The sequence below is a fragment of the Nonomuraea sp. B208 genome (genome assembly GCF_057536035.1).
The window spans coordinates 165,292-278,375 of the sequence record NZ_BAAJOU010000023.1 but is presented as its reverse complement, the minus strand read 5'-3'; the positions used below and the strand labels follow the sequence as shown (position 1 = coordinate 278,375).

The 113,084-nt window shown below is 72.0% G+C and carries 106 protein-coding genes and 1 pseudogene (2 of these 107 only partly in view); 55 read left to right on the top strand and 52 right to left on the bottom strand.

Annotation, left to right across the window (positions count from 1 at the left end; genetic code table 11):
• From AC27IY_RS25175 to AC27IY_RS25130, 10 genes are all read left to right on the top strand, one after another.
• Positions 1–394: the 3' portion of a Type 1 glutamine amidotransferase-like domain-containing protein gene (locus AC27IY_RS25175; RefSeq protein WP_344214566.1), read on the top strand. 344 nt of this gene lie to the left of the window's left edge; 394 of the gene's 738 nt are visible here — the last part of the coding sequence; its start codon lies beyond the left edge, outside the window; its stop codon occupies positions 392–394.
• Positions 395–432: 38 nt separating this feature from the next.
• Positions 433–1,125, top strand: coding sequence for a lipoyl(octanoyl) transferase LipB (lipB, locus tag AC27IY_RS25170; protein WP_364445741.1), 693 nt, complete (start codon positions 433–435; stop codon positions 1,123–1,125).
• 58 nt (positions 1,126–1,183) lie between these two features.
• Positions 1,184–2,167 carry a M48 family metalloprotease gene (locus AC27IY_RS25165; protein ID WP_487179354.1) on the top strand — a complete coding sequence of 328 codons (984 nt, stop codon included), beginning with the start codon at positions 1,184–1,186 and terminating at the stop codon, positions 2,165–2,167.
• Between the two features lie 42 nt (positions 2,168–2,209).
• Complete coding sequence (lipA, locus tag AC27IY_RS25160; protein ID WP_344214559.1) at positions 2,210–3,139, top strand: lipoyl synthase; 930 nt, start codon at positions 2,210–2,212, stop codon at positions 3,137–3,139.
• 86 nt (positions 3,140–3,225) lie between these two features.
• Positions 3,226–4,182 (top strand): AraC-like ligand-binding domain-containing protein, encoded by a 957-nt coding sequence (locus AC27IY_RS25155; RefSeq protein ID WP_487179353.1) that lies wholly within the window; start codon positions 3,226–3,228, stop codon positions 4,180–4,182.
• Positions 4,183–4,277: 95 nt separating this feature from the next.
• Positions 4,278–4,664: a VOC family protein gene (locus tag AC27IY_RS25150; protein ID WP_487179352.1), complete on the top strand. Its 387-nt coding sequence runs from the start codon at positions 4,278–4,280 to the stop codon at positions 4,662–4,664.
• Entirely contained in the window at positions 4,640–5,455 is an 816-nt protein-coding gene (locus AC27IY_RS25145) for an alpha/beta fold hydrolase (protein ID WP_487179351.1), read from the top strand. Before AC27IY_RS25150 ends, AC27IY_RS25145 begins: the two co-directional genes overlap by 25 nt.
• Positions 5,456–5,520: 65 nt before the next feature.
• Positions 5,521–7,896: a beta-glucosidase family protein gene (locus tag AC27IY_RS25140; RefSeq protein ID WP_487179350.1), complete on the top strand. Its 2,376-nt coding sequence runs from the start codon at positions 5,521–5,523 to the stop codon at positions 7,894–7,896.
• Between the two features lie 63 nt (positions 7,897–7,959).
• Positions 7,960–8,640, top strand: a complete 681-nt coding sequence (locus tag AC27IY_RS25135) for a DUF4191 domain-containing protein (protein ID WP_344214549.1) — start codon at positions 7,960–7,962, stop codon at positions 8,638–8,640.
• Positions 8,640–9,404: a class I SAM-dependent methyltransferase gene (locus AC27IY_RS25130; protein ID WP_449944654.1), complete on the top strand. Its 765-nt coding sequence runs from the start codon at positions 8,640–8,642 to the stop codon at positions 9,402–9,404. Before AC27IY_RS25135 ends, AC27IY_RS25130 begins: the two co-directional genes overlap by 1 nt.
• Positions 9,405–9,453: 49 nt before the next feature.
• Here the strand turns inward: AC27IY_RS25130 and AC27IY_RS25125 are convergent, their stop codons facing one another.
• Positions 9,454–9,915 (bottom strand): RDD family protein, encoded by a 462-nt coding sequence (locus AC27IY_RS25125; RefSeq protein ID WP_344214545.1) that lies wholly within the window; start codon positions 9,913–9,915, stop codon positions 9,454–9,456.
• Positions 9,916–9,992: 77 nt separating this feature from the next.
• On the opposite strand from AC27IY_RS25125, the gene AC27IY_RS25120 reads away from it, so the two are divergent.
• Positions 9,993–11,072 carry a hypothetical protein gene (locus tag AC27IY_RS25120; RefSeq protein WP_487179349.1) on the top strand — a complete coding sequence of 360 codons (1,080 nt, stop codon included), beginning with the start codon at positions 9,993–9,995 and terminating at the stop codon, positions 11,070–11,072.
• 94 nt (positions 11,073–11,166) lie between these two features.
• On the top strand, positions 11,167–12,591 hold the full coding sequence (gene glnA, locus AC27IY_RS25115) for a type I glutamate--ammonia ligase (protein WP_329580929.1): 1,425 nt from the start codon (positions 11,167–11,169) through the stop codon (positions 12,589–12,591).
• 47 nt (positions 12,592–12,638) lie between these two features.
• Here glnA (AC27IY_RS25115) and AC27IY_RS25110 read toward each other — a convergent pair whose 3' ends face one another.
• A complete protein-coding gene (locus AC27IY_RS25110) occupies positions 12,639–13,133 on the bottom strand; it encodes an SRPBCC family protein (protein WP_487179348.1) in 495 nt (164 codons plus the stop codon).
• Between the two features lie 4 nt (positions 13,134–13,137).
• Positions 13,138–13,803 carry a TetR/AcrR family transcriptional regulator gene (locus AC27IY_RS25105; RefSeq protein ID WP_487179347.1) on the bottom strand — a complete coding sequence of 222 codons (666 nt, stop codon included), beginning with the start codon at positions 13,801–13,803 and terminating at the stop codon, positions 13,138–13,140.
• 165 nt (positions 13,804–13,968) lie between these two features.
• Here AC27IY_RS25105 and AC27IY_RS25100 point away from each other — a divergent pair, with 165 nt between their 5' ends.
• The gene (locus AC27IY_RS25100) at positions 13,969–14,451 is read left to right on the top strand and encodes a hypothetical protein (protein ID WP_487179346.1); all 483 of its coding nucleotides are present in this window, start codon (positions 13,969–13,971) and stop codon (positions 14,449–14,451) included.
• A gap of 6 nt (positions 14,452–14,457) precedes the next feature.
• Here AC27IY_RS25100 and AC27IY_RS25095 read toward each other — a convergent pair whose 3' ends face one another.
• Together AC27IY_RS25095 and AC27IY_RS25090 are read right to left on the bottom strand one after the other, a co-directional pair.
• Positions 14,458–15,159 (bottom strand): B3/B4 domain-containing protein, encoded by a 702-nt coding sequence (locus AC27IY_RS25095; RefSeq protein WP_487179345.1) that lies wholly within the window; start codon positions 15,157–15,159, stop codon positions 14,458–14,460.
• A gap of 6 nt (positions 15,160–15,165) precedes the next feature.
• Positions 15,166–16,416 carry an MFS transporter gene (locus AC27IY_RS25090; RefSeq protein ID WP_487179344.1) on the bottom strand — a complete coding sequence of 417 codons (1,251 nt, stop codon included), beginning with the start codon at positions 16,414–16,416 and terminating at the stop codon, positions 15,166–15,168.
• A gap of 84 nt (positions 16,417–16,500) precedes the next feature.
• Between AC27IY_RS25090 and AC27IY_RS25085 the strand changes: the two genes are divergently transcribed.
• Complete coding sequence (locus AC27IY_RS25085) at positions 16,501–17,343, top strand: LysR family transcriptional regulator (RefSeq protein WP_487179343.1); 843 nt, start codon at positions 16,501–16,503, stop codon at positions 17,341–17,343.
• Here AC27IY_RS25085 and AC27IY_RS25080 read toward each other — a convergent pair.
• On the bottom strand, positions 17,325–17,777 hold the full coding sequence (locus tag AC27IY_RS25080) for a nuclear transport factor 2 family protein (protein WP_487179342.1): 453 nt from the start codon (positions 17,775–17,777) through the stop codon (positions 17,325–17,327). The two genes, AC27IY_RS25085 and AC27IY_RS25080, sit on opposite strands and share 19 nt — an antisense overlap.
• 95 nt (positions 17,778–17,872) lie before the next feature.
• On the opposite strand from AC27IY_RS25080, the gene AC27IY_RS25075 reads away from it, so the two are divergent.
• Positions 17,873–18,421 (top strand): TetR/AcrR family transcriptional regulator, encoded by a 549-nt coding sequence (locus AC27IY_RS25075; protein ID WP_344214526.1) that lies wholly within the window; start codon positions 17,873–17,875, stop codon positions 18,419–18,421.
• On the opposite strand, the gene AC27IY_RS25070 is transcribed toward AC27IY_RS25075, so the two are convergent.
• Genes AC27IY_RS25070 through AC27IY_RS25060 form a run of 3 tightly spaced genes read right to left on the bottom strand, consistent with a single transcriptional unit; the run spans position 18,402 to position 22,945 of the window.
• Positions 18,402–18,935, bottom strand: coding sequence for a GNAT family N-acetyltransferase (locus AC27IY_RS25070; protein ID WP_344214524.1), 534 nt, complete (start codon positions 18,933–18,935; stop codon positions 18,402–18,404). The two genes, AC27IY_RS25075 and AC27IY_RS25070, sit on opposite strands and share 20 nt — an antisense overlap.
• An 18-nt stretch (positions 18,936–18,953) precedes the next feature.
• The gene (locus tag AC27IY_RS25065) at positions 18,954–19,985 is read right to left on the bottom strand and encodes a hypothetical protein (RefSeq protein WP_364445779.1); all 1,032 of its coding nucleotides are present in this window, start codon (positions 19,983–19,985) and stop codon (positions 18,954–18,956) included.
• 32 nt (positions 19,986–20,017) lie between these two features.
• Entirely contained in the window at positions 20,018–22,945 is a 2,928-nt protein-coding gene (locus AC27IY_RS25060) for a bifunctional [glutamine synthetase] adenylyltransferase/[glutamine synthetase]-adenylyl-L-tyrosine phosphorylase (protein WP_487179341.1), read from the bottom strand.
• 79 nt (positions 22,946–23,024) lie between these two features.
• Here AC27IY_RS25060 and AC27IY_RS25055 point away from each other — a divergent pair, with 79 nt between their 5' ends.
• Complete coding sequence (locus AC27IY_RS25055; protein WP_487179340.1) at positions 23,025–23,609, top strand: HXXEE domain-containing protein; 585 nt, start codon at positions 23,025–23,027, stop codon at positions 23,607–23,609.
• Here AC27IY_RS25055 and AC27IY_RS25050 read toward each other — a convergent pair.
• A complete protein-coding gene (locus AC27IY_RS25050) occupies positions 23,575–24,300 on the bottom strand; it encodes a type 1 glutamine amidotransferase (protein WP_487179339.1) in 726 nt (241 codons plus the stop codon). The genes AC27IY_RS25055 and AC27IY_RS25050 overlap by 35 nt on opposite strands.
• Before the next feature lie 64 nt (positions 24,301–24,364).
• Between AC27IY_RS25050 and AC27IY_RS25045 the strand changes: the two genes are divergently transcribed.
• Complete coding sequence (locus AC27IY_RS25045; RefSeq protein WP_487179338.1) at positions 24,365–25,222, top strand: alpha/beta hydrolase; 858 nt, start codon at positions 24,365–24,367, stop codon at positions 25,220–25,222.
• A 100-nt stretch (positions 25,223–25,322) separates the two neighbouring features.
• On the opposite strand, the gene AC27IY_RS25040 is transcribed toward AC27IY_RS25045, so the two are convergent.
• Positions 25,323–26,036: a PaaI family thioesterase gene (locus AC27IY_RS25040; RefSeq protein WP_344214512.1), complete on the bottom strand. Its 714-nt coding sequence runs from the start codon at positions 26,034–26,036 to the stop codon at positions 25,323–25,325.
• A gap of 441 nt (positions 26,037–26,477) precedes the next feature.
• Between AC27IY_RS25040 and AC27IY_RS25035 the strand changes: the two genes are divergently transcribed.
• Together AC27IY_RS25035 and AC27IY_RS25030 are read left to right on the top strand one after the other, a co-directional pair.
• Complete coding sequence (locus tag AC27IY_RS25035) at positions 26,478–27,104, top strand: AAA family ATPase (RefSeq protein ID WP_423472493.1); 627 nt, start codon at positions 26,478–26,480, stop codon at positions 27,102–27,104.
• Positions 27,105–27,265: 161 nt separating this feature from the next.
• Positions 27,266–29,176 carry a S8 family peptidase gene (locus tag AC27IY_RS25030; RefSeq protein ID WP_487179337.1) on the top strand — a complete coding sequence of 637 codons (1,911 nt, stop codon included), beginning with the start codon at positions 27,266–27,268 and terminating at the stop codon, positions 29,174–29,176.
• A 66-nt stretch (positions 29,177–29,242) separates the two neighbouring features.
• Here AC27IY_RS25030 and glnA (AC27IY_RS25025) read toward each other — a convergent pair whose 3' ends face one another.
• The gene (glnA, locus tag AC27IY_RS25025) at positions 29,243–30,604 is read right to left on the bottom strand and encodes a type I glutamate--ammonia ligase (protein WP_344214506.1); all 1,362 of its coding nucleotides are present in this window, start codon (positions 30,602–30,604) and stop codon (positions 29,243–29,245) included.
• A gap of 211 nt (positions 30,605–30,815) precedes the next feature.
• Between glnA (AC27IY_RS25025) and AC27IY_RS25020 the strand changes: the two genes are divergently transcribed.
• Both AC27IY_RS25020 and AC27IY_RS25015 read left to right on the top strand, forming a co-directional pair.
• A complete protein-coding gene (locus AC27IY_RS25020; protein ID WP_423452846.1) occupies positions 30,816–31,361 on the top strand; it encodes an EF-hand domain-containing protein in 546 nt (181 codons plus the stop codon).
• 8 nt (positions 31,362–31,369) lie between these two features.
• Positions 31,370–32,422, top strand: a complete 1,053-nt coding sequence (locus tag AC27IY_RS25015) for a terpene synthase family protein (protein ID WP_487179336.1) — start codon at positions 31,370–31,372, stop codon at positions 32,420–32,422.
• On the opposite strand, the gene AC27IY_RS25010 is transcribed toward AC27IY_RS25015, so the two are convergent.
• Positions 32,413–33,384, bottom strand: a complete 972-nt coding sequence (locus AC27IY_RS25010; protein ID WP_487179335.1) for a DUF5937 family protein — start codon at positions 33,382–33,384, stop codon at positions 32,413–32,415. The genes AC27IY_RS25015 and AC27IY_RS25010 overlap by 10 nt on opposite strands.
• 59 nt (positions 33,385–33,443) lie before the next feature.
• Between AC27IY_RS25010 and AC27IY_RS25005 the strand changes: the two genes are divergently transcribed.
• From AC27IY_RS25005 to AC27IY_RS24980, 6 genes are all read left to right on the top strand, one after another.
• Positions 33,444–34,646, top strand: coding sequence for an MDR family MFS transporter (locus AC27IY_RS25005; RefSeq protein WP_344214498.1), 1,203 nt, complete (start codon positions 33,444–33,446; stop codon positions 34,644–34,646).
• 159 nt (positions 34,647–34,805) lie between these two features.
• Positions 34,806–36,293: a BTAD domain-containing putative transcriptional regulator gene (locus AC27IY_RS25000; protein ID WP_487179334.1), complete on the top strand. Its 1,488-nt coding sequence runs from the start codon at positions 34,806–34,808 to the stop codon at positions 36,291–36,293.
• 33 nt (positions 36,294–36,326) lie between these two features.
• Complete coding sequence (locus AC27IY_RS24995) at positions 36,327–38,102, top strand: NAD+ synthase (protein ID WP_423472499.1); 1,776 nt, start codon at positions 36,327–36,329, stop codon at positions 38,100–38,102.
• Between the two features lie 40 nt (positions 38,103–38,142).
• Complete coding sequence (locus tag AC27IY_RS24990) at positions 38,143–39,153, top strand: hypothetical protein (protein ID WP_487179333.1); 1,011 nt, start codon at positions 38,143–38,145, stop codon at positions 39,151–39,153.
• Positions 39,154–39,157: 4 nt separating this feature from the next.
• A complete protein-coding gene (locus tag AC27IY_RS24985; RefSeq protein WP_487179332.1) occupies positions 39,158–39,745 on the top strand; it encodes a MarR family winged helix-turn-helix transcriptional regulator in 588 nt (195 codons plus the stop codon).
• Positions 39,746–39,814: 69 nt separating this feature from the next.
• Positions 39,815–40,882: a DNA alkylation repair protein gene (locus AC27IY_RS24980; protein ID WP_487179331.1), complete on the top strand. Its 1,068-nt coding sequence runs from the start codon at positions 39,815–39,817 to the stop codon at positions 40,880–40,882.
• Positions 40,883–40,899: 17 nt separating this feature from the next.
• Here the strand turns inward: AC27IY_RS24980 and AC27IY_RS24975 are convergent, their stop codons facing one another.
• Positions 40,900–41,535 carry an SDR family NAD(P)-dependent oxidoreductase gene (locus AC27IY_RS24975; RefSeq protein ID WP_487179330.1) on the bottom strand — a complete coding sequence of 212 codons (636 nt, stop codon included), beginning with the start codon at positions 41,533–41,535 and terminating at the stop codon, positions 40,900–40,902.
• A 79-nt stretch (positions 41,536–41,614) separates the two neighbouring features.
• On the opposite strand from AC27IY_RS24975, the gene AC27IY_RS24970 reads away from it, so the two are divergent.
• On the top strand, positions 41,615–41,980 hold the full coding sequence (locus tag AC27IY_RS24970) for a MerR family transcriptional regulator (RefSeq protein ID WP_423452854.1): 366 nt from the start codon (positions 41,615–41,617) through the stop codon (positions 41,978–41,980).
• 58 nt (positions 41,981–42,038) lie between these two features.
• Here the strand turns inward: AC27IY_RS24970 and AC27IY_RS24965 are convergent, their stop codons facing one another.
• Entirely contained in the window at positions 42,039–42,794 is a 756-nt protein-coding gene (locus tag AC27IY_RS24965) for a TetR/AcrR family transcriptional regulator (RefSeq protein ID WP_487179329.1), read from the bottom strand.
• A gap of 49 nt (positions 42,795–42,843) precedes the next feature.
• On the opposite strand from AC27IY_RS24965, the gene AC27IY_RS24960 reads away from it, so the two are divergent.
• Together AC27IY_RS24960 and AC27IY_RS24955 are read left to right on the top strand one after the other, a co-directional pair.
• Positions 42,844–43,998, top strand: a complete 1,155-nt coding sequence (locus AC27IY_RS24960) for an ABC transporter ATP-binding protein (protein ID WP_487179328.1) — start codon at positions 42,844–42,846, stop codon at positions 43,996–43,998.
• Positions 43,995–44,786, top strand: a complete 792-nt coding sequence (locus tag AC27IY_RS24955) for an ABC transporter permease (protein WP_487179327.1) — start codon at positions 43,995–43,997, stop codon at positions 44,784–44,786. The genes AC27IY_RS24960 and AC27IY_RS24955 overlap by 4 nt, the downstream gene beginning before the upstream one ends.
• A gap of 134 nt (positions 44,787–44,920) precedes the next feature.
• Here AC27IY_RS24955 and AC27IY_RS24950 read toward each other — a convergent pair whose 3' ends face one another.
• From AC27IY_RS24950 to AC27IY_RS24940, 3 genes are all read right to left on the bottom strand, one after another.
• The gene (locus AC27IY_RS24950) at positions 44,921–45,529 is read right to left on the bottom strand and encodes a TetR/AcrR family transcriptional regulator (RefSeq protein ID WP_423452857.1); all 609 of its coding nucleotides are present in this window, start codon (positions 45,527–45,529) and stop codon (positions 44,921–44,923) included.
• Positions 45,530–45,536: 7 nt separating this feature from the next.
• A complete protein-coding gene (locus AC27IY_RS24945) occupies positions 45,537–47,087 on the bottom strand; it encodes an MFS transporter (RefSeq protein WP_487179326.1) in 1,551 nt (516 codons plus the stop codon).
• 181 nt (positions 47,088–47,268) lie between these two features.
• Entirely contained in the window at positions 47,269–48,600 is a 1,332-nt protein-coding gene (locus AC27IY_RS24940) for an MFS transporter (RefSeq protein ID WP_487179325.1), read from the bottom strand.
• A gap of 174 nt (positions 48,601–48,774) precedes the next feature.
• Between AC27IY_RS24940 and panB the strand changes: the two genes are divergently transcribed.
• Complete coding sequence (gene panB, locus AC27IY_RS24935) at positions 48,775–49,620, top strand: 3-methyl-2-oxobutanoate hydroxymethyltransferase (protein ID WP_423452860.1); 846 nt, start codon at positions 48,775–48,777, stop codon at positions 49,618–49,620.
• Between the two features lie 48 nt (positions 49,621–49,668).
• Here panB and AC27IY_RS24930 read toward each other — a convergent pair whose 3' ends face one another.
• Together AC27IY_RS24930 and AC27IY_RS24925 are read right to left on the bottom strand one after the other, a co-directional pair.
• Positions 49,669–50,604, bottom strand: coding sequence for a serine/threonine dehydratase (locus AC27IY_RS24930; protein ID WP_364445832.1), 936 nt, complete (start codon positions 50,602–50,604; stop codon positions 49,669–49,671).
• A 42-nt stretch (positions 50,605–50,646) separates the two neighbouring features.
• On the bottom strand, positions 50,647–51,819 hold the full coding sequence (locus AC27IY_RS24925; RefSeq protein ID WP_487179324.1) for a trans-sulfuration enzyme family protein: 1,173 nt from the start codon (positions 51,817–51,819) through the stop codon (positions 50,647–50,649).
• 59 nt (positions 51,820–51,878) lie between these two features.
• Between AC27IY_RS24925 and AC27IY_RS24920 the strand changes: the two genes are divergently transcribed.
• Genes AC27IY_RS24920 through AC27IY_RS24895 form a run of 6 tightly spaced genes read left to right on the top strand, consistent with a single transcriptional unit; the run spans position 51,879 to position 57,437 of the window.
• The gene (locus AC27IY_RS24920; protein WP_487179323.1) at positions 51,879–53,309 is read left to right on the top strand and encodes an aminotransferase-like domain-containing protein; all 1,431 of its coding nucleotides are present in this window, start codon (positions 51,879–51,881) and stop codon (positions 53,307–53,309) included.
• A gap of 12 nt (positions 53,310–53,321) precedes the next feature.
• Entirely contained in the window at positions 53,322–54,023 is a 702-nt protein-coding gene (locus AC27IY_RS24915) for an alpha/beta hydrolase (protein WP_487179322.1), read from the top strand.
• Between the two features lie 46 nt (positions 54,024–54,069).
• Entirely contained in the window at positions 54,070–54,975 is a 906-nt protein-coding gene (locus AC27IY_RS24910; protein ID WP_487179321.1) for an ABC transporter ATP-binding protein, read from the top strand.
• A complete protein-coding gene (locus tag AC27IY_RS24905; RefSeq protein ID WP_487179320.1) occupies positions 54,972–55,691 on the top strand; it encodes an ABC transporter permease in 720 nt (239 codons plus the stop codon). The genes AC27IY_RS24910 and AC27IY_RS24905 overlap by 4 nt, the downstream gene beginning before the upstream one ends.
• Before the next feature lie 28 nt (positions 55,692–55,719).
• Complete coding sequence (locus tag AC27IY_RS24900) at positions 55,720–56,835, top strand: sensor histidine kinase (protein ID WP_487179319.1); 1,116 nt, start codon at positions 55,720–55,722, stop codon at positions 56,833–56,835.
• Entirely contained in the window at positions 56,832–57,437 is a 606-nt protein-coding gene (locus AC27IY_RS24895) for a response regulator transcription factor (RefSeq protein WP_364445846.1), read from the top strand. Before AC27IY_RS24900 ends, AC27IY_RS24895 begins: the two co-directional genes overlap by 4 nt.
• Before the next feature lie 11 nt (positions 57,438–57,448).
• On the opposite strand, the gene npdG is transcribed toward AC27IY_RS24895, so the two are convergent.
• The gene (gene npdG, locus AC27IY_RS24890; protein ID WP_487179318.1) at positions 57,449–58,108 is read right to left on the bottom strand and encodes an NADPH-dependent F420 reductase; all 660 of its coding nucleotides are present in this window, start codon (positions 58,106–58,108) and stop codon (positions 57,449–57,451) included.
• A 130-nt stretch (positions 58,109–58,238) separates the two neighbouring features.
• Between npdG and AC27IY_RS24885 the strand changes: the two genes are divergently transcribed.
• Positions 58,239–58,817 (top strand): hypothetical protein, encoded by a 579-nt coding sequence (locus AC27IY_RS24885; protein WP_344214450.1) that lies wholly within the window; start codon positions 58,239–58,241, stop codon positions 58,815–58,817.
• A gap of 41 nt (positions 58,818–58,858) precedes the next feature.
• Here the strand turns inward: AC27IY_RS24885 and AC27IY_RS24880 are convergent, their stop codons facing one another.
• Positions 58,859–59,821, bottom strand: coding sequence for a LysR family transcriptional regulator (locus AC27IY_RS24880; protein WP_487179317.1), 963 nt, complete (start codon positions 59,819–59,821; stop codon positions 58,859–58,861).
• 72 nt (positions 59,822–59,893) lie between these two features.
• Between AC27IY_RS24880 and AC27IY_RS24875 the strand changes: the two genes are divergently transcribed.
• Both AC27IY_RS24875 and AC27IY_RS24870 read left to right on the top strand, forming a co-directional pair.
• On the top strand, positions 59,894–60,145 hold the full coding sequence (locus tag AC27IY_RS24875) for a CBU_0592 family membrane protein (protein ID WP_371250365.1): 252 nt from the start codon (positions 59,894–59,896) through the stop codon (positions 60,143–60,145).
• Complete coding sequence (locus tag AC27IY_RS24870) at positions 60,142–60,786, top strand: cyclase family protein (protein WP_487179316.1); 645 nt, start codon at positions 60,142–60,144, stop codon at positions 60,784–60,786. The genes AC27IY_RS24875 and AC27IY_RS24870 overlap by 4 nt, the downstream gene beginning before the upstream one ends.
• Before the next feature lie 11 nt (positions 60,787–60,797).
• Here the strand turns inward: AC27IY_RS24870 and AC27IY_RS24865 are convergent, their stop codons facing one another.
• On the bottom strand, positions 60,798–61,001 hold the full coding sequence (locus AC27IY_RS24865) for a hypothetical protein (RefSeq protein ID WP_344214442.1): 204 nt from the start codon (positions 60,999–61,001) through the stop codon (positions 60,798–60,800).
• Between the two features lie 5 nt (positions 61,002–61,006).
• Here AC27IY_RS24865 and map point away from each other — a divergent pair, with 5 nt between their 5' ends.
• Positions 61,007–61,855, top strand: coding sequence for a type I methionyl aminopeptidase (gene map / locus AC27IY_RS24860; protein ID WP_344214440.1), 849 nt, complete (start codon positions 61,007–61,009; stop codon positions 61,853–61,855).
• A 5-nt stretch (positions 61,856–61,860) separates the two neighbouring features.
• Here the strand turns inward: map and AC27IY_RS24855 are convergent, their stop codons facing one another.
• From AC27IY_RS24855 to AC27IY_RS24835, 5 genes are all read right to left on the bottom strand, one after another.
• Positions 61,861–62,274 carry a sensor histidine kinase gene (locus AC27IY_RS24855; protein WP_487179315.1) on the bottom strand — a complete coding sequence of 138 codons (414 nt, stop codon included), beginning with the start codon at positions 62,272–62,274 and terminating at the stop codon, positions 61,861–61,863.
• Between the two features lie 194 nt (positions 62,275–62,468).
• Positions 62,469–64,442, bottom strand: a complete 1,974-nt coding sequence (locus tag AC27IY_RS24850) for a bifunctional copper resistance protein CopD/cytochrome c oxidase assembly protein (RefSeq protein WP_423452870.1) — start codon at positions 64,440–64,442, stop codon at positions 62,469–62,471.
• Positions 64,439–65,053, bottom strand: a complete 615-nt coding sequence (locus tag AC27IY_RS24845) for a copper resistance CopC family protein (protein WP_487179314.1) — start codon at positions 65,051–65,053, stop codon at positions 64,439–64,441. Before AC27IY_RS24845 ends, AC27IY_RS24850 begins: the two co-directional genes overlap by 4 nt.
• Before the next feature lie 44 nt (positions 65,054–65,097).
• The gene (locus AC27IY_RS24840) at positions 65,098–66,441 is read right to left on the bottom strand and encodes a helix-turn-helix domain-containing protein (RefSeq protein WP_371250380.1); all 1,344 of its coding nucleotides are present in this window, start codon (positions 66,439–66,441) and stop codon (positions 65,098–65,100) included.
• Between the two features lie 258 nt (positions 66,442–66,699).
• A complete protein-coding gene (locus AC27IY_RS24835) occupies positions 66,700–68,193 on the bottom strand; it encodes a PucR family transcriptional regulator (RefSeq protein WP_487179313.1) in 1,494 nt (497 codons plus the stop codon).
• Positions 68,194–68,287: 94 nt separating this feature from the next.
• Between AC27IY_RS24835 and AC27IY_RS24830 the strand changes: the two genes are divergently transcribed.
• Genes AC27IY_RS24830 through AC27IY_RS24820 form a run of 3 tightly spaced genes read left to right on the top strand, consistent with a single transcriptional unit; the run spans position 68,288 to position 72,173 of the window.
• Positions 68,288–70,468: a molybdopterin cofactor-binding domain-containing protein gene (locus AC27IY_RS24830; protein WP_423452873.1), complete on the top strand. Its 2,181-nt coding sequence runs from the start codon at positions 68,288–68,290 to the stop codon at positions 70,466–70,468.
• Between the two features lie 33 nt (positions 70,469–70,501).
• Positions 70,502–70,735 (top strand): EF-hand domain-containing protein, encoded by a 234-nt coding sequence (locus tag AC27IY_RS24825; RefSeq protein WP_344214427.1) that lies wholly within the window; start codon positions 70,502–70,504, stop codon positions 70,733–70,735.
• Between the two features lie 58 nt (positions 70,736–70,793).
• Entirely contained in the window at positions 70,794–72,173 is a 1,380-nt protein-coding gene (locus tag AC27IY_RS24820) for an NCS2 family permease (RefSeq protein ID WP_423472543.1), read from the top strand.
• Here AC27IY_RS24820 and AC27IY_RS24815 read toward each other — a convergent pair whose 3' ends face one another.
• A complete protein-coding gene (locus tag AC27IY_RS24815; protein ID WP_487179312.1) occupies positions 72,174–73,103 on the bottom strand; it encodes an excalibur calcium-binding domain-containing protein in 930 nt (309 codons plus the stop codon).
• A gap of 119 nt (positions 73,104–73,222) precedes the next feature.
• On the opposite strand from AC27IY_RS24815, the gene ald reads away from it, so the two are divergent.
• Complete coding sequence (gene ald / locus AC27IY_RS24810; RefSeq protein ID WP_344214421.1) at positions 73,223–74,338, top strand: alanine dehydrogenase; 1,116 nt, start codon at positions 73,223–73,225, stop codon at positions 74,336–74,338.
• Between the two features lie 33 nt (positions 74,339–74,371).
• Here ald and AC27IY_RS24805 read toward each other — a convergent pair whose 3' ends face one another.
• Positions 74,372–75,088, bottom strand: a complete 717-nt coding sequence (locus AC27IY_RS24805; RefSeq protein ID WP_344214419.1) for a thioredoxin-like domain-containing protein — start codon at positions 75,086–75,088, stop codon at positions 74,372–74,374.
• 120 nt (positions 75,089–75,208) lie between these two features.
• Between AC27IY_RS24805 and AC27IY_RS24800 the strand changes: the two genes are divergently transcribed.
• Positions 75,209–75,865, top strand: a complete 657-nt coding sequence (locus tag AC27IY_RS24800; RefSeq protein ID WP_487179311.1) for a DUF305 domain-containing protein — start codon at positions 75,209–75,211, stop codon at positions 75,863–75,865.
• A gap of 15 nt (positions 75,866–75,880) precedes the next feature.
• Positions 75,881–77,281 carry a phytoene desaturase family protein gene (locus tag AC27IY_RS24795; protein ID WP_487179310.1) on the top strand — a complete coding sequence of 467 codons (1,401 nt, stop codon included), beginning with the start codon at positions 75,881–75,883 and terminating at the stop codon, positions 77,279–77,281.
• A gap of 16 nt (positions 77,282–77,297) precedes the next feature.
• Here the strand turns inward: AC27IY_RS24795 and AC27IY_RS24790 are convergent, their stop codons facing one another.
• The 6 genes from AC27IY_RS24790 to AC27IY_RS24765 form a co-directional block, all read right to left on the bottom strand.
• Entirely contained in the window at positions 77,298–78,356 is a 1,059-nt protein-coding gene (locus tag AC27IY_RS24790; RefSeq protein ID WP_487179309.1) for a threonine aldolase family protein, read from the bottom strand.
• The gene (locus tag AC27IY_RS24785; RefSeq protein WP_344214411.1) at positions 78,353–78,982 is read right to left on the bottom strand and encodes an SDR family NAD(P)-dependent oxidoreductase; all 630 of its coding nucleotides are present in this window, start codon (positions 78,980–78,982) and stop codon (positions 78,353–78,355) included. Before AC27IY_RS24785 ends, AC27IY_RS24790 begins: the two co-directional genes overlap by 4 nt.
• Positions 78,979–81,051, bottom strand: coding sequence for a DUF6421 family protein (locus AC27IY_RS24780; protein WP_449944525.1), 2,073 nt, complete (start codon positions 81,049–81,051; stop codon positions 78,979–78,981). Before AC27IY_RS24780 ends, AC27IY_RS24785 begins: the two co-directional genes overlap by 4 nt.
• Before the next feature lie 69 nt (positions 81,052–81,120).
• Positions 81,121–81,777 carry a response regulator gene (locus tag AC27IY_RS24775; protein WP_091076620.1) on the bottom strand — a complete coding sequence of 219 codons (657 nt, stop codon included), beginning with the start codon at positions 81,775–81,777 and terminating at the stop codon, positions 81,121–81,123.
• An 83-nt stretch (positions 81,778–81,860) separates the two neighbouring features.
• Positions 81,861–83,612, bottom strand: a complete 1,752-nt coding sequence (locus AC27IY_RS24770) for a serine/threonine protein kinase (RefSeq protein ID WP_487179308.1) — start codon at positions 83,610–83,612, stop codon at positions 81,861–81,863.
• The gene (locus AC27IY_RS24765) at positions 83,612–85,090 is read right to left on the bottom strand and encodes a hypothetical protein (RefSeq protein ID WP_487179307.1); all 1,479 of its coding nucleotides are present in this window, start codon (positions 85,088–85,090) and stop codon (positions 83,612–83,614) included. Before AC27IY_RS24765 ends, AC27IY_RS24770 begins: the two co-directional genes overlap by 1 nt.
• Before the next feature lie 106 nt (positions 85,091–85,196).
• Between AC27IY_RS24765 and AC27IY_RS24760 the strand changes: the two genes are divergently transcribed.
• On the top strand, positions 85,197–87,344 hold the full coding sequence (locus AC27IY_RS24760) for a hydantoinase/oxoprolinase family protein (protein WP_487179306.1): 2,148 nt from the start codon (positions 85,197–85,199) through the stop codon (positions 87,342–87,344).
• Positions 87,341–89,020: a hydantoinase B/oxoprolinase family protein gene (locus AC27IY_RS24755; protein ID WP_487179305.1), complete on the top strand. Its 1,680-nt coding sequence runs from the start codon at positions 87,341–87,343 to the stop codon at positions 89,018–89,020. Before AC27IY_RS24760 ends, AC27IY_RS24755 begins: the two co-directional genes overlap by 4 nt.
• Here the strand turns inward: AC27IY_RS24755 and AC27IY_RS24750 are convergent.
• The 7 genes from AC27IY_RS24750 to AC27IY_RS24720 all read right to left on the bottom strand — a co-directional run bounded on the left by AC27IY_RS24750 (position 88,984) and on the right by AC27IY_RS24720 (position 94,982).
• Complete coding sequence (locus AC27IY_RS24750; protein ID WP_487179304.1) at positions 88,984–89,646, bottom strand: adenosylcobinamide amidohydrolase; 663 nt, start codon at positions 89,644–89,646, stop codon at positions 88,984–88,986. The genes AC27IY_RS24755 and AC27IY_RS24750 overlap by 37 nt on opposite strands.
• Entirely contained in the window at positions 89,643–90,416 is a 774-nt protein-coding gene (locus AC27IY_RS24745; protein WP_329581108.1) for an ABC transporter ATP-binding protein, read from the bottom strand. Before AC27IY_RS24745 ends, AC27IY_RS24750 begins: the two co-directional genes overlap by 4 nt.
• On the bottom strand, positions 90,413–91,447 hold the full coding sequence (locus AC27IY_RS24740; RefSeq protein ID WP_449944506.1) for a FecCD family ABC transporter permease: 1,035 nt from the start codon (positions 91,445–91,447) through the stop codon (positions 90,413–90,415). The genes AC27IY_RS24745 and AC27IY_RS24740 overlap by 4 nt, the downstream gene beginning before the upstream one ends.
• Before the next feature lie 2 nt (positions 91,448–91,449).
• Positions 91,450–92,406, bottom strand: coding sequence for an ABC transporter substrate-binding protein (locus AC27IY_RS24735; RefSeq protein WP_344214394.1), 957 nt, complete (start codon positions 92,404–92,406; stop codon positions 91,450–91,452).
• 206 nt (positions 92,407–92,612) lie between these two features.
• Positions 92,613–93,470, bottom strand: coding sequence for a Gfo/Idh/MocA family protein (locus tag AC27IY_RS24730; RefSeq protein WP_423444514.1), 858 nt, complete (start codon positions 93,468–93,470; stop codon positions 92,613–92,615).
• 487 nt (positions 93,471–93,957) lie between these two features.
• A complete protein-coding gene (locus AC27IY_RS24725) occupies positions 93,958–94,164 on the bottom strand; it encodes a DUF397 domain-containing protein (RefSeq protein WP_423444516.1) in 207 nt (68 codons plus the stop codon).
• Positions 94,155–94,982: a helix-turn-helix domain-containing protein gene (locus tag AC27IY_RS24720; protein ID WP_423444518.1), complete on the bottom strand. Its 828-nt coding sequence runs from the start codon at positions 94,980–94,982 to the stop codon at positions 94,155–94,157. Before AC27IY_RS24720 ends, AC27IY_RS24725 begins: the two co-directional genes overlap by 10 nt.
• Before the next feature lie 277 nt (positions 94,983–95,259).
• Between AC27IY_RS24720 and AC27IY_RS24715 the strand changes: the two genes are divergently transcribed.
• The 3 genes from AC27IY_RS24715 to AC27IY_RS24705 all read left to right on the top strand — a co-directional run bounded on the left by AC27IY_RS24715 (position 95,260) and on the right by AC27IY_RS24705 (position 96,467).
• Positions 95,260–95,547 (top strand): hypothetical protein, encoded by a 288-nt coding sequence (locus AC27IY_RS24715; RefSeq protein ID WP_423444520.1) that lies wholly within the window; start codon positions 95,260–95,262, stop codon positions 95,545–95,547.
• A 141-nt stretch (positions 95,548–95,688) separates the two neighbouring features.
• Entirely contained in the window at positions 95,689–95,973 is a 285-nt protein-coding gene (locus tag AC27IY_RS24710; RefSeq protein WP_487179303.1) for a hypothetical protein, read from the top strand.
• On the top strand, positions 95,970–96,467 hold the full coding sequence (locus AC27IY_RS24705) for an ATP-binding protein (protein ID WP_487179302.1): 498 nt from the start codon (positions 95,970–95,972) through the stop codon (positions 96,465–96,467). Before AC27IY_RS24710 ends, AC27IY_RS24705 begins: the two co-directional genes overlap by 4 nt.
• Positions 96,468–98,130: 1,663 nt before the next feature.
• On the opposite strand, the gene AC27IY_RS24700 is transcribed toward AC27IY_RS24705, so the two are convergent.
• Complete coding sequence (locus AC27IY_RS24700; RefSeq protein WP_423444526.1) at positions 98,131–103,380, bottom strand: LamG-like jellyroll fold domain-containing protein; 5,250 nt, start codon at positions 103,378–103,380, stop codon at positions 98,131–98,133.
• Between the two features lie 332 nt (positions 103,381–103,712).
• Here AC27IY_RS24700 and AC27IY_RS24695 point away from each other — a divergent pair, with 332 nt between their 5' ends.
• Positions 103,713–103,940: a hypothetical protein gene (locus tag AC27IY_RS24695; protein ID WP_423444528.1), complete on the top strand. Its 228-nt coding sequence runs from the start codon at positions 103,713–103,715 to the stop codon at positions 103,938–103,940.
• A 154-nt stretch (positions 103,941–104,094) separates the two neighbouring features.
• Positions 104,095–104,754, top strand: coding sequence for an HAD family hydrolase (locus AC27IY_RS24690; RefSeq protein WP_423444530.1), 660 nt, complete (start codon positions 104,095–104,097; stop codon positions 104,752–104,754).
• A 367-nt stretch (positions 104,755–105,121) separates the two neighbouring features.
• Here AC27IY_RS24690 and AC27IY_RS24685 read toward each other — a convergent pair whose 3' ends face one another.
• From AC27IY_RS24685 to AC27IY_RS24655, 7 genes and pseudogenes are all read right to left on the bottom strand, one after another.
• Positions 105,122–106,030, bottom strand: coding sequence for a PIN-like domain-containing protein (locus AC27IY_RS24685; RefSeq protein WP_487179425.1), 909 nt, complete (start codon positions 106,028–106,030; stop codon positions 105,122–105,124).
• On the bottom strand, positions 105,957–106,313 hold the full coding sequence (locus tag AC27IY_RS24680; protein ID WP_449944496.1) for a PIN-like domain-containing protein: 357 nt from the start codon (positions 106,311–106,313) through the stop codon (positions 105,957–105,959). Before AC27IY_RS24680 ends, AC27IY_RS24685 begins: the two co-directional genes overlap by 74 nt.
• A 252-nt stretch (positions 106,314–106,565) precedes the next feature.
• Positions 106,566–107,941: pseudogene (locus AC27IY_RS24675) on the bottom strand (IS1380 family transposase).
• A 122-nt stretch (positions 107,942–108,063) separates the two neighbouring features.
• Positions 108,064–108,888, bottom strand: coding sequence for an SDR family NAD(P)-dependent oxidoreductase (locus AC27IY_RS24670; RefSeq protein ID WP_487179301.1), 825 nt, complete (start codon positions 108,886–108,888; stop codon positions 108,064–108,066).
• Positions 108,882–110,090 carry a cytochrome P450 gene (locus AC27IY_RS24665; protein ID WP_487179300.1) on the bottom strand — a complete coding sequence of 403 codons (1,209 nt, stop codon included), beginning with the start codon at positions 110,088–110,090 and terminating at the stop codon, positions 108,882–108,884. The genes AC27IY_RS24670 and AC27IY_RS24665 overlap by 7 nt, the downstream gene beginning before the upstream one ends.
• On the bottom strand, positions 110,087–111,043 hold the full coding sequence (locus tag AC27IY_RS24660; RefSeq protein WP_344214386.1) for a phosphotriesterase family protein: 957 nt from the start codon (positions 111,041–111,043) through the stop codon (positions 110,087–110,089). Before AC27IY_RS24660 ends, AC27IY_RS24665 begins: the two co-directional genes overlap by 4 nt.
• On the bottom strand, positions 111,028–111,795 hold the full coding sequence (locus AC27IY_RS24655; RefSeq protein WP_487179299.1) for a phytanoyl-CoA dioxygenase family protein: 768 nt from the start codon (positions 111,793–111,795) through the stop codon (positions 111,028–111,030). Before AC27IY_RS24655 ends, AC27IY_RS24660 begins: the two co-directional genes overlap by 16 nt.
• Before the next feature lie 79 nt (positions 111,796–111,874).
• On the opposite strand from AC27IY_RS24655, the gene AC27IY_RS24650 reads away from it, so the two are divergent.
• On the top strand, positions 111,875–112,786 hold the full coding sequence (locus tag AC27IY_RS24650; protein WP_487179298.1) for a TIGR03621 family F420-dependent LLM class oxidoreductase: 912 nt from the start codon (positions 111,875–111,877) through the stop codon (positions 112,784–112,786).
• Positions 112,787–112,854: 68 nt separating this feature from the next.
• On the opposite strand, the gene AC27IY_RS24645 is transcribed toward AC27IY_RS24650, so the two are convergent.
• On the bottom strand, positions 112,855–113,084 hold the final stretch of the coding sequence (locus AC27IY_RS24645; protein WP_449944485.1) for a zinc-binding dehydrogenase. It continues 739 nt past the right edge of the window; the window shows 230 of its 969 coding nt (coding positions 740–969); the start codon falls outside the window, past its right edge; it ends in the stop codon at positions 112,855–112,857.

The window sequence follows — 113,084 nt, the reverse complement described above, 5'->3', positions numbered from 1 at the left end:
CGGCCTGGACGAGGCGCTGACCGAGGCGTGGCGGGCCGGGGTGGTGCTGTCGGGGCAGAGCGCGGGCGCGCTGTGCTGGCACGTGGGCGGCAACACCGACTCCTTCGGCCCCGAGCTGCGCGTGTGGGCCGACGGCCTGGGCCTGCTCCCCTACTCCTGCGGCGTCCACTACGACTCCGACCCGCAGCGCCGCCCGCTGCTGCAGCAGTCGGTGGCGAGCGGCGAGCTGCCCGGCGGCTACGCCGCCGACGAGGGCGTCGCCCTGCACTACGTGGGCACCGAGTTCATCCAGGCGGTGAGCGTGGCGCCCGGCGGCTACGCCTACAAGCTGGAGCACGACGGGGCCGGCGGGGTCAAGGAGTTGCGGATCGAACCGCGCATGCTGACCCCCTGAATTACCCTTCAAGGGTGAGGGAACGGCACAATAGGCTCATGCGCCCCATCCCCGGGGACGATCCCCACGCACTGGCCATCGTCCGACTCGGCGTCGACGTCCCCTACGAGCAGGCCTGGTCGCTCCAGCGCTGGGCGCACGGCAAACGGGTGGCGGGCGAGCTGCCCGACACCGTCCTGTTCCTGGAGCACGCGCCCGTCTACACGGCGGGCAAGCGCACCGCGCCCGCCGAGCGTCCCTCCGACGGCACCCCGGTCGTCGACGTCGACCGGGGCGGCCGGCTCACCTGGCACGGCCCCGGGCAGCTCGTGGCCTATCCGATCGTCGCCGTCACCGACGTGGTGGCCTATGTCTGCCGCCTGGAGGAGACGATGATCCAGGTGTGCGCCGACTTCGGCGTCTCGGCGCGCCGGGTGAGCGGGCGGGCCGGGGTGTGGGCGATCGGCGATGCGGCGCTCGGGCTGCCCGACCGGCAGCTCGGCGCGGTCGGCATCCGGGTCTCCCGCGGCGTCAGCATGCACGGCTTCGCGCTCAACTGCGCCAACGACCCCCGCTGGTTCAACCGCATCGCGCCGTGCGGGCTGCCCGACGTGGGCGTCTCCTCGCTGTCGGCCGAGACCGGCCGCCGCATCGTGGCCGAGGAGGTCATGCCCATCGCGGAGAAACGGCTGGCCGAGGCGCTCGGCAAGGAGGGCTTCGAGCTGCACGAGGAGGACCTGCTCCGACGGTGACCGAATCGCAGCCGATGACCTGCCGAACGATGACTTTTCCAGATTTACCATCACCCATGTGAAGCGCCTCATCGCTCTGGTCCTCGCGCTGCTGGTCCACCTGATGACGCTGAGCTTCGCCGCGCTCGGCGGGTGGACGATCGCCGCGCACGTCACCTCGCCGCTCGCCTGGCTGCTCGGCGGGCTGAGCCTGGCCGTCGCCTGGGTGCTGCGGCCCCGCCTGCGGGGCATGGCGGACGACGCCGAGGTGCTGGAGCGCGCGGCGGCGCCCGAGCTGTACGCGCTGGCCGACCGGGTCGCCGACCGGATCCGGGTGCCCCGGCCGCGCGCGGTGGCGGTGCGCGACCTCGCGACCGACACCTGGTACGGCCGCGTGGGCCCGCTCCGCCGCCCGGTGCTGGTGGTGGGGCTGCCGCTGTGGCTGGCGCTGCCCGCCCGGCAGCGGGTGACGCTGCTGGCGCTCGCGTACGCGCGCGTGCCGACCCGCGAGGAGCTGGTGGTCGGCGGGGCGATGGAGACGCTGGACGCCTGGCGTGACGCGCTGATGGAGGCCGCGCCGCTGCGGGTGCGGGAGGAGGCACAGACGAAGATCACCGCCTCGTCGCTGGGGATCGCCGACCAGCCCGGCACCGCGTACGAGGTGGCGGGCTTCTTCGGCCGTCTGATCGGCCGGGTGCTCGGCGGCCCGGTGCTGCTCGCCAGGTACGCGCTGGCCCGGCTGGCCCCCGCGAGCGAGGCGGCTGCCCGGCGGCGGCAGCGGGAGCTGGCCCTGCGCGCGGCCTCGCCGGAGGAGCTGGCCGAGCTGGACGAGCTGGCCGCCGGCCACGGCTACCTGGCGCCGATCCAGGCGGCGGCGCTGCGCGGCGAGAGCGTGGCCGCGATCAGGGAGGGCGCGCTGGCCCGCTTCCTGCTCACCGAGGACGGCGTGCTCACCTCCGCGCCGGACGGCGAGCTGCTCGACGGCGCCGCCTCCGGCCGGGTCGACGCGGAGCTGCGCGCCCATTACGCGCGGGCGATCCGCGGCTTCGGCCTCATCTCCTGACCCACGGCCGGGCGAGTCGGGACGCGGACGTAAGCTGGGGACGTGACCGTTGCTCCTGAAGGCCGAAAGCTCCTCCGCCTGGAGGTGCGCAACGCCGAGACCCCTATCGAGCGCAAGCCCCCGTGGATCAAGACCAAGCTGAAGACGGGCCCCGAATACACCGAGCTGAAATCGCTCGTGCGCCGCGAGGGCCTGCACACGGTCTGTGAAGAGGCGGGCTGTCCCAATATCTACGAGTGCTGGGAAGACCGCGAGGCGACGTTCCTCATCGGCGGCGACCAGTGCACGCGCCGGTGCGACTTCTGCCAGATCGACACGGGCAAGCCGAAGGAGTACGACCGCGACGAGCCGCGCAGGGTCGCCGAGTCCGTCCAGCAGATGGGCCTCAAGTACGCGACCGTGACCGGCGTCGCCCGCGACGACCTGCCCGACGGCGGCGCCTGGCTCTACGCCGAGACCGCCCGTCAGATCCACGCGCTGCTGCCCGGCTGTGGCGTCGAGCTGCTGGTCCCCGACTTCAACGGCGACCGCGGCCAGCTGGAGGAGGTCTTCTCCAGCAAGCCCGAGGTGTTCGCGCACAACGTCGAGACGGTGCCGCGCATCTTCAAACGCATCCGTCCCGCCTTCCGCTACGAGCGCTCGCTCAAGGTGATCACGATGGCCCGCGAGGCCGGCCTGGTCACCAAGTCCAACCTCATCCTGGGCATGGGCGAGACCCGCGAGGAGGTCGTCGAGGCCATGCGCGACCTGCACGCGGCCGGCACCGACCTGCTGACGATCACCCAATACCTCCGTCCGACGCCGCGTCACCACCCGGTGGAGCGCTGGGTCAAGCCGGAGGAGTTCGTCGAGCTGCAGGCCGAGGCCGAGGCGATCGGTTTCGCCGGGGTGCTGTCCGGGCCGCTGGTCCGCTCGTCCTACCGGGCGGGCAGGCTCTACCAGCAGGCCATCGCGGCACGCCAGAGCGCCTGAGACGGCAGGGGGCGAGGGCTCGGAGCACGGCTCCGGGCCCTTCCTCGTTTACCATGACGGCACCACCAACGACGGGGTGATCAATCATGGGGGTGCTGGTCCGCACCAGCGAGTTACCGGCCGCGCGCCGCCACGAGGTGTGGCGCAGCGTCGTGTGCGACACGCTCGGCCCGCTCGACCTGCGCATCGATCCCGACGCCCCGCTGCGGGGCGAGATCGAGGTCGGCCGGCTCGGCCCGGTGGGGGTGGGCATGGTGCGCACCTCGACGCCGCACAGCGTGCACCGCACGGCGGGCCAGATCGGCCAGGGCAACCCGGAGATCTACCGGGTGGTGCTGGCGCTGTCCGGCAGCCCGCGGCTGGCACAGGCCGACCGGGCCACCCAGCTGAGCCGCGGCGAGTTCGCCATCTACGACTTCACCAGGCCCTACGAGCTGGCCTACGACAGCGCGGTGCGCCTCGCGGTGTTCAGTCTCCCGCGCGACCTGCTCGCCCTGCCGGTGGACGCCGTCGCCAAGCTGGCCGCGGCCCCGATCGGCACGGAGTCGGGTGCGGGCGCGCTGGCCGTGCCGCTGCTGCGGCGGGTGGCCGCCGACCACGCCACCTACACGCCGGCCAGCGCCGCGCGGCTGTCGGCCGTGGTGATGGACCTGGTCGGCGCCGCGGTCGCCGAGCGGCTGGAGCTGACCCGCACCCTGCCCGAGGACTCCCGGCAGCGTACGCTCCTGCTGCGCGTGCACGCCTTCATCGAGGAGCACCTCGGCGAGGCCGAGCTCGACCCGGCCACGATCGCCGCCGCCTGCCACATCTCGCTCCGCTACCTGCACCGGCTGTTCGAGCCGGAGCAGACGACGGTCGCCGCCTGGATCAGGCAGCGGCGGCTGGAGCGCTGCCGCGCGGAGCTGACCAGGGGCGGCACGGAGCCGGTGAGCGCGATCGCCGCCCGCTACGGGCTCCCGGACGCGGCGCACTTCAGCCGGCTGTTCCGGCGCGCGTACGGGATGTCGCCCGCGGAGTACCGCCGCGCCTCGGAAGTGCGCTGAACGTCAACCGGACGGGCACGCGACGACAAGACCGGCGCTCATGATCCCGGCAGAATCTGACGTGTCAGACAGACATCGCAGATAGGGATCCGGAAATGCAGCTCTTCGTGAACCTGCCCGTCAAGGACCTGGACCGGTCGAAGGAGTTCTTCACCGGTCTCGGCTTCACCATCTTCGGCATGGCCGAGGGCATGGCGTCAGTGATCATCAACCAGGAGACGCAGGTGATGCTGCTGGCCGAGCCGGTGTTCTCCTCGTACGTCGCCAAGGAGATCTCCGACGCGGACAAGGCCACCGAGGCGATCCTCGTGCTCGGCATGGAGAACCCCGAGCAGGTGGACGCGCTGGTGGACGGGGCGCTGGCCGCGGGCGCGACCCCGGCGGGCGTCAAGCAGGAGGACGGCGTGCGTTACCAGCGCGGTTTCGCCGACCTCGACGGCCACCACTGGGAGGCGCTGTGCTTGGTGCAGCCGGCGTCCTGAGCGGCACGGCCGTCTCCGCGGACGGCACCCGCATCGCCTACGACCGCTACGGCTCGGGCCCGGCGGTGGTGCTGGTGGCCGGGGCCATGATGGAGCGCGCGCACCCGACCATGGCGGGCCTGGCCGAGGCCCTGGCGCCGTGGTTCACGGTGTTCAGCTACGACCGCAGAGGACGGGGCGGCAGCGGGGACACCGCCCCGTACGCGGTCGAGCGGGAGGTCGAGGACCTGGCCGCGGTGATCTCGGTGGCCGGTGGGAGCGCCAAGGTGTTCGGCGGGTCGTCGGGGGCGGCGCTCGCGCTGGAGGCGGCCACGCGGCTGCCGGGCGTGACCGAGCTCGCGCTGTGGGAGCCGCCCTACCACGTGGACGACTCCGCGCCGCCGCTGCCTGACGACTTCGCCGAGCAGCTCGCCGCGCTGGTCGCGGCCGGGCGGCGCGACACGGTCGTGGAGCGGTTCATGGTGGAGGCGGCCGAGGTGCCCGCCGAGGCCGTGGCCGGGATGCGGGCGGAGCCGTTCTGGGCGGCGGCCGAGGCCGCGGCGCACACGCTGGCGTACGAGGCGGCCGTCATGGGGCCGGGCAACGCGCTGCCGGCCGCGCGGCTGGCCGCAATCGACCGGCCGGCGCTCGTGCTCAACGGCGAGGACAGCCCGCCCTGGATGCGCCGGGCGGGCGCGGCCGTGGCCGCGGCGCTGCCGGGGGCCGCGCACCGGGTGCTGGAGGAGCAGACGCACGCGGTGACGGTGGAGGCGCTGGCGCCGGAGCTGCTGGAGTTCTTCGTCCGCAGATGAGCGTTTTTGTAACAGCGAGGTAGCAAACCTAGTAAGTGGTCGGTTTTCTGGTGGACACTGGCGGCGTGGACTTCGACGCGCTCATCGCCCGGCTCGACCTCGCCGCCAAGGTACGCCTGCTCACCGGAGCCGACATGTGGTCGCTCCCCCCGCTCCCCGAGATCGGCCTGGACCGGCTCGTCATGAGCGACGGCCCCATCGGCGTCCGCGGCGAGCGGTGGAGCCCGGGCGACCCGTCGATCGCGCTGCCCAGTCCCACCGCGCTCGCCGCCACCTGGGATCTCGACCTGGTGCGGCGGGCCGGGCGGCTGCTCGCCCAGGAGGCCCGGCGCAAGGGCGTGCACGTGCTGCTCGCGCCCACGCTCAACCTGCACCGTTCGCCGCTCGGGGGCCGGCACTTCGAGTGCTACTCCGAGGACCCGTACCTGACGGGCGAGATCGGGGCGGCGTACGTCGAGGGCGTGCAGGAGGGCGGGGTGGCGACCACGCCCAAGCACTTCGTGGCCAACGACTTCGAGACCGACCGCTTCACGGCCGACGTGCGGGTCGGGGAGAAGGCGCTGCGCGAGGTGTACCTGCGGCCGTTCGAGCGGGTGGTGCGGGCCGGGGCGTGGGGGCTCATGACCGCGTACAACGGGGTCAACGGCACCACCATGACCGAGCACGCCGACCTGGTGCTCGGGGTGCTGAAGGGCGAGTGGGGTTTCGACGGGTTCGTGGTCTCCGACTGGACGGCGGTGCGGTCCACCAAGGCCGCCGCGCTGGGCGGGACCGACGTGGCCATGCCGGGGCCGTACGGGCCGTGGGGCGAGAAGCTGGAGGAGGCGGTGCGCGCGGGGCGCGTGCCGGAGGCGGCGATCGACGACCGGGTGCGGCGGATCCTCCGCCTCGCCCACCGTGTCGGCGCCCTCCGTCCTGCTGAGCCCCCGACGGGGACGGACCCCGCTGAGCTCGACGGGGTGGCGCTGGCCCGGGAGGTGGCGGCCCGCGGGTTCACGTTGCTGACCAACGACGGCCTGCTGCCGCTGCGCGGTGCGCCGACGCTCGCCGTCATCGGCGCAGCCGCGGGCGAGGCTCGGGTCATGGGCGGCGGCAGCGCCCAGGTCTACCCCGACCGGGTGGTCTCCCCGCTGGCGGGCCTGCGCGCCCGCGCCGAGGTGCGCCACGCCGTCGGCGCCGACCCGCGCATCCGCCTGGCGCCCATCCCCTCCCCCGCGCGGGCCCTGTTCCTGGACGGCGACGGGGGCGTGCTGGCCGAGCATCCGCTGCCCACCGCCGAGGCCCGCTGGATCGGGCAGCTCCCACCCGACGTGGACGGCGAACGGCTGCGCGCGGTGCGGCTGGTGACGACGTACACGCCGGACGTCTCCGGCGAGCACCGGCTCTCGGTCGCGGGCGTGGGCGCGTTCACGATGACCGTGGACGGTGAGAGCGTGCTCGACGAGACCGTCGAGGCCGCCGGCGATCCGGCGACGGCGTTCCTGTCGCCGCCCGAGCGGCGGGTGGGGGTGCCCATGACGGCGGGCCGCTCGTACGAGGTGACCCTGACCTCCCCCGCCGGGACGATCGGCGGCCTCGTGTTCGTGGCGTTCACGCTGGGCCACGCCGCCCCCGGTCCCGGTGCGGACGAGCTGCTGGCCGAGGCCGTGCGGGTGGCCGCCGCCTGCGACGTGGCCGTGGTGGTGGCGGGGACCACGCCGGAGGTGGAGAGCGAGGGCTTCGACCGTACGGGTCTCGCGCTGCCCGGCCGCCAGGACGAGCTGATCCGCGCGGTGATCGCCGCCAACCCGCGCACGGTGGTCGTGGTCAACGCGGGCTCGCCGGTCGAGATGCCGTGGGCGGAGGAGGCGGCGGCGGTGCTGCTCACCTGGTTCCCCGGCCAAGAGGCGGGCACGGCGCTCGCCGAGGTGCTGTTCGGGGACGCCGAGCCGGGCGGGCGGCTGCCGACGACCTGGCCGCGCAGCCTCGCCGACGCGCCGGTGTCCGCCGTGACGCCGGTGGACGGGATCGTGGCCTACGACGAGGGCCCGCGCATCGGCTACCGGGCGTGGCGGGAGGCGGGGAGCGAGCCGGCGTTCTGGTTCGGTCACGGCCTCGGGTACACCACCTGGTCGTACGACCAGATCGCCGCCGAGGGCCCGCCCGAGGCGATGACGGTGACCGTGGCGGTCACCAACACCGGGGACCGGCCGGGACGCGAGGTCGTGCAGCTCTACGCCCACCTGTCCGGGGAACCCGGGGACGTCCGGCTGGCCGGCTTCGACGTGGTGGAGGCCGAGCCGGGCCAGACCGTGCTGTCCACCGTGTTCCTCGACGAGCGGGCCTTCCAGGTGTGGGACGGCGGCTGGCGTACGGTCGAGGGCGAGCACGTCGTCACGGCGGGCCGCGGCGTCGCCGATCCGCGCCTGTCGATCACGGTGCGGAGCGCGCAGGAGATGTAGCTCAGCGCGAAATCGGCGGGCGCGTTTTCCATTGTCCACCAGTTGGTTTGTATCCTTCAGAGCATGGCAAAGTCCGAGGACCAAGAGAAGCCGGGGCGCATCAAGCAGCTCCGCATGATCGCGCAGATCATCAAGCAGGCCAACCCCAAGGGGATGCCGATCGTCTTCCTCTCCGCGGTGGGCACGCTTGCCGTGATCGTCGTGATCGGCCTGGTCACGGACTATCTGTGGTATTCGCTGTTCATCGGCGTGCTGGCCGCGATCACGGTCGGGCTGGTGGTGTTCGGGCAGCTCGCGCAGAAGGCCCAATACTCGATCCTGCACGGCCAGACCGGCGCCGCCGCGGCCGTGCTGCAGGGCATGCGGGGCAACTGGCAGGTCACCCCCGCCATCGCGGTCAACCGCGACCAGGACCTCGTGCACCTCGTGGTCGGCTACCCCGGCGTGGTGCTGGTGTCGGAGGGTCCCGGCAACCGGGTGGCGAAGATGCTCGCGGCCGAGAAGAAGCGGGTCGCGCGGGTGGTGCTGGGCATCGAGATCTACGACGTGCAGTGCGGTGACGGCGAGGGGCAGGTGCCGCTCGGCAAGCTGCAGCGCCACCTGATGAAGCTGCCGCGCAACCTGAAGAAGCCGGCCGTCAACGAGGTGAAGGACCGCCTGCGCTCGCTGCCGCGCAACATGCCCCTGCCGAAGGGGCCGATGCCCAAGGGCGCCCGCATGCCGCGCGGCCCCAAGATGCGCTAGTGCTGTCCACCTCTTCGCGGGCCAACCGCTGGTGGTGGGACGGCAACGCCGACGACTACCAGGTCGAGCACGGCGAGTTCCTGCGCGACTCGGGTTTCGTGTGGTGCCCCGAGGGGCTCGACGAGGCCGAGGCTCGGCTGCTGGGCGAGGTGCGCGGCCGGCGCGTCCTGGAGATCGGCTGCGGCGCCGCCCAGTGCGCGCGCTGGCTGGCCGCCCAGGGGGCCGAGGTGGCCGCGTTCGACGTCTCGCACCGGCAGCTCCAGCACTCCCGGCGGATCGACCTCGACACGGGGGTGCGGGTCCCGGCGGTGCAGGCCGACGCCGAGGCGATGCCGTTCGCCGGGGCGTCCTTCGACGTGGCGTGCTCGGCGTTCGGGGCGCTGCCGTTCGTGGCCGACGCGGGGGCCGTCTTCCGCGAGGTGCGCAGGGTGCTGCGGCCGGGCGGGCGGTTCGTGTTCTCGGTGAGCCATCCGGTGCGGTGGGCGTTCCCCGACGACCCGGGGCCGCGCGGGCTGACGTCCGACCGCTCCTACTTCGACCGCTCCCCCTACGTCGAGCGGGACGAGCACGGCACGCCCACCTACGTCGAGCACCACCGCACGCTGGGCGACTGGGTCGGCCTGCTGGTGGCCTCGGGGCTGACGATCACCGGGCTGCTGGAGCCGGAGTGGCCCGAGGGCCACGAACGGGTGTGGGGCGGCTGGAGCCCGCTGCGCGGCCGGCACCTGCCGGGCACGGCCATCTTCAGCTGCACCCGCCCCTGACCCGCTCTTCGGGCGTCACATGCCTTGCGGGGCCACATGCTTTCCGTGGTCACATGCGCACGACCATCGTGTTGGACACGCGGTCGTGCAGGCCGCGGTGGTCGCGGTCCCAGATCAGCGCGGGCACGGCCAGGCACAGCAGCACGGTGCGCACCAGCACGGGCAGCAGGCGGGGGTCGCCGCCGTCCATGGCGGCGACCCTGATGCCCATGAGCCGGTGCCCGAACGTCTGCCCCATGAACCCGACGAGCAGCAGATACTGGACGGCGAACACCGCCACCGGCGCCCACGGCGACTCCGCCGGGTTCATCCGCAGCAGCAGTTGCACGACCACCCACGTGCAGATCATCCAGTCGATGACCAGCGCCCCGATGCGGCGGCCCCAGCCGGTGACCGATCCGCTGCCCTCCTCGGGCAGCCCCAGGCGCTCCCCCGGATATCCGAGGTCGATGCCGGCGGCCCTGACCCCGCCGAGCCACGTCTGCGTCCACCGGGGCTGCTTGCTGCTCATGCCTCCAACGGTATCCGCCCGGGTGGCCGGTCGGCGTCGTGACCCAACCGCGTCATCCGCCCGCCACCATGTACGCCATGCCACACGGGGATGACCTTGACCGGCGGTTCGAGGAGCTGGTCGGGCAGATCGACGACGCCGAGCGGCGCCGCATGCGCGCCGAGGCGACCAGGGCCGCCAAGGAGGCCAGGAACCACCGCCCACCGCGCCAGGAACGGGGCCGCCGTAGCCGCTTATCCGGCTCCGGCGGGTCCGGGGGCTATGGGAGCTCCGGCGACTTCGGGGGCTACGGGGGTTCCGGGACCGCCGCGCGCCCGCGGCGGCGGGGGGCCGGGCGGTGGTGGCGGGTGCTGGTGGTCTTGTCGGCGGTGGTCGCGGCGGCGGGGCTGGTCGTGACCTTCCGCCCCGACCTGCTGGCCCCGTCGGGAGCGCTGCTGGAGGAGACCGTCGCGCCGGTGGTGGACGCCGTCTCCGCCGCCCCGTTCGCCGGCTCGCCCGCGGCGGGTTACGCCGACGGGATCGCGGGCTTCGTCCTGCCCGAGGCCAGGGCGATGGGCGGGCTGTCGCGCAAGGACGTGGCCAAGGGGCTGGAGCGCGTACGCGACCTGCTGACGGCGGCGTACCTCGACAGGAGGACGCTGGAGGGCGGTGATCCGGACGCCTTCGTCGCCGCCCTCGACCGCGACCAGCGCGAGACCTTCAGCCTGGACCCCGACGCGGACGCCATCGGCAGGGAGGCGGTGAACAGCTTCGCGCCGGGCACCGCCGAGCTGGCCACCGACGTCGTCAAGGTGAAGGGCGAGATCACGCTCGGCACGTTCGACGACGACGGCCGGCGCGGGGTGGAGGTGAAGCTCAACCACCTGGTCGTGTACGCCGTGCACCGGCCCGGCCTGCCACTGAACGTCATCCGGGTCGTCACCCACCCCACCGGACAGGTGCTGCTCTACCGCGAAGGCGGCCGGCTGGTCGCCTGGGTGACCGGCTGGGGCGCCAGCTCCACGCCCGCGAGCTGCGACACCGACGACGGTTACATCCACCCCGTCTACGACGACTTCCCGACGGGCACGGTCGCGCCGACCGGCGTGCCGTCCGACCCGTACGTCCTCGACGAAGAGCCGGTCGGCGAGGGCTGCCGGGCCTCGCAGGAGACCTGACGCTGCGTAACATGTGCGAAACAATCGGGACACCATGTGGAAACGCCTTAGCCCTAGCGTCGCAATGATGGCCAGTCCCCAGGGAGGTTCGAGAGTGTTCAACTCCGCCGACGACGTCCTGAAGTTCATCAGTGACGAAGGGGTGCAGTTCGTCGATGTCAGGTTCACCGACCTGCCGGGGACGACGCACCACTTCACCTTCCCGGTAGAGAACTTCGGCGCGAGCGTCTTCACAGACGGGCTCATGTTCGACGGTTCGTCGATCCGTGGTTTCCAGCAGATCCACGAGTCGGACATGCTTCTGCTGCCCGACCCGTCCAGCGCCGTCGTGGACCCGTTCAGGCAGCACAAGACGCTCAACATCAACTTCTTCGTGCACGACCCGCTGACCGGCGAGGCCTACAGCCGCGACCCGCGCAACGTCGCCCGCAAGGCGGAGGAATACCTCAAGGGCACCGGCATCGCCGACACGGTCTACTTCGGCCCTGAGGCCGAGTTCTACATCTTCGACGACGTCCGGTTCGAGACCCGCCAGAACGCCGGCTACTACTACATCGACTCCATCGAGGGCGCCTGGAACACCGGCAAGGCCACCGAGGGCGGCAACCTCGGCTACAAGCCGCGCTACAAGGGCGGCTACTTCCCGGTGCCGCCGATGGACCACTTCACCGACCTGCGTTCGGAGATGGTCCGCAACCTCATCGAGTGCGGCATCGACGTCGAGATGCAGCACCACGAGGTGGGCACGGCCGGCCAGGCGGAGATCGACTTCAAGTTCGGGACGCTGCTCAAGACCGCCGACAACCTGATGCTGTACAAGTACATCATCAAGAGCACGGCGATGGAGTTCGGCCACACGGTCACGTTCATGCCCAAGCCGATCTTCGGTGACAACGGCTCCGGCATGCACTGCCACCAGTCGCTGTGGAAGGACGGCTCGCCGCTGTTCTACGACGAGGTCGGCTACGCGGGCCTGTCCGACACGGCCCGCTACTACATCGGCGGCCTGCTCAAGCACGCGCCGTCGCTGCTGGCCTTCACCAACCCGACGGTCAACTCCTACCACCGCCTGGTGCCGGGCTACGAGGCGCCGGTCAACCTGGTCTACTCGCAGCGCAACCGGTCGGCCTGCGTCCGCATCCCGATCACGGGCTCCAACCCGAAGGCCAAGCGCATCGAGTTCCGGGTGCCCGACCCGTCGTGCAACCCGTACTTCGCCTTCGCGGCGATGCTCATGGCGGGCATCGACGGCATCCGCAACAAGATCGAGCCGCCGGAGCCCGTCGACAAGGACCTCTACGAGCTCCCGCCCGAGGAGGCCCGCAACATCCCGCAGGTGCCCGGCTCGCTCAGCGACGTGCTCAACGCGCTGGAGGAGGACCACGACTACCTGCTCGAAGGCGGCGTCTTCACGCCTGACCTGATCGAGACGTGGCTGTCGTACAAGCGGGAGAACGAGGTCGACCCGATCCGCCTCCGGCCGCACCCGCACGAGTTCGAGCTCTACTACGACGTGTGACCGGCGACCGCGCGGTGACGTGCGTGTTCACCGCGCGGTGTCCTCTGTCAGTCGAGGTCGGGCGGCGTGGGCGAAGGGTCCCGCCGCCTCACCCCTGCCTCGGCCGTCTCGCGGATCCGCTCCAGGGTCTGCCGCATGCCCTCCCGCAACTCGGCGCGGCGGTCGTGGCAGCCGAACAGCGTGCCGATGATGAACCACCCGATGCGGGTGAGTGGTTCGGTGACGTCGTAGGACTCCTCCAGCCTGGTGCCTGGGCCGTCAGGTTCGAGCCGGTAGCGCCAGACGAGCGTGCCGGCGAACTTCTCGGTGCGGGAGAAGGCGAACTCCCGTCCCGGCCGCGCCTCGACGACGACCGGGCGGTTCTTCCACGCCGGGCCCCTGCGGACCTTGTTGACCGCTTCGAACCGGGCGCCCACGGCCGGATCCGTCGCCCCGTCCAGCCACGTGCAGCGCAGGATCTCCGGGCTGAACTCGGGTGTTCTCGTCACATCGCTGACCAGGTCGTACACCGCCTCGGGCGGAGCGTCGACATACAGGCTCACCTGGTCATGGTCGAGTGTCTGCACCAGTGCCTCCGATCGTCGTGTATCGGGCGAAGAACAGGTCGAGCGCGGTCTCGGTGAGGCCGGTGAACATACCGGTCTCGTAGTCGGCCGCGGGCTCGTTGGCCAGCTGCTGGGAGATCAGGCCGCTCAGCACGACGGTGTAGAGCCGCAGCGCCTCGGGCGTAGCCGCCTCCGCGGTCAGGTGGCCCAGGCGTACGGCCTCGGCGAACTCGGCGAGCGCCGCCTCCATCTGCCGGGCGCTCGCGGCGAACGTCTCCGGGGTGGGGGTGAATCCGGGCACGGGCCGCCAGAACAGCAGCTGGGCCAGTGCGGGGTTCTCCACCGCCCAGCGCACGAGCGCCCGGGCCGACGCCCTGATCCGGTGCACTCCGGGGGGCAGCGGCTCGACGGCGGCCCGGACGGCCGCCTCGCTGCGCGCGATCCCCCGGGCGAACAGGGCGTCGTACACGGCGTGCAGCGAGGAGAAGTACTTGTAGAGGGAGGGCTGGCGCATGCCCAGACGCCGCGCGATCTCCGACATCGACACCCCTGCGACGCCGGCCGACTCCATGATCGAGACCGCGATGTCCAGCGCCTCGTCGATCGTCGCCTGGCGTCGCGCGAGCCGGCGGGCGTTGGGGGGCGAGGTGCTATGAGCGCTAGCCACGGCTATAGCCAATAGCCGTCCGGCCGGCCTGTCGACACCCGCCACGGAGAGGTTTTCCTTCCTCGCGCGGCCGCATCAGGACATGAGGAACCGCCGGGCCGGTCCAACCAAAGGCGCTCGTTCGTCGTCCAAGGGATCACGACCATCTGGACGGACGGAGCATCAATGGGCGAGCGCGTCCGGCGGGGGTACGTCCTCTGCCTCGGGTTGGTGGCGGTGACGGTGGCGGGGTGCGTGGTGCCCGTCCTCGGCGACCCTATGCCTCGGCCGGTCGGCCTGGAGCGTACGGACGGCGGGCAGCTCAAGATCGTGGTGCCTCTGTGCGACGGCGAGGCGGTCTCCGCCGTCAAGGTGCAGGAGCACGAGACCTGGCGCCTGGTGTGGCAGGCATCCCTGCCCGTACGGACGGCGGAGCAGTACGGGACGATCATTCTCGGGGACGCGAGCGGCTTCGGCCGTCAGGAGACGCCGCTGCGGGAGGCGGTGCCGCCGCACATCAGCGTCAGCGTGAAGCTGTCGAGTGGCTCGCCGACCGGGCGCGGGTTCCTTGTCAGCGAGGTCGTCGGCGGCGGCCGGGTGAGCGATTGGGACGGGGAGGCGCTGACGGAGGAGGAGTTCCGGCGGCGGGTGACCGATGAGTACTGCTGATCCCCGTCAGACGGCGGTGTCGAAGCGGGGGGCGGACGGGGTGAGGATCGCCGGGTGCGGGGCGGCGACGGGCCAGAGGGTGGTCAGTTCGGCCGCGAGCGCGTCCATCAGGGACTCGACGTCGGCGCGGGCCGTCTCGTGCAGGGCCTCGGCGACGATGAGGACGTCGGCGGTGTCCGGGCGTACGGCGGACAGCCCGCTCTGCCGGTTCGTCCAGCGGCGCGCGTGGGCGCGGCCCTCGGCGTCGGCGAAGACGACCTCGCCGGGCGCGGGGTGCTCGTCGTCGCCGGAGAAGGTGAGGTAGGTCTCCTCGCCGGTCGCGTACCGCACCTCCAGGTCGCCCGCGACGCGCGAGAGGTCGAAGACGGCGACCGGGATCGCGTAGGCGATGGACACCGCGTTGCACAGGTCGATGAGGGGATGGAGCCGGGGCAGGGCGCCCTCCTTGCGGAAGCGGCGCAGCAGCGACTCCGAGGCGCATCTGTACTGGGTGGGCTTGAGCCCCATCCGGGTGAACGCCCGCCGCCATGCCTGGATCTCCGGGAGCTCGCTCTCGGTGGCGGTGGCCAGGCGCTTTGCGGCCGTCTCGGCGTACGGGACCAGCCGGTCGTCCACGGAGACGCCGGCGTTGAGGCCGCGCGCGGCGAGGACGCCGGGCACCAGCTCGGGGAAGTCGCGCCACAGGGCGGCGGAATGCTGGAAACGCACAACCGATCACGATACCCGGACCCGGCGGGTCCGGGCGGTAGCCAGGCCGTAGCAGGCGCAGGTGAGCGCGGTGAGGACGGCGGCGGCCAGCAGCGGCCGGCCGATCACGCCCATGACGGCCACGCCGAGCGTGGCCCCGGCCTGACGGAAGGCGTTGAGCACGCCGCCCGCCGTGCCGGCCGTGCCCGCCGGGGCCCGGCCGACCATCCCGGCCATGAGCGCGGGCAGCACGAACGACAGCCCGAACCCCATCACCACCAGCCACGGCGCGACCGCCTCGGTGAGCGCCAGCCCGCCCAGCCCGGCCGCGACGAGGGCGAGGCCGCCGAGGATGGGCGGGCGCGGCCCGTGGCGGGCGACGAGGCGGCCGGTGAGCAGCGGGTTCACGGTCATGGGGAGCGTGAGTGGCAGGAAGGCCAGCCCGGCGGCCATCGGGGTGAGGTGGCGGACGTCCTGGAACTGCAGGGTGAGGACGAACAGGGCGCCGGAGAAGGCGAAGTTCGCGGCCACGCCCGCCAGCAGCTCGGGCCAGGTGGCGGCGAGCAGGCCGCCGGGCAGGGCCGGGGCGTGGCTGCGGCGTTCCGTCACCACCAGGGCCGCCAGCGCGGCCACCGCCGACCCGGCCGCGACGGGCGAGGCGTCGATCAGGGCCTCGGCCAGCAGTCCGAGGAACGCGCCCGCGAGGACCTGCACCCGCCAGTCGATCCCGCGTACGCCGCGAGGGGAGGTCACCGGGCGCATGACCAGCAGGCTGACGACGGCGGGCGGCACGTTGACGAGGAAGACGGCGCGCCAGCCGTACAGGTCCACGAGCAGTCCGCCGAGCAGCGGCCCGGCGGCGAGCGCGGTGCCGGTGAGCGCGGCCCACACGCCGGTCGCGCGGGCCCGGGCGGCGGGCGAGGGGTACAGCTCGGCCAGCAGCCCGAGCGAGCCGCCGGTGCAGAGCGCGGCGGCCACGCCGAGCAGCGCCCGCGTCCCGATCAGCACGCCGAGGTGCGGCGCGGCGGCGCACAGCAGCGAGAGCCCGCCGAACGCGGCCACGCCCAGCTTGAACACGCGGGCCGCGCCGTAGCGGTCGGCGACGGCGCCGCCGGCGAGGAGGGCGGCGGCGAAGGCGACGGTGTAGGCGTTCACGGCCCACTGCTGGCCGGCCGGCGGGCCACCGAGCGAGTCCCGGAGGTCGGGCAGGGCGACGGTGAGCACGGTGGTGTCGAGTATCACCAGGAAGTAGGCAAGGGAGAAACCGAACAGACGCATGCCGCCCAGCCTGCGGAAACCCGCCCACCCCGCTCAACAGGGACGGCCTGAGGGAGCGTTCGGGGAAACCGTATGCTGGCCGGCATGGATTTGCGGCAGTTGCGGGGGTTCGTGGCGGTGGCGGGGGCCGGGACGGTCACCGAGGCCGCCCACGCGCTCGGCCTGGCCCCGGCCTCGGTGTCGGAGCAGGTGCGCCGGTTGGAGCGGAGCCTCGGCGTGACGCTCTTCGAGCGGACGCCCAGGGGGATGCGGCTGACCGAGCCGGGCGCGGTGCTGCTGGAACGGACGCGGGGCCTGCTGGATCACGCCGAGGAGGTGCGCCTGGCGGTGACCGCCGAACGGCGCCGGATACGGGTGGGCGCGCTGGAGATGGTGGCCGCGGCCCGGCTGCCCGCGGTGATCCGCCGGCTGGCCGAGCGCCGCCCCGACCTGGACGTGGACGTACGCGCCCTGACCCGGCGCGACCTGCTGGCCGGGGTGGCCGACGGGCGGCTGGACGCGGCGCTGCTGCTGGACACCGGGCCCCGGGTGGGCGGTCTCGGCTTCGACCCGCCGGACGGGCTCGACTTCCTGGACGTGGGCGAGGTGCGGCTGTCGCTGGTCGCGGCGCCGGGCGGTGACACCGAGCCGCTGCTGGTCAGCCCGCGCGGCTGCTCGATCAGGCTGGCCGCCGACCGGCTGCGGGACGCCGGGCCGCGCAGGGAGCTGACCAGCATCGCGACCGCCCGCGAGTGGGCCAGGCAGGGGCTCGGCAGCGCGCTGCTGCCGGACTTCGCCGTGGACGCCGACCTGGCCGCCGGCACGCTGGTCCCCCTGGGCCCGCCCGCCGCCGACGCCGGTCCGCCGTTCACGCTGGCGCTGCGGCTGGTGTGGCGGCGCGGGCGGGAGCCCGCCCTGCGCGACGTGCTCTACGCCATGGCGTCCTGAGCCTCCGGGGCGTCCTGTGCGAGGGCGGCCAGGAGGTCCGGGAGGCGGCCGGTGGCGGCGGCGACCCGGAGCGTGTCCTGATATTCCCGCCAGTGCGCGACCTGGCCGTCCCGCGCCCTGAGCACACCGATGAAGGGGGCCGAGCGCCGCTCGCCGGTGCCCGGGAGGGCGGCGCCGAGCTCGTACTCGACGATGACGACGTCGGGATCGGCGGTCTCGTGCACGGTGACCTCGCTCATCTCCAGCCGGAGCGGCAGCGCGGCCCGTCCCGGCCGGGCCAGGCCGAGGAACGCGGCCCGCCCCTCGATCCTGCGGGGCCGTCCGGGGGCGGCGAACGGGGTCTCCACGACGACGTCCTCGGCCCAGACCTCCTCGTCGTCGTGCTCGCCGCTCAGGTAGCCCCGCAGCCGGTCGAACACCTCGCGTGCGCTCATGGCGCCCTCCTCGGGATTAAGCTGAGTTCGCACTCACGTTCAGCGAACATAATGAGTGCCCACTCAGCTTGTCAACGAGGAGAGGGAGGACGCCGGTGGCCCAGTTGCGTGCCGACGCCCGGCGCAACCGCGAGCGCATCCTGGCCGCCGCCGAGGAGGTCTTCGCCGAGCGCGGCGCGTCGGCGTCCACGGAGGAGGTGGCGGCCCGCGCCGGCGTGGCGATCGGCACGGTGTTCCGGCACTTCCCGACCAAGGACGACCTGCTCGCCGCGATCTTCAAGGCGCTGCTCGCCCGACTGGTGTCCGAGGCGGGCGAGCTGGCGGGGGGCGGCGATCCGAAGACGGCGCTGTTCGCGTTCTTCACGCGGGTCGTGGAGGCGGCGGCGGCCCGCAGGACGGTGGCGGAGCTGCTCACGGGCGGCGGGGCGGGCCTGCGGCTCGGCGGCGCGCTCCGGGCGCTGGACGAGCCCCTGGGGACGCTGCTGCGCCGCGCTCAGGAGGCCGGCGCGGTCCGCGAGGACGTACGGCTGGAGGAGGTGACCGCCCTGCTGGCGGCCGCCTCGCAGGCGGCCCTGCTGTCCGGCTGGACGCCGGAGCTGCAGGACCGCACGCTGGAGATCATCTTCAGGGGTTGCCGGCCCTGAGCCGGTAGAGGACGGTCCGGCGCAGGGGGCTGCCCTCCGGCACGGACGGGAAGTCGAAGTCCTCGGCCGGGTCCCTGGTCATGCCGAGGCGCTGCATGACGGCCTGCGAACGCAGGTTGGTGGTGGCCGTCATGGAGATGATGTCCGTCAGGCCGGCCTCCTCGAACGCGTACGTGACCACCCGCCTGGCGGCCTCGGTGGCGTACCCGTGACCCCAGGCCGGGCGGGCCAGCCGCCAGCCGATCTCGGCGGCGGGCAGGAAGGGCGCGTCGAACGTCTGCCAGATCAGCCCGGTGAAACCGATGAACTCACCGGTGCCGATGACCTCCAGCGCCCACAGGCCGTAGCCGCGCTCGTCGAACTGCCGCTCGATGCGGTCCACCATGGTGTCGCTCTGCTCGCGCGTGAGCAGAGCGGGGAAGTGCTCCATGACCTCGGGGTCGGCGTTCATGGCCGCGAAGGGCTCGCGGTCCTCCTCGCGCCATCTGCGCATGATCAGCCGTTCTGTCTCCATCCGACCAACACTACGGCGTCAGCGCCGGGACCGGATCCCCGTCAGGCGGCGCAGGACGTCCCACCAGAACGGCGCCCCGAACAGCAGCGCCACGTACGTCAGCAGGAAGCCCGGCCAGTGGCTGGGCGTCATCAGGCGGTCCCACCACGTGGAGCCGTTCCAGTCGACGCTCGGCTCGCCCCGCTCCGGGATCGACACGCTCACCAGGGCCTGGCCGAGCATCCGCACCAGGGCGGGCTGGCTCATCGTCTCGGTGACGCAGTGCACGGGGTCCGCGCCCGCGCACTGGGCCTTCAGCTCGCTGTACGCGTCGGGCCCGGCCTCGGACACGGCGGTCACCGAGGCGCGGAAGGCGTTGTCGCGCAGCAGCGTCTTGGCGTACTCCAGTCCGTCCATCGTGAACACCAGCGTCACCAGCAGGCTCAGCGCGGCGAGCACCCACTTGACGTAGCGCTTGTAGAGCAGCGACAGCCGTTGCATCTCGCCGTCGAACCAGGTCTCGACGCCCTGGCGGAAGCGGTCGAGGTCGCGCTGGGCGGTCTCCCAGATGCCCTTCAGGTGGCCGTACAGCGGGCTGTCGGCGGCCTTGAGCTTGGCGAGGAAGCGCTCCACGTCGCCGTCCTCGCTCGTCGCCAGCTCCATGACCGCGACCGAGAAGCGGCCCGGCGGGATGTCGGCGATGCTGGTGCGCCCGCGCTTGGCGTGGTCGATCTCGCGTACCCGCTCGTAGAGCAGCTTGATCATGGCGTCGTCGGCCTTGGCCCGCGGCTCGGGCACCGCGCCGGCCTCGGGCGGGGCGGGCAGGTCGCTGTAGCGGGGACGCGGGTCACGCAGGAACGGCAGCCGGGTGAAGACGTCGCGTACGCGGGCGGGCAGCCAGGATCCGTTCAGGTCGGCGCCGTCCAGCGTGTCCCTGAGGTAGGCCCACAGGAACTTGCTGCGGATGGACAGCAGCCGCACGACCCCCTCGTTGATGCCGCTCACCAGCAGGGACAGCAGCAGGAACGTCACGGCCAGGCCGAGGGCGAGATCCACGTAGACGGATAACATCGCGCCTTGATACACCCGGGGTACGGCGGCCATCAACCCCCGTAGAAGACCCATTCCACCACCTTGCGGGCGCGGCGGGTGACCCGGCGGTAGTCGTCGAGGAAGTCCTCCGAGCCGTCGGGCGGATAGCCGAGGGTCTGGGCGATGAGCCGGCGCTCGCCCGCGTCGCGCGGCACGCTGTCGCCGGGCCGGCCCTTGACCAGCATGAGCGCGTCGCGTACGCGGGAGACGAAACGCCACGACTCGGCCAGCACGGCCTCGTCGGCGGGGGCCAGCAGCTCCTCGGCGACGGCGGCGCGCAGCGCGTCGAGCGTGCGGGTGGTGCGCAGCGACGGGAGCGTTCCCGCGTGCCGGAGCTGCAGGAGCTGGGCCACCCACTCCACGTCGGAGAGCCCGCCCGGCCCGAGCTTGGTGTGCAGGGCCGGGTCGGCGCCGCGCGGCAGCCGCTCGGCCTCCATGCGGGCCTTGAGCCGCCGGATCTCGCGTATGGCGTCGTCGGGCAGCCCGCCCTGCGGGTAGCGCAGCTCGTCCGCCATGGCGGTGAACGCCGCCCCCAGCTCCGCGTCCCCGGCCGAGAACCTGGCCCGCAGCAGCGCCTGCGACTCCCACGGCGACGACCAGCGCCCGTAGTAGGCCCGGTAGGAGGCGAGCGTGCGCACCAGCGGCCCCTGGCGGCCCTCGGGACGCAGGTCGGGGTCGATGAGCAGGGGCGGGTCGGGCGCGGGCAGCGACAGCAGCCTGCGCAGCTCGTTGGCGACGGCGAAGGCGGCGTCGGTGGCCTCGCGCTCGTCCACCCCCGGACGCGGCCGGTGGACGAACATGACGTCGGCGTCGCTGGCGTAGGAGCACTCCAGGCCGCCGAGCCGGCCCATGGCGATGATCGCGAACGAGGTGACGTCGCCGGCCTTACGGAGCGCGGCGTCGAGCGCGGCCTGGAGGGTGACGTCGTTGAGCGCCGACAACGCGCAGCCCACGGCCTCGATGTCGATGAGGCCGGACAGGTCGGCCACGGCGGTGCGGAACAGCTCCCTGCGGCGCAGCGCCCGCACGGCCGCCACCGCGGTCTCCGGGTCGCCGTCGTCGACGTAGCGGGAGCTCGCCGCCGCGGCCTCGCCGGCCAGCGACTCAGGGGAGCGTACGGCGAGCTCCTCGTCCGAGCCGAGCAGGGCGACCGCCTCGGGGGCGTGCATGAGCAGGCCGGTGGCGTAGCGGCTGGTGCCGAGCACCTTGGCCATCCGCGCGGCCACGGCGGTCTCGTCGCGCAGCAGCCGGAGGTACCACGGGGTGGCGCCGAGCTTGTCGCTGACCTGGCGGAAACCGAGCAGGGCCGCGTCGGGATCGGGCGTGTCGGCGAACCAGCCCAGCATGACCGGCAGCAGCGTGCGCTGGATCGCGGCCCGGCGCGACACGCCCGAGGTGAGCGCGGCGATGTGGCGCAGCGCGCCGTTGGGGTCGAGGTAGCCGAGCGCCTCCAGCCGGTCGGCGGCGGCGGCCGTGGACAGCCGCGCCTCCGACTCCTGCAGCCGCGAGACGGCCTGCAGCAGCGGCCGGTAGAACAGCTTCTCGTGCAGCCGCCGCGCCTCCCTTGCGTGCCGCCGCCACCGGGCGGTGAACTCCCCCACCGGGTCGGCGTGCATGCCGAGCGCGCGGCCGAGCCTGCGCAGGTCGGCCTCCGCGGTGGGGACGATGTGGGTGCGGCGCAGCCGGTGGAGCTGCAGCAGGTGCTCGACCCGGCGCAGGAACGCGTACGCCTCGGCCAGGCCGCGGGCGTCGTCGCGGCCGACGTAGCCGCCGCGGGCCAGGGCGGCCAGCGCGGGCAGCGTGGCCCGGCGGCGCAGCAGCGGGTCGAGCCGCCCGTGCACGAGCTGCAGGAGCTGCACCGCGAACTCGATGTCGCGCAGCCCGCCGGGGCCCAGCTTGAGCTGGCGCTCGCCCTCGGCGCGGACGTGCGCCTCGACCCGGCGGCGCATGGCCTGCACGTCCTCGACGAAGTGCTCGCGGGTGGCGGCCGCCCACACCAGGTCGTTGACGGCCTGCACGTAGGACTCCCCCAGCGTGAGGTCGCCCGCCACCGGACGGGCCTTGAGCAGCGCCTGGAACTCCCACGTCTTGGCCCACCGCTGGTAGTAGGCGAGGTGGCTGGCGAGCGTGCGCACCAGCGGCCCCGAGCGGCCCTCGGGGCGCAGGCCCGCGTCCACCTCCCACAGCGCGCCCTCGGGGGTGGTCGCGGTGCAGGCCCGCATCATGGCCTGGGCCAGGCGGGTGGCGGCGCGCAGGGCCTTGGTCTCGTCGGCGCCCTCGCGCGGCTCGGCGACGAAGATCACGTCCACGTCGCTGATGTAGTTGAGCTCGCGGGCGCCGCACTTGCCCATGCCGATGACCGCGAGGCTCACCTCCGAGGCGTCCACCTCGGTGCGGGCGACGGCGAGCGCGGCCTCCAGCGCGGCCCCGGCCAGGTCGGACAGCTCGGCCATGACCTCCTGCGGCGTGGCCTGCCCGGTGAGGTCGCGGGCGGCCAGGTGCATGAGCCGGCCCCGGTAGGCCACGCGGAGCGCCGTCAGGACGTCCTCGCCGGTCGCCGCCGGCTCGGGCGCGGCGGGGTCGGCTCCGACCGCGCGCAGCAGCTCGTCCCTGGGGTCGTCCTGGTCCGGCCGGGCCAGGCGGGCGATGTCGCCGGGGTGGCGTACGAGGTGTTCCCCCAGGGCGTCGCTGACGCCGAGCACGGCGAGCAGCCTGGTCCTGAGCCCGTCGTCGGCGCGGAGCGCGTCGAGGACGGCGGGGTCGCGTTCGGCGAGCCGGGTCAGGGAGCCGAGGGCGAGGTCGGGGTCGGCGACGTCGACCAGCGACTCCAGCAGGTCGTCGAGTCGGGGGTCGGCCTGGCGGACGAGCTGGGCGGCCCGGGCGCCGTCGGCGAAACCGAGCTTGGCGAGTCGCGCGGCGGTGGATTCGATCCTGGGCACCTCTCCATTTTGCAGGAGCCGCGCCGATCGCCCTAGTATGACAACGCAACGTTGCGTTGCGTTTCGAGAGGAGGCCGGTATGACGGAGGGCGACGCGAGCCCGGCGGTGACGGCGGGCGTGACATGGGGGCTGCTGGCGGCGTGGGCCGTCCACGACGCCGAGGAGCTGGTCACGATGGCGGGCTGGCTGCGCGAGGCCCGGCCCTGGCTGGAGGAGCGGTTTCCCGACGTTCCGTGGGAGCGGCTGGAGATGTCGCAGGCGCACGTCAACGTGGCCATCGGCCTCATGGGCGGGATCGTGGCGGCTGCGGCGGCCCGCGGGGCGGCGACGGGCGGGCGCAGCCCGGCCTTCCAGACGGTGCTGGCCGGGTTCGGGGTGCACGGGGTGGTGCACCTGGCGCAGTCGGCGCTCGCCCGTGGCTACACGCCGGGGGTGGCGACCGCGCCCGTGGTGGTGATCCCGTACGCGTGGTGGGCGTGGCGGCGGCTCAAGGCCGCCGGGGTGCCCATGGAAGCGGGCGGACGGGCGGGCGCGGCGGGGCTCGCGGCGCTTCCCCTGGCGCTGGGGGCCGTGCACGGCCTGGCGCACCTGCTCACGCGCGCCCGCCGCCCGGCGGAGGGCGGGCCGCTCAGGCGCCGGCCGCTCCGGCGGCGCCTTCCCTGACGGTGCCCTCTCTGACGGCGCCCTCTCTGACCACGGCCGCGAAGGCGTGCGCCACGGGCCGCCAGGCCGCGACGAGGTCCGGCTCCGCCGCCTTGACCTCCCGGTTCAGGTCCTCGGCGGCGTCCAGGCCGGACTCGTACGTCCAGGAGGCGAAGATCTCCGGGGTGGCCTCGGGATGGAACTGCACCGCCCAGGCCGCCTCCCCCAGGCGGTAGCCCTGGTTCGGGTACTGCGAGCCGGTCATCAGCGGCACCGCGCCCTCGGGCAGCCGGGTCATCGCGTCCTGGTGGTACTGGACGGCGGGCACCGTGCCGACGCCGGCGAACAGCCGGTCCTCGCGCGCGGCGGGCAGGGCGGAGACCTCGCACAGCCCCACCTCCAGGCCGTTCCCGCCCCGCTCCACCGCGCCGCCGCAGGCCAGGGTGAGGAGCTGGGCGCCGAGGCAGACGCCGAGCGTGGGCGTGCCCTCGTCCACGGCGCGGCGCAGCAGGTCGCGGGTGGCGGGCAGCCAGGGGCTGCGCTCGTCCTCCCAGGCCGCCGCCGCGCCGCCGAGCACGACGAGCCCGTCCGCGGCCCGCGCCGGCACACCGTCCCCCAGGTACGGCCGGACGACGTCGCAGGCGATGCCGAGCCACCCGGCGAGGTAGCCGAGCCCGGCTTCCCGCTCGTGCTCGATGACCGTGATTCGCATAACGGTAATTATGGGAGAAACTTCCCCATTGGCCAGCCTCAGCGGCGGTACCTAAGATCCGGGCATGACCTTCGCATTCGACGACGTGGACGGCCTGCGCATCGCCCGCGCCGGCTCCGGCCCCCGCCTGATCATCGCCGTTCACGGCATCACCGCCTCCCTCATGTCCTGGGGGGCGGTCGCCCGCCGCCTGCCGGACGACTGGACGCTCGTCGCCGTGGACCTGCGCGGCCACGGCCACAGCGCGGGCCTGCCCGGCTCGTACGGGCTGCCCCGCCACGCCGAGGACGTCCTGCGCGTCGCCGAGCACGTGGGCGCGGACGGCGGCACGGTACTGACCGGCCACTCCATGGGCGCGTACGTGGCCGTCCTCGCCGCCGCGCGGCGCGAGTTCGCCCGCGTGGTGCTGGTGGACGGCGGCCTGCCGTTCCCGCCGCTGCCCGAGGGCGTGGACCCGGACGCGGCGCTGGCGGCGGCCCTGGGGCCCGCGCTCGACCGGCTGCGGCAGACGTACCCGTCGGCGGAGGCGTACGTCGAGTTCTTCAGGAACCATCCGGCCTTCGCCGGCCACTGGAGCGACGACGTCGAGGAGTACGTGCGCTACGACCTGACCGGCCCCGAGGGGGCGCTGCGCTCGCGCGCGGTGCCCGAGGCGGTGCGCGAGGACGGCCGCTGGCTGCACACCGAGCAGGCCGCGCTCTCGGCCGCGCTGGAGGCGGTCAAGGCGCCGATGACCCTGCTGCGGGCGCCGCGCGGACTGCTGAACCAGGACGTGCCGATGCTCCCCGACGACCTGGCCGCCCCCTGGACCGCCCGGCTGCCCGGACTGCGCGACGAGGTCGTCCCCGACTGCAACCACTACACGATCGTGTTCGACGACCGCTGCGTCGCGACCGTCGTGGACCGGCTCACGGCCCCGTGACCGGCGGAGACGACACCGGAAAAGGCACCGCCCACCCCGCGGGGAGCGGGATGGGCGGGACGTTCTCGCGCCGGGGTCAGCGTGAGGGTCGGCGTGGGGGTCAGCGTGGAGCGATCCAGGTGGCCCGGCCCGCGGCCACCAGCGTGCCGTCCACTTCGTAGATGCCGCTCTCGCCGTACATCTTGCGGCCGTCGCGGCCGGTCGGGCGGGCGACCACGGAGTAGCGCCCGCCGGGGTGCACCTGGCCGTGGATCTGGACGGCGAGGCGGCCGAGCAGCGCGCTCTCGCCGGGGCCGAAGTGGGCCCAGCCGGTGATGCAGTCGAGCACCGCGCCGATGATCGAGGCCGGCACGCCGTCCTCGCCCGCGACCGTGAACGGCACCCGCCAGCCGGCCGCCACCAGGTCGGAGCCGGGCACCGGGCCGGGGAAGATGCGCAGGCCGTCGCCCGGCTCACGCAGGCCGCAGGCGAAGCACTCGGCGAAGGGGTGCGCCTTGAGCCCGGCGAAGCCGGCCTCGGCGCGGGCGGCGTCGTTGAACGGCACGAAGCCCGGCCCCTTCAGGTCCTCGGCCACCGGAATGGCCTCGACGAGCAGGTCGTCGCCGCGGGAGAGGGAGACGCTGTTGGCGACGTGCTCCAGCCGCAGCTCGGTCTCCAGCGGGGTGGGGGCATGGAGCGTGACCTCGACGGCTGATCGGCCACCGTTGAGCGCCTCCGCCATCGTTCCCGCGATCCAGCCGCCGTTGGCGACTCCTTCCGGGCCGCGGAAGCGCTGCGGAACGGTCAACACGGTCTGCAGGGCAGCCGTCGTCATGCCACACCCTCCTATGTCGCCACAAGGGCGCGAAGTCCTGAAATATCAAAAAGAACGGGCCGATTTTACTGGACTCCCGCTTTACCCGAGGGCAGGGGGGTCGTAACGTCCCGATCCATACACCGCGTAACGCCTCGAAGGGGTCCGATACTTCCCACCCTGGGTCGGACGCTAGGCACCGCACATGCCGCGGAGGTGACTCGGGGGTCAGAAGCAACGAAAATCGGCCTCACTCCGCGAGCTCTTCCGGAGTGAGACCGATCAAGGCGTTGGACAGCACTTTAGCTCGGGTTTCCGGCGTCCCGCACACCATTCGGCCGATACGAGCGGCCTTCGGGTTCCGTACGGATTCGCGCCGGGCCGCTTCCTCGGCCAGTCTGGGAGACACCCGCCCCCGCGAGGAGACGCCGGGGGCGCACGGGGAGAAGGAGACGGTGGAGCGTGCTGGACGATCCGGCCTGCGCCGGCGCGGTGCGTTATCCGCCCGGCTCCCTGGTCATCCTGACCGGGCTGCCGGGCGCGGGCAAGACGACCCTGCTGCGCCGCCTGTACGGGCTGCACGGCGCGGAGAGCGCCCCCGTCGCCCGGGGAGCGGTCGTGGTGATCGACTCCTACCAGTCCAAGCAGCACTGGGCGGGCCGGCTCGGATGGGCGCCGCAGCCGGTGCGCCGGGCCGTCGTCTTCGCCACGCACCTGGCCCGCATCAGCCGGGCCCTGTCCTCCGGGCGCGCGGTCGTGGCGCACAACCGGGGCTGCGCGCCGTCGGTGCTGCGGGGCTTCGACCGGCTGGCCAGGTGGCACGGGGCGCGGCTGCACCTGCTGCTGCTGGACACGCCGCCGGAGACGGCGCTGGCGGGCCAGCACGAGCGGGGCAGGGTGGTCGCCGCGCGTACGTTCGCCCGGCATCGGCGCAGGTGGGAGGGGCTGATGGCGCGCGTCAGGAGCGGCGACCCGGCGCCCGCGGCCCTCGCCCACGTCATCGACAGGGACGCGGCCGCCCTGCTGGAGGCCATCGTGTTCGGGCCCGACCATGATCCGGTAAGGGAAGGTTTCCCCATAACGGAATAACCTCATTCCCACCGATTCCTCCGGTAACTCCTTACGCTGGCCCCTCAACGTCAACGGGGAACGTTCCGACGTCGGCCACGGGGAGCCGCGGAGTCGCTGAGCGCTGCTCGCACTCCGCATGAGCGCCGGCGGATGGACCCCCTCTACCCCCCGGAGGTCCAGTGAGACTACGGTCTCTGCTGGCGGGCGCGTCCGTGCTCGCTTTCACCACCACGGGCGCGCTGGTCGCCGCCCCCGCCCACGCCGCGGCGGGCGATCCCGAGATCGCCACGAACGTCACGGCGGAGGTGCGCGGCGGGCACAAGGTACGCGCCGTCATCGAGCTGAAGAAGGGCCAGAGCGTCGACGCCGTGGCCGCCGACACCGAGAAGGCGTCCAAGGGCACCCAGGTCGTCGACAAGAAGCTCTCCGACGACTTCCTGGTCGCCAACCTGGACAAGGCGACGCTGGAGGAGGTCAGGACCGACGACCGCGTCGCCGCCGTCTACGAGGACCGCCTGAGCGTCGCCACGCTCGACGTCAGCACCAAGCTCATCGGCGCCGACAAGGCCAACGCGGCCGGCTGGACCGGCAAGGGCTCGACCATCGCCGTCCTCGACACCGGCATCGACCGCGACCACCCGTTCTTCGCCGGCCGCATCGTCGGCGAGGCGTGCTTCTCCGCCACGTCCACGGACCCGTACTACGGGGCCAAGCCGCTCTGCCCCAACGGCCAGTCGGTCCAGACCGGCGCGGGCGCGGCGGACGCCGAGACCGCCGCCTGCGTCGTGAACGGCGCCAACCAGTGCTACCACGGCACCCACGTGGCGGGCATCGCGGCCGGCAAGAAGGCGGCGGGCGCCCCGTCGAACGGCGTCGCCCCCGAGGCGGGCATCCTGCCCATCCAGGTGTTCACCCGGCTCGACGGCCCGGTCTGCCAGGAGCAGCTGGGCAGGGCCGCGCCGTGCTTCGCCACCTTCGTCTCCGCGCAGAAGGCCGCGCTCCAGTACGTCGACAGCGTGCACGCCGGCAAGAACGTCGTCGCGGTCAACATGAGCCTCGGCGGCGGCGCCAAGCAGACCCGGCACTGCGACACCGACCCGTCGGCCGGCGCGCTGAAGGACGAGATCGTCTGGCTCAAGCAGTTCGGCGTGAGCGTCGTGGTCGCCGCGGGCAACGAGGGCTTCACCGACGGCGTGTCCAGCCCGGCCTGCGTCTCGGCCGCGGTCGCCGTCGGCGCCACCGACGACAAGGACGCCGTGGCGGGCTTCAGCAACCGGGGGGCGCTGCTCGACCTGTTCGCGCCCGGCGTGCAGATCAACAGCGCCGCGCCGGGCGGCGGCTACCGGGTGCTCAGCGGCACCTCGATGGCCGCCCCGCACGTGGCCGGCGCGCTGGCGCTGGTGCGGCAGGCGTACCCGCAGCTGCCCGGCGAGGGCCGGATCGCCAAGCTGCAGGACACCGGCAAGGCCATCACGTACGGCGGCGTGACCACCAAGCGGATCGACCTGACCGCGGCCCTGCCGTCGAAGGCGTCCCCCTCCCCCACCCCGACGCCCACCGGCACCCCGACCCCGGCCCCGTCGGCGACGCCGACCAACACGCCGACCCCCACGCCCACGACCTCGCCCGAGGACGGCCACAGCAACGTCGACCCCGGCATCTACGGCGACCCGCAGCCCGTGCCCGACACCTGCTCGCGCGGCAGGGGCGGCAAGCCGCTGAGCGCCAAGGCGTGGGCCGTGGAGATGCTGCGCGGCAAGGGCTCGCTGAGCGACGCCACGCTGCGCTGCTACCTCACCCTGGCCCAGAACGGCAGCAAGGTCTTCCCCGAGCTGACCGGCGCGGGCACGCTGGGCAAGGCGTACAAGGTGCTGAACACCAAGAGCAAGGCCGCCAAGGCGCTGCTCGACCGTGAGCTGCTGGCCGCCTGGCTCAACTACGCGCACGGCGTGTACGACTCCTCCGCCAAGGTGCACGGCAGGACGACGCTGAAGCAGGCCGTGGCCACCGCCGAGCGGCACCGCGCGGGCAAGAGCGCGGCCGCCATGAAGAAGGCGGCGCTCTACCTGAACCGCCACGTCAACAAGTAGGGCGCCCGTCCGGTCCCGTCCCCACGCGGCCGGGACCGGACGGCCCCGGCCGCGGGACCCGCGGGCTCAGAGGATCGGCAGGTAGCGGCCGAGCTCGAACTCGGTGACGTGGCGGCGGTATTCGCGCCACTCGGCCCGCTTGTTGCGCAGGAAGAAGTCGAAGACGTGCTCGCCGAGCGTCTCGGCCACCAGCTCGCTGCGCTCCATGACCTCGATCGCGTCGTTGAGCGAGCCCGGCAGCGGCTGGATGCCGAGGGCGCGCCGCTCGGCGCTGGTGAGGGTCCACACGTTGTCCTCGGCCGCGGCCGGCAGCTCGTAGCCCTCCTCGATGCCCTTGAGCCCGGCCGCCAGGATGAGCGCGAAGGCCAGGTAGGGGTTGCAGGCGGAGTCGAGCGAGCGGAACTCGATGCGGGTGGAGCCGCCCTTGTGCGGCTTGTACATCGGCACCCGGACCAGGGCCGAGCGGTTGTTGTGGCCCCAGCACACGTAGGAGGGGGCCTCGCCGCCCTGGCCCGCGATGGCCTCGGCGCCGCCCCACAGCCGCTTGTAGGAGTTGACCCACTGGTTGGTGATGGCGGTGATCTCGGCGGCGTGCCGCAGCAGGCCCGCGATGAACGACCGGCCGACCTTGGACAGGCGGTATTCGGAGCCGGCCTCGTAGAAGGCGTTGCGGTCGCCCTCGAACAGCGACATGTGGGTGTGCATGCCGGAGCCGGGGTGCTCGGTGAACGGCTTGGGCATGAACGAGGCCCAGATGCCCTGCTCCAGCGCGACCTCCTTCATGACCAGGCGGAAGGTCATGATGTTGTCGGCCGTGGTGAGCGCGTCGGCGTAGCGCAGGTCGATCTCCTGCTGGCCGGGCGCGCCCTCGTGGTGGCTGAACTCCACCGAGATGCCCATCGACTCCAGCATCATGATCGCCTGGCGCCGGAAGTCGTGTCCTGAGCTGTGCGGCGTGTGGTCGAAGTAGCCGCCGGAGTCGATCGGCTCGGGCCGCATGCCGGCCTCGGGACGGTTCTTCAGCAGGAAGAACTCGATCTCGGGGTGGGTGTAGAAGGTGAAGCCCATGTCGGCGCACTTGGCGAGGGTGCGCTTGAGCACCCAGCGCGGGTCGGCGTGCGAGGGCGAGCCGTCGGGCATCAGGATGTCGCAGAAGATGCGCGCGGCGCCCGGCGTCTCGCTGCGCCAGGGCAGGATCTGGAACGTCGACGGGTCGGGCTTGGCGAGCATGTCGGACTCGTAGACGCGGGCGAAGCCCTCGATGGCCGAGCCGTCGAAGCCCATGCCCTCCGTGAACGCGCCCTCCAGCTCGGCCGGGGCGATGGCGACGGACTTGAGGAAGCCGAGAACATCGGTGAACCAGAGCCGGATGAACCGGATGTCGCGTTCCTCGAGCGTGCGGAGCACGAACTCCTGCTGGCGGTCCAAGGCATCCCCTCATGCAGACAGTACAGGTCTCCTATCAGGATGCCGTGTCCGTGTTTCGCACAGGTTACGGGAGGTCGCGGTGAGGACGCGGTGAGGACGCCCCCGGACGGTCCCGCCGACGGGCCCGCCGACAATGCCGGTGCGAGCCTCGCTGACAAAGCCCCCGCCCCGTCTTACTGTGATCAACGCAGTCAGTCTCGGGGGAGGCAAGGTGGCTATCGACCTGCTCAATCACAAGCTCGATCGGGCCTTCGACCACATCGACGCGAACCGTAACGGGGTCGTCGAGCGTGAGGACCTGCTGGGCCTGGGGGCGCGCATCCTGGTGGGCTTCGGGGAGTCCCCCACCTCGGTCACCGGGGCGAGCCTCGTCGGGAGCTTCGACGGCATCTGGGCCACGCTGGCCCGGACGCTGGAGCGCGACGGCGACTCGGGCATCGCCCGCCCGGACTTCCGCATGGCCATGACGGCCGCGTTCGTGACCGGCGACTCCTACGACGCGGTGTTCCGTCCGGCCACGCAGGCGGTGGCCGAGCTGTGCGACGGCGACCGGGACGGCGACGTCACGATCGGGGAGTTCCGTACGATGCTGAGCGCGTTCGGCGTCGCCTACGACGACGTGGACGCGGCCTTCGACCGGCTGGACCGGGAGGGGCGGGGCACGCTGACCGTGGCCGGCCTGGTCGCGGCCGCCGCCGACTTCTACCGCAGCGCGGACCCGAACGCCGCGGGCAACTGGCTGTTCGGCCCGCTGTGAACGCCCCTGTGAACAACACCGCGAACAACACCGCGGACAACACCGTGAACAACATCGTGAACCAGGCGGAGAGCGCCACGGAGCAGACGGGCACCAACGTGTTCGCCACGGTGCGCACCGCGCTGCGCTCGGTCCTGACCTCGATGATGCCGCTGCCGCGCCGGGGCGGCTCGGCGGCGCTGGCGCTGCTGCCGCTGACCGAGCGGGTGCCCGCGATGGCCGAGCCGTGCCGGATGCACCCTTCCGTGTACGCGATCGAGGCCGCGGTCATCGACTGGGCGCGGCGCACGGGCCTGCGGGCCGATCCGGGCGTCGGCTTCCACCGGATGGCGGCGCGGGCGTTCGCCGAGTTCGACGCGGCCGCGGCGGCGCTGTTCGCGCAGTGGCTGACCTGGCTGTTCCATCTCGACGACGAGCTGGACGAGGGCGAGTGCCCGGTCGAGGTCTTCCAGGGCCTGCTCAGGGGCTCGGCGCGGCATCCGCTGGAGGCGGCCTTCGCCGACCTGTGGCGGGTGACCAGCGCGCGGATGAGCGACCGGTGGCGGGCCAGGTTCGCGGTGGGGCTGCAGCGTCAGCACGACGCCTGCCGCACCGAGGCCGACAACCGGGCGGCTCGCCGCATGCCGACCTTGGAGGAGTACCCGGCGCTGCGCAGGGGCACGGTCGGCCCCTACCTGTACGACCTGGTCGAGCCGTGCCTGCGGGTGGAGGTGCCGGACTGGCTGCACGACTCGGAGCCGTGGCGGCAGCTCGTGGACGCCTGCAGCGACGTCACCGCCTGGTGCAACGACGTCGCCTCGCGGCCGAAGGAGCGCGGCGACGTGCACAACTTCGTGGTGCTCGCGATGCGCCAGCTCGGGCTGGGCGAGCGGGAGGCGACCGCCTGGGTGCTCGACCGGATCGTACGGCGCTGCGAGGACATGCACACGGCCGCCAGGCGGCTGCCGCTGCAGGACCTCGCGCCGAAGGCGGCCAGGGACGTCAGCCTGGTGGCCTGCGCCTACCTGGCCGCGCCGCGCGCCCACCTGGACTGGCTGCTGGAGTCGGCCCGCTACGCCTGACCGGCCAGCATGTCGCCGGCGAGGGTGCGGCGGTAGACGACTTGTTTGCCGACCCGCATCCCGACGGCGAGCCCGCCGCCGCTGAGCACGCCGAGGTGCTGGCTGACCGCGCCAGGAGTGAGGGACATGCGGCCGGCCAGCGCCGAGGTGGTGGCGGGCTCGGCCAGCGCGAGCAGGATCCGCGCCCGGCTGCGCCCGATGAGCGCGGCCAGCGCGCCGGGCGCGGGCGGCGGCCCCTGCTCCCACAGGGTGCCCACGCCCAGCACGGGATAGACGAGCATCGACTGGTACGGGGCCGACATGACGGCCACCGACGGCCAGTGGAACGCGCTGGGCACGAGCACCAGCCCGTCGCCGTGCAGCCCGCCGGTGGCGCACCAGGGCCGGTCCACCAGCAGCCGCTCACCCGTCCAGGTGACGGCCGGGTCGAGCCCGGCGAACAGCTCACTGGCCCCGCCCTGGGCGAGCTGACGGGAGCGGCGCAGCACGTCGCGTTCGAGCAGGGCGTACACGCGGGGCCAGAACTCGGCGAAGCACGTCTCCCAGTACGCCTCCAGCGCGTCGGCCGCCCGCGTCACCGTGGCCTCCGGGTCGGCGGCGAGGCGGTCCAGCACCGCGGGGTCGGCCCGGCCGGCCTCGCGCAGGTGCGCCAGCTCGTCGAGGACCCGCTCGGGCGCGGTGCGCCTGACCCGCTCCAGCTCGGCGGCGAAGTCGGGCAGCGGCGTGTCGGGCGGCGGGGTGAGGAAGTCGGCCAGGTAGCCGGTCGGCGGCACGAGCGCCAGCAGCTCGGTGAGGTCCAGCCCGGCCAGCCGGGGGCGCACGGCCTTGATCCACGGCAGGTGCAGGGACTGGCGGGCCGGCCGCCGCAGGGTGCGCAGACTGGCGACGAGCTCCCACAGCGGGGAGAACGCGAACCGGATGCGGGCCACGTCCTCGGGCCGCATCACCCACGTGATGGACATCGTTTAAGTGTGGGCTAAATCGTTCGCCCGGCCAACTCGGAGGTCGCAGTCTCTGGAGCATGTCGAGCACGTCCGTCGAGAAGCCCCCGTCGTTCCTGCGCGCCCAGGTGGGCGGGCTGCCCCGTCCGTTCTGGGCCCTGTGGGGCGGCACCCTGGTCAACCGCCTGGGCACCATGGTCATGCCCTTCACCGGCGTCTACCTCACCCAGGCCCGCGGCCTGTCGGTGACCGCCGCGGGGCTGGTGATGGGCGTCTTCGGAGTGGGCTCGCTGCTGTCGCAGCCGCTCGCGGGGATGCTGACGGACCGGATCGGGCGGCGGGCGACGCTGTCGGGCGGCATGCTGGCCAGCGGCGCCGCGATGCTCGCGCTGGGCTACAGCGTCTCGCTGCCGGCCGTGCTCGCCTCGATGCTGGTGCTCGGGGTGGTCATCGATCTCTACAGGCCGGCCTCGAACGCGCTGGTCGCCGACCTGGTGGGGCCGGCGGAGCGGCCGCGGGCGTACGGGCTGCTGTTCTGGGGGATCAACCTCGGCTATTCGGTCGGCATGACGGCGGGCGGCTGGCTCGCCGGGCTCGGGTTCCTCTGGCTGTTCTGGATCGACGCGGTCTCCTGCGTGGTCTTCGCGGTGCTGGTGTGGCGGGCCGTCCCGGAGACGCGGCCCGAGGGGGCGCGGCAGGCGACCGGCGGGTTCGGCGCGGTGCTGCGTGACCGGGTGATGGTCGCGTTCACGCTGGTCGTACTGGGCAACGCGCTGGTGTACGCGCAGACGATGACGATGCTGCCGGTGGCCATGACGAAGGCGGCTGGGCTGTCCACGGCCCAGTACGGCACGGCCATGGCGCTCAACGGCGTGCTGATCGTGGTCGTGCAGCCGCTGGTGTCCGGCTGGCTCGGCCGCCGGGATCCGGCCCGTACGTTCGCCCTCGGCCTGGCCGTGATGGGGGCCGGGTTCGCGCTGACCGCGTTCGTCACGAGCACCCTGGGGCTGACGGCGACCATCGCGGTGTGGACGGCCGGCGAGATCGTCACGGCGGGCATCGCCGGCACCATCGTGGCCGCGCTGGCGCCGGAGGAACTGCGCGGCCGGTACGCGGGGCTGTTCGGGCTCGCCTGGTCGGCGGCGGCGGTGCTGGCCCCGCTGCTCGGCGGGCCGCTGCTGGAGCTGGGGCCGCGGGCGCTGTGGTTCACGATCGGCGCGGTCGGCCTGGCCTCGGCCGCCGGCATGCTGGCCCTCGGCCCGGCCATCCGCCGCCGCGCCTGAGCCCCGCTCCGGGTTCTCGTTGAGAAAATTTTGATCTTTTGTTGGCAGTCCGCCGATAATTTTCACCACACGGAAAGGCATCCCCGTGACGACCACGACCAGAACTGTGACAATTCGCCATATGCCGGAACACGTTCTCCCTCTACAGTTACGCCTGACATGCTGACCTTCACCGCTCTCGGACCGTTCCAAGCCTGGACGCACGGTTCCCCTCTCGACCTCGGCGGCCAGAGACAGCGAGCGGTGCTCGCGCGCCTGCTCGTGGCCGGTGGCCGCGCCGTGCCCGTGAACACCCTCATCGACGAGCTCTGGCCGGGCAACCCGCCCGCGCAGGCCCTGTCCACGATCCAGGGCTACGTCTCCCGCCTGCGCCGCGCCCTGGAGCCCGGCCGCGCGCCGCGCGAGGAGGCGGAGGTGCTGGTCTCGGCCCCGCCCGGGTACGCCCTGCGGGCCGGCACCGGGCAGGTGGACGCCTGGCGCTTCGAGAGCCTGGTGAAGTCCGACGGCCCGCCCGCCCAGGTGTGGGCGGACATGGAGACCGCGCTCGGGCTGTGGCGGGGACCGGCGCTGGCCGAGTTCGCCGACCTGAGCTGGGCCGTGACCGAGGCGAGCCGGCTGGAGGAGCTGCGCCTCATCGCCGTGGAGCGGCGGGCCGACGCCGGCCTGGCGCTCGGCCGGGCCACGTCCCTGGTGGCCGACCTGGAGGCGCACGCGGCCGAGCACCCGCTGCGCGAGGAGGCCTGGCGGCTGCTGGCCGTGGCGCTCTACCGGATGGGCCGCCAGGGCGACGCGCTGGCCGCGCTGCGCCGGGCCCGCGCGGTGTGGCGCGACGAGCTGGGCCTGGACCTGACGGCCGGGCTCAAGCGCCTGGAGGCGGACATGCTGGCGCAGCGGCTGGAGGACCCCCCTCCCGCCGCCCCGCCCGCCACTCCCCCTGCCGCCTCCTCCGAAGCCCCGGTTGCCGCGTCCGGCGGCGTGCTGCGTGTGCTCGTCGCCGACGACCAGGCGCTGGTACGGGCCGGCGTCAAGGCCATGATCGCCAGCGATCCCGGCGTCCGCCTGGCCGGCGAGGCGGCCAACGGCGAGGAGGCCATCGCGGGCGTGCGCGCCACCCGGCCGGACGTCGTGCTGCTCGACATCCAGATGCCGCACCTGGACGGCCTGGCCGCCGCCCGCCGCATCCTGGCCGGGGAGGATCCGCCCAAGGTCGTCATGATGACCACGTTCGGCAGCGACGAGAACCTGTACGCGGCGCTGCGGGCGGGCGTGAGCGGCTTCCTGCTGAAGACGGCGCCCCCCGAGCAGTTCCTGGCGGCGATCAGGGCGGCGGCGGCCGGGGACGCGCTCATCGACCCGGCGATGACCACCCGGCTGATCTCGGCGTTCGCCGGGCGCACCGACCCGTCCTCTCCCCCGGCGCTGGCCGGCCTCTCCGACGCCCGGCTCGACGTGCTGAAACTCGTCGCGCGCGGGCTGACGAACCGGCAGATCGGGCAGACGCTGTCGCTGCCGGAGGAGGAGGTCGGAACGCTGGTCAAGTCGCTGCTCGAACACCTGGGGCTGTTCGACCGGGCGCAGCTCGTCATGACGGCGTACGAGTCGGGTTTGGTGACTCCTGGCGAAAAAGCGCACTTTTCGTCGCTTTGACGATAAAAATCGGGGGGTACTAGGCTGGGGCGCGTGGCACAACTGCGCATCGCCCTGGCACAGACGAACCCGACCGTAGGCGACCTGAGCGCCAACGCGGACCGGCTGGTCGAGCAGACCCGCGAGGCCGCCGAGCGCGGCGCTCACCTCGTCGTCTTCACCGAGATGTTCCTCACCGGCTATCCCGTCGAGGACCTGGTGCTGCGGACGTCCTTCGTGGACGCCAGCATCCGCACCCTGGAGCAGGTGGCGCGCAGGCTGCGGGAGGAGGGCCTCGGCGAGCTGCCCGTGGTGGCCGGCTACGTCGACCGCGCCGGCCTCGCCCCCCGCGTCGGCCAGCCGAAGGGCGCCCCGCTGGACGCCGCCGCGGTCCTCTTCCGTGGCGAGGTGGTCGCCCGGACCGCCAAGCACCACCTGCCGAACTACGGGGTGTTCGACGAATACCGCTACTTCGTGCGCGGCGACCGGCTGCCGATCTTCCGGCTGCACGGCGTGGACGTCGCCGTCGCCGTCTGCGAGGACCTCTGGCAGGACGGCGGCCCGGTGTCCGTCGTCGGGCAGGCGGGGGCGGGGCTGCTGGTGGCGCCGAACGCCTCGCCGTACGAGAAGGAGAAGGACGACGTCCGCCTGGAGCTGTGCGCGCGGCGGGCCCGCGAGGCCGGCTGCGCGCTGGCCTACGCCAACCAGGTCGGCGGGCAGGACGAGCTGGTCTTCGACGGCGACTCGCTGGTGGTGGACCGCTCGGGCGAGCTGGTCGCGCGGGCCGGGCAGTTCCGCGAGGAGCTGCTGGTGGTGGACCTCGACGACCTGCCGGTCTCGGACGCGGAGACGGGCTCGTTCCCGTACGACGCGGGCGACGGCACCACGATCACCGTCGACCGCCTGGTGCTGTCGGCCGAGCCCGTCGCGCCCCGCCCGGCCGAGCCCGCGCCCGTCGCCGACCGGCTGGACCCGCACGCCGAGGTCTACTCGGCGCTGGTGCTCGCGGTGCGCGACTACGTCGCCAAGAACGGCTTCCGCTCGGTCATCCTCGGTCTGTCCGGCGGCATCGACTCGGCGCTGACCGCCACGATCGCCGCCGACGCCATCGGCCCCGACCGGGTGCACGTGGTGCTCATGCCCTCGCGCTACTCCTCCGACCACTCCGTGGCGGACGCCGAGGAGCTGGTGCGGCGGCAGGGTCTCCATGCGCGGATCGCGCCGATCGCCGACATCGTGACCGCGTTCGAGAAGGAGATCGAGCTGTCGGGCCTGGCCGCCGAGAACCTCCAGGCCCGGGTGCGCGGCATGATCCTCATGGGGCTGTCCAACCAGAACGGCCACCTGGTGCTCACCACCGGCAACAAGAGCGAGCTCGCGACCGGCTACTCCACCCTCTACGGCGACTCGGCGGGCGGCTTCGCGCCGATCAAGGACGTGCCGAAGACGATGGTGTGGGAGCTGGCCCGCTGGCGCAACGCCCACACCCGCCCCGGCTTCCTGCTGGAGGCCGAGCGGCCGATCCCAGAGAACTCGATCGTCAAGGAGCCGAGCGCGGAGCTGCGGCCGGACCAGCGCGACACCGACTCGCTGCCGCCGTACGAGGTGCTGGACCGGCTGCTCGACGACTACGTCGAGAAGGACATGGGCTCGCAGGAGCTCATCGCCGCCGGGCACGACCCCGAGCTGGTGACGCGGGTGATCCGGCTGGTGGACCTCGCCGAGTACAAGCGCCGCCAGTACCCGCCGGGGCCGAAGATCACGCCGAAGAACTTCGGCAGGGACCGCCGCCTGCCGATCACCAACCGGTGGAGGGAGACCACCGCCTGAGTCTTGTTCAGCATGCTGAACGATTCGCATAATGTTCAGCATGCTGAAGGATTTGCGGGCCGGGCCCGTACTGGTCATTGGCGTGACCGCCGGCGCCGCGCTCACCGGGCTGGTCTGGCTGCTCGGGCAGCGGCTGCAGGGCCTCGCCCTGCTCCCCGACCAGGGCGCCTCCTGGTACTACTGGAAGCTGCCCGAGCCCACCGTCTGGACGCGTGCCTCGGCCTGGCTGTGCTACGCCGCGCACCAGGTCGCGTTCTGGTGGCTCATCCACCGCGCCCAGACCCGCGTCCGCAGCTACACCTCCGGCCTGCACCGGCTCAACGTCGTCGCGCTGGCCGTGAACACCGGCTTCGTCGTCCTCCACCTGCTCCAGACCCAGCTCTTCTACGACGGCCTGGCGCAGGACGTGTCGATCTTCAGCTCGCAGGGGTCGGTGATCCTGCTGCTCGTGGCGGTGCTGCTCATGGAGAACCGGCGGCGCGGCCTGTTCCTCGGCCGGCCGGCGCCCATCAGGCAGGAGATCGTCGCCTTCGCCCGCCGCTACCACGGCTACCTGTTCAGCTGGGCGGCGGTCTACACGTTCTGGTACCACCCGATGGAGAGCACCAGCGGCCACCTCATCGGGTTCATGTACATGTTCCTGCTGCTCCTGCAGGGCAGCCTCTTCCTCACCCGGGCGCACACCAACCGCTGGTGGACCCTCACCCTGGAGCTGGCGGTGGCGGCGCACGGCACGCTCGTGGCCGTCATGAACAGCGGCCCGGACGGGATGTGGCCGATGTTCCTGTTCGGCTTCCTCGGCGTGTTCGTCGTCACCCAGATGCACGGGCTCGGGCTCGGGCGGGGGACGCGGTGGGCGCTCGGGATCGCGTACGCGGCCGGCGCCCTCGTCGTGTACGGCCTGCGCGGGGACCTCTCCGGGGTGTCGGCCGTGGTGCGCATCCCGGCGATCGAGTACCTGCTCGTGGGGGTGCTGGCGGTGCTGCTGTGGCTCGGCCTGCGAGCGGCCCGGCTGGGCCGGCCCCGGGAGACGGCCCGTCTGGAAGAATGAACGGGTGGCGGAGGAACAGCTCACCCCTGGCGACCCGCACGACCCGCTCGCGCAGGCCCCCGGCGACGCTCGTGACACGCTCGCGGACGCGCGCGACCCGCGCACGGACTCCCCCGGGGACCCGCTCATGGACACCGGCGGCGACGCGCGCGACCCGCTCGTGGACGCCCCCGGCGACATGCTCGCGGACGTCAGCTCCTGGCCCGTGGGCCGGCTGCTGTCGGTGGCGGCGCGCCTGGTCGAGCGGCGCTTCCACGACTTCCTCGCCGCCCACCAGCTCTCCCACGCCGGCCTGATCGCCCTGCACCACCTCACCCCCGGGCCACGGACGCAGCGCGAGCTGGCGGCGGCCTGCCGCGTCACCGACCAGACCATGAGCCGCACCATCGAGCACCTGCGCCGCTCCGGCCACGTCGTCAAGCGCGCCGACCCCGGCGACCGCCGCCGCATGCTCGTGGAGCTCACCCCGGCCGGGGACGCGGTCCTCGCCATGGCCCGCGAGAAGGAACGCGACTCCGGCGACCTGCTGGGCGCCGTCGAGGACTACGACCGCTTCCGCGAGGAGCTCATCCGCCTCATCACCGTCACCTGACGGGTCTCCGGCGGGTTGCTGCCGGGTCTCTGCCGGGTTTCTGTCGGTGGCGGCTGGCAGAGTCTCCACGTGGCGCAACCTCTCAAGGACATGATCAACCTCCGGTCCGTCTCCACGCTGGCCGACGGGCTGGCCGCCGCCTGGCCGCCGTTCCCCCGCGACCGGTTCGTGGCGCGCGCCCTCGGCGGGCTCGCCGGGCTGGAGCTGAAGGACCGCGTCAGGCACGTGGCCGACGCCCTGCACGAGGCGCTGCCCCTGCCCTACCCGCAGGCCGCCGCCGTCGTGCGGGAGAGCGCCGCGCACGCGAGGCTCGACCTGTGGAGCGGCTGGCCCGCCACCGAGCACACGGCGGTCCACGGCCTCGACCACCTGCACCCCGCGATGGAGACGCTGGCCACGCTCACGCCCCACGCGACCGGCGAGTTCGCCGTCCGCCCCTACCTCGAACGCCACCGCGACGACGCACTCAAGATCATGCACGCCTGGGCGGAGTCCCCCGACGAGCACCTGCGGCGGCTGGCGTCGGAGGGCACCCGGCCGCGCCTGCCCTGGGCCACCCGCGTGGGCTGGCTCATGACCCCCGGCCCCACGCTGCCCCTGCTCGACCGCCTGCGCGACGACCCCAGCGAATACGTCCGCCGCTCGGTCGCCAACCACGTCAACGACCTCGCCAAGGACCACCCGGAGGCGGCGCTGGCCCTGCTGGCGCGCTGGCGGTCCGACAGCGGCTCCCACGTCGAGAAGGTGCTGCGGCACGCGGTGCGCGGCCTCCTGCGCTCCGGCCATCCCGAGGCGCTCGCCCTGGTGGGAGCCGTGCCCGGCAGCGGCGAGGTGGAGTCGCTGTCCCTGGAGGCCGACACGGTGGCCGTGGGCGGCAAGCTGGCCTTCACCGTCACGGTCACCTCGGGGGCGGCCGGGCCGCTGCTGCTCAAATACGCCGTCCGCCGTCCGGGCTCGCGGCGGGTGTTCCACCTGGGTCAGCGGGAGGCAGCCGCGCCGGGGGCCACGTTCGTGGTGCGCAAGTCCCATTCCTTCCGCCCGGTGACCACCCGCGACGAGCCGCCCGGCCCGCGAGAGCTCGACGTCATACTCAACGGCCGCACCGCCGCGACCACCACCTTCACCCTCACCCCCTGAGGCTTCGGGTCCGGGGGTCAGGCCACGGACCGGCCCGCGTGGAGCACTTCGTGCTGCCACCGGTCGCGGGGCTGGGTGTGCAGGCGCCAGTAGTGCTCGGCGATGTCGTCCGGGTCGAACGGGGTGCCGGGAGCGACCGGGCCCGCCACGGTGACCGAGGCCACGTGCACGCCCGACGGGCCGTACTCCTGGTCCAGCAGCGCCACCAGCGTCCGCACGCCGCTCTTGCCGAGCGACAGGCTCACGTACTGCCGCTCGGGCTCCGGCATGCCGCCGGTGACGAGGAACGTCCCGCCGCCGCGCCCGGCCATCGCGGGCGCCAGGTGCGCGGCGGCGACGAGCGCGCCGACCACGTTGACCGCCCAGGCGTCCAGGTGGGCGCGCATCGTGGCCTCACCCACCGTGTCCGGGCGGATGATCGCCGCGTTGTAGACCACGACGTCCGGAACGCCGAGATCCGCGCGGGCCGCGTCCAATGCGCTCCGCAACGCGCCCTCGTCCGCGCAGTCGGCGCGGTAGCCGCGCGCCCCGGCCACGCCCAAAGTCCTTCCAGTACGGGAGACGAGCGCCACGGCCATCCCCTCGGCCGCGAACCGCCGCGCCACCGACCTCCCGATCCCCGGCCCCGCTCCGATGATCACCGCTCCTGGCATGATCCGCTCCTGTCCGTGCGTTACGACTGAACAGTCGGGACGCTAAGGCGTCACATCCATGTGAACGTCAAGGGAGATCATGAGGATCGGCGAGCTCGCCCGCGCGACCGGGGTGAGCAGACGGCTGCTCCGCTACTACGAGGAGCAGGGCCTGCTGCGGCCGGTGCGGCTGCCCAACGGCTACCGGGAGTACGACGAGGGGCACGTCGCCGCGGTCCGGCACATCCGGGCCCTGCTCGCCGCCGGACTGCCCACGGCGGTCATCGCCCGGCTGCTGAGCTGCGTACACGACGACGAGCGCGGCCGAATGGTGGCCGCGGCCTGCCCCGGCATGCTCAGCCACCTGCGGCGGGAACGCCGACGCATCGCCGACGCCATCGAACGCCTGCAGACGTCCCAGCAAGCACTCGACACCCTCCTCACCACGACCCTCCAGCGCGGTTGAGAGCCCGTCTCCGTCTTCCGGCTCTGGACCGAGGGGGCTCAGAGAGTGGCGGCGCGGTCTAGGAGGCGGTGCCGGCGCGGCGGCGGATGAGGGTTTCGACGCCGTCCAGCAGCAGGTTCAGCCCGAAGACGAAGTCGGCGTCGTCCACCCAGCCCTCGCCGCCGCTCATCGCGCCCGAACGCGCCGCGGCCGCCAGGGCCGGGTAGGCGTCCGGGTCGAGCACCTCGGCCAGCATCTCGCCGTAGTCGGCCGCGCCCGCGACTCCGGCCTCCTCAAGCTGCGGGTCTCCGCCGGCCATGCCGTGGACGAGCGCCGCCTCGGTGAGCGCGTACCCGGTGAGGGCGGTGGCCACGTTCACCTTCTCGCCGTCGTGGAGGCCGGTGCCGCCGAGCGCGGCCAGGGCGCGGTCCAGCCACAGCAGCCGGCGTGGGCCGAGCGGCGGGGCGAGGCGGGCCACCGACAGCAGCCACGGGTGGTCGAGCAGGATGTCGCGCTGGGCCCGGGTCCACACCTCCAGGTACGCCCGCCAGTGCCGCCCCTCCGGCTCCGGCGGCAGCGGAGCGGCGCCGTCGGCCATGGCGGTGAGCAGCTCCTCCTTGCTGCCGACGTACCGATACAGCGCCGTCGCCGCCACGCCCACCCGCGAGGCGACGCTCGCCATCGACACCCCCGCGAGCCCTTCCGCGTCCGCGAGCTCGACGGCGGCGGCGGTGATCGTCGCCAGGTCCAGGCGGGGCCGCGGCCCACGCCGGGTCACCGGCTCGCGCCCCCACATGCGCGCGACGACCGGCGGCAACCGCCGCTCCTCCCCCATGTTCACCCCTCCTTGACTCGCTCCTAGGATTCTGCATTATCGTGAAACTATGAACGCCATACACAGTAGGCCATTAACAGAAGCGATTCACGCCCGTGGGCTGACGAAGTCGTTCGGGGAGACCCAGGTCCTCAACGGGATCGACCTGACCGTGCCGGCGGGCACGCTGCTGGCCCTGCTCGGCCCCAACGGCTCGGGCAAGACGACCACCGTCCGCATCCTGACCACGCTGCTCGCCCCCGACGGCGGCACCGCGACCGTCGGCGGCCACGACGTGATGCGCGAGGGCCGGGCCGTGCGCCGCGTGATCGGCCTGACGGCTCAGCAGGCCACGGTGGACGACCTGCTGACCGGCCGGGAGAACCTGGAGCTGTTCGCCGGGCTGCACCACCTGGGACGCCGTACGGCGCGGCGGCGGGCCGGCGAACTGCTGGAGCGCTTCGACCTGACCGGGGCCGCGGATCGGCGGGTGGAGACGTACTCGGGCGGCATGCGACGGCGGCTGGACCTCGCGGCCGGGATGGTGGCCGAGCCGCGGATCCTGTTCCTCGACGAGCCCACGACCGGGCTCGACCCGCGCAGCCGCGCCGAGCTGTGGGCGGTGATCCGCGAGTTGCTCGCCTCGGGGACGACGATCCTGCTGACCACGCAGTACCTGGAGGAGGCCGACCAGCTCGCCGACCGGGTCGCGGTGATCCACGGCGGGCGGCTGGTGGCCGACGGTTCCCCCGCCGAGCTGAAGCGCCAGGTGGGGACCGAGCGGCTGGTGCTGAGCCTGGCCGGCCCCGAGGACGTACCACGGGCCCGCGCGGCCCTCGCCGCCCTCACCCCCGCCGCCATCACACCCGCCGCCCGACCGGCAGGAGCACGGCAGACGACCGCGCCCCAGGATGGCCGGCAGGCCGCGCAGGGGCACGAGCAGCAGGACAGCCGGCAGAACGCACAGCCGCACGACCAGCAAATCGCACAGTGGCACGAGCAGCAGGCCCGCCGGCAGGACGGCCGGAGAGCCGGGCAGCAGGACGATCAGCGGGCCGGGCAGCAAGCCGGGCGGTCGGAGATCACGCTGGCTGTGCACGGTCCCGGCGACCTGCGGCGCGCGCTGGACGCCCTCCACCGCGCCGCCGTCGAGGTCGAGCGGGTGGAGCTGCGCAGCCCCACCCTCGACGACGTCTTCTTCGAGCTGACGGAGGCCGCGGCATGAGCGCCGTCCACCCGCCCAGAGCGGCCGCGGCGGGCGATCTCTACCGCCTGGTCGTCCGCGACCTGCGCCGCGAGTTGCGCGTCCTCGACGGCCTGATCGTGAACGTCGCCCTGCCCGTGATCATCATGGTCGTCTTCGTGTACGTCTTCGGCGGCGCGATCAGCACCGGCTCCAGCGGCCTGGCGTACATCGACTTCGTGGTCCCCGCGGTGCTGCTCATGTCCGGCGGGTACGGCGCCGCCACGACCGCCATCACCATCGCCGAGGACATGACCGGCGGCATGATGGACCGTTTCCGCACGCTGCCGATCGGCGGCTGGCTGGTGCCCGCGGGGCACGTGCTCGCCTCGGTGCTCCGCAACGTGGTGGCCTGCGGCCTGGCCCTGGCGGCGGCGGTGCTCCTCGGGTTCCGGCCGCACGCCACGCTCACGGAGTGGCTGCTGGTGGCGGCCCTGCTGGCGGGGTACGTGCTGGCGATGTCGTCGCTGGCGGCCGTCTGGGGCCTGCTGGTGCGCTCGACTCAGGCGGCGGGGGCGTTCAGCTTCGTGGTGCTGTTCCTGCCGTACGTGTCGGACGGGGTCGTCCCCGCGGAGACCATGCCGGGCGTGCTGCGCGACTTCGCCGCCAACCAGCCGCTGACGCCGGCCGTCGCGACCCTGCGCTCGCTGCTCCTGGACGAGGTGCCGATGGGGTCGTCGGGGGTGGCGGCGGCGGCCTGGCTGGCGGGCCTGGTGGCACTCAGCCTGCCCGCCGCGGCCCTGCTCTTCCGCCGCCGCACCTCGTCGTGACCCACCCGCCCCGCCGGGACACACCGGCCCGGTGAGGCGGGATCGCCGCGACGCTCGTACGCGATGGGCACGGCCGGCCAGAGCCCCGGGACGCCGCTGTCACACCGCGCGGGCACAGTCAGGCCGGGGCGCTCTCACGCGGCCGGTGGGGCCATGCCGGCGAGGACCATGTCGACGACCCGCTCGGCGAGGTCCTCCGGCAGGTCGCCGGGGCCCCACTTCGACTGCCACATCATGGTGCCGGACAGGATGGCCATGGCCAGGGTGACGTCGAGGTCGGGACGCAGCTCGCCCGTGGCGACGCCGCGTTCGAGCACCTCCCTGAGGGCGCGGCGCCGCGGCTCGACGGCGCGCTCGACGAAGCGCTCCGTCAGCCGCGGGTGCCGGTCGGCCTCGCTCATCGCGATGTTCATCACGCACCGGCCGCGCCGGTTGCCGGAGTCGGCGCGCATGGCGTCGAGCAGGGTGATGAGGTCCTCGCGCACGGAGACGCCGGCGAGCGGCGGCAGCGGCGCCTTGAGGGTGGCCAGGGCGTCGACGACCAGGTCCTCCTTGTTGGACCAGCGCCGGTAGATCGTGGTCTTGCCGACGCCCGCCCTCGACGCGATCGCCTCGATGGACAGCTCGGAGACGCCCATGCCCTCGGCGATCAGGTCGAGGGTCGCCTCGATGATCGCTTTTTCGGCCTTCTCGCTGCGCGGGCGCCCGGCCGGACGGGCGGTCCCTGTTCCCTGGGTGGTCATCGCGGCCTCACACTACCGCTGGTTCCTTCTGCTCCACCTGCTGGACCGGCTTCGGCTTGCCCGGCATCCACCGCGCCACCACGACGACGCCGAGCAGCGCGATCGCGGCCGAGACGAGCGCCGTGACGTGCATGCCGTCGATGAACGCCGCGAACGCCGGCTTGACCAGCGCCTGGCCGCGCTCACCGAGCGCCTCGGCCACGCCCATGGTGGCCATGATGGACTCACCGGCGGCGTGCTGGACGCCGGTCGGCAGACCGGCGAGCACCGGCTCCATCTGCCCACGATAGGTCGACGACAACACCGAGCCGAGCACGGCCACGCCGAGCGCGCCGGCCACCTGGCGGACGGTGTTGCTCATGGCCGAGCCGACGCCGGCCTTCTCCCGGGGCAGCGCTTCCATGATCGCGGTCGTGGCGGGCGGCATGATGTTGGCCATCGCGGCGCCCTGGACGAAGAAGACGACCTCGATGAGCAGGATCGGGGTGTTCTCGGTCATGAAGGCGTAGCTGGTCAGCACCAGCGCTATCACGATCATGCTGACCGTGGCGGCCAGCTTGGCGCCGACGCGCTCGTTCACCCGCTGGCTGAGCGGCGCGAAGATGAGCTGCGCGGCCGCGAACGGGATCATCAGCGCCCCCGCCTGCAGCGCCGAGTAACCCAGCACGATCTGCAGGTAGAAGGTCAGGAAGAACATCCCGCCCATCATCGCGAAGAACACGATGCCCATCATGCCGATGGCCGAGCCGAACTTGGGGTCGGCGAAGCTGCGCACGTCGAAGACCGGGTGGTCGATGCGCCGCTCCCACCAGACGAACACGCCCAGCACCGCCACCCCGGCGAGGGTGGGCACCAGCACCTCGGCGCTGGCCACGGTGCCGAGGTAGCCGCCGCGGATGATGCCGTAGACGAGGGAGACCAGGCCGATGATGGACAGGATCACGCCGACCGGGTCGAGCTTGGACGGCTTCGGGTCCTTCGACTCGGGGACGATCGTGGCGATGAGGATCATCCCGATGACGACGATCGGCACGTTGACGAGGAAGACCGAGCCCCACCAGAAGTGCTGGATCAGCAGGCCGCCGGTGATGGGGCCGATCGCCACGGCGAGGCCCACGCCGCCCGCCCACACGCCGATGGCGCGGCCGCGCTCGGCGGGCGGGAAGACGTTGGAGATGATCGCCAGGGTGGCCGGCATGATCGCCGCGCCGCCGATGCCCATCGCCGCCCTGGCCAGGATGAGCTGCATCGGGTCCTGGGCGTAGGCGCTGGCCAGCGAGGCCAGGCCGAACAGCACCATGCCGACGACCAGCATGCGCTTGCGGCCCGTGCGGTCACCGATCACGCCGAAGGTGAACAACAACCCGGCGAACACCAGGGTGTAGGAATTGATCGCCCATTCCAGCTCGCTCTGCGTCGCGCCCAAGCCGGCGGCGGGATCGGCGATGGTCTTCATCGCCACATTGAGGATCGTGTTGTCGAGCACGACCGCCAAGAGGCTGAACACCAGCACGCCGAGGATGGCCCATCGGCGTGGGTGGCCCGAGTTCGGGTCCATGGAACGTCCTTAATTTCGATACGATTGAGTTTCGCTACGCCAACGTATCGCAAGACATTCCGATACGCAACGGTCCCGTTTCGTAAATTCCGTGTGAACGGCCGGCCCGCTCTCGTCACCGGCGCGTCACGTACGAACGCGCGGCACCGGTGCCCCCGTGGCCCGGCGCCGCGCGATCAACTCAAGGAGCCGGCACCTCCGGAGCCGCCGCAGCGACCGCAGCCGGAGCCGGAGTCGCCGGGGCCGCAGGAACCCCCGGGACCTCCGTGGCCTCCGCGACCGCCGGAGCAGCGGCCGTCTCCTCCGGCGGCGCCGGGACGGCGTCCGCCGCGTCCGGCGACGCGGGGGGCCGGCGGCGCCACAGCGGCAGCGCGGCCAGCACGATGGCCACGCTGGCCAGCCCCGCCACCGTGAACGCCCACGACGATCCCACGCCGTCGATGACCGCCCCCGCGATCGGCGCGGAGGCCGCGCCGCCGATGAGCAGCGCGGTGCCGTGGAGACCCATCGCCTCGCCCCTGGCCGCCGCCGGCACCCGGCCGCTGACGACGTCGACCGTGGACGACAGCGCCGGCGCGCACAGCAGCCCGGCCGGCAGCAGCGCCAGGATCAGCCAGCGCCAGTCGCCGCCCGCCAGCCCGACGGGCACCGTCAGCAGGCCCATGCCCGCGATCAGCGCGAACGGCGAGAAGCCGCGCGACAGCCCGCCGTACACGAAGCCGCCGACCAGCGAATAGACGCACCAGATGCCGACGGCGAGGCCCACCCACTCGGTGTCGCCCGCGTCGGTCATGGTCGCGACCATGGACAGCTCGGTCGCGGTGAGCACGAACGTGGCCGCCGCCACCGTGGCCATCAGCCCGCCGAACGCGGGCGTCAGCCACTCGCGCCGCGCCACCTTGCCGCCCAGCGCCTCGTGCTCCTTCTCGGCCGCCGAGCGGGTGGGCGGGTTGAGCGTGAGCAGGCCGAGGCCCGCGAGCGTCATGCCGACCCCGATGACCGTCATCGTCACGGGGCTGCCCAACGCGGTCAGGCCCGCCACGGCCAGCGCGGGACCGGTCATGTAGGACAGCTCGACCAGCATCGAGTCGAGCGTGAACCCGGTGCGCCGCTGCGGCGCGGGCACCATGGCGGCCAGGCACTGCCGGGTCACGCTGAACACCGGCAGCGCCAGCAGCCCCGCCAGCGCCGCCGCGGCGGCGAGCGCGGGGAACGGCAGCGCCCACGCGCAGGACCAGAACGCCGCCTGCACCGCGGTGGTGACGGCGAGCACGGGACGCAGCCCGTGCCGGTCGACGAGCCTTCCCGACAGCGGCGAGCCGATGGCCATGCCGATCGTGCTCGCCATCGTGACCAGCCCGGCCTTGGCGTAGCCGAGGTGCAGCACCTCGGCCACGTGCAGGGTCAGCGCCATGCCCGTGGCCGTGGCCGGCACCCGGGCGAGCAGCCCCACCAGCAGCAGGGTGGGGACGCCCGGGATTTTGAGCAGCCGTCGGTAAGGGTCGAGAGCCATGGTGTTCGTTACCTCCGCATAGATTGTGGCAACAGGCACCGACACTTTCGCCACTGGGTTTTCCGCGCGGCGCTGCCCTCGCGGCTTTTTGCCCCCTTGACCTCGCGTGCCATCATCGGAAGAGGTCCGGGGACGCCACTGGGGCGCCTCGAGACGGCTCAGGAGGGTTGATCCATGTCCTCTTCCACCACCCCCACCCCCACGACGCTGTACGGCGGCGCCGCCGGCCGCCGCGTCACCGTCCGCGACCTCGCCGCCGCCAAGGAGCGCGGAGAGCGGTGGCCCATGGTCACCGCCTACGACGCCATGACGGCGCGGGTGTTCGACGCGGCCGGCATCCCCGTGCTGCTCGTGGGCGACTCGGCCGCCATGGTCGTCTACGGCTACGACTCCACGCTGCCGGTCACGGTCGACGACCTGCTGCCGCTCACCGCGGCCGTCGTACGCGGCTCGTCGCGGGCGCTGGTCGTCGCCGACCTGCCGTTCGGGTCCTACCAGGCGTCGCCGGCGCAGGCCCTGGAGTCGGCCGCCCGCTTCATGAAGGAGGCGGGCGCGCACGCGGTCAAGCTGGAGGGCGGTCGGCGCATCCTGCCGCAGGTCGAGGCGCTGGTCTCGGCCGGGGTGCCGGTGATGGCGCACCTCGGGCTGACCCCGCAGTCGGTCAACGTCCTCGGCGGCTACCGCGTGCAGGGGCGGGGCCAGTCGGGCGACGAGCTCATGGCCGACGCCAAGGACCTGGAGCGGGCCGGGGCGTTCTCCGTCGTGCTGGAGTGCGTGCCGGCCGAGCTGGCGCACCGGGTGACGACGTCGCTCGCGATCCCGACGATCGGGATCGGGGCGGGGGCGCACACGGACGCGCAGGTGCTGGTGTGGCAGGACCTGATGGGGCTGACGCCGCGGCCGGCGAAGTTCGTCAAGCGCTACGCCGACCTCGCCGGCGACCTGGACCGCGCGGCCCGCGCCTTCGCCGCCGACGTCACCTCCGGCGCGTTCCCCGCCCCGGAGCACACCTACAGCTGACCTCGCGGGCGCGCCGCCCCACGGCGGGGCGGCGCGCCCCGAAGCAGGTCAGAGGCCGGCCGGGTCGGTGTTGGAGCCGCACACGACGACCGCCACCCGCTCCCCCTCCTCCGGCCGGTACGCCCCCGACAGCAGCGCCGCGTACGCCGCCGCCCCCGCGTGCTCGGCCACCACCCGGTGCCGCTCCCACAGGGTGCGCCGCGCCGCCACGATCGCCTCGTCCGGCACCAGCACGCTCCGCACGCGCGGCCCGGACAGGACGCCGAAGGCCAGCCCGCCGATCCTGCTGGCGCCGAGGGCGTCCGCGCCCACCCCGCTCACCCCGACCGGCACCGGCTCGCCCGCCGCCAGCGCCGCGTTCAGCGTGGGGATCAGCTCGGGCTCGACGGCCACGATCCGCGGCCCCGCACCGCCGGCGTCGCCGGTGCCGAGGGTGATGCCGGCCGCGAAGCCGCCCCCGCCGACGGCCACCAGCACGCTGTCCACGCCGCCGGTCTGCTCCATGATCTCCAGCCCGGTCGTGCCCTGCCCGGCGATCACCTCGGGCTGGTCGTAGGCGTGGACGGAGAGCGCGCCCGTCTCGGCGGCGCGCTTGGCCGCCGCCTCCGCCGCCTCGGCGTAGATCGCCCCGGTCTGGGTGACGTGCGCGCCCAGCGCCGCCAGCCCCGCCACCTTGACGGGGCTGGTCACCTCGGGCACGAAGATCTCGGCCCGCACGCCGAGCGTCCGCGCCGCGTACGCCACCGCGAGCCCGTGGTTGCCGCCGCTGGCCGCGATCACGCCGCTGTCCGGCAGCGGGCCCGCCGACAGGATCCGGTTGAACGCCCCGCGCACCTTGAACGACCCGGAGTGCTGCAGCAGCTCCAGCTTCACGAACAACCCCGGCGAGACCTCCAGCACGGGCGTGCGCAGCACGAACCCGGCGATCCGCCGGGCGGCGGCGGCGACGTCCTCACGGGTGACGGCGGTCCCATCGGCGATCATGACATTCTCCCCGGTGTCAGCGCGGACTGTACGCCTCGCAGGCTACGCGAGCGCCTGCGACACGTCGGCCCAGAGGTCCTCGGGATGCTCGATGCCGACCGCGATCCGCACGGTGCCCTCGCCGATGCCGTTCGCCGCCAGCTCCTCGGCGGTCAGCGAGCGGTGCGAGGTGGTCGCGGGGTGCATGACCAGCGTCTCGACCCCGCCGAGCGAGGGGGCGAGCATCGCCAGCCGCACCGCCTTCATGAACCTCTCCCCCGCCGCGCGCCCGCCCGCCAGCTCGAACGAGAACACCCCGCCGAACCCGGGCAGCAGCTTGCGCCCCAGCTCGTACGACGGATGCGAGGCCAGCCCCGGCCAGTGCACCGCCGACACGGCCGGATGCGCGGCGAGCCGCGTGGCCAGGTACTCGGCGTTGGCGCAGTGCCGCTCCATCCGCAGGGCGAGCGTCTGCAGCCCGCGCACCACCAGCCAGGCCGCGAACGGGTCGGCCGCCGCCCCCAGCTCGATCGCGAAGCGCCAGACCCGCTCGTACAGCTCCGCCTGGGCGAAGACGGCCAGGCCGCCGATCACGTCCGTGTGCCCGGACAGGTACTTCGTGGTGGAGTGCACGACGACGTCGGCCCCGTGCTCGATCGGCCGGCACAGCATCGGCGTGGCGAAGGTGTTGTCGACCACGGACAGCAGCCCGAGCTCGCGGGCCGCCGCGCACATGCCGGGCAGGTCGGCGATCAGCGCCGTCGGGTTGCTGATCGTCTCCAGGTAGACGACCTTCGTCTCCGGCCGCCGGGCGGCGCGCAGGGCGGCGGGGTCGTTCTCCGGCACGTACGTGACCTCGATCCCGAACCTGCCCGCGAGCTCGGCCAGCATCGCCGAGGTGCCGCCGTACAGCGCCTGCTGGGCGATGAGGTGGTCGCCGGGCCTGAGCAGGCCGAGCAGGACGGTGTTGATCGCGCCCATGCCGGAGCCGGTGGCGATCGCGCCCGCGCCGCCCTCAAGACCGGAGACGGCCAGTTCCAGCGAGCGGACGGTGGGGTTGGTGTAGCGCGAGTAGACGAACGGCCCGGACGGGTTCCCCATCGCCTCGGCCATGACGGCCGGGTCGGAGAAGGAGAACCCGGAGGTCTGGTAGATCGGCACGGTCATCGGGCGGCTGCCGTCCACCGGCGCCTGGGGGATGTGCACGGTTCTGGTCTCTGGGCGGTAATCGGTCATGCGACCAGCATCTCCCGCGCGGCGGCCTCGGTTGAGAGCCAATCCGGCAGAATTGGCTCATGAAGGGGGCCAATCTGGACGACCTCGTCGATCTGCTGGGCCGCTGGGCGTCCGGGCGCGGCCCGCTCTATCTGCTGCTCGCCGCCCGCCTCCGGGCGCTGATCGACGACGGCGTGCTGCCGCCGGGAGATCCGCTGCCGCCCGACCGGGTGCTGGCCCGGCGGCTGGCGGTGGGCCGGGGCACCGTGGTCGCCGCGTACGACCTGCTCCAGCAGGAGGGCCGGGTGACGCGCCGCCGGGGCAGCGGCACCCGGGTGGCCGCGCTCGACCTGCCGGCCAGCAGGACCGTGGACGGTGTGCCCGCCAACCCGCTGCTGCTGCACCTGCTGCATCCGCCGGACGGGGTCGCGCTGCTCACCTGCGCCGCGCCCGACGACCCGCCGGAGGCGCTGCGCGAGGCGTACGAGGAGGCCGCCCGCTCCCTGTCCGGCCTGCGCGACCTCGGCTACCGGCCGGCGGGCCACCCGGCGCTCCGGGCCGCGCTGGCCGCGTACTACACCGGGCGCGGGCTGCCCACCGAGCCCGGGGAGATCATGGTCACGACGGGGGCCCAGCAGGCGCTCACGCTGCTCGCCGGCCTCCTCGTGGCGCCCGGCGACACCGTGCTGACCGAGTCGCCGACGTACCCGGGGGCGCTGGAGGCGTTCCGGCACGCGGCGGCCGTGGTCCGGCCGGTGACGCAGGAGGGGCTGGGCGCGGCGCTGCGGGAGCGGCCCGCCCTCGCCTACTTCGTCCCGACCGCCCGCAACCCGGACGGCGCGATCATGCCGGTTCCCGAGCGGCGGCGGCTCGCCGCGCTGGCCGCCGAGCACGACGTGCCGCTGGTCGACGACGAGGTCTGCGCGGAGCTGTGCTTCTCGGGACCGGCGCCGCCGCCGCTCGCCGCGTTCGGGCGGGGCGAGCAGGTGATCACCGTCGGCTCGATGAGCAAGCTGGTCTGGGGCGGGCTGCGGGTCGGCTGGATCCGGGCCGCCGCCCCGCTGGTGTCGCGGCTGTCGCGGCTGCGGGCGGTGCACGACCTCGGGGGCGAGGTGGTCAGCCAGCTCGCCGCCGCCGCGCTGCTGCGCCGCCTGGACGAGGTACGCGCCCCGCGGGTGCGCGCCCTGGCCGCCCGCCACGACCACCTGTGCGCCGAGCTGCGCGCGCGGCTGCCGTCGTGGACGTTCGAGCCGGCCGGGGGCGGCCAGACGATCTGGGTCCGCGTCCCGCGCGGCGAGGTGGACGCCTTCGCCCAGGTGGCGCTCAGGCACGGGGTGGCGGTGCCGCCCGGCCGCTCGTTCGACCCGCTCGGGGGGCACGCCGACCGCATGCGGCTGCACTTCCTGCTGCCCCCGGACGAGCTTTCGCGAGCGGTGAACAACCTGGCCCTGGCCTGGGCGGCCTTCGACGGCACGGGCCGCGCGGCGGCCCGGCACACCCTGATCGTCTGAGAGTGTGGGGGCGTGGAGACGACCTTCGTACTTGTGCACAGCCCCTCGGTCGGCCCCTCGACCTGGGCGCCGGTGGCGGAGTCGCTGGAGCGGCGCGGCCACGCCGTCGTGGTTCCCGACCTGACCGGCATCTCGGCGGGCGGCCCGCCCTACTGGCCGCGCGTCGTGGCCGCCGTAAGAGACGCCGTGGTCAGGGACGCCGGGCCCGGCGGGCCGCTCGTGCTCGTGGTGCACAGCAACGCCGGCTTCTTCCTGCCGGCGATCAAGGAGGGGCTGGGCGAGCGCGTGGTGGCCTGCGTGTTCGCCGACGCCCACATCCCGCCGCCCGCCGGCCTCGTACGGATCGCGGAGGAGGAGTTCCTGCCGTTCCTGCGCGGCCTGGCCGGCCCCGACGGCGTGCTGCCGCGCTGGACCGACTGGTGGGACGAGGAGGACGTCGTGGCCATGCTGCCCGACCCCGCCGTGCGGGTGCGGGTGACGGCCGAGCAGCCGAGGCTGCCGCTCGACTACTACACGCAGTCCGTGCCGGTGCCCGCCGGGTGGGACGCGGTCAGGTGCTCCTGTCTGTGGTTCGGGCCGCCGTACGACGGGGTGGCCGAGGAGGCCGGCCGGCGCGGCTGGCCGGTGACCCAACTGCCCGGTCTGCACCTGCACCAGCTCGTCGAGCCCGAGGCCGTCACGGACGCGCTGCTGAAGTTGTCACGCAAGTCGTGAATTCCTCACTGCCGTCCTGAATGCCCGCCGGGCGATAGTCGGAGCCATGACGACGATCCAGGTGAGCGGGCTCAGGAAGAGCCATCAGGGGTTCGAGGCGGTGCGCGGAATCTCGTTCGAGGTGGCGGAGGGGGAGATCTTCGCGCTGCTCGGCAGGAACGGCGCGGGCAAGACGACGACGGTCGAGGTGCTGGCCGGGTTCCAGCGGGCCGACGCGGGCGAGGTGCGGGTGCTCGGCCTCGACCCGCACACCGACCGCGCGGCCCTGCGCCGCAGCACGGGGATCATGCTCCAGGAGGCCGGGTTCTTCCCCGACCTGACCGTGGCCGCGACCGTGGACACCTGGCGGGGCTTCGTTGCCGCGCCCCGCCCGCGCGCCGAGGTCCTGGAGCTGGCCGGGCTGTCCGGGCGCGCGGACGTACGCGTGCGGCAGCTCTCCGGCGGCGAGCGGCGCCGGCTGGACCTGGCGCTGGCCCTGCTGGGCCGGCCCCGGGTGCTGTTCCTCGACGAGCCGACCACCGGCATGGACCCGGAGGCGCGGGCGGCCACCTGGGACGTCGTCCGCGGCCTGGCCGCGGAGGGCGTCACGATCCTGCTGACCACCCACTACCTGGAGGAGGCGCAGCGCCTCGCGGGCAGCATGGCGATCATGGACGAGGGCCGCGTCGTGGCCGCGGGCGGCATGGCCGAGACGCTGGCCGGGCGGGCCGGGCGGGTGTCGTTCGCGATGCCCGCGCACGTGGACCCCGGCGAGCTGCCGCTGCCCGCCGTGGTCGAGGACGGGCGGGCGGTGTGCCGCGCCGACGATCCCGACCTGGCCGCGCAGACGCTGCTGACCTGGGCCGCCGGGCGGGGGCTGCGGCTGGCGGGCCTGGAGGTGCGCCAGGCCACGCTGGAGGACCTCTTCCTCGACCTCGGCGGCGACGCCGCGCTCGCGGGAGGCGCCCGATGAGCTTCGCCGCCACCTACCGGCTCGGCGCCCGCCTGTTCTGGCGGGACAAGGCCATGCTGTTCGCGTCCGTGGTGACGCCCGTGGGGCTGTCGATCGGGATGCCGCTGCTCATGCGGCACGTACGGCCCGAGGGCCCGGCCGCCGCGGCCGAGCTGTTCCCCGCCACGCTGGCGATCGTGCTGTCGATCACCGCGTTCATGAACATCACGGTCGCGCTGACCGGCCGCCGCGACCAGCTCGTGCTCAAGCGGCTGCGGGCGACCGAGCTGACCGACGGGCAGATCCTGGCCGGGCAGATCAGCTCCAACGCCACCCAGACGTTCCTGGTGATCGTGGGGTGCGCGGTGGCCGTGTTCCTGGCCGCCGGGGTCGCGCCGCCGCCGAACGCCCTGGTGGTCGCGCTGGTCGTGGCGGCGGGTTCGGCCGTGATGGCGCTGCTCGGGGCGGCGTACACGGCGGCGGTGCCGCGGACGGAGCTCGCGGCGGCGTACACGATGCCGGTCTTCCTCGTCGCCGGCGTGTCGGCGGGCGCGATGGGGCCGATCCCGCTGCCGTCGTGGCTGCGGCCCGCGCTGGACCTGCTGCCGACCTCGGTCGTCGTGGACGCCGTGCGCACCGGCGAGCCGCTCCGGGCGGTGCTGGTGCTGGCGGGATGGGCGGCGGCAGGGCTCGTGGCGCTGCGGCTGTGGTTCCGCTGGGAACCCCGACGGTCCTGACACCACCACAAAAAGGACATAATCGGCTGTGCTCTCCACCCCGGCGCCCTCCGTTCCCGCCAGGCGGCTCGCGATCGTGCTCATCACGGCCGTGTCCGTCGCCTACACCGTCATCGCGCTGATGTACTTCCGGTGGGGAGCGGGCTTCGGCGTGGTGTCCGCCCTCATCATGCTCGCCGTCGTCGGCACCCACCACCTCAACATGCGGGCGGCGCTGCGCGGCGAGCGCTCCGCCCGCTTCCCGCTGCTGGTCGTGCTGCAGGCGGTGGCCACGTACCTGCCGGACTTCCTGCTGCCGGGCGGCGCCTCGGCCGTCGCCACGCCGATGCTGGCGGGGACGCTGCTGGTGTTCCTGCCGCTCGGGTGGGGGTGCGCGCTGGTGGGGGCGGCGATGGCGTACGAGGGGTTCATCCTGTGGGGCGGCCTCGACTTCGCCGTCGTCACCGCCTTCTACGTGGTGAGCGTGCCGACGACGGGGGCGATGACGTACGCGCTGGTCCGCCTCGCCCGGACCGCGGAGGAGCTGGCGCGGGCGCGGGAGGAGCTGGCCGACGCCGCCGTGCTCAAGGAGCGGCTGCGCATCTCCCGCGACCTGCACGACGGCCTCGGGCGCAGCCTCACCGCGATCGCGCTCAAGGGCGACCTCGCCACCCGCCTGCTGGACCGCGACCCCGGCTCGGCCCGCACCGAGATGGGCGACCTCGTACGGGTCGCCAGGGAGGCCGCCCAGGACGTACGCCGGGTCGCCCGCGGCTACCGGGCCATGTCGCTCGCCGGCGAGGTGGACCGGGCGGCGGCGCTGCTGGAGTCGTCCGGCGTGAGCTGCCAGGCGCACCTGGCCGCCGTGACGCTGCCGCGCCCCTCCGAGGAGGCGCTGGCCTGGGGCGTGCGCGAGGCGGTCACCAACGTCCTGCGGCACAGCCGGGCCACCGTCTGCACGATCACCACCTCGACCGGCGACGGCAGGGCTCGGCTGGAGATCGCCAACGACGGCGTCCCGCCCGAACCTGGACCGGCCGAACCCGGACCGGCCGGCGGCGGCCTCACCGGCCTGGCCGAGCGCGCCGCCCAGGCGGGCGGCTCCTGCGCCGCCGCCCCGACCGGCGACGGCGGCTTCCTGCTGGCCATGGAGGTGCCCGCGTGATCAGGATCCTGCTGGCCGAGGACATGCACATGATCAGGTCCGCCCTCACCGCCCTGCTGAGCCTGGAGCCTGACATCGAGGTCGCGGCCGAGGTGACGCGCGGCGACGAGATCGTGCCCACCGCGCTGCGGGTCCGCCCGGACGTCGCCGTCGTGGACATCGACCTGCCCGTGCTCGACGGCATCACCGCCGCCGCCGAGCTGCGCGAACGCCTGCCGTCCTGCCGGATCCTCATCCTCACCGCGCTCGGCCGGCCCGGCCAGATGCGGCGCGCGCTGGCCGCCGGGATCGAGGCGTTCCTCGTCAAGGACGCCCCCGGCGATCGGCTGGCCGACGCCGTCCGCCGGACCGCCGCGGGCCTGCGGGTGCTGGACGCCGAGCTGGTCTCGGCCGCGATGGAGTACGGCGAGAGCCCGCTCACCCCGCGCGAGGCCACCGTGCTCAGGGAGGCGGCGCGGGGCGCGTCCGCCGAGGACATCGCCGCCCGCCTGCACCTGTCGTCCGGCACCGTGCGCAACTACCTGACGGCCGCGATCACCAAGACCGGCGCCCGCAACAAGATCGACGCGATCCGCGTCGCCGAGGACGCCGGCTGGCTCTGAGAATCAGCGGCTCAGATGTCGGTGATCCGCAGGCCGGCGTGCGCCTTGTAGCGGCGGTTGATCGAGATGAGGTTGGCGGTGAACGCCTCGACCTGGCGGGCGTTGCGCAGCCGCCCGCCGTACACCCCGCGCACGCCCGGGATCACCGCGGCCAGCGCCTGCACCGTCTCGGTCGCCTCGCGGTCGTCGCCCAGCACCAGCACGTCCAGGTCCACCTTGTCGACCGCCGGGTCCAGCAGCACGACCGCCGAGACGTGGTGGAAGGCCGCCACCACCCGGCTGTCCGGCAGCACGGCCGCGGCCTGCTGCGCGGCGCTGCCCTCCTCGACGGGCAGCGCGTAGGCGCCCTGCTTGTCGAAGCCGAGCGGGTTCACGCAGTCCACCACGATCTTGCCGGCCAGCTCGGCGCGCAGCGACTCCAGCAGCGCCTTGTGGCCCTCGTACGGGACGGCCACGATCACCAGGTCGGCCTCCTTGGCGACGTCGGCGTTGGCCGCGCCGCGCGCGCCCTCGCCGATGGTCTCGGCCGCCTCCTGGGCGCGCCCGGCGCTGCGGGAGCCGATGAGCACCGGATGCCCGGCCAGCGCGAACCGCCGCGCCAGGCCCTTCCCCTGGTCGCCGGTGCCGCCGAGGATGCCGATGGAGAGCCCGCTCACGTTCACGTCAGTCATGCCTCGCATCATGCCAGCCGCCTCGCGCGTGGCGAGCGCGAGGGCTCGCTGACCGCCGGAGCGCACAGGGTGTCAAAGCATCACTTCCGAAACAGCTCCCCCGTACGGGAGCGTCCGGCACCATGGGCTCATGGACTCGGGATCGGTGGCACTTCTGCGCGAACTCCTGGCCCGTACGAGCTGGCTCGACCGTGCCCGTGACCTCGGCCAGGCGTTGCGCGCCACCCGCTCCCCCGGCGGGCTGCTGCTGATCGGCACACCGGAGGACGAGCCCTGGCACCTGACCGCCCACCTCGCCGACGAGGCGCGGTTCTCCGGGCTGCCGCAGCTCACGCCCACGCTGGTGCGCTGGGCGCCGCCCGCCGACGCCCCCGCCCACCTGCGTGTCGGGCTCGACCGGCTGGAGCGGACGGCGCGCGGGGAGACGTTGTTCGTGCTGGCCGAGCAGCGGGCGCCGGTGCCGCTGCTGGAGCGGGTGGACGACGCCCGCCGCACCGGCGCCACCGTCCTCGCCATCGAGGGCGGCGACCGGGAGCTGGCCGGGCTCGCGCACGACACGCTGGAGGTGCCGCGCGAGGGGCTGGTCACCTTCGACGGCGCCCAGCACCTGGTGAGCGCGGCGGCCGGCGAGGTGGAGCAGCGCCTCGGCCTCCGCGGCCGCCTCGCCCGCCTCCTCGACAGGGTCAGCGGCCCTCAGCTCCCCGACTGAAGGCAGGCCGGCGGCGGTCCTGGCGGGCCGTCGACGGCCGGTCAGACGGGGTCGGGCTGGGCGGGCCGGGTGCGGAGGCGGTCGCTCAAGGGGGCCTGGAGCGCCGCCGTGGCCTCCTCGATCGCGGCGATCACCACCGCCTGCACCGGGTCCGGCTCGCCCGACCTGGTCCGGCTCACCCGCGTGACCGCATCCATCCGCCGCGCCCCCACGTCCCGCAGCTCGCTCACCCGCACCTCCCCCTCGGGCACGTCCAGCAGCGCCAGCGCGGGCACGATCGCCACCCCGTGCCCCGCCGCCACCAGCGCCAGCGTCGGCCCGAACTCGGTGATGACGTGCACCTTCCGCGGCTCGAACCCGTGCAGCCCCGCCAGCCGCACCAGCGCCTGCCCGCACGCCTGGTCCTGCTCAGCGGCCACCCACGGCAGCCGGGCCAGGTCGGCGACCGTGCGCGGCGGGTCCGGCAGGTCGGGCGGCAGCACGATGCGGTACTCGTCCACGTACAGCAGGCGTGTGCTGAGCAACGGCTGGGTCAGCGCGGGCAGCCCCATGTCCTGCTCGGTGATGACCACGTCCACCGCGCCGAGCCGCAGCTCCTGCAGCGCGGGCTGGCCGTAGATCTCGTGGATGACGGGGACGATCTTCGGATGGCTCTCGGCCAGCGCGCGCAGGGCGGGCACCAGTATGTGCTTGATGAAGGTGGGGAACGCCGCGATGCCCACCGGCCCGGCCAGCCGGTCGGTGAAGCGGGTGAGCTCGCGCCGGGCCTCCAGCAGCTCCTCCTCCACCCGCTCGGCGTAGCCGGCCAGCACCCGCCCGGCGGGGGTGAGCGACACGCTGCGCTGGGAGCGGTCGATGAGGGCCAGCCCGACCTCGCGTTCGAGCTGGGCGAGCTGCTGGGAGACGGCGGAGGGGGTCAGGTGGAGTGCCTCGGCGGCCCGCATGACGCCGCCGCGGCGGGCGACCTCGTGCAGGATCCGCAGCCGCCGGGGGTCGATGTCCATACAGATCAGCTTACGGGGAACTTCATGTTTCTTTATTTGTGCTTTACCGCGAGGGGCCAGGAGAATCCTGGCATGGATCTCCTTCTCGCGGTCGTCGGCTGGGCGGGCGCGGCCGTCCTGCTCTCGGCCTACGCCCTCGTCTCGTCCGGGCGCATCCAGGGCGACGGGCTGACCTATCAGGTCATGAACCTCTTCGGCGCGGTCGGGCTCATGGTCAACAGCGCCTGGAGCGCCGCCTGGCCGTCGGCCGGGCTCAACCTCGTCTGGGCCGCCATCGGCGTGGTCGCCCTCGTCAAGCTCGCCAAGGTCGGTGCCGCGAGATGATCGTCGAGCTCAGCCACCGCGTCCACGACGGCCTGGTGACCTACCCCGGCATCCCGGCCCCGCGCATCGGCGTCCACCTGAGCAGGGAGGACTCCCGGGCGGTGTACGCCCCGGGCACCGAGTTCCACATGGCCACGATCGCCCTGGCCGCCAACACCGGCACGTACGTCGACACGCCCTTCCACCGCTACCCCGACGGCCAGGACCTCGCCGCGATGCCGATCGACCGGCTCGCCGACCTGCCCGGCCTGGTGGTGCGGGCCGAGGGGCCGGGCCGCGCGGTGACCGTCGACCGGAGCCTCGACGTGCGCGGCAAGGCCGTGCTCGTGCACACCGGCTGGGACCGCCACTTCGGCACCGAGGCCTACGTCGACGGCCACCCCTACCTGGCGCCGCAGTCGGCCGCCTGGCTGGCCGAGCAGGGCGCGGCGCTGGTCGGGATCGACTCGCTCAACATCGACGACACCCCGCCGCACGGCGAACGCCCCGCCCACACGATCCTGCTGGGGGCGGGGATCCCGCTGGTGGAGCACCTGACGAACCTGGCGGCCCTGCCCGAGGAGGGTTTCCGCCTGCACGCCGCGCCACCCATGATCGCGGGCATGGGGACCTTCCCCGTACGGGCCTACGCGGTGCTGTGACCGCCCGCGGATCAGTCGTCGTCCTGCTCCGCCTCGTCCCACGCCTTGTTGCGGTCGGCGGCGCGTTGCAGCGCCCCGGCCGCCTCCTCCTGCGAGGCGTAGGGACCCATCCGGTCCTTGTTGGGGCAGCCCTGGTCGGGCTCGACCCGCATGTGCTTCAGACAGAACCACCACTGGCCTTCGCTCACGGGGTCAATTCTGCCCCGTAGACTCATAGTTCATGACGACACTGCTCCAGCCCGGGCGAGTTTCGCCCATGCGAAAGGTCCCCGCCCACATCGAGCGGCCGGAGTACGTCGGTAAGAAGCGCCCCAAGACCGGCGAGTCCGACGTGAAGACCCCCGAGATGATCGAGCGGATGCGGGTGGCGGGCCGGATCGCCGCGCAGGCTCTCGAAGAGGTCGGCAAGCACGTCAGGCCGGGCGTCACCACCGACGAGCTCGACGTCGTCGGGCACGAGTTCCTTCTCGACCACGGCGCCTACCCCAGCACGCTCGGCTACAAGGGCTACCCGAAGTCTCTGTGCACCTCGATCAACGAGGTCATCTGCCACGGCATCCCCGACGACACGGTGCTGCGCGACGGCGACATCGTCAACGTCGACATCACCGCCTACATCGGCGGCGTCCACGGCGACACCGACGCGACGTTCCTGGTCGGCGAGGTGGACGAGGAGTCACGGCTGCTGGTCGAACGCACCCGCGAGGCCATGATGCGGGCCATCAGGGCCGTCGCCCCCGGCCGCCAGCTCAACGTCGTGGGCCGCGTCATCGAGGCCTACGCCAAACGGTTCGGCTATGGAGTGGTGCGCGACTTCACCGGCCACGGCATCGGCGCGTCCTTCCACTCCGGCCTCATGGTGCCGCACTACGACGACCCGTCGCTGCGGGTGGAGCTGGTGCCCGGCATGACGTTCACGATCGAGCCGATGCTCACGCTCGGCACCATCGAATACGAGATCTGGCCCGACAAGTGGACGGCGGTCACCGCCGACCGCAAGCGCACGGCCCAGTTCGAGCACACGATCGTGGTCACCGAGACGGGCAGCGAGATCCTCACCCTCCCCTGATGCCGCTAAGGGCGCCTCGGCACCACTCCGGTGACCGTGGTGCCCTCGCCCGGCACGCTGTTGACCGACAGGCTGCCGCCGACCTCGGCGAACGCCGCCCGCATGCGGGCGATGCCCTGCCCGGCGGCGCGCCCCTTGGCATGCCCCGTGGCGGCGCCGTGAAAGCCGCGCCCGTCGTCGCTCACCGTGACCCGAAGGCCGCCGCTCCCCGCCGTGACGGCGATCGAGACGGTCCTCGCGCCGCTGTGCCGCTCGACGTTGTCCAGGGCCTCGCGCATGGCGGTCATGACCCCGGCGCACACCCCCGCGGGCACCTCGCCGGCCGGAAGGGCCCAGATCTCCACGGCGATCCCCGACCGCTCCCCCCACTCGGCGAGGTAACTCTCGAGCGCCTCGGCCAGGCTTTGCCCCCCACGCATGCGCGTCTCTTCCACTGGTTTCGCCTTCCTCGGCACCCCACGCCGGTCCCCACTCCGGCGATCCGCCCGGCCGCGCGTCCCCCCTCAAGGCTGCGCGCCGCTTGCTGACAGGGTTATGCCCCTCTCCCCCAGGAGCAAGGCTACCTGGCGGTCCAGAGACGTGAAACGGAAGATAGAGGGCCGTGGCCGATCGGCTACTCGCCCTGGTCGGCCTTGTTGAGCCGGGCGAGGTAGGCGTTGTAGGAGTCGAGTTCGGGGTCGCTCGAGCCCCGGTCCGCGCGGCGGTCGCTCCTGCGGGCCTGCCGGTCGTCGTCGCGGTACCACTGGAAGGCGATGGCCAGCAGCACGATGAGCGTCGGGATCTCGCCGAAGCCCCAGGCGATGGCGCCGCCGTCCTGCTGGGTCTGCAGCAGGTTGTCGCCCCAGGTGCGGCCGAGCTGGTCGTACCAGCCGGAGGCGATGACGGAGCCGGTCATCATCAGCGCGATGCCGAAGAAGGCGTGGAACGGCATCGTGACGAAGAGCATGAGCAGCCGGCCGACGTGCGGGAGCCGGTTGGGGCCTGGATCGACGCCGATGATCACCCAGAAGAACAGGCAGCCGCTGACGAGGAAGTGCACGGTCATCCAGATGTGGCCGAGGTGCTCGGTCATCGCCGACTCGAACAGCGGCGTGAAGTACAGCGCGTACGTCGAGGCGACGAAGATGACCGTGGCGACGACCGGATGCGTGACGACCTTGGTGTAGCGGCTGTGCAGGATCGTGGTGATCCACTCGCGCGGCCCCCGGTCGCCCTTCCTGACGGCGGGCTTGAGCGCGCGCAGCGCGAGCGTGATCGGCCCGCCGAGGACGAGGAAGATGGGCACGACCATGGACAGCGTCATGTGCTCGATCATGTGCATGTCGAACATGACCTTGGCGTAGCGGGCCAGCCCGCTCTGCGTGACGAACACCAGCAGCGCCACCCCGGCGAACCAGGACACGGTGCGGCCCCAGGGCCAGGCGTCGCCGCGGCGGCGCAGGCGTACGACGCCGGCCGCGTAGAGCCCGGCGAGCACGGCGGCGACCAGGGCGAAGAACAGGTCGAGCCACCACAGGCTGAAGATCCTGCCGAGCGTGAGCTCCGGCGGGAGCGGGAAGCCGAGCAGTTCGTAGGCGCGGTCGGCGGGGATGCTGTAGTCGGGCGGCGGGGTGCGCGACAGCGCGACGGCCAGGCCGACGGTGGCGAGCATGAGCAGCGTCTCGCCGCCGGCCAGCCGGGCGAAGGCCCCGGGCTCGCCGGCCTGGAGGCGGGTGAGGGTGCGCTGGCGGTGCCAGTAGCCGACGTAGCCGAGCAGCACGAACGCGACGAGCTTGGCGAGGGCGAGCAGGCCGTACTCGTCGGTCCACAGGTCGGAGAGCGCGCCCAGCCTGGCGACCAGCGCGAACACGCCGGACAGCCCCACCCCGGCGTAGCACCAGAGCGCCATCCGGGAGAAGCGCGCGGCGGCCACGTCGAGCTGCGGCTCACGGCGCAGGGCGTGGCCGGCCAGCACGACCAGGCCGCCCACCCACAGGGCGAGCGCCAGCAGGTGCAGCGCCACCGACGAGGTGGCCAGGTCGTGGTTGGGCGAGGAGGAGGTGTGGCCGGTCAGCGGCGGCGGCAGCATCGTGACGAGGGCGAGCGCCAGCAGCCCCGCCGAGGCGCCCGCGGTGATCGCCCCGCGCGAGAACAGCGCGATGGCCACGGCGAACAGCACGACGAGGGTGAGCGCGACGCCCTGCGTGGTCTGGGTGGCGTAGCTGCTGAGCAGGACGCCGTCGAACACCTGCGGCAGGGTGCGGCCGATGGACTCGGCGGCGCCGAAGACGATGGCGAGGAACGCCGCGCCGGCCCAGGTCAGCGCCGCCCAGGAGGCGGCCTTGACGTATTCGAGCGCGGAGGCGCCGAGCATGCCCTTGTCGCTGGGCAGCAGCGCGGTGGCCATGAGCAGCAGGCCCACCGTGAGCAGGCCGGCGACGTCCATGAGCATCTTGGAGACGGGCAGGCCCCACCGGACCACCGCGCCGGCGTCGGGCAGGCCGGGGATGATCCTGGGGAAGGCCGTGCCACCGGCGATCATGCCGAGGACGAGGGCGGCGACCGCGGCCGCCACGCCCGCGAGGCCGAGCCGCGCCGCCCTGCTCATGGCTTGCTCTTCCGCGCGCTGAGCAGGAAGCCGATGCCGATGCCGACCAGGGCGCCGATCACGATGATCAGCCAGACGGGGAACGACCCGCCGCCGTCCTCTGCCGCCGCGGGCGCGGCGGCCGGCTCCTGAGCCGCCGCTGAGGAGGCCGGCGCGGACGCCGGCGGGGCCGCCGCCTCGGAGGAGGCCGGCGTCGAGGGCTCGGCGCTCGCCGAGGGGGTCTCCTCGGCGGCCGGGGCCTTCAGCGTGAACGGGATCTCGCCCTCGATCGGATGCCCGTCGGAGGACACGACGCGGTAGGCGATGGTGTATTTGCCGCCCGGCAGCGACGGCTTGACCGCCTGCCGGACCACCGCGCCGTCCTGCTCCGGCTCGCCGGCCTGGTATTGGGCGCCGCCGGGCCCGTTGAGCACGACGAACGGCAGACGGACCCGGGCGCTGAACTCCAGCCGGACCTCGTCGAGGGACTCGACCTCGGCTCCCTTGGCGGGGGAGCTGCTCTTCAGCGAGTCGTGCGCCAGCGCCGGGGCGGCCGTGCCGGCCACGAGCAGTCCGGACGCGAGCAGGGCGGCGAGTATCGCGGTGAGGGCCGCGATCGGGGAAGTCTTCATGGCACCCCCCAGGCTACCGACGCCACCGCCCGGTCCGGACCCCGCTACAGCCCCACGCAGGCGAGCGCCCGCTGGTAGGCCTCCACCGCGCCCTCCTCGTCGCCCAGCTCCTCCATGGTGGCCGCGGTGGCGAACCAGGTGGAGGCGGAGCGGCGGGAGTCGGGCAGCGGCGTCAGCCAGTCGCGCACGGACGCCACGTGCTCGGCCGCCTCCTCCGAGCGGCCGACCGCGCCGTAGGCCCGGCCGAGCAGCAGGCCCGCCTCGGCGCCGAGCACGTGCCCGAACTCCGGCAGCAGGTCCCTGCCCAGCCTGGCGTGCTCGGCGGCCGCGGCGTAGTCGCCGCACAGGTAGTCGGCCATGGCCAGGTCGAGGGTGAGGTGGCAGCGGTCGAAGGTGCTCGTCGAGGTCTGCTCGAACTCCTCCAGCGTCGCGCGCAGCGCCTCACGCACGTCCGCGGCCTCGGCGGGCCTGGCCGTGAGCCGCTTGCGCAGGAACGACCCCCGCATGCGGGCGACGTTGCGCGGGCTGCCGTGCTCCAGCTGCACCGCCAGGGCCCGCTCGGCGAGGGACAGGGCCTCCTCCAGGTGGCCGGTGAGGTAGGCGGCGCTGGAGGCGTTCCAGTTGGCGGCGACGATCGCGCGCGGCGTGCCGAGCGCGTCGGCGGCGTTGAGCAGCTCGGCCGCGAACTGGCGGGCGCGCAGCAGGTCGCCGCGCTCGATGTAGGCGGCCAGCAGCGTGGCGCCCAGCTCGACCAGCCCGTCGGCCCAGGGCTGACGGGCGCTGCCGAGCAGCATCCGCTCGCCCACCTCGACGGCCTTGGTGAGCTGCTCGCTCTCCCGGTAGACCCGGCAGAGCACCATCGTGACCTCGACGCGCCGGTCGGCGGGGAGCTCGCTCTCCTGCAGCCTGAGCAGGATCGAGGCGGCCTCGGCGAGGTCGCCGCAGGCCTCCGTGGCGAGCGCCAGCCCGAACTCCGCCTCTTGACGCAGCGAGGTGAGCCCTGTCAGGTTGTTGTTGGCCAGCAGCTCCGCGAAACGGTTGCGGGCCTCGGTGACTTCGCCGTTCTCGAGCGCGAGCCGCGCGTAGCCGAGGGCGAGCTCGATGTCCTCCATCTGCTCGGCGGTGACGCCGTTGATCAGATAGGACAGCGAGCAGTCGAGTTTCTGGGCCAGCAGCTCCAGGACGGCGGGCGTCGGGGTACGCTTTCCACTCTCGATCAACGAGACGTAACTGTCCGACAGCTCGGGATGCGCCAACTGTGCCTGCGACAGGCCGCGTTGTCGCCTAACCGTCTTGATGCGGAGTCCGACTAGGTCAGATGTGGTCACAGTCGTCGCTCCCTGAGAAGATATGTCCAAGCAACTACATAGGCGAGGGAGAACCCCCATGCGTATGCGCATTGCCCTGTCCGCCCTGGTCACTGCGATCGCTGTCGTGGTGACCATTGGAAGCAATGTTACGGCCGCAAGTGCCGACACGTCTTCCATCAGTTCTGCATACGAGATCTACTGCTGTTGAGCTGAACCGGCACGAGGGGGCGCGCGAGTCTTCCGAGCACGAAAACCGCACCGCGCTCGCGGGCCTGCTCCTCCGCAGGAGCCGGCGTCGTCCCGTCGCGTTCCCTCTGCCGTCCCGCTCCTCCCCCGCTACCGGGGTGGGGCGGTGTCGCGCAGGGCGAGGTAGAAATCGACCCGGTCGGCCATCGTGGCCAGGTTCCTGCCGGTCAGCTCCTCGATCCTGCGCACCCGGTAGCGGACCGTGTTGACGTGCACGTGGAGCCGTTCGGCGCAGGCGTTCCACGAGCCGGCGCAGTCCAGGAAGACGCCGAGCGTACGCACCAGCTCCGACTGGTGGCGGCGGTCATAGTCGAGCAGCGGCGACAGCAGCCGGTCGGCGAAGGAGCGGCGCACCTCGGCCGGCACGGTGGCCAGCAGCAACGCATGGGTGTAGATCTCGTCACTGGTCACCACGCCGCCGCCGCGCGCCTCGGCCAGCCGGCGGGCGTGCCCGGCCTCCTCGACGCCGCCCTTCAGCGCCGCCGCCCCCGTGAGCGCCCCGCTGAGCCCCGCACACACCCGCGTGTCAGGCAGCGCCGACAGCACGCCGGCCGCGGCGCGCAGCCGGGCGGCCAGCTCATCGGCGGTGCCTCCGCGCAGCGGCACCACGGCCACCGCGCCGTCGGCCCCGGCCGCCGCGACGACCTCGCGTCCCAGCAACTCCTCCACGACCTGCCCGCCGAGGGTGGCGGGGTCGGGCCCGCGGGTGGCTCCGGGGCGGGGCGCCGTGACGTCCACCACCGCGTACGGCTCGGCCGCGCCGACCCCGCAGGTCCGCAGCCGGGCGTTGAGCTCGGCCGCGTCGGCCCCGGCGAGCGCGGCCACGACGAGCTGCTCGGCGAGCCGCCGCTCCACCCGGCGGCCCTCCTCCACGCGCATGCGTTCGAGCCCGACGCAGGCGGCCAGCTCGTAGCCGAGGTCGGCGCGGTCGAGCAGGTCGCCGTCGAGGGCCAGCGCCCAGCCGGCGGCGCGGTGACCGCGGCCCACGGCGAAGATCGTGCGGCCGTGGGCGCGGGCGGGCAGCCGCGGCGCGGTCAGGTACGCCCGCGCGACCTCCTCGGGCTCGGCCACCGTGCCCACGACGACGTGGCCTGACGCGGTCACGACGGCGCCGGTGACGCCCAGCTCGGCGGCGGCCACCTCGAACAGCTCACGCAGGTCCGCGCCCTCGGCGACGGCCGCGACGAGCCTGCGGTGGCGGCCGAGCGCGGCCCGTACGTCGCCGGACGGGCGGGGCGCGGCGAGCTCGGTGAGGGTGCGGAAGGAGACCTCGGTCGGCACCTCCAGCAGCGGCAGCCCGGCGGCCGCGCAGGCGGCCACGAGGTCGTCGGGCACGTGGCCGAGCAGGGCGGCGCCCGCGCCGACGGCGGCGACCCCGGCCTCGGCGAGGGTGGTCACGAACCGCGCGGAGTCCTCGGGCGCCTGCCGCCACATGAGCCCGGTCAGCACCAGCTCGCCGCCCGACAGGTAGCGCCCCGGCTCGGGCAGGTCGGTGATGTGCACCGTGGCGAACTCGCGGTCGGGGTCGCCGGTCAGCAGCCTCAGCCGCAGGCCGGAAATGTCCAGCAGGTCACGGATCCGCACTTGGAGGAATATACAAGCCGGTTGTTACAGGCTTTGACCGGGATTTCAGCAGTGTGCATAGGACCCGGCACGGCGACGGTGCTCTACTCGGAAGATGACGGACACGGCGGACACGTACACGACGCTGAGCGGGGTGGGCGAGAGCGCCAGGCGGCCGGACGCCACGCTGAAGGTGACGGGCGAGTTCGCCTACGCCTCCGACCTGTGGATCGACGGCATGGCGTGGGGCGCGACGCTGCGCAGCCCGCACCCGTCGGCGTGGATCCGCTCGATCGACGCCGGCCCCGCGCTGAAGATCGCCGGTGTGCACGCGGTGCTCACCCACGAGGACGTCCCCGGCGAGAAGTTCTACGGCCTGGACCACAAGGACCAGCCGGTGCTGGCCGTCGACCAGGTGCGCTACCAGGGGGAGCCGGTGGCGTTGGTGGCCGCCGACCATCCCGAGACGGCCCGCCGGGCGGCCGCGGCGATCGTGGTCGAGTACGAGGTGCGCGAGCCGGTGACCGACCCGCGCCGGGCCACCGAGATCGTCCGCCGCCAGCCGGTCCGGGTCGGCGACACCTTCGAGGCGGAGGTCGTGGTCACCGGCGAGTACGAGGTCGGCATGCAGGACCAGGCGTTCCTCGGCCCGGAGGCGGGCCTGGCGATCCCGGCCGAGGACGGCGGCGTGGACCTGTTCGTCGCCACGCAGTGGCTGCACGTGGACCGCGACCAGCTCGCCCCCTGCCTGGGCCTGCCGCCGGAGAAGGTACGGCTGACGCTGTCGGGCGTGGGCGGCGCGTTCGGCGCCCGCGAGGACCTGTCGATGCAGGTGCACGCCTGCATGCTGGCGCTGCGCCTCGGCCGCCCGGTCAAGATGAGCTACGGCCGCGAGGAGTCGTTCTTCGGGCACGTGCACCGCCATCCGGCCCGGATGCGCTACGAGCACGGCGCCACCAGGGACGGCCGGCTCGTCTACGTCAAGGCGGACATCCTGCTGGACGGCGGCGCGTACTGCTCCTCCTCCCCCGCCGTGGTGGGCAACGCGGCCTCGCTGGGCGTGGGCCCGTACGAGGTGCCGAACGTGGACGTGGTCGCGACCGGCGTCTACACCAACAACCCGCCGTGCGGCGCGATGCGCGGCTTCGGCGCGGTGCAGGCGTGCTACGCCTACGAGTCGCAGATGGACCGGCTGGCCGAGGCGTGCGGGTTGTCGCCGGTGGAGATCCGGGTGCGCAACGCGGTGACGCAGGGCTCGCGGCTCATCACCGGTCAGCTCATCGACTCCCCCGCGCCGCTGGCGGACATGCTGCGCGACCTGGAGGCCATGCCGCTGCCCGGCGGGCGGCAGGAAGGGGAGCTGCGGGCGCTGCCGGGCGGGGTGTCCCAGACGACGCACGGCGAGTCGGTGCGGCGCGGCGTCGGCTACGGCGTCGGGATCAAGAACATCTGCTTCTCCGAGGGCTTCGACGACTACTCGACGGCCCGGGTGCGCGCCGAACTGGTGAATGGCGAGCCGCACGTGACCGTGCACACCGCGGCCGCCGAGGTGGGCCAGGGGCTGGTGACGGTGCAGGCCCAGATCGCCCGGACGGAGCTGGGCATCGCCGACGTCACGGTGGCGACGGCGGACACCTCGGTGGGCTCGGCGGGGTCGTCGTCGGCGTCGCGGCAGTCGTACGTGACCGGCGGCGCGGTGCGGGCGGCCTGCGAGGCCGTGCGCGCGCGGTTCGGCGGGCTGCCCGCGCGGGAGGCGCTGGAGCGGTACGGGCCGATCGAGGAGACCCGCGAGTACCGGCACCGGCCGACGTACCCGATGGACCCGGTGACCGGGCAGGGCGACTCGCACACGCAGCTCGCGCTGTGCGTGCACCGGGCCGTGGTGGACGTGGACGTGGAGCTGGGCCTGGTCAAGGTCGTGGAGCTGGCGGCGGTGCAGGACGTCGGCCGGGTGCTCAACCCGCAGGCGCTGGAGGGCCAGATCCACGGCGGCTCGGCGCAGGGGCTCGGGCTGGCGCTGATGGAGGAGATCCGGGTACGCGACGGCGTGGTGGCCAATCCGTCGTTCACCGACTACCTGATCCCCACGATCCTCGACATGCCGCCGATGCAACTGAAAATCCTGGAAAATCCGGACCCGGCGGCTCCGTACGGGCTGCGTGGCGCGGGCGAGCCCCCGACCCTGTCCTCGACCCCGGCCGTCGCGGCGGCCGTGCGGGCGGCGACCGGGCTCCGGTTGACGCGCGTTCCGATCAGGCCGGAAGATATCGCCTTGTCTGACGAAAAGGGGGCCTGACGCGAAGGGTCGGGTCTGACGGGGAGGTACGTGATGACGAGCGCGCGCGAGGCCGCCGAGGCCGAGTTCCGCCGGTTCGACACCGACGGCGACGGTCTGCTGACCGCCGAAGAGATCCGCAGCGCCAACGAGGCGCTCGGCGGGCAGGGCGCGACCGAGAGCGAGATCGAGGCGTTCATCAGCTCCGCCGACCGCGACGGCGACGGAACGATCGGCCTGGAGGAGTTCGTCGGGCTGGTCGGCCACGGCAGGCACGAGAAGGCGTGATCTAGTCCGGCGCCGGGTAGGCAACGGGCACTCCCCCTGATCACAAAGGGGGGAAGGCGTGCTCGACCGGCTCTTCGAGCTGACCCGGCGCGAGACCACGGTCGGCCGCGAGGTGCGTGGCGGGATCACCACCTTCATGGCCATGGCGTACATCATCCTGCTCAACCCGATCATCCTGGCCGGGGCGAAGGACGTCACGGGCGCCCAGCTCTCCATCGTGCAGCTGACCACCAGCACCGCGCTGGCGGCGGCGATCTCGACGCTGCTCATGGCGTTCGTCGGCAACGCGCCCTTCGGCCTGGCCGCCGGGCTGGGGCTCAACGCGGTCGTCGCCTACCAGGCCGCCCCCCACATGACCTGGCGCGAGGCGATGGGCCTGGTGGTGCTCGGCGGCTTCGTGATCATCCTGCTGGCCGTGACCGGCCTGCGCACCCTGATCATGAACGCCATCCCGCTCGCGCTCAAGCACGCCATCAGCGTCGGCATCGGGCTGTTCGTCGCGCTCATCGGCCTGGTGGACGCCGGGTTCGTGGCCGCGGGCTCGGGCACGCCCGTGCAGCTCGGCGCCACCGGTCATCTGACGGGCTGGCCGGTCGTGATGTTCTGCTTCGGCCTGCTGCTGATGATCGCCCTGTACGCCCGCCGCACCCCGGCCGCCATCCTCATCAGCATCGTGGTGACCGCGGCCCTGTCGGTCCTGGTGAACTCCGTGGCCACCGTCGATCCCCGGTCGTGGGGCGTGGTGACGCCGCGGGTGCCCGAGTCGCTGGTCGCCGCGCCGGACTTCGGGCTGGTGGGGCAGTTCGACCTGTTCGGCGGCTTCGCCAGGGCGGGGGCGCTGACCGCGGCCGTCGTGCTGTTCACGCTCGTCCTGTCGGGCTTCTTCGACGCGATGGGCACCATCATCGGCGTCAGCGACGAGGCCGGCCTGGTGGACCGGGCCGGCCAGGTGCCGCGTCTCGGCCGCATCCTCACCGTGGACGGGGTCGCCGGCATGGTGGGCGGCTCGGTCAGCGCCTCGGCGAACACCGTGTTCGTGGAGTCGGCGGCGGGCGTCGGCGAGGGCGCGCGCACCGGCCTGGCCAGCGTGGCGACCGGGGCGCTGCTCGGGCTGACGCTGCTGTTCACGCCGCTCGCCGGCGTGGTGCCCGCCGCGGCCGCCGCTCCCGCGCTGGTGCTGGTCGGGGCGCTGATGATGATGCAGAGCAGGAACGTGCCCTGGCAGGACGTGGACGTCGCCATCCCGGCGTTCCTCACCATCGCGCTGATGCCGTTCACGTACTCGATCACCAACGGGGTCGGCGCGGGCGTCATCTCCTACACCCTGATCAAGGCGGCCAGGGGCAGGTTCGCCGAGATCCCGTGGCTGCTGTGGGTGGTGTCGCTGGTGTTCCTCGCCTATTTCGCGATCGACTGGCTGGAGCGGCTGTTCGCCTGATCAGCCGAGGTCGCCGCTGTTGCAGGCGACGCCGTTGCGGTCGGTGTCGGTGTACCAGGTGTATTCCGTGTGGACGCCCTTGGAGTAGGGGCCGTAGCCGTGCGCCACGGCCTCCTTGCAGGAGGCGTAGCGCGGGTCCTCGCCGCCGGTGCCGGAGGCGGGGCTCGTGACGCCGGGAGAGGTCGCGGCGCCCGGCTGCGTCCCCGACGACGCGGGCGGGGTCGCGGGCGGAGTGGTCGGCGGGGTCGCGCCGGGGTCGGTCCCGGGGTTCGTGGCGGTGCCGGGGTCGGTGCCGGGGTCGGTGCCCGGCGGGGAGGTGGCGGGCGAGGCGCCCGCGGACGGGCCGAGCAGCCGCGCGGTCAGGGCGTCGGCCTCCTCCTTGGTGAACCCGGCGATGCGCAGGCTGTCGCCGCTCATCGGCTCGGTCACGACGGGCGCGGCCACCACCGTCTTGGGCTGCTCCGGCTCGGCGGGCGCGAGCACGACGGCGAGCTGCCGCTGGTCGGGCTCCAGCTCGTCGACGAGCTCGACCAGCTTGTCCTTGAACCCGGCGGCGACGGCGATGCGGACGGAGTATTGGCCGTCCTTCTCCCTGATCGGCTCGATGCGCTGCACCGACAGCACGGTGACGCCGTCCTCCAGGAGGTAGCAGGTGCGCTGCTCCTCGTCGAGCACGGCCTGCTCGCCCGGGCACGGCGCGGGCTTGAACTCCTTGACCGGGGCGAAGTGCAGCGGCACCGCCAGCCTGACCGGCGGGGCGCCGCCGAGCAGCGGCTGGTCGGGGTTCTTGGTCATCAGGACCGCGACGGTGCCGAGCACGCCGGCCACGAGCACCACCAGCACGAGCGAGACGATCAGCACGATGGTGGTGAGTCTGCTGGCCTGCGGCTCCTCCGGATCCGCGGGGGGCTGCGCTTCCGGCTTGTCCATCGATGACGTTCCCATCCTGACGTTCGGGCCGCGGAGAGCCTATCGAGGACCGGCCGGGGCAAGGTAATCATGACGGATCGCGGATTGACCGCAAAATCGGCGCGGACGGAAGGCGATCGATGAAGATCGGTGTTCCCGTAGAGGTCAAGAACAGCGAATACCGGGTGGCGCTGACGCCGGCGGGCGTGCACGAGTTCGTCCGCCACGGCCACCAGGTCCACGTCGAGCGCGGCGCCGGCGAGGGGTCGGCGATCCCCGACGCCGACTTCGCCGCGGCGGGCGCGGTCATAGTCCCGGAGGCCGACGAGGTGTGGGGCGCGGCCGACCTGGTGCTGAAGGTGAAGGAGCCGGTCGCCGAGGAGTACCACCGGCTGCGCAAGGGCCTGGTGCTGTTCACCTACCTCCACCTGGCCGCCTCCCGGCCGTGCACGCGGGCGCTCCTGGACTCGGGGTGCACGGCGGTCGCGTACGAGACCGTCCAGACGGCGAACGGCGCGCTGCCGCTGCTGGCCCCCATGTCGGAGGTCGCGGGCCGGCTGGCGCCGCAGGTCGGCGCCTACCACCTGATGCGCTCGGCGGGCGGCCGGGGCGTGCTGATGGGCGGCGTGTCCGGCGTGCACGCGGCGCACGTCGTCGTCATCGGGGCGGGCGTGTCCGGCATGAACGCCGCCGCCATCGCCCTCGGCATGCAGGCCGAGGTGCTGCTGCTGGACAGCAACATCGACAAGCTGCGCCAGGCCGACCTCATCTACCAGGGCCACTGCCAGACGGTCGCGTCGAACACGCTGGAGATCGAGCGGGCGGTGACGGAGGCCGACCTGGTGATCGGCGCGGTGCTGGTGCCCGGCGCGAAGGCGCCCAAGCTGGTGACCAACGACCTGGTCGCGCGGATGAAGCCGGGCTCGGTGCTGGTGGACATCTCGATCGACCAGGGCGGCTGCTTCGAGGACTCCCGGCCGACGACGCACGAGGAGCCGACCTACCGGGTGCACCGGTCGCTGTTCTACTGCGTGGCCAACATGCCGGGGGCGGTGCCGCACACCTCGACGTTCGCGCTGACCAACGTCACGTTGCCGTACGCGCTTTCCATCGCGGACCTCGGCTGGCGGCGGGCCATGCGCGAGGACCCGGCGCTGGCCCGCGGGCTGAGCACGCACGAGGGGCAGCTGACCAGCGAGCCCGTGGCCGAGGCGCACGGGCTGGAATGGACGCCGGCGCGGGACGTGCTCGGCTGAGCACGCCCCGCGCCGGTCGTTCCCGCTCGCGGGTTACTGCTGCTGCTGCGACGGGCTGGCCGACGGCCGCAGCGTCTCCATCGGGGTGTTCTGCTGGCCCGTGGGCTCGGGCGGCAGCGGGGCCTCGTCGGCCGTGGTGGTGATGGCGCCGTCGCCCCCGCAGGTCGCGCCGGGCTCCGGCGTGTCGGCGCCGTTCTGGTAGCGCTTGATGAAGGCGGGCAGCTTGGGGTCGGCCGGGTCGGTCAGCTTGAGCTGGTGGCCCCAGGAGGACACAACGATCGGCGAGGGCAGGTTGGGGAACGGGCTCATCAGCATGTAGTTCTGCTGGCCCGTGGACGTGGCGACTTCCTTCAGCTTGTCGATCTGGGCCTTCGGCAGGTCGGGCCGGTAGGTGATCCAGGTCGCGCCGTGCTCCAGCGAGTGGACGGCGTGCTCGGGGTGGATCGGCTTGTCGTAGATCGCGCACTGCTGCCAGTAGTTGTTGTGCTGGCCGCCGACCGGCGGGGTCTCCTTGTAGGTGACCGGGGTCCAGACGTGCTCGCCGGCTTCGTACTTGGCGCTCGTCACGGCGTCCAGCGAGGTCTCACGGGCCTGCTTCACCAGGTAGAAGCCCACCAAACCGACCAGGACGACGATGATCAGCCCGCCCGTGCCCCACATGAGCAGCGCGGCGCGGCGTTGTTTGCGCTTCTGGTCGGCCCGCATCTTCTGCAGATGCTCGCGCCGCGCCTGCGCCTTCTCCTTCGTCATCGTTCCTCCATCGGCGTACCAACAGGGGTCACCTTATGCCCTTCCGGCGTATGCGGAGAATAAGGCGGACGTAAGGCAGGGATCTCAGGTTCGTCCCCAGGTGGGTACGCTGGACGCGTCATGGACAAGCCCCTCAGAAACCCCGTGCTCATCGTCTGCGGCGTGCTGGTGCTCGCCGCGGCGGCCTATCTGCTCTTCGGTCGCTCGGGCACGCCCGGCGACTCCTCGCCGGAGGCCGGGTTCGCCCGCGACATGGCCGTGCACCACGCGCAGGCCGTCGACATGTCCTTCGTCGTCAGGGACAAGCGGCCCGCCAAGGAGATCTCCAGCCTGGCCTTCGACATCATCAACACGCAGGCCAACCAGCGCGGCATGTTCCTCGGCTGGCTGCAGCAGTGGGGGCTGGACCAGGCGGGCGGCGACAGGCCGATGGCGTGGATGAGCGGCCACGGGCACGGCGCCGCAGCGCCCACAGCCGGGCCCGCCGGCGTCGCGAGCACCGGCCTGATGCCCGGCATGGCCTCACCGGAGGAGCTGGCCAGGCTCAAGGCGGCCGACGGCACGCAGGCCGAGGTGCTGTTCCTGCAGCTCATGATCCGCCATCATGAGGGCGGGGTGGAGATGGCCGAGGGCCTGCTCGACCTGTCGACCCGGCCCGAGGTGGTGAACATGGCGCGCAAGATCGTCCAGGGGCAGAGCAGCGAGATCAAGCTGATGACCGACCTGCTGCACCGGCGCGGCGCGCAGCCGCTCCCCTCCATCCTCCAGCCGAAGTAGGCGGGCGCTCCCGGGGTGGACGCTGACGCCGTGGTGGTCGGCTCCGGGCCCAACGGGCTCGTCGCCGCCGTCACGCTGGCCCGCGCCGGACGCCGGGTGCTGCTGCTGGAGGCGGCCGACCGGTTCGGCGGCGCGCTCCGCTCCGGCGAGCTGACCCTGCCAGGCCGGGTGCACGACTTCGGCGCGACCGTCATGGCGATGGCCCTCGCCTCCCCCGCCTTCCGCGGGCTGGAGCTGAAGGGCGTGGAGTTCGTCCATCCGCCGGTGCCCGCCGCCCATCCGCTGGACGGCCGCCCGGCGGTGCTGGTGCACCGCGATCCCGTACGCACGGCCGCCGGGCTCGGCCGTGACCGGCGTGCCTGGCTGGCGACCGTCGGCGCGACCGCGCGGGCCGGGCCGCCGCTGGTGGAGCTGCTGCTCAAGCCGCTCGGGCCGTGGGGCGGCGTGCCGCCGGCGGCGTTCGCGCAGGCGGCGGCGTTCGGGGCGGCGGCGCTGCTGCCCGCCACCACGTTCGCGCGTCGGGCCTTCCGCACGACCGAGGCGCGGGCGGTGCTCGCCGGCATGGCCGCGCACTCCGTCCTCGACCTGCGCTCCCCCGTCAGCGCCGGCTACGGCCTGCTGCTGGCGTCCCTGGCCCACTCGGTGGGCTGGCCGCTGGTGCGGGGCGGGTCGCAGGTGCTGGCCGACGCGCTGGTGGCCGAGCTGCGCGCGCTGGGCGGCGAGGCCGTCGCCGGGCACCGGGTGCGGCGGCTGGCCGAGGTGCGGGCGCCCGTCGTGGTGCTCGACGTGACGCCCAGGCAACTGCTCGCCATGGCCGACCTGCCGGCCGGCTACCGGCGGCGGCTGGAGCGCTACCGCTACGGCCCCGGGGTGTTCAAGCTCGACTGGGCGCTGGACGGGCCCGTGCCGTGGCGGGATCCGGCGGTCGCCGGGGCGGGCACGGTCCACCTCGGGGGGACGCTGGAGGAGATCGCGCTCAGCGAGGCGGAGGCGGCCGCCGGGCGGGTGTCGCCGCGGCCGTACGTGCTGGTGGTGCAGCCGTACGCGGCCGATCCGACGCGGGGCGGGCACACCCTGTGGGCCTACTGCCACGTCCCGAACGGCTCGCGCGCCGATCTGACCGGCGCGATCGAGGCCCAGATCGAGAGGTACGCCCCCGGCTTCCGCGAGCGGGTGCTGGCCCGGCACGCCATGGGCCCGGCCGAGCTGGAGGCGTTCGACGCCAACCTGGTGGGCGGCGACATCTCCGGCGGGCTGTCCAGCCTCGCGCAGTTCCTGCGCCGCCCGGTGTGGTCCCCGGCGCCGTGGCGCACCCCGCTGCCGGGGGTGTTCCTGTGCTCGGCGGCCACGCCGCCGGGCGGCGGGGCGCACGGCATGGGCGGCTGGCAGGCCGCCCGGCTGGCCCTGCGCCCCTGACCACCCCGGGGACGACTCAGCCGGTCGAGGCCGCCATCTCCTCGGCGACCGCCGCGGCGAAGGCGTCCACGTCGGCCTCGGTGGTGTCGAAGGCGCACATCCAGCGGACCTCGCCGGTGGCCTCGTTCCAGGTGTAGAAGCGGAAGCGCTTCTGCAGGCGCTCGGTGACGTCGGGCGGCAGGACGGCGAAGACCGCGTTGGCCTCGACCGGCCGGGGCAGGACGACGCCGGGGATGTCGCGGACGGCGTCGGCCAGCCGCCGCCCCATGGCATTGGCCTGGCGGGCGTTGCGCAGCCACAGGTCGCCGGCGAGCAGCGCCTCGAACTGCGCCGAGACGAAGCGCATCTTCGACGACAGCTGCATGAACGTCTTGCGGATGTAGTCGACGCCGCTCGCCGCCTCCGGGTTGAGCACGACGACGGCCTCGCCATACAGCAGCCCGATCTTGGTCCCGCCGAAGGAGAGCACGTCTACGCCGACGTCGGTGGTGAGCGCCCGCAGGGGCACGTCGAGCGCGGCGGCGGCGTTGGTGAGGCGGGAGCCGTCGAGGTGGACGAGCAGCCCCCGCTCGTGGGCGTGCGCGCAGAGCGCGGCGAGCTCGTCAGGGGTGTAGAGGGTGCCGAGCTCGGTGGTGTTGGACACCGACACCACGCGCGGCTGCGCGCGGTGCACGTCGCCGAAGCCCCACGCCTGCCGGTCGACCAGCTCGGGGGTGAGCCTGCCGTCCGGGGTGGGCACGGGCAGGAGCTTGATCCCGGCCGTGACCTCGGGGGCGCCGCCCTCGTCGGTGTTGATGTGGGCGGTCTCGGCGCAGATGACCGCCTCCCACGGGCGGGTCATCGCCCGCAGGGAGACGACGTTCGCGGCCGTGCCGTTGAAGACGGGCCACGCCTGCGCCTGCTCGCCGAAGTGGCGGCGGAAGACGTCCTGCAGCGCCTCGGTGTAGGCGTCCTCGCCGTAGGCGATCTGGTGTCCGCCGTTGGCCGTGGCGATGGCCTGCAGGATCTCCGGGTGGACGCCGGCGTAGTTGTCGCTGGCGAACGCCTTGAGATGGGGGTCGTGCCGGGGGATCAAGAGGTGAGGTCCAATCGGGTGCCGTTGAGCTCGGCGGCGGGGCGGTCGTAGAGTCCGCCGATCGCCGCGGCGAGGTCGTTGACGTCGGTGAAGCCGGCGAAGCGGGCCTGCGGCTTGGCGGCCCGCATCGCGTCGTTGACGAGGGCCTTGACGACGAGGACGACGGCCGCCGACGAGGTGCCGGACAGCGCGTCGGCCAGGGAGAGCGTCCACGCCTCCGCCGCCGCCTTGGCCGCGGAGTAGGCCGCGCCGCCGGCGGACGGCTTCTCCGCCGCCTTGGCCGAGACGATCACGAAGCGGCCGTTGTCGCTGCGGCGCAGCAGCGGCTCGAAGGCCAGCGAGACGTGCTGGAGGGTGCGGATCAGCAGGTCGTGCAGCAGGTCCCAGTCGTCGAGCGAGGTCTCGGCGAAGGACGCGGACCCGCGCCAGCCGCCGACCAGGTGGACCACGCCGTCCACGCGGCCGTGCTCGCGCTCGACGCGCTCGGCGAGCCGCTGGACGGCGGCGCGGTCGAGCAGGTCGACGTCGTCCTTGTCGACGCCGATGACGGTGTGGCCGTCCTTGCGGAAGTGCGCCGTCACGGCCTCGCCGGTGGGGCCGCCGGCCCCCGTCACCAAGATGATCATGCGCGCAGCCCCTTAGTCGATTCGACGACGTCCGTCAGCTTACGACGCAGTGCCTCGTAGAACATGCTCAGGGGGAACTCGTCCGGCAGGACCGCGTCCACCTTGGCCTTCTGCTCCTCCGGCAGCGCCGCGACGCCCTTGGCCCAGACGGACGCCGGGTGCGGGGCCACGTAGGCGCTGACCAGCTCGTGGGCGGCCAGCCAGTGGGCGAGCTTGGACCGGTCGATGCTGTCGCGATAGAGCTTCTCCACCTCGCCGCGCAGGTCGGCCACGCCGTCGGCGACGCGCGCCCAGTCGATCGACAGCCGGTTGTCGGTCCACCGGATGACGTCGTTGCGGTGCAGGTAGGCGAACAGGAGCTGGCCGCCGAGCCCGTCGTAGTTGCGCACCCGGTCACCGCTGATGGGGAAGCGGAACAGCCGGTCGAACAGGATCGCGTGCTGGACGTAGCGGGCGTGCGGCACGCCCTCCCGCTCCAGCTTCACCGCCTCGCCGAACGCGGTCAGGTCGCAGCGCAGCTCCTCCAGCGAGTACAGCCAGTACGGCATCCGCTGCTTGATCATGAACGGGTCGAACGGCAGGTCGCCGTGGCTGTGCGTACGGTCGTGGACGAGGTCCCACAGCACGAAGGTGTCCTCGGCGAGCGGCTGCGAGTCCAGCAGCCGGGCGGCGTCCGGCGGCAGGTCCAGCTTGAGCGTCTCGGCCGCCGCCGCCGAGACCCGGCGGAAGCGCGCGGCCTCGCGGTCGGCGAAGATGCCGCCCCAGGTGAAGCGGGCCGGCGTCTGCCGCACCGCGACGGTCTCGGGGAAGAGCACGGCCGAGTGGGTGTCGTAGCCGGAGGTGAAGTCCTGGAAGGCGATCGGCACGAACATCGGGTTGTCGTAGCCGCCCGCCTCCAGCCGGGCCAGCCAGTCCGGCCAGATCGTCCGGATCCAGACGGCCTCCAGGTTGCGGTTGGGGTTGCCGTTCTGGGTGTACATCGGGAAGACGACCAGGTGCTCCAGGCCGTCCACGCGCTGGGTGTCGGGGTGGAACAGGTCGAGCGAGTCGAGGAAATCGGGGACGCCGAGCCCGGACGCGGCCCACTTGGCGAGGTCCGCGCGGACCGCCTCCAGGTACGCGGCGTCGTGCGGGAAGTGCGGCGCGAGCTCGCCGACGGTGGCGCCGACCCGCTCGACCAGCGCGGCGGCCCGCTCCTTGGCCTCCTCCGGCACCGAGCCGTCCTTGACCTGCAGCGGCCGCAGCTCCTCCACGATCTCCTTGAGCCGGGCGAACAGCTCCGCCTTCACCGCGTCGCGGGCGCCGGCCGCCTCGTTGTCCTCGGGGACGCGGGCGGCCCAGGTGACGACGTTGCCCCAGAGGGCGCGGTGGTCGTAGTCGTCGATCGAGTCGTCGCCGAACAGGTCGGAGTCGGCGAACGCGACGACCCGGCCCTGCCCGTGCCGCACGGCCACCGCGAGCGGCGCGCCCGCCGGGTCGGCCGTGGCGGAGGTGGTGAACAGCACCGTGGCGTCGCGGCCCGGCTCCACGGTCAGCACGCCGCTGCGGTAGAAGCAGGCGTCCCGCACGCCGGCCAGCAGGCCGCCCGTGGTGGCGCGCTCGGCGCGTACCCAGGTGGCGACGCCCTGGTGGGCGTGGCCGGGGTCGCGGACCGTGGTGTGGCCGACGCCGAGGCCGAAGCGGGCGAGCAGGTCCCGCAGATTGTTGCCGTACTTGTCCTGCTCCTCCTCGGCCAGCACGACGAGCCCGCCGCCGGCGGCCACGTACGCCTCGACGGCGTCGAGCTCCTCGGCGGACAGGACGGGGCTGCCCTGGCCGGTGGTGCGCTCCCAGCGCTCGCCCGAGGGGTGGGCGATGACCAGCACGTCCTGCTCGGCGAGGACGTCGGGTTGGAGCGTTCCCGTGGTGCGGGCGGTCACCGTGTGCCCGAGATGGCGCAGCAGCTCCGCCGCCCGCGCGTAGCTGTTGTCATCGGGGTGGGCGGGGTTGATGGCCTCGGCCACCTCGCGCCGCACGGTCCACGACTCGCTGTGGGCCTCGTCGAACAGTACTCGGGGGAACGCTCGCATGAAAATCTCCTGTATCGACCGCCTTATGCCGAAAAATATACACATATGACCCGATGGTTGCCTACAACCTCAGGCCGCACCCGGCCGGACGACCCCCGACTCGTACGCGAACACCACCGCCTGCGCCCGGTCGCGCAGGGACAGTTTCATGAGCACCCGCGCCACGTGCGTCTTGACCGTCGCCTCCCCCACGAACAGCTCGCCCGCGATCTCGGCGTTGGTCAGGCCGCGCGCCAGCAGCCGCAGCACCTCCAGCTCGCGCGGCGTCAGCTCGCCCAGCATCGGCGACGGCTTCGGCTCGGCCCGCCCGGCGAACGTGGCGATCACCCGGCTGGTCACCGCCGGGTCGAGCAGCGCGTCGCCCGCGTGCACCACCCGGATGGCCTCGAGGAGCTGCTCCGGCGGCGAGACCTTCAGCAGGAACCCGCTGGTGCCGGCGCGCAGCGCCGCGTAGAGGTTCTCGTCGGTGTCGAACGTCGTCAGCGTGATGACCTTCGGCGGCGACGGCGTGTCGAGCAGCTCCCTGGCCGCCGACAGCCCGTCCAGCCGGGGCATCGAGATGTCCATGAGGACGATGTCCGGGCGCGTGCGCCGCGCCACGGAGATCGCCTCCCGCCCGTCGGCCGCCTCGCCGACGACTTCCATGCCGGGGTCGCTGTCGACGACCATGCGCAGCCCGGCTCTCACCATCGCCTGATCGTCCGCGATGACTATGCGTATGCCCACAGCCGGAGGGTAGACTCCGGGGATATCCCTTGAACACCCAGGTCAAGCAGGGCACAAGTCAGTTCCAAGTCACGGGCGCCGGCTCATGAGACCTGGATGCTCTGCCTGAAGCGGGCCTGGGTCGCGTCGTCGCAGTTCGACTTGGCGCAGAAGTACATCACGAGCATGTTCTTGGGCTGCCGGGCGATCACGTAGCTGACGAAGCCGAGCCGCGCGCCGCTCGACTGGTCGATGATGGAGCCGTCGAAGCGGGTGGCCGGTTTGTTGCCCGCCTGGTCCTGCACCGGCTTGCCGACGTCGACCGTGCCGGGCAGCAGGGAGTCCATCTTGGCCTTCATCGAGTCGGAGTCGCCCGCCGGGTCCAGGGTGTCGGAGATCTGCACGTACACGCCGGAGGCGCCCTCCGGGTCGTCGGCGATGACCTGCGAGATCGCCGACCAGTCGGCGCCGGGACCGGCCACGAACAGCGACTCGAACTCCGTCGCGTGCGGCGAGGCCACGGCGAACAGGTCCCGGTGGGTGCGCGCCGTCCAGTCGCCGGGGTAGTCGAAGGCGACCGGCGCGGCGGGGCTGGGCTGGTAGCGCGTCCAGGTGTCGCCGCGGTGACTGAAGACGATGAACGCCACCAGCGCCAGCGCGGTGACGGCGGCGACCAGTGTGACCGCCACGATCGGCACCCGGCCGGGACGCTTGCCGCGGCCGGCGGGCCTGGCGGTCGGCGCGGGGGCGTAGGTTCCCGGGCTGGGGTGCGGGCCGGACGGCGGCCCTCCGTACGGGTAGGAGTGCGGCCCGGAAGACCCCGGCACGGAGTGCGGGCCCGAGCCAGGCCCCGAGCCAGGGAACGAGCCAGGGAACGAGCCAGGATTCGAGCCCGGATTCGAGCCTGGATTCGAGCGCGGCCCGGAGGAGCCCGGCACGGAGTACGGCCCGGAGTGCGGGCTCGTCCCGGGGCGCGGCACCAGGCCGCCGCCCAGCAGCGCGTCGGGGTCGGCCTGGGGGCCGCTGATCGCGTCACGGAGCGCGGTGACGAACTCGGTGCAGGTGGCGTAGCGCTGCTCGGGCGACTTGGCCAGCGCCCGCGCCATCACGGCGTCCACCTGCGGCGGCAGCTCGGGCCTGATGTGCGACAGCGGCACCGGCTGCTCGGCGAGGTGCGCCCAGAGCAGCGCGATGTCGTTCTCCCGCTGGAACGGCAGCCGCCCCGACAGCGCCTCGTAGACCACGCAGGCCAGCGCGTACTGGTCGCAGCGCCCGTCGATGTGCTCCTTGTTGATCTGCTCGGGCGACATGTACCGGGGCGTGCCGATGAACTGGTCGGTCTGGGTCAGCCCGGAGATGGACGAGCGGTGCTTGGTGATGCCGAAGTCGGTGAGGTAGACGTGGTCGCCGGCCAGCAGGATGTTGGCCGGTTTGACGTCGCGGTGGATGAGGTCGTGGGCGTGGGCGGCGTCGAGCGCGGCGGCCACCTGCGCGAAGATGCGGTTGGCCGGGCCGAGCGGGAGCGGCCCCCGGTCGTGGATGAAGCGGCGCAGGTCGAGGCCGTCCACGTAGCGCATGGCGATGTAGAGCACGCCGTCGGCGTCGGCGTTGGCCTCGTAGATCGGGATGATGTTGGGGTGCTCGATGCTGGCGACGGTCCTGGACTCCAGGATGAACCGCTGCCTGAACCGGTCGTCGACGCTGAGCACCGGGTTGAGGATCTTCAGCGCGACGCGGCGGCTCAGCCGGGGGTCGAGCGCCAGGTAGACGACGGCCATGCCGCCCTTGCCGACGATGTCCTCGATGTAGTACCCGGCCACCTCCTGGCCGATGAGCGATCTGTCGTTCAAGTGCATCACGTCTCGATGGGGTGACCGCAGTAGCCGCAGAAGCGGTGGCCGGCGCCCAGCCTCATGCCGCAGGACACGCAGTACTTCATCGGGCCCTCCTGCGCCGTCAGCACCTGCTGCTGCTGCGGGACCGCCTGGAACGGCTGGGAGCGTCGGACGACGACGGTCTGGCTGGCGCCTTCGTCGTACGCGGGGCCGGTCGCAAGCGGTGGCGGCAGTTCTTCCGTACGTCTGTCAGGAGCGCGGCGGCGCCACAGCAGATACGCCCCGCCGCCCGCGGCGATGAAGAGCACGCCCGCCGCCACCAGGAACGGCCACAGCGGCCGGGAGGAGGAGACCGGGGGCGCGGCGAGCTGCTTGGTGCCCTGGTCCTCGGGGCCGCCGCGCTTGGCCAGCGTGGTCTTGAGCAGGTTGGCGGCCACCACGTCGCCGGGGTAGAGCTCCAGCACGCGCTGGAAGCCCGGCGCGGCCTCGGTGTAGTACTTGGTGTGGTAGCGGGCCAGCGCCGCCTCGAACGCGGTGTCGATGGCGCCGCGGCGGGGTGTCACCTTGGCCTGGGCGAGGACGTTCAGGACCTCGCGGACCCCGAGCATCTTGCCTTCCTTGCCGCCGCCGATGAGCAGGCCGATGACGTGGCCGTCCTTGTCGCCGATGACCGGCGCGCCCACCATGCCCTTGTCGGCCATGGCGCCCAGCTCGACCGGCTCGTCCACCTTCTTCTCCGGGTCGGCGAACGGCCGGCCCGTCTGGCCCTTGCCGCCGCCCTGCCCGAGGTGCGCGATGGCGACGCTGTGCTGCACGTCCGGGCCGGGGCGGCCGAGGAAGCCCGCGACGTTCGTGGGCGAGCCCACCTGGTCGGGCACCTTGTCGGCCAGCGGCGCGGTCGGCATGCCGACGCCGGTCGCGGGGGTCAGCGGCACCAGCACCGCGGGGTCGTCGGGGTCGGGGCCGGCCTTGATGCACTTGACCTTGTAGCCGTCGGTGCTGGCCGGGGTGACGTTGGGGTAGGCGGTGATCTCGGTCGTGACGTCGATGATGCAGGTGGCGGTGTCGGTCTTGGGCGGGTAGCACTCCTGCAGGTGGTGGTTGAGCCGGTCGTCGGAGAGCTTGTGCTTCTTGTAGTCGGCGGGGATCTTCACCTTGTGGTGCTCGGCGAAGATCCTGTTGGCGGCGTAGACGGCGACGTCGTCGGGGTTGACCGCCAGGCGGCGCAGGCCGACGACGGTGCCGTCGGGGTTGACGACCGTGCCGGTGCCGGAGGCGAAGGGGATGTCGTAGGACCGCTCCACGTGTTTGAGCTCGCCGATGTGGTCGAGCAGGGTGATCTCCACGTGGGAGACCGCTTCCAGGCGCACCACGGCGGGGGTGACCAGGTCCGTGATGCCGCTGGGGTGGTCGTGGGCCGCGGCCGGCGCGGCGGTCAGGAACACCGTGGCCGACACGACCGCCGCGACGGCACCGAGAAGAGCTGTGAGGCGCGCCATCTCTCCGCTCCCAACACAAGGACTAGGACCAGCGTCCCAATCACCCGTCGTAAGTCAATAGACCACTACGTAGACAAGCGCTTGCTAGGGGGCGTAGCGTACCCGGGTGGCCTACTCGATCGGCGTCGATGTCGGCGGCACCTTCACCGATGTGGTCCTTCGAGATACGTCCGGCGCGATTTCCGTGGCCAAGTGCTTGAGTACCCACTACGACCCCATCGCGGGAATCGTGGCGGGCGTTACGCGCGCCCTCGGCGGCCGGGATCCCGCGCAGGTCACGCGGGTGGTGCACGCCACGACGCTGGCCACCAACGCGGTGCTGGAGCGGACCGGCGTACGTGTCGCCTATGTCACGACTCAGGGCTTTCGTAGCGTCGTGCCGCTCGGCCGTTACGCCCGCGTCGAGGAGGACCGCTACGACCTCCGTTTCACCCCGCCCCCTCCCCCGGTCGCGCCCGAGGACTGCTTCGAGGTGACCGAGCGCGTCTCGGCGCGCGGCGAGGTCCTGACGCCCCTCGACGACGCCTCCGTACGCCGGGTCGCCGCCGAGATCGCCGGACGCGGCATCGGCTCGGCCGCCGTGTGCCTGCTGCACGCCTACGCGAACCCCGCCCACGAGCGGCGGGTCGCGGAGATCCTGCGCGCGTCGGTGCCGTCCGTGGTGACCAGCTCGGAGGTGTGGCCGGAGATCCGCGAGTACGAGCGCGCCACCACCACCATCATGTCCGCCTACGTCGGCCCGCTCATGGCCTCCTACCTGTCCCGGCTGCGCGAGCGGCTGGCCGCGCTCGGGATCCGCGCGCCCGTCCACGTCATGGAGTCCGGGGGCGGCGTCGTCTCCGCCGAGCTGGCCGCGCGGCGGGCGGTGGCCACGATCGAGTCGGGGCCGGCGGCCGGGGTGCTGGCGGCGGCCGGGGCCGGGTTCGCCGACGCGATCTCGTTCGACATGGGCGGGACCACCGCCAAGGCGTGCGTGGTGCGCGGCGGGCGGCCGGAGATCACCCACGAGTTCCACGTCGGCGGCAAGGGCAGCTTCGGCGGGCGGCGGGCGGGCACCGGCGTGCCGATCAGGACCCCGGCCATCGACCTGGCGGAGGTGGGCGCGGGCGGCGGCAGCGTGGCCTGGCTGGACCCGGCGGGCACGCTGCGCGTCGGGCCGCGCTCGGCCGGGTCGTCCCCGGGCCCCGCCTGCTACGGGCTGGGCGGCGCGGAGCCCACGGTCACGGACGCCAACCTGGTGCTCGGCTACCTCGCCTCCGCCTCGATCCCGCTGACGCCGGCCCTCGCGGAGGAGGCGGTCGACCGGCTCGCCGGGCCGCTCGGCGTGGCGCGGGAGGAGGCGGCGCGGGCGGTGCACGAGATCGTCAGCGCCGCGATGGCCTCCGCCGTGCACGTCGTGACCGTGCAGCGGGGCATCGACCCGCGCGGCTTCGCCCTGGTGGCCTTCGGCGGGGCCGGGCCCATGCACGCGGCGCGGGTCGCGGAGCGGTTCGGGATCGCGACGGTCGTGGTGCCCGCCCACTGCGGGGTGGCCTCGGCGGCGGGGCTGCTGGCCGGCGACCTCGCCACCGAGCGGGTCCGTTCCCGGCTGGACGCGGGCGACCCCGAGCCGATCTTCGCCGGGCTCGTGGCGGAGGCGGCGGCCGACCTGGGGGTGTCGCCGGCGGATCCGGAGGTGCGGGTGGAGCGGTCGGTGGACATACGCTTCCTCGGGCAGTCCCACGATCTCACGGTGGCCTGGTCGCCGTCCCGCGACGAGCTCGCCGCCCGTTTCGCCGCGCGGTACCGGCAGGTGTACGGGATCGAGCAGCGCGGCGAGATCGAACTGGTCGGCTACCGCGTCCGCCTCACCGCCCCGGCGGCGCCCCACGCACATCGGCCATCCGCCCTGGCCGGGGCCCTCGCACACCCGCCGTCCGCCCCGGCCGGGCCCCCGCCATCCACCCCCGCTGGGACCCCCGAGCCCCCGCCAGTCCCCCCCGACGGTGCCCAGGAGCACCCGCCCCTCTCCCCCGCCGGGATTCCCGAGCGCCCCCCAGCCGCTCCCGGGGCGGTCGGGAGCCGTCGGGCGTACTTCGCCGAGTGCGGGGGCTACGTCGAGGTGCCCGTGCACACCCGGGCGAGCCTGCCGGAGCGGCTGCCCGGGCCGGCGATCGTCGAGGACGCCGAGTCCACGATCGTGGTCCCGCCCTCCTGGACCGCCGCCCCCGCCCCCGCCGGCGCGGTCCACCTCACCCGGGGAGGCCGCGCGTGAGCGACGCCCTGACCGCCGAGGTGCTGCGCAACGCGCTGGTCGTGGCCGCCGAGGAGGCCAGCATCGTCGTGGTGCGCTCGGCGTACTCGACGTTCATCGTGGAGGGGTCCGACGCCTCGGCGGCCGTCCTGGACGCCCGCGGCCGGCTGGTCGCGCAGTCCATGGCCACCACGCTCATGAACAGCATGGCGCTGCGCACCGCGCTGCCCGAGCTGCTCGCCGACCTCCCGCCCGAGACGATGCGCCCCGGCGACGTGTACGCGCTCAACGACGCCTACCGGGGCGGCGTCCACACCAACGACCTGCTGGTCTACCGGCCGGTGTTCGTCGGGGGCGCGCCGGCGTACTTCACCGCCACCATGATCCACGTCTCCGACCTGGGCGGCCTGTCGGCGGGCGGCATGGCCCCGCTGGCCACGGACATCTTCCTGGAGGGCCTGCAGCTCCCGCCGGTCCGCCTGGCCACCGAGGCGGGACTGGACCCGGCGATCGAGGCCGTGCTGCGGGCCAACAGCCGCACCCCGGACAAGGTCATGGGCGACGTCCGCGCGCTCGTCGCCGGGACGGCGGTGGCCGCCGCCCGCCTGGAATCCCTGCTGGCCGAGCACGGCGAGAAGGGGCTGGCGGCGGGCATCGACGACTACCTCGACCACACCGAGGCCCGCACCCGCGCCTCGCTCGCGGCGCTGCCCGAGGGGAGCTACGCGGCGGCGTACCCGATCGACGACGACGGGATCGACCTCGGCAGGACGCACGACGTGCGGGTCACGGTCACCCTCGGGGAGGGCCGCGCCGTGCTCGACTTCGCCGGCACCGGCCCGCAGGTGCCGGCCGCGATCAACGCCTCGGCCTCGCAGTCGCTGGCCGCCGCCGTCTTCGCGATCCGCTGCTTCCTGGATCCGGCGATCCCCATGAACGACGGCTGCGTGCGCGCGATCGAGGTCCGCCTTCCGGAGGGGTCGCTGCTGAACGCCCGCTCGCCCTACCCGTGCGGCGGCCGGTACGTCCCGATCTACGCCGCCATGGAGGCCGTGTTCCAGGCGATGTCGGACGCGGTGCCCGAGCGCGCGATCGCGGCCAGCGGGATCCTGCAGCCGTTCTCGATCGCGGCGGTGGGGGCGCCGTACTGGATCCATCTCGCCTACGACTTCGGCGGGGTCGGCGCGCGGCGCGGGCTGGACGGCCCGGACGCGACCGGCGTGCACTTCGGCGTGGGCCGCAACTCGGTGCCGCAGGCCGAGCCCGTGGAGAGCCGCTGCCCGCTCGTCGTGGAGTCGATCGAGACGATCCCCGACTCGGGCGGTCCCGGCCGGTGGCGGGGCGGGCTGGGCTCGCGCACGGTCTACCGCTTCCTGGCCGACTGCCACGTCACCACCAGGGGCGACCGCCTGCGCCTGCCTCCCCCTGGCCGCGACGGCGGCCTGCCCGGCCGTCTCGGCGGCTTCTACCGGCGCCGTCTCGACGGCCGCCTGGAACGGCTCGCCTCGAAGGTGAACAACGTGCACTTCGCCACCGGGGAGGCGTTCGTGGTGGAGACCACGGGCGGCGGCGGCCTCGGCCCGCCCGCCGAGCGGGACCCGGCGGCGGTCCGCGCCGATCTCGCGGCGGGCCGGGTGACGGCGAGAGGCGCGGCCGAGGACTACGGCCTCGACCCGTCCTCCGACGGGCTGAGGTGACGCGCCCGCCACGCCTCGGCGCCGCGCCGGACGGCGGCGTGGACGGCGCGGGCGGCCCGCGCGCCCCACTCCGAGCGCGGCCCGCCGAACAGCTCCGGGGGCCCGTCGGCGGGCACGGCAACGCAGACCGCGTCGGAGGCCGTGCCCGTGCCCGCGTAGCCGGTCTCGACCAGCGCCTGGGTCTTGGCCTCCGTCACCGTCATCACCAGGTTGACCAGGGCGGCGTCGGTCATGGCGATCGGCAGCGCGGTCACGATGTTGACGGTGCCGACCCGGACCGGGGCCAGCTCGGGATCGGGGGCGCCCTCGGGCGCGGCGGCCCAGGTGGGGACGCGCAGTCCCACGGTCGCCCAGGCGTCCACGCCGCCGTCGGACGCCTGGACGCAGCGGTCCACGGAGGCGGCGGTCATCATGCCGACGCCGGCGCCGCCCGGGCCTAACGACGTCAGGTGCTCGATCGGGTCCATGCGCGCGTACCCGGCGACGACCTGGGCGTTCAGCACCCACGCGCGTTCGCCGATGCCGCCGCCGAGCACCGCCGAGGAGATCATCCGCCAGCCGGGCCCGAACTCCCACAGCAGCGCCCCGAGCCGCGCCCCCTCCTCCGTGCGGTACGTCAGCCTCACGACCCACTCCTCACCAGGTGCACGACCGGCCGGCCGTCCGGCCCCGGCTCGATCTTCACATGGGCGCCGAAGTGCCGTCCCACGAGCTCCTCGGTCAGCACCTCGGCGGGCAGTCCGGAGGCGGCCGCCCGGCCGGCGGCGAGCAGGAGCAGCGCGTCGGCGTACAGGCCGGCCACGGTCAGGTCGTGCAGGGTGGTGACGACGGTGAGCCCGTCGGCCCGGCGCAGCCGGTCCACCAACTCCAGCACCTGCTGCTGGTGGCCGAGGTCGAGCGCGGTGGTCGGCTCGTCGAGCAGCAGCACGGGGGCCTGCTGGGCGAGCGCCCTGGCCAGCACCACGCGCTGGCGCTCCCCGCCGGACAGCTCGCCGACCCGCCGCCCGGCCAGCTCCGACAGGTCGAGCCTGGCCAGCACGGACGCGGTCACCTCCCGGTCGTGGCCGCTCTCGCGCCCGAGGTAGGGGATGTACGGCGTCCGCCCCAGCAGCGCATAGTCGAAGACCGACATGTCGGGCGGCAGCGACGGCGTCTGCGGCGCGTACGCGACCAGCCTGGCCCGCGCCCGCGGCTTCAGCCCGGCCGCGGGACGCCCGTCCAGCAGCACCTCGCCCCCGTGCGCGACCAGCCCCATCACGGCCTTGAGCAGGGTGGACTTGCCGGCCCCGTTCGGCCCGATGACGGCCACCCACTCGCCCTGGCGCACCCGCATGTCCACGTCGCGGACGACGTCCCGCTCGCCGAGCCGGACAGTCACCCCCCGGGTCTCGATCACGTCTCCGCCCGCCGCGTCATCCTGAGCACCCCGACGAAGAACGGCGCCCCCACGAACATCGTCACCACGCCGATCGGCAGCTCGGCCGGGGCGAGCACGGTGCGCGCCACGAGGTCGGCGAGCACCAGGAAGGCCGCGCCGCCGAGCAGCGACAGCGGCAGCACGATCCGGTACGAGCCGCCCGCCAGCCGCCGCACCACGTGCGGCACGACGATGCCGACGAACCCGATCAGCCCGCTCACCGCCACCGCCGCCGCCGTGGCCAGCGAGGCGGCCAGCAGCACGATCAGGCGTACCCGGGCGGCGGCCACGCCCAAGCTGACGGCCTCCTCGTCGCCGACGGACAGCACGTCCAGCATCCGCCCGTGCAGCAGGAGCAGCACGGCGGCGACCACCGCGTACGGCAGCACCAGCCAGAACTGCTCCCACCCGCCGCCGACGTCGCCGAGGATCCAGGAGTAGATCCGCTGCAGCTCCTCCACCTTGAACTGCTGCACGAACGTCTGGATCGCGGTCAGGAACGACGTCACCGCCACCCCCGCCAGCACCAGCGTGGCCGTGCCGCCGGAACGCCCGGCCGTGTTCCCCAGCGTGTACGCCAGCAGCACCCCGCACACGGCCCCGGTGAAGGCCGCGACCGGGACGCCGCCCGTCAGCGCCGGCAGCGCGACGATGGCGAGCGTGGCCGCGAGCCCCGCCCCGGCCGCCGCGCCCAGCAGGTACGGATCGGCGAGCGGATTGCGGAACACGCCCTGGTAACCGGCCCCCGCCAGGGCGAGCAGCCCGCCCACCACGGCGGCGACCAGCACGCGGGGCAGCCGCAGCTCGTACAGCAGCCCCTGCTCGACCGGGGTGAGCCCCGAGTCGACGTGTACGAACGGCAGCCAGTCCACCGCCTGGAGCACCACCTGCCAGGGCGACATGTCGGCCGCCCCGCCGAGCAGCCCGGCGATCATGGAGACGGCCAGCACGCCGGCGGCGCCCGCCAGCCACAGGGGTCTGGCCCGCGACGGGCCGGCCTGTCCCGTCACGGTCAGCTCGTGCCGGCCTTGGCCACCGCGGCGCCGATGCTCTCGGCCAGCTCGACGATGCGCGGCCCCCAGCGGGAGGCGATGTCGTCGTCGAGCTCGACGACCCGGTCGTTCTTCACGGCCGACAGCCCCGCCCAGCCGGGCCGCTTGGTCAGCGCCGCCTTGTCCTGCTTGCAGCACTTGACGTCGGCCAGGAAGATCAGGTCGGGGTCGGCCTGGGCGACGAACTCGGCCGACAGCTTCGGATAGCCGCCCGCCGCGTCGGGCGCCTGGTCGGCGATGTTGGTGAGGCCGAAGATCGAGTACACCTGGCCGATGAACGTCTGGGACGTGGCCGCGTACGGCGTCTGGTCGAGCTCGTGGTAGTAGGTGAGCTTCTTGTCCTTGGGGGCCTCGGCGGCCAGCTTGTCCATGGCCGCGCGCATGCCGGTGACGACCTCGTCGGCCTTGGCCTTGTTGCCGGTGGCCGCGCCGATCTCGGCGATCTCCTCGTACGCCTCGTCGAGCGTCTTCGCGGCCGGCTCCAGGAGCACGGGCACGCCGACCTTGCCGAGCGCGGCCACGACGTTGTCGAGGTCGTCGGACAGGACGACGAGGTCGGGCTTCTTGGCCACGATGGCCTCGACGTTCGGCTTGAAGCCGGACAGGTCCGTCTTCGGGGCCTCGGGCGGGAAGTTCGAGCGGTCGTCCACGGCGATGACCTGGGGGCCGGCGCCGACGGCGAACAGCGTCTCGGTGTGGCTGGCCGACAGCGAGACGATGCGCTCGGGCTTCTTGTCGATGGTGACCTTGCCGTTGCCCGCCTCGATCGTGACGGGGAACCCGTCACCGGCGGCGGACGCGGACGCGGAAGGGGCGGCGGGGGCGGGGGTGGCGGTGGTCCCGCTGTTCTGACCGCATCCGGCCAGCACCAGCGTTCCCAGCAGCGCGCCCGCGAAGACCGTGCGTACGGGCCTCACGAGATGTCCTTTCACACTGTCGGAACCGAGAGACCCGCGATGAGCGACGGATCACCCTTTTCCACGAGGGTTGATGGCGTCGGCGCAGCGGCAGGCGACCTGGCTATGACAGTTGCGGGACAGCGCCGGACTCGCACCGGACTTCGCTGCAGCACTGCGCGTCGGACAAACGTTATCAATGCCCCAAAGAACCGTAACGTCAAGGGTCAGCGGCGCAGCTGGGAGTCGGCGTCGGCGACGACCTGCTGCAGGCGGAGGCCGTGGGCGGCGTCGAGGGGGTGGCCGCCGCCCTCGCGCACCGTCCGCGCGAACTCCTCGGCAATCGCGTCGAGGGGATCGTCGTCGAACGGCAGCAGGACCGCGTTCCCCTTGCGGCCGTACACGGCGAACGTCGCGGGTGGCAGGTCGCCGACGGCCGCCATGGACAGCGACGCCTCCGACACGGCCCCGCCCTCGTGCTCCAGCAGCAGCCCGATCCACCCGAACGGGTCGCCGTGGGCGCGCACCCCCACCACGGGGCCGAGCGCGGCGTCCAGCAGGTCGACGACGTGCGGCCCGACGTCGAGCAGCGCGCCGCGCTCCAGCCGCCACGGCGTGGCGAAGGGATGGTCGCCGAGCAGCGCGCCGGAGATGTTCGCGGCGTGCCCGCCGAACGGCTGAATCTCGCCGCACCTGGCGAGGAACGTCCGGGTCTGTACGGCATAGCGCAGGGTCAGCACCATCTGGCTGGCCACGCCCGCCTCCGCCACGGCGTCGGCCAGCCGCCGCGCCCCGTCGAGCGAATCGGCGAGCGGCTTCTCCAGCAGCAGCGCCTTGCCGGCGCGGGCGGCCCGGACGGCCAGCTCGGCCTGCACGCCGGGCGGGACGCAGAACGCCACCGCCTCGCAGTGGTCGAACAGCTCCTCGATCCGCTCGTACACGGGGGCGCCCAGCTCGGCCGCCGCCTCGGGACGCCGCGCCCAGACGCCCGCGAGCCGCGTGTGCGGGCCCTTGGCCAGCATCGGCGCGTGCGCCATCCTCGCCCACGGTCCCGCGCCCACGAGCCCGACCGCCACCGGCTCCATGAAGACCCCTTTCACGCCCAGAGCACCGGACGTCCCCCTGCCCCACATCCTGACGTACGCACTTCTCAAGCGGGTGCCGCAGATATCCGCTCTCTTATTTTCGATTTCGCGAGTCGCCAAAAAATCGGTAGCACCAGCATGGGCCTATGCGTTTGGAAGCAACTCCCCGTCCCTACACCTGAAGCGCTGGAGCCCCATCCCCAGTTGGACGCCTATTTCTTCCATCTCTAAGGGACCAGACGCGAGGATGTGGACTACATCCTGGGGACCTTCCAGTCGGAAATCGGCGGCCTCAAGAACAACGAGATCGCAAAGTACGACACCTACCGCACCAAGGACCTTATTCTCCCCGAGATCGACCGCATGACGGTCTGCGGCCTCAAACTCGAGATGCCCTTGGTCGATGGCGAGAATTACACCTCAACGCTGAATCCTCCGCCCGGCCATGGTCCCGCCACCTCGCTAGAGGAGAGTCAGAGAGCGAGAGTTAGAAGAGAGCGTCGAACTCGCCCTTCTTCACGCCGCCAATGAATGCCTTCCACTCGTCGCAGGTGAAGAGCAGCTTGGGACCATCCGGATCCTTGCTGTCGCGGACGGCAATCATTTCAGGAAGGTTCATCGCGACCTCGACGCACTGGCCGCCGTTCCCCGAAGAGTAGGACGACTTCTGCCACACAGCGCAACTCAAGTCCATTCTCTCCTCACTTCCTCGATTATCTTGAGGGACTCGCGCTCAGGATACGCCCAGAGCCGGATCGCCTCATAGCGCTCCCAGATCGCGGCCACGATATCGGGATCTGCCGTGATCTGGGCCTGAGCCGGGGCGTCGGAGCTGATGACATCGGGCTGTCCATGCGGCAGTTTGGCGATCATGAACGGGCCGGCCATGCCTGGAAGGCAATCCGGATTGACGACCTGGATGAACACCGAGGGATGCGCCGCGATCTCCAGCAGGCGATCAAGCTGCTCACTCATCACCTCTGGCCCACCGACGCGCCGCCGCAGCACACCCGCGTCGAAGAGAACGGAAACCAGAGGCGGCTGGGCCCGATCGAGGATGCGCTGCCTGCGCATCCTCGCTTCCACGCGCTGCTCCACCTCTTCAGAAGTGGCCCGAGGTTCCATGAGAAAGATATGGCGGGCGTACGCCTCGGTCTGTAGAAGGCCAGGAACGAGCAGGGGATCCCACGAACGCAGCACGAGGAGGCTGGGCTCAATCTCCTCCGCCCAACTTCGGAACCAGGACGGACCACCCGGTTGGGCGACGATGCGCTCGTAGAGCTGGGCGAAGGAAACGCCCTCAGAAGCGCCAAAGAGCAGGTCCAGCCGTTCGGCGTCGGACCGTGACGGGGTGCGGTTCGCCTTCTCCAGTCTGCTGACCTGCGTCTGCGTACACCCGAGCCGGGCCGCCACCGCAGCCTGGGAGAGCTCCGCGGCCTCCCGCAGCCGCCGCATCTCCGCCCCGAAACGTACGCGCGGAGAGTCCGGGTTGATTGCCTGCACGACCTCCATGACATTTCCTCTCTTACTGGAGAAAACGGAAATCCTCGCAGAGTTGATGACTCCTTTAAACCACACCTGACCGGCTGCTGTCATTAGGCCTGCTGTCTTGGCCTGAAGAATCAGTCGCCCGCCCTGACACCGAGAAGGCACGCTGAACGCACACCTTCTCATCCAGCGCAGACGCAGAAGCCTGCCCACAACATTCACCCGGCCGGACGCAAATAGCCCGACACCACTATTCGCCGTCCGACCGTACCCACTGAAAGGCAGCCGGAAAGGCGGGAGCATGACAGAGCGCGAAGAGCACGAGAGATTCGGCCACCTGGCCCGGCTGGGCTGGGACCTGCGCGGCCTGGGCTACGACATTTCGCTGGTCATACCCGCGACCGGCTCGCCGGTCCTGCAGATGTGCACCAAGACCGGCGCCAGACTTCACATCACCGCCATCCGCCGATACTGCGGCTGGGTGTTCACCTGGCGGCCATGGTGGGCACGGCTGTGGCGGCGCGACAGATGGGTGGTGGCCCATGCCGACAATGCCGCCGCCATCATCGCCGCAGAGGTGAACATGTGAGAAGGCCCCTTCGTCATGACGCCACCGAAACGATATTCCGGAAAGCCTGCATATGACTGATTTCGCAGGAATCCACGCGACGAAAATAACTGTCCGCGAGGCCCACGACTGGGCGCTGCACGCATATGTAGAGCGGCCGACATGAGCACGCGGGATTTCCACAGCGCACACCTCAAACCAGCCAAGAACGGTCTCGCCAAGATCAGCTGGTCAGCCTCCACAGACAGGGTCGTGTCCATCAGGGTCAGAAGTCACACCTGCGACTGCGTCCCCACGTCATACGAGCTGTGCGAGGCGGCCGGCCTGGCCTTCATCCGCCGCACCGTACGCTCGCCCGCGAGCACCCACGTCAGCGAGAGCCCCTGGCTGCAAAGGGCAGCGGCGATCAAGCTCTGGACAGCCCTGCTGGAGGGGTGGGCCCGGTGAACACGCATGACCTTCCCGATCGAGGCGCGCGCCATGCGGTTGCGGGACATCTCGACGGCTCTCCGGGAGAGATCCTGCCAATGCTCGCTCCGTCCCCCGCACGAGACGGCAAGGAGGCAAGCTGGGACCTGCCCGCCGTACCAGAAGCGGTGGCCGCAGCGCGCCGGCTCGTGCGCGAGGCCCTCGCGGTGTGGGGCCTGTCCGCTCTGGCTGACGACCTGACCGTGGTCGTGTCGGAGGTCGTGACCAACGCGATCGTGCACGCGAAGTCCGCGGTGACCCTCTCCCTGCACCGGCAGGGCCGAAGCGTCCGGGGAGAGGTGGCCGACCACAGCCCCGTCTGGCCGACTCCGCTACCTGCGGGCCCGGCCGAGGAGCACGGACGCGGACTGGCGATCATCGCGGCCTACGCCGAGCGATGGGGTGTCGATCCGACGCCGGACGGCAAGATCGTCTGGTTCGTCGTGAGGGACGGATCAATTCCGTTTAGGTAGGGGTTTGTGCTGGTAGCGTCCGCCGAGGTGGCGGAGTGGGTCAAGGGGGCTGGGTCGGGTCGGCTGACGGATCTGGTGGGGCTCGGGGCGTTGATCCCGCACCAGGTGTGCGAGCACCGTTCCCGGCAGCGCGGAGTCATTAGGTTCGAATCCTGCAGGGCGCACACTGCCGGGGGCACTCATCTCGACCAGGCAATTCAGCCTCTGACCTGCAGTTTCTCAGCCGCAGGTCTTTTGCTTTCCAGACCCTCGGTATGCCGCGGAGAGCACCCGAATGCAGCCGTAGGACAGCGTTCTGGGGACATACAGGGGATGATCTTGCATGCATATCCCGAGGTCGCGGTTGAGCCGAGGACCACCGTCTGGACCTTGAAGGATCGCCGAGTTGGTCCGGGAGCTGTTCAGGGTGTCGTACACGCTGTCGGGGTAGATCTGCTGCGATGGCGGCCTCGGCCCCCTACGTCCGGCTCTCCCTGGCATGGCGGGCCGCCGCGCACGGCTCATGACTATGGGAGCTCAGCGTGTCGTCGACCTCGCCGACCACTCACTACCTCGGCTGGTGCAACCATCGCCGTCTGCACGCCGCCCGTGGACAATGGCCACCCGCTGAGTTCGGAGCCATCTCCTACCGCCGCAGCCACAACCTCGCCACGACAGCACAAACATATTAGGTAGCTATGCATCAAAACATGGACGGGTTCAATCGAACGTGTGTTTGAGGCTGAGCCGCCGTGTTCATGGCGAACAGATTGAGGGCTCCAACCTTGCTTGACCAAGTTCTACTCGGCCTCTCTCTTGCCATGCCAGCCCGCGGGCTCCAGCACGACGACACGATCGCTCGCCGAGCGTAGCCGATCATGTGCGGTGCGGCCAGGTCAGGGCATGCGGGCAGTTCAGCTCTCGCTTCGGACATGGTGCAATCCCGAACGATGTCCAGGTACGCACCAAACCGCCGCGCGTTTCTTTGATGTCGCTGAGTCCGCTCGCCGAGCCGCCCACCCCTCGAAATCCCTGGCCGCACGCCTCTTCCTTCCCCAGCGATGTAAGATCAGTCCTGTTTCGCCTGCGACCATAGTCTCGGGCGAGACAGGAACATTACTTGTGCTTTCCGTGGAGAGGCGGGAGATGCCTCGTCTTCAGGTACGCATCGAAGACACAATTAAGGTGGACAGTTATCAATTCATGCTTGTCGACCTAGACGGAGCCCCAGGGCAGCCGGAGGGAGCTGTGAGCTTCTCCGATCTGGTGGAAGCATCCGGCCCTGCCTCGTGGTTTGTCACCACAGCGAATCTGGCCATCGTCACGAGCGCGCACCATCGGCATGTGGCCGCTGTCGTCCTAGAGTTATGGGACGGCCAACCACCCGCCGATGAAGCTGAATGGACCAAGAATGCAACTTCCCATCTCTATGCAAGCTCTGGTCGAGTCCGTCTCGCACAGATCCTTGGTCGCCCTTCTGTGAATGTCATGAACCTGGGTCGCAGCGGCGGGACCTGGACTGTACATGCATGCCTTCGGCCAGGTCCGGGGGTGCGTGAGACAGCAGAAAAACCGCTCGAAGGCCTGGAATCGTTCCGTCTGCAGTTCTGGCCTTCGACGGACTGAAAGTTTGCGCCCGCCTCGGAGTACTGCTCTGTTCCGAGGCGGGCATGGGATGCGCGCGTTACGGGTTGATCAGTTTGCCGGACACGTCATACAGGCGGAGGAAGAACGGATCCTCGTCTAGGATACGGTCGTTGAAATAGAACCGGCCCAGCCCGGCGAGACTAGCCGCCGTCCCCCAATCCCGGTTCTCCTGCCGCGGAATTAGTTTGACGGAGATGTTCACGCCCGGATTGTACGTACAGCATTGATCATCAGGCTTATCTTTCTGCCATGAGACCCATGCGCCCTCGAACGTGCTGGCGAACGGAAACTCGTCGCACTCTTCGACGCTGGTATCCCATGGCACAGGATGCCTGCCGTTCCATGAGGAGGTATGGTCATATCCGCAGATGCGCTCCGAGCGATCCCGGTTCCGATCTATTCGATTCTCGTCCCAGTAATTCCGATGCACAGGAGAGCTCTTTGAGAATCCTGGGAATTTCTTTGGTGTCGTTAGCGGAACATGCTGTGGCCAGGTTTTTCCGATGACTGCCGCCGAGGCCGTGGGCGTCGTCAGGCTGGGCTGGAGGTAGGCCAGCGAGATGTGCTGGTAAGCGTTGGGAAAGACGGTCTGCTTGAGCATGATGGAGGGGACGAGATGGTCGAAAATGCACCCCTTCGGGTACCAGACGTTGGCGTCGAACGAGTCGCATCGAACGACTTGCTTCGGACCCAGGTTGTTCGATTTCTGCGGGTCGCCCGCCACGTCGAGCCGTATCTTGCTTACACAGTGGCCGATGGCTTCTCGGTTGTCCGGTCCTGGCATCCATCCCGAGTCGGACGATTCGAACTTGAAGGACACCTTCTTCCCCGGCCACCACCATTGATTTCCGGAATAGGCGAGCTGGAAGCCGCCGCCCGCTACTGGCTGGCACACCCGAGGATTCGGGTCGCCGGTCCCCACCATATCGATGATGAATACCGAGTTCTGCCATCTGGAGCCGGCGACCAGCATCTTTTGGACGTAGAGGTCGTATTCTATGGTACGGCTCCCCTGGAACGTTCGCCCGATCAGAACAATATCGAAATCCACCCGATTACCCGTAGGCCTTCCCCTGGAATCCACTCCCACGATCGACGGCTGATCGCTGATGCAGTAGGAAAAGTGGTTCTTGGTGAAGCCGGTCGGATTCTTGGCCGGTTTGTTTAGTCTAGGATTCGGCGCTTGGTACAGCGCCGTGGGATGACTCAGGCAGTCGCTGGGCGACGTGATTCGGTCGTAGTTGAAGTTATTCGCCGCGTTCGCATAGGCAGAGGTCCGTTCTGCGTCGGTTCGCTGGGCGCTGGTCGATGTCTCAGTCACATCCACGGTCAGGACGTGCCATCTGGACCAGATTCCACTCGCGCCCGACCCAGTAAGACGGGCCCGCCACCTGGCCTTCTCTCCGTCCCGCAGTCTGTCCTTGGGGACTTGGAGCGTTACCCGGGAATCTCCGGGCTTGGTGGCGGCCTGGCCTGTCCAGATCTGATGCTTGTCTTCGGCTGTCTGGTCCGTCTTGGCGAGCTTTCCCTTGCCGGGCTTGGCGAGCTTGCCCTTGCCGGACTGGCGGGCGATCTCCACCTCTACCTTGGCCTCGCCGTCGTGCCCAGTGGCCAGCCAGGTGGTCAGCTGCGGGGTGAGGGTGGAGGCGACGGTGACGCCGTCCACAGTACGGCTGCCGTCCACCGTCAGCTTCACGATGTCGGCGGCACCAATCCCCTGACGCTGGGCTACGCTGCTGGTGGCCGCAGCGGCGCCGATGGGGGTGTTCATGTCGGTCTGGATCTCGGCTGCGCTCTGGACCCGGTTGTAAACGCGTACCTCATCGATCAGGCCGCTGTAGAACTCACCCCAGGAAGAATTGCCGCCGATTCGCAGCACACCGGCGTCATCAACGACCTCGCCGACCACCGGCACCTGTCCGAGCTCGGTACCGTTGACATACACCACGGCCGTGGCGCCGTCGTAGGTCAAGGCCACATGGCTCCACTGATTCAGCGGCAGCGCCGTGCGGCTGCCAATGCCGGCGGTCTCCTCGGTGGTCTGCAGCCAGCCTCCCGGGCCGGAGGTCTCGGTGGAGGCATACAGACCGTAGGCACCGCCCCCGGCGCGCTCCTTCATCAGCACGGTACGCCACAGGCTGCCCAGCGCCGAGGGCCGTACCCAGGCCGACAGTGTCAGCGTGCTGGCCAGCCGCAGTGACGCGGCGTGCGGGACGGTGACCCAGCTGGTAACACCGTTGAACGACAGAGCGCCGCCATGCCGACCGGCCGCCCAGCTGGTATCCCTGGCTGCTCCGGTGTTGTTTTGCCCGGAGGAGTCGCCCACGGTGGTGCCGGTCGCTTCGTTCATGCCGTAGGCGGCCACCAGGCCCGGGTTCGCCGGCGGGGTCGTGACGGTGGCCGAGACCTCGTTGGAGGACGGGCTGAGGTTGCCGGCCGCATCGAAGGCGCGGACCCGGTAGTAGTAGGTTCCCGCGGCCAGCCCCGCCTCGGTGAACGTGGCGGTCGGCGACGAGCCGACCTGGTTCGCCTCCGAGGGGGTGAATCCCGGCGTCGGGGAGCGGTGGATCCGGTAGCCGTCCACACCCACGTTATCCGTCGAGGCCGTCCAGGTGAGCTGCGTGCTGCCGGAACCGCCGGTCGCGGCGAGCGAGCCGGGCACGCTCGGCGCCTGGGTGTCCGGCGTCGGCTGCCCACCGATCGGGGCGTTCATGTCGGCCTGGATCTGAGCCGCGGTCTGGGCGCGGTTGTAGATGCGCACCTCGTCGATCAGGCCGCGGAAGTACTCGTTCCAGGCGGCGTTGCCGCCGATCCGCAGCGGGCCGCCGTCGTCGTACAGGCTTCCAGTCAGCGCGGTCTGAGCGACTTGCCGGCCGTTGACGAACAACCGCAGAGCGGCGCCATCGTAGCTGAGCGCCACATGGCTCCAGGTGCCAACCGGCAGCAGCGAGGTGCCGTTAATGGTCGAGGAGGTCACCGGATCGGTCTGCACCCACCCGGACGGGGCCGACCCGTTGGAGGCGTACAGGGTGTAGGAGACTGCCTCGCTGCTCAATTCCTTGCCCACGACGGGGCTCCAGGCCGACACCGAGGCCGGGTTCACCCAGGCTGACAGTGTCATCCCGGCCGTCAACCGCAACGACGCGGCATCGGCGACATTGACCCGGCTGGAGGTGCCGTTGAACGAAAGCGCCTGGCCGTATTTGCCGTTGGCCCACGTGGTGCCGGTGCCGGTGCCGGTGTTGTTCTGTCCGGAGGAGTCGGTCACGCTCGTGCCCGTACCCTCGTTCATGCCGTAAGCCGCCACCAGCCCCGGAACCGGAGGCGGCGTGTCCACGCCCGTGATGAATGACCATGTATGGGCCGCCATCGTGTCGCCAAGTTCGTCCTTCGCGCCACTCACCTGCGCTGTGTATGTGGTCGTGGCGGTCCAGGGTGCAGTGGGCATAAAGGTGAGAACGAGGTTTGCCGGATCCATCGATGCAGAGCCGGGGACGGCGACACCCTGGGGATCCTTGACTACGATCTGCGCCTCGGTCACTGACCTGTTGAATGTAACGCGGACGGTGCTGTTCAGAGGCACATTTGTCGCGTCAGAGTCGGGGACTGTGGCGGTGACGTACGGGGGCAATTGTTCAGGGGGCGTCTCCGTCGGCAGCCGGTCGGGGTCCAGATCAGTTGCGATCTGCTCGTCGGTCAGGCCCTCCGGGACCGACATACTGTCCGGGTCTATCTCAAGGAAACCCTCCTGGGCCTGCGCTTCGGCGGTGGCCTGGCGCCGGTTCATGGCGGGTGGTGGTAGCTGAGTGTCAGTGACCTCGGTCCCATAGTCGCTCAGAACTTCATCTGTGATGGTCCCATCGGGGAGACCCCAGTACACCGCACTGTTCTCCCGCTCAGGTGGGGTGTACTCAATGAAGAGGACGGGGCCGCGGGGGGTGAAGGGGTAGGTGTCGTAGCCGCCATACTCGTAAGAGCGGTAGGTGCGCCAGTTCTGGGCCTCGGACTCGATCGGGGAGCCGAGGCGGATGCCGCGGTCGGGGACACCGTTCATCCAGCCCTGGACGATCTGCTCGATGGAGTAGTACAGCTCGCCCTCGCCCTCCGGGCAGTCCACGTCGTAGGCGCCCTTGTTGCCGACATGACCGTTGATCTCGGTAGAGGGCTGGTTGCTCCAGGTCAGCGACTGTATGCTCCAGTCGTCGGTGATCTGGCGCAGTTCAATACCGGGGTTGCCGGTGTCGCTGCAGTCATGTGAGTTGTAGTTGAAGAGCCGGAAATCGGCGTTGCTGACAGTGCCGCCCTCTAGCGGGGTGCCGCGGATGTTGAAGCGGAAATAGGCGCGGTGGGTCTGGGCGCCGCTGTGGGAGCGTCCGGCGTGCATCCAGGTGAGGGTGCTGTTGAGCTCTCCGTCCGGGCGGACCTGGCTGACGTGGGTGTCGCCGTCGATGCCGGTACCCACCCATTCTTCCGAGGCGGTCTCCACCGTGACGGGATAGGTAACGGCCGGGTCGGCCAGGAAGCCGGCGTCCGCAGTGAGAACCGCGGCATCCCCATCGACCCGGATAGCGGCCTGGCCGATCTTCCCTGTGTCGGGGTTGTTTGCCGCAGCGGCATCCGTCATAGGTGCGGCCGACACTTTGTCAATCTGCTTGCCCTCGCTGTCCAGCAGGGCGGGCTTGTTGCCGGTGCGGAATTTGGTGCCCTTGGGCAGGCGGACGGGGATGCGGAAGGTAAGGTCCTTGGCCGGGCGCTGGCGGATCACAATCTCCTGCCGGAACCCGCTCGGGGTGACGGTGATGACCAGGTCGCTGCCCGGGCCCGCAGCGTCTCGGTAGGTGGCGGTGTTGCCCTTGAGTTGGGGCTCGGGGAGCGTGACCGAGGCGGCGATGGAGGCGGGACCGCGCTCGCCGGTCAGCTTGACAAGGGTAGTGCCGCCACCGGCGGACAAGGTGATGTCGCCCTTGACCGCCTTCGGTTGGATGATGCCGTCCTTTTCGACCAGGGTAGTGTCGACCGGCTGCCAAGCGCCGTCCTTCTGGACACGGATCGGGGTGGTCGACAACTCGGCGCGCAGGGTCTTACCGTCAGGATTGGCGTAGTAGGTGGCTGTTTCCGAGCGCAGCGCCTCAATCTCGACGCGTTTGTTGTCCTTCTTGGCCTGTGCTAAAGCGGCGCCGGTCGGGCTGGTGGCGTCGGTGGCTTGAGGGGTGGGGGTGGGGGTGGGAGATTGTGTGGAGCCATGGGCGGTCGCGGGCGCGGCCATCAGCGAGATAGGCAACACCATCGCGGCGATCAGAGCGACGAGGCGGCGCGTCCGGGGAGATAAGCCAGACGCTGATCGTTGTGTTTTCACTCCAGCCTTTCGAATAGATTTACGCAAACAGAGCGATCGTTACATAAGCTGTACATAAAAGAAAGATCATCTTTGTAACGGGAAAGACCCCCTCCGCTGCAAATGCCCTGGTTAGGGGACGTTCACCTCGGCCTTGCGGATCTACCGGGGTGCCGTGCCCTCATTCCCGTCCGCGCTCAGCCCCACAGCGCTTATTGGCTGGATGTGCTCGGCCAACCCATGACAGCTGGCGTGCTTGGAGCATCCAGCGCAAACCGCTGGAGGTGACCGCGCTGTGCCCGGAGGGCAACCTGGTCAACTTGGCGAGACCGAGCGTCGTCGTGAATGGCAAGCCCACGGGCAACTGGTTCCAGCAGTGCATGACCAGACAGGGGATGGGGATGGTCCTGGACTCGGTGAGCGTGCCCAAGGGCGTAGAGCAGGTGACCATCACGTTCGACACCACCGAGGGGGGCTATTACCTGGATCACCGTCGCTCCAGTCACCAATGACCCAACGAGAACCAGGCCCGAGCAGCCGGCGAAAGCCCTATGCAGCCCGAGGATTCACTTGCTGTGGGGTCGTGATTCGGGCGGCGTTGCGCCAGGTGCGCGGCGACCTCGAATGGTCTGTTGCCGTCGAGACGTTCATGCCTAAGGTGTCATCGTGCAGCGCCTCGCCCTCTTCGACCTAGACAGGACACTTATCGACCTCAACGACGCGTTTCTGCGCTGGGTCGAGGAGTTCGCCGAGCAGCATCATTTGGACTCCGAAGACGTCGCCTGGCTCGTCGCCCTGGACCAAGGCGTGCATCCTCACCGAGAGGTCTTCTTCAACGAGGTGCGCGAGCACTTCGCGCTGCCGGAACCGGTCGAGGAGCTTTGGGCCGGCTACCGCTGGCGGATGCCCTACCTCGTACAGTGCTACCCCGGCGTTCTGGCAGAACTTGAGGGTCTGCGGGCCACGGGTTGGCGCGTAGGGATCGTGACCAATGGCATGGCGGACAACCAACTCGGCAAGCTCCGGCGGACGGGCCTGGCTGACGTGGTTGACGGCCATGCCGTGTCAGGGGTTGAGGGCGTACGGAAACCGGATGCCCGTCTCTTCGAAATCGCCGCTCAGCGATGCGGAACCAGCCTCGCCGAGGGCGGCTGGATGGTGGGTGACAACCTGGTCGCCGACATTGCAGGCGCTCAAGCGGCGGGTCTCCGCGGAATTTGGGTTGATCGAGGGACATGGCCGGGGCACGAGCATCGAGCCGATCACGTGGTGGAGGACGTCACCGAGGCGATTGCCATCATGTGTGATACGCATCAGCCGGGATAGATATTGAGCTTATGCCGTATGAGCAGTTCGACTCGACGGCGCCACTACCGCCCTTTATCGTCACATTGATCCCGTAAAGATAGTCGTCCTCAAGATCCGAAGGATCCAGGATGATGGCGACCCAGGAACAAATCGCTGCCGCCCGGCGCCTGATCGTCGCATGGGAAGAGGAATAGTTTCCTTCCTGACTCTCCATTACCTTAACTCATATTGATTCACACGTGACTCTGTGAAGGGCATTAAACATTCTACTAGACAGTAGGGCTCGGCGTCACTAAGTGACTAGTTAGATCTTTTCAAGCAAGCACAGAAAAGTAGCCGGCACCCCAGTCCGACATCGTGGAAATAACGAGACGTCAAGTCGGAACTAGCTTGCATGTACGATCTCCAGCTGCACTAGCCATCTCAGAACCAGCAAGGCCTGAGTGACGCTCAGACCAGCTGGCGGCTCTTCGCTTAGTCGCGAGCGAACATCGGCAGGTCGCGCGCTCTGTATCAACTCCGCAATTTCGGTCGCACCAGCCACTCTGCGGAGGACACTCTGCTGAAGAATCGACAGACTTCTTTCCTCGACGAACCGTTCACCTAGAGGTGTAAGCCCAACCCGACCGCCTTGTATATGTGCCAGGCCAAGAGAAACCAATACTCTCATACGCCTACGTGCAACAGTTCTTAGCGTTATGCTCGGGAAGCGCTTCTGGAAGGCATCTAGGTATGAGGCCAGATCAGGAGCCTCCTTAACAAGGCGCGCCATATCGCTGACCATGTCGAGGTAGTTGCCACTCCTGCCTTCTGGGAGTTTATCCAGGAGATAACGTTCATCTGGGCCAGTCAAAAAATCTTCTTGATCCTCCATATCTTCCTCGCTCCACTCTTCTCGAGCTTCTCTGGACAGATAGGCGCCCACTCTATTGACGTCTTCGACGGAAGCATCACTAACGTCCACAGCCAACAGTTTCTTGGCATGGACTAGCAAGCTTTCGGGGCGGAGCATCAAAAGGCTCTGCCCCCTTCTATCTTTCATCTCCTGTACTAGCTCAAGGCGTGGGCCGCATGCCTCACCATGCTCCTTTCTCCACCAATCCTCTTTCACGTCTCCAGTCACAAATAGAACGTCCGTCTCGCGCCTATCAGCCTCCCGCAAGACTTGCTCCCAAAGAATGAAGTCGCCCGTTGCCCTATCGTCTCCTCCACTATTACTCTTACCCTTGTCCTTGTAACCGGGAGGGAACTTGCTTTTCGATCCTGTCCAAGGCCTCTTGAACCAATTCCTGATACAGCGCGGGAGGAAATGGCTCGCCTCTCCTACCTTCGATAATCGGCTCGAGGCCTTCTAGCACTGGATCTTCGTGGGTGATCCGAGAGAGCTCGGAAGACTCTTTGTCCATAACATCTTTGATGCGCTTGCTTACAGCCACAAACGCATCATCCAGCATATTCCCAAGTTCAGTAGTTATCGCCTCCAAGAGGGATCGCTCTCTATGGCAACCAGGCGGACATACAACTGGAGACGGCGCCTGGCCATGCCCCAGTCGCCTACGATCCGTGTTCGGGGACATATGCGGGATGATCTTTCTGCGGCCGCGGCCAGCGCGCAGCATCTGCGCAGGTCGGAGTACGTATGACAGCCGGACAGCCCCCACACTCCTAACCTCGATCTTTCTCGGGCTTGAGTTGGTCGGCTGGGAGGTTCAGCTGGGGTCGACTTTCTCGCTGTGGTCAGCTTGGATGCCCGGCTGTCGCGCCGGGTGGGCGGGGTTCCACGGTCCCGCGGGTCTCCTTTCCTGATCGTGGGGGCGGGTTGGTGCTGGTCAGGTCGGTGCCGGCAGGGCGTGCAGGCGGGTCAGGGCGGTGATGATCTGCCGGGCCCAGGGCCATCGCGCGGGGATGCGGAGATGCAGGCGGCGGCCGCCGTGCACCAGCCGGCCGGCGATGGCGAACAGGCGCAGACGCAGGCGTTTGGGCTCGTAGCGGCGGGCGTCGGTGTCGTGCAGGGCGAGCATCTGCATCCAGGCGAGCAGTTCGCAGGCCAGGGCGACGATCTCGAGCCAGATCTGGTTCTGGGTGAAGTCGTGCAGGGGCAGGTTGCGCAGGCCGGTGTCCTTGGCGGCGCGGATGCGGTCTTCGGCGCGGGCGCGGCGGCGGTGGCGTAGTTCCAGATCGGCGAGCTGGCCGCCTGGAGTGCCCGTGACGAAGCAGGTGAAGCGGTGTCCGTCGAGGTCGGTGAAGCGCAGATGGGCGCCGGGGTGCGGGCGTTCTTTGCGGACGATGACGCGCATGCCCTTGGGCCAGCCGGTCAGCTCCAGCAGGCCGGTGAGTTCGGCGACTCAGGCGCCGGGCCGTGGTTGGCGGTCGGCGTTGTAGGCGGGGGTCCAGGCGGTGGCGGGCGGTTTGAGAATCGCCTGCGCGATGTCGTCGGTGATGGTGAAGCCGATGGAGTACTTCAGCCAGCGTCCCGGGCGGGTGAGCCAGTTCAGGAATTCATGGGTGCCGCCGCCGGAGTCGGTGCGGATGAGGACGTTGCGCCGCAGGTGCTTGGGGAGTTGGGCCCGGGCGAGCCGGGTGGTCTCGATGTGGTCGGCGGCGGTGTTGGAGCCGGCGTTGCCCGGCCGCAGCAGCAGAGCCAGCGGTTCTCCGCCACCGCTGGGGCCGTGGTCGGCGAAGGCGGTCATCGGGTGAAAGCCGTAGCTTTTCTTCCAGGTCGGTGCCGCGTGCTGCTTGTCGGAGTGGGAGATGACGATGGTGGCGTCGAGGTCGACGATCACGGGCTGGCCGTCGGTTCCGGGGGCGCGACTGGCGGCCAGGTGCCAAGCGCGTTCACGGCGGTGGCGCGGGCGGCGCGGATGGCCTGCAGCGCGCGGGCCTCATCGGCGGCGAGCCGGTCGATCAGGCGTGAGACGGTCGGGTCGGAGGCGACGAGGCCGAACAGTTCGGGCTGGGAGCGCAGCAGGGCGATGTCGGCCATGCAGTCCCCGACGAGCGCCAGGGTGAGGGCCAGATCAGTGATGATCTTTGCGGGGTCGTGCACTGCTCGGCTGGGCCGCCACCGCTCCAGCCGCTGCGAGAGGTCCTTGTCCAGTCCGGTGATGCGGAGTATCTGCGTCAGCAGCAGACTGCCGGAGTGGGAGACCAGCCCGCGGCCGTCGGCGGATACGGTGATCTTGCTGCGGGAGGCGGTAGAGTTCACTCGGAAAGTGCCTTCTGATCTGGGTTGGACGGGGCCTTAGACAAGTCCGATCCTCCCAGCTCAAGGGCACTTTTCTTATGTGAATGATCAGGTTGACTCAAATTCGCCGTGAAAGCCGCAGGCTAATGCGGATGCTGTGCGCGCCACCGCTGAATGGCGTGCTGGGGCCGGTGGGCGAGTGTGCCGGAGTCGAGGATCAGCGTCTGGCCGGTGAGGCAGCGGCTCTCGTCGCAGGCCAGGAAGGCGACCAGGTTCGCGACGTCGTCCACGGAGCAGGGCCAGGGGAGCAGGCGTTCCGCGGCCTTGTCGGCGAGCTGCGCGGGGGTCAGGGCGCGTTCGGCGGCCGGGGTGAGGACGAGCGCGGGGGCGACGGCGTTGCAGCGGACGCCGCGGGCGCCGTACATCGTGGCGACGTGCCGGGCGAAGCCCACCAAGGCGGCCTTCGAGGCGCCGTAGGCGGCGTGCGCCCCGTCCCCCACGAACGCCGACACCGACGAGGTCAGGACGATCGAGCCGCCGTCCGGCATGGCCGGCACCGCGTGCTTGACCAGCAGCATGGCGCCCCGCAGGTTGACCTCCATGGTGCGGTCCCACACGGCGACGTCGAGGTCCTCCAGGCCGCGGTCGCGCCCGTACACGTCGGGGCCGAGCGCGGCGGCGTTGGAGTGCAGCACGTCCACCCGCCCGTACGCCGCCACCAGCGCCCCGACGGCCGCCGCGACCTGCTTCTCGGCGGAGACGTCGCACTCCAGCGCGAGCGCGTCGCCGCCGCGCCGCCGTACGGCGGCGGCGGTGTCCTCGGCGGCCTGGCCGCGTACGTCGAGCACGCCCACGCGCGCCCCCTCGGCGGCCAGCCGCAGCGCGCAGGCCGCCCCGATCCCCGACCCGGCCCCGCTCACCAGCGCGACCCGCCCAAGAAGCCGGCCGGAGAGCCGGCCCGTCACCATTCCACCCGCAGCGCCGTGAGCCCGCGCCCGACCAGCGACCTGCGGTACGTCACCGGCTCCCCCGGCGCGAGCCGCAGCCCCGGCAGGCGGCGGCCGAGCACCTCCAGCGCGGTCCGCAGCTGCAGGCGGCCGAGCGCCGCGCCCACGCAGAAGTGGATGCCGTAGCCGAAGACCAGGTGGTCGGCGGCGTTCGGCCGGTCCACGACGAAGCGCTCCGGCTCGGGGAAGACGCTCTCGTCGTGCCCGGCGGAGTCGGTGGACAGCAGCACGAGGGCGCCGGCCGGGATGGTCACGCCGTGCAGGACGACGTCCTCGGTGGTGTGGCGGAAGGAGCCGAGCGAGGCGCCGTCGATGCGCATGCACTCCTCGGCGGCGTTGCCGATCAGCGGCGGCGGCACCGGCCAGGCGCCCTCGCGCAGCAGCCGCAGGACGGTGTTGCCGAGCTGGTTGGGCACGGTGTCGTTGCCGCCGAGCAGGATCGTGGAGATCAGCTCGACGACCTCGCGGTGGGTCAGCTCGTCGCCGATGAGCGCGGTCATGAGCGAGGTGAAGTCGTCGCGCGGGTCCTTGGCGCGGGCGGCGACCAGCCGATCCACGTAGTCGAGATAGGTGAGGAAGCCGCCCGCCAGCTCCAGCTGGCGCTCGGGCGGCTGCGGCGACAGGAACAGCTGGAACCAGTCCTTGACCCGCGCCTGCACGAACGCCTCGTCCGCCTCCGGCACCCCGATGAAGCGGGCGGTCAGCTTCACGGACGGCTCGTGCCCGAGCTCGGTCACGAAGTCGGCCGCGCCGCGCGGGGCCACCCGGTCGAGCAGGTCCTCGTTGAGCCGGCGGAAGGCGTCCTCCATGGCGGCGACCGCGCGCGGCGTGAACGCCCGCGACACCGACCGGCGCAGCCGGGTGTGGACGGGCGGGTCCACGTTGGCGACGAAGCTCGACAGGAACGAGCCGTGCTCGCCCAGCTTCTCCCTGGTCGCGTCCGTCAGGCTGCGGGAGATGGTGAGCGAGCCCTGGGAGGAGAAGCGCCGGGGGTCGCCGTAGGCGGCGCGCACGTCGGCGTAGCGGGTCAGCACCCAGGCCCGCAGGTGCTCGCTCCAGAACACCGGCGACTCGCGCCGCAGCCGGGCGAGGAACGGGTACGGGTCCGCGACGTGCCAGTCCGCGCTGACGTCGAAGTCCCGGGCCTCCGGCAGGGTGGTCATCGCAGGATCCTCCGCGGGTTGCCGACGAGCATCTGGTGGATCTGGTCGTCCGTGACGCCCCGCTTGCGCAGCTCGGGCAGGACGTCGCGGGAGATGTGCAGCAGGTGGTAGTCCGGATGGCGGCGGCGGACGACCTCGGCGTCGAAGCGGTCGTTGAAGCAGTACGAGTCGTGCCCCAGCACCAGCCGGTCCGCGTGCCCGCGCGCGCACAGCTCCGCCACCACGGCCACCCGCTGCTCGAACGGCGCGATCGTGTCGATGCCGAAGCGGTCCATGCCCAGGTAGGAGCCGCCCGCCAGCAGCTCCTCCAGGTACGCGAGGTCGGCCGAGTCCCCCGCGTGCCCGATCACCACCCGTTCCGGGTCCACCCCGAGCGAGACGAGCAGCCGCTGCTGCTCCAGCCCGCCCCTGGAGGCGCTGTGCGAGTGCGTGGTGATGGGCGCGCCGGTCTCCAGGTGCGCCTCGGCGACCGCCCGGAACACCCGCTCGCAGCCCTTGGTCATCCCGAGGTGGTCCGAGGCGCACTTGAGGATGGCGGCGCGGACGCCGGTCCTGCCGATGCCCTCGGTGAGGTCGCGGACGAAGAACTCGGCCAGCCGGTCCGGCCCGCCGAACAGCGACCCCGGCCCCCGGTTGGCGAAGTACGGCGGCAGCGCGTCGTAGGTGTAGAGGCCGGTCGCGGCCACGATGTTGACCGAGGTCAGCTCGGCGACCAGCCGTACCGAGGGGATGTGCCGGCCGAGCCCGAGCACGGTGAGGTCCACGACGGTGTCGATGCCCTCGGCCTTCAGCGCGTCGAGCTTGGCCGCGGCCTCCCGCGCTCGCGTCTCGGGGTCCCAGCCCTCGGGGATGTCCGGCCAGTTCCACAGGATCTCCGGGCTGAGCCCGAAGACGTGCTCGTGCATGAGCGTCGCCCCGAGGTCGGCGACCGGTCCTCTCAGGGTCTCGGGCACGGGAACCTCTCGTGCTCGAAGGGCCGGTTGACCTCCAGGCCGAGCCCGTCGGTCTGCGCGTACGGCAGGCCGGTGTAGAGGGCGTCGGCGTCGAAGTAGGTGACCGTGAACGACAGCCGCGGCCGGTCGTGCCGGTTGGCGGGCGCGCCGTGCACGGTCAGGGCGTGGTGCGCGGTGGCGTCGCCGGCCGCGAGGTCGAGCGGCGGCGACAGCTCCAGCTCCTTGAGCCACGGGTGCTGGCTGAGCTGGTCGTCGCCCGGCCGGGTGAAGCTGCGTCCGAGCAGGCCGTGGCGGTGGGAGCCGCTGTAGAAGCGCAGGGCTCCCATGTCGGCGGGCACGTCGGCGAGCGCGAGCCAGACGGTGAGCATGGCCGAGCGGTCCATCGGCATCCAGGGGAAGTCCTGGTGGAACTCTGTGGCGCCGTGCTCGCCCGCCTCCTTGACCAGCAGGTTGGTGACCTGCACGCGCACCGCGCGGACGCCGCCCAGCAGCCGGACGGCGGTCCGTCCCATCCTGGGGTCGAGCGCGAGCGCGCCGAACGCCTCGTCGGCGGCGGCGACGTCCCTGGACTGCCCGAACGCCCGGTCGACCGCCGTCCGCCCGGCGCGGTCCCGGTCGCGCAGGTGAGCGAGGGCGCGTTCGCGCAGCTCGGCGGCGGCGCCGGGGTCGATGAGCCGGCCGAGCCGCACCCAGCCGTGCTCGTGGAAGAACGCGGCCTCGTCGTCGGTGGCCTCGCGCACGGGGATCTCCATGACGCTCAGTCTCGCACCTGTAGCAAGCGCTTGCTAGAGTGCCGGGCACAGGCACTGGATCGGACTCGCAGGAGGGGCCGTGCGGCCGTTCAGGTTCGGGGCGGTGCTCCGCGAGGCGGAGTCCGGCAAGGCGTGGGCCGGCAAGGCCCGGCGGCTGGAGGACTCCGGGTTCGGCCTGCTGCTCGTGCCCGACCACCTGGCCGGGGACCGCCTCGCGCCGATCCCCGCGCTCACCGCCGCCGCCTGCGCCACGGAACGGCTGCGCGTCGGCACGCTCGTCCTCGCCAACGACTTCCGCCACCCCGCCGTGCTGGCCAAGGAGGCGGCCACCCTCGACCTGCTGTCCGGCGGCCGGCTGGAGGTCGGGCTCGGCACCGGCTGGATGGCGGCCGACTACGCGGGCGCCGGCCTGCCCCTGGACCCGCCCGGGGTCCGCGTCGAACGGCTCGCCGAGGCCATCGCCGTGCTCAAGGGCCTCTGGGCGGACGGGCCGTGCCACTTCACCGGCCGGCACTACCGGATCGACGGGCTCGACCAGCGGCCCCGGCCCGTGCAGCGGCCCCACCCGCCGCTGATCGTCGGGGGCGGCGGGCCGCGCGTGCTGCGCCTGGCCGCCGAGCAGGCCGACCACGTCAACCTCACCATGCGGGTACGCCCCGACGGCACCGGCCCCGACCCCGGCGACGGCGGGGCGGAGGCGTTCCTCGCCCGGCTGCGGCGCGTACGCGCGGCGGCCGGCGACCGCTACGACCGGCTGGAGCTGGGCACGAGCGTCCTGCAGGTGGGCGAGAGGAAGGCTGAGGAGCCGTGGAGCGCGGCCAGGTCGGCCGCGCTGGACGGGACCCCGCAGGTCCTCCTCGGCACCCGCCACGACCTCGCCGACACCCTGCGTCGTTGGCGCGACGAGCACGACGTCTCCTGCTTCGTCATCCACCACGAACGCGACCTCGCCGCCTTCACCCCCGTCGCCGAGGAACTGGCCGGAAGGTGAGGGGAGCGGCCGACAAGCCCGCCTTCACCCCTGTGCCCGTGGCCCGGTCCGCGCCGCCGAGGAGCCGGTCAGACGGTGAGGACGACCTTGCCCATCGTGTCCCTGTTCTCCAGGGCCGCGTGCGCCGCGGCGGCCTCGGCCAGCGGGAACTCCTGCACCGCCGGCGTCAGCAACCCCTCGGCCGCCGCCTCCAGGGCCCGCGCCCGCAGCTCGGTCACGCCCCCGTCGCGCCCCAGCAGATGGCCGATGCCGTCGAGCACGGCGATCCCCCGCGCCTCCACTTCGGCGGGGTCCGGCC

Excerpts from the sequence above, each read along its gene's own strand:
- lipB (WP_364445741.1), top strand. The coding sequence starts at position 433 with ATGCGCCCCATCCCCGGGGACGATCCCCACGCACTGGCCATCGTCCGA.
- AC27IY_RS25155 (WP_487179353.1), top strand. The coding sequence starts at position 3,226 with ATGGGGGTGCTGGTCCGCACCAGCGAGTTACCGGCCGCGCGCCGCCAC.
- AC27IY_RS25150 (WP_487179352.1), top strand. The coding sequence starts at position 4,278 with ATGCAGCTCTTCGTGAACCTGCCCGTCAAGGACCTGGACCGGTCGAAG.
- AC27IY_RS25135 (WP_344214549.1), top strand. The coding sequence starts at position 7,960 with ATGGCAAAGTCCGAGGACCAAGAGAAGCCGGGGCGCATCAAGCAGCTC.
- AC27IY_RS25125 (WP_344214545.1), bottom strand. The coding sequence starts at position 9,915 with ATGAGCAGCAAGCAGCCCCGGTGGACGCAGACGTGGCTCGGCGGGGTC.
- AC27IY_RS25120 (WP_487179349.1), top strand. The coding sequence starts at position 9,993 with ATGCCACACGGGGATGACCTTGACCGGCGGTTCGAGGAGCTGGTCGGG.
- AC27IY_RS25100 (WP_487179346.1), top strand. The coding sequence starts at position 13,969 with ATGGGCGAGCGCGTCCGGCGGGGGTACGTCCTCTGCCTCGGGTTGGTG.
- AC27IY_RS25090 (WP_487179344.1), bottom strand. The coding sequence starts at position 16,416 with ATGCGTCTGTTCGGTTTCTCCCTTGCCTACTTCCTGGTGATACTCGAC.
- AC27IY_RS25085 (WP_487179343.1), top strand. The coding sequence starts at position 16,501 with ATGGATTTGCGGCAGTTGCGGGGGTTCGTGGCGGTGGCGGGGGCCGGG.
- AC27IY_RS25080 (WP_487179342.1), bottom strand. The coding sequence starts at position 17,777 with ATGAGCGCACGCGAGGTGTTCGACCGGCTGCGGGGCTACCTGAGCGGC.
- AC27IY_RS25070 (WP_344214524.1), bottom strand. The coding sequence starts at position 18,935 with ATGGAGACAGAACGGCTGATCATGCGCAGATGGCGCGAGGAGGACCGC.
- AC27IY_RS25065 (WP_364445779.1), bottom strand. The coding sequence starts at position 19,985 with ATGTTATCCGTCTACGTGGATCTCGCCCTCGGCCTGGCCGTGACGTTC.
- AC27IY_RS25055 (WP_487179340.1), top strand. The coding sequence starts at position 23,025 with ATGACGGAGGGCGACGCGAGCCCGGCGGTGACGGCGGGCGTGACATGG.
- AC27IY_RS25050 (WP_487179339.1), bottom strand. The coding sequence starts at position 24,300 with ATGCGAATCACGGTCATCGAGCACGAGCGGGAAGCCGGGCTCGGCTAC.
- AC27IY_RS25045 (WP_487179338.1), top strand. The coding sequence starts at position 24,365 with ATGACCTTCGCATTCGACGACGTGGACGGCCTGCGCATCGCCCGCGCC.
- AC27IY_RS25040 (WP_344214512.1), bottom strand. The coding sequence starts at position 26,036 with ATGACGACGGCTGCCCTGCAGACCGTGTTGACCGTTCCGCAGCGCTTC.
- AC27IY_RS25010 (WP_487179335.1), bottom strand. The coding sequence starts at position 33,384 with ATGTCCATCACGTGGGTGATGCGGCCCGAGGACGTGGCCCGCATCCGG.
- AC27IY_RS25005 (WP_344214498.1), top strand. The coding sequence starts at position 33,444 with ATGTCGAGCACGTCCGTCGAGAAGCCCCCGTCGTTCCTGCGCGCCCAG.
- AC27IY_RS25000 (WP_487179334.1), top strand. The coding sequence starts at position 34,806 with ATGCTGACCTTCACCGCTCTCGGACCGTTCCAAGCCTGGACGCACGGT.
- AC27IY_RS24990 (WP_487179333.1), top strand. The coding sequence starts at position 38,143 with ATGCTGAAGGATTTGCGGGCCGGGCCCGTACTGGTCATTGGCGTGACC.
- AC27IY_RS24975 (WP_487179330.1), bottom strand. The coding sequence starts at position 41,535 with ATGCCAGGAGCGGTGATCATCGGAGCGGGGCCGGGGATCGGGAGGTCG.
- AC27IY_RS24970 (WP_423452854.1), top strand. The coding sequence starts at position 41,615 with ATGAGGATCGGCGAGCTCGCCCGCGCGACCGGGGTGAGCAGACGGCTG.
- AC27IY_RS24965 (WP_487179329.1), bottom strand. The coding sequence starts at position 42,794 with ATGGGGGAGGAGCGGCGGTTGCCGCCGGTCGTCGCGCGCATGTGGGGG.
- AC27IY_RS24960 (WP_487179328.1), top strand. The coding sequence starts at position 42,844 with ATGAACGCCATACACAGTAGGCCATTAACAGAAGCGATTCACGCCCGT.
- AC27IY_RS24955 (WP_487179327.1), top strand. The coding sequence starts at position 43,995 with ATGAGCGCCGTCCACCCGCCCAGAGCGGCCGCGGCGGGCGATCTCTAC.
- AC27IY_RS24950 (WP_423452857.1), bottom strand. The coding sequence starts at position 45,529 with ATGACCACCCAGGGAACAGGGACCGCCCGTCCGGCCGGGCGCCCGCGC.
- AC27IY_RS24945 (WP_487179326.1), bottom strand. The coding sequence starts at position 47,087 with ATGGACCCGAACTCGGGCCACCCACGCCGATGGGCCATCCTCGGCGTG.
- AC27IY_RS24940 (WP_487179325.1), bottom strand. The coding sequence starts at position 48,600 with ATGGCTCTCGACCCTTACCGACGGCTGCTCAAAATCCCGGGCGTCCCC.
- panB (WP_423452860.1), top strand. The coding sequence starts at position 48,775 with ATGTCCTCTTCCACCACCCCCACCCCCACGACGCTGTACGGCGGCGCC.
- AC27IY_RS24930 (WP_364445832.1), bottom strand. The coding sequence starts at position 50,604 with ATGATCGCCGATGGGACCGCCGTCACCCGTGAGGACGTCGCCGCCGCC.
- AC27IY_RS24925 (WP_487179324.1), bottom strand. The coding sequence starts at position 51,819 with ATGACCGATTACCGCCCAGAGACCAGAACCGTGCACATCCCCCAGGCG.
- AC27IY_RS24920 (WP_487179323.1), top strand. The coding sequence starts at position 51,879 with ATGAAGGGGGCCAATCTGGACGACCTCGTCGATCTGCTGGGCCGCTGG.
- AC27IY_RS24910 (WP_487179321.1), top strand. The coding sequence starts at position 54,070 with ATGACGACGATCCAGGTGAGCGGGCTCAGGAAGAGCCATCAGGGGTTC.
- AC27IY_RS24905 (WP_487179320.1), top strand. The coding sequence starts at position 54,972 with ATGAGCTTCGCCGCCACCTACCGGCTCGGCGCCCGCCTGTTCTGGCGG.
- npdG (WP_487179318.1), bottom strand. The coding sequence starts at position 58,108 with ATGACTGACGTGAACGTGAGCGGGCTCTCCATCGGCATCCTCGGCGGC.
- AC27IY_RS24885 (WP_344214450.1), top strand. The coding sequence starts at position 58,239 with ATGGACTCGGGATCGGTGGCACTTCTGCGCGAACTCCTGGCCCGTACG.
- AC27IY_RS24880 (WP_487179317.1), bottom strand. The coding sequence starts at position 59,821 with ATGGACATCGACCCCCGGCGGCTGCGGATCCTGCACGAGGTCGCCCGC.
- AC27IY_RS24875 (WP_371250365.1), top strand. The coding sequence starts at position 59,894 with ATGGATCTCCTTCTCGCGGTCGTCGGCTGGGCGGGCGCGGCCGTCCTG.
- AC27IY_RS24870 (WP_487179316.1), top strand. The coding sequence starts at position 60,142 with ATGATCGTCGAGCTCAGCCACCGCGTCCACGACGGCCTGGTGACCTAC.
- AC27IY_RS24865 (WP_344214442.1), bottom strand. The coding sequence starts at position 61,001 with ATGAGTCTACGGGGCAGAATTGACCCCGTGAGCGAAGGCCAGTGGTGG.
- map (WP_344214440.1), top strand. The coding sequence starts at position 61,007 with ATGACGACACTGCTCCAGCCCGGGCGAGTTTCGCCCATGCGAAAGGTC.
- AC27IY_RS24855 (WP_487179315.1), bottom strand. The coding sequence starts at position 62,274 with ATGCGTGGGGGGCAAAGCCTGGCCGAGGCGCTCGAGAGTTACCTCGCC.
- AC27IY_RS24850 (WP_423452870.1), bottom strand. The coding sequence starts at position 64,442 with ATGAGCAGGGCGGCGCGGCTCGGCCTCGCGGGCGTGGCGGCCGCGGTC.
- AC27IY_RS24845 (WP_487179314.1), bottom strand. The coding sequence starts at position 65,053 with ATGAAGACTTCCCCGATCGCGGCCCTCACCGCGATACTCGCCGCCCTG.
- AC27IY_RS24840 (WP_371250380.1), bottom strand. The coding sequence starts at position 66,441 with ATGGGGGTTCTCCCTCGCCTATGTAGTTGCTTGGACATATCTTCTCAG.
- AC27IY_RS24830 (WP_423452873.1), top strand. The coding sequence starts at position 68,288 with ATGACGGACACGGCGGACACGTACACGACGCTGAGCGGGGTGGGCGAG.
- AC27IY_RS24825 (WP_344214427.1), top strand. The coding sequence starts at position 70,502 with ATGACGAGCGCGCGCGAGGCCGCCGAGGCCGAGTTCCGCCGGTTCGAC.
- AC27IY_RS24815 (WP_487179312.1), bottom strand. The coding sequence starts at position 73,103 with ATGGACAAGCCGGAAGCGCAGCCCCCCGCGGATCCGGAGGAGCCGCAG.
- ald (WP_344214421.1), top strand. The coding sequence starts at position 73,223 with ATGAAGATCGGTGTTCCCGTAGAGGTCAAGAACAGCGAATACCGGGTG.
- AC27IY_RS24805 (WP_344214419.1), bottom strand. The coding sequence starts at position 75,088 with ATGACGAAGGAGAAGGCGCAGGCGCGGCGCGAGCATCTGCAGAAGATG.
- AC27IY_RS24800 (WP_487179311.1), top strand. The coding sequence starts at position 75,209 with ATGGACAAGCCCCTCAGAAACCCCGTGCTCATCGTCTGCGGCGTGCTG.
- AC27IY_RS24785 (WP_344214411.1), bottom strand. The coding sequence starts at position 78,982 with ATGATCATCTTGGTGACGGGGGCCGGCGGCCCCACCGGCGAGGCCGTG.
- AC27IY_RS24780 (WP_449944525.1), bottom strand. The coding sequence starts at position 81,051 with ATGCGAGCGTTCCCCCGAGTACTGTTCGACGAGGCCCACAGCGAGTCG.
- AC27IY_RS24770 (WP_487179308.1), bottom strand. The coding sequence starts at position 83,612 with ATGCACTTGAACGACAGATCGCTCATCGGCCAGGAGGTGGCCGGGTAC.
- AC27IY_RS24765 (WP_487179307.1), bottom strand. The coding sequence starts at position 85,090 with ATGGCGCGCCTCACAGCTCTTCTCGGTGCCGTCGCGGCGGTCGTGTCG.
- AC27IY_RS24730 (WP_423444514.1), bottom strand. The coding sequence starts at position 93,470 with ATGGAGCCGGTGGCGGTCGGGCTCGTGGGCGCGGGACCGTGGGCGAGG.
- AC27IY_RS24725 (WP_423444516.1), bottom strand. The coding sequence starts at position 94,164 with ATGGACTTGAGTTGCGCTGTGTGGCAGAAGTCGTCCTACTCTTCGGGG.
- AC27IY_RS24720 (WP_423444518.1), bottom strand. The coding sequence starts at position 94,982 with ATGGAGGTCGTGCAGGCAATCAACCCGGACTCTCCGCGCGTACGTTTC.
- AC27IY_RS24715 (WP_423444520.1), top strand. The coding sequence starts at position 95,260 with ATGACAGAGCGCGAAGAGCACGAGAGATTCGGCCACCTGGCCCGGCTG.
- AC27IY_RS24710 (WP_487179303.1), top strand. The coding sequence starts at position 95,689 with ATGAGCACGCGGGATTTCCACAGCGCACACCTCAAACCAGCCAAGAAC.
- AC27IY_RS24700 (WP_423444526.1), bottom strand. The coding sequence starts at position 103,380 with ATGGTGTTGCCTATCTCGCTGATGGCCGCGCCCGCGACCGCCCATGGC.
- AC27IY_RS24680 (WP_449944496.1), bottom strand. The coding sequence starts at position 106,313 with ATGTCCCCGAACACGGATCGTAGGCGACTGGGGCATGGCCAGGCGCCG.
- AC27IY_RS24670 (WP_487179301.1), bottom strand. The coding sequence starts at position 108,888 with ATGGTGACGGGCCGGCTCTCCGGCCGGCTTCTTGGGCGGGTCGCGCTG.
- AC27IY_RS24665 (WP_487179300.1), bottom strand. The coding sequence starts at position 110,090 with ATGACCACCCTGCCGGAGGCCCGGGACTTCGACGTCAGCGCGGACTGG.
- AC27IY_RS24655 (WP_487179299.1), bottom strand. The coding sequence starts at position 111,795 with ATGGAGATCCCCGTGCGCGAGGCCACCGACGACGAGGCCGCGTTCTTC.